The organism is Amycolatopsis sp. WAC 04182 (genome assembly GCF_003947465.1).
Classification (GTDB): Bacteria; Actinomycetota; Actinomycetes; order Mycobacteriales; family Pseudonocardiaceae; genus Amycolatopsis.
Window position 1 is genome coordinate 230,687 of sequence record NZ_QHJJ01000007.1, and the last position, 111,170, is coordinate 341,856.

Consider the following 111,170-nt stretch of genomic DNA (forward strand, 5'->3'; position numbering starts at 1 on the left):
AGCGAGGGCAATCCACTCGGGCATCTGTTCCGCTACCTGATCCTCGGCCGCGGCGACACCGCCCCCGTCGTCCGCGAGATCATCCGCACCAGCGAACGCGATCCCGCGCTCCGCCCGGGAATCCACGTCGGCTGACGAGGGCCCCTGCCTGCGGTTTTCCGCTGTGGCGCAAAAGTCTCGTCGGCCGATGGGGAGAGGCGGCAGGCTGTTCCCGTGGCCCAGGGGAGGGCCAAGAGGAGGGGAACGATGATCCGGAAAGTGATGCTCGTCGGCGCCGCGATGATTTCGGCGCTGGCACTGGGGACTTCGACCGCGGAGGCGGGAACCAGCTACCTCATCCGGCAAGAACTCGACTACGCCCAGTACGAAACCGGTGACGATCGTGCCGGGGTGTGTGACGAGGAGCAGGACGGTAACGGCGTCTACGCCCAGTATCGGCAGAAGAACGGATTTCTGACTCTTCGCGACAACAACGGGTCGAAGATCGGCTGCGGTCACGCCACGATCCCGGACGTGACGTCGTTCCGGCTCTGCGAGGACGACGCGGGAGACGACAGCTGCACGCCGTGGCGGATCGTGCGCTGACGGCTCAGCCCAGCATCGCGGCGCCCAGCGGCGTGAGATGGTGCAGCACCACGGCTCCGTGGCGACGGCTGGTGATGAGCCCGGCGTCACGGAGCACGGTGGTGTGCCGCGATACCGCGGCCGCCGAAACGCCGAGCCGGTCGGCGAGTTCGCCACTGGCGGGGCAGCCCGCCACCGCGTACAGGACCGCGGCGCGGGTCCGGCCAAGCAGGGTGGCCAGGTGTTTCGGCAGCGGCGCGGGTTCGTGCTCGTGGGACACTGGGAAGACGAGGACCGGTGGAAGGTCGTCGTCGGCGAGGGCGACCGGGGTGTCCCAGCAGAAGTAGGAGGGGACGAGCCGGATGCCGCGCCCGCGAAGGTGGAGATCGCGATCGATGGGGTAGCGCGCGGTCAGGATCGGGGCCTCCCAGCGGAAGGCCGGGCGGAGTGAGTCGAGCAGGCCGAGTGCGCCGCTTTCGCAGGCGAGGCGCGACCGAACGGCACGGTCGGTGTCGACCTGGGTACGCACGGTTGTCCATTGTGGAGCGACCAAGGTGTCGTGGGCGATCTTGAGCGCCTCGGCGACCTGATCGAGCGCCGTTCCCGCGGCCAGGCCGTGGGTCCACCTTGGCAGCCGTCGATGCTGCGCCATCAGCCCGACTTCGCGCCCGAGCCGATCCACCGGCGTCCCGCGGAGTGCCTCCAGCCCCGCCTCCAGCCCGTCCGCGGACTCGGCGGGAGTGAGGAAGTCCGGGAAGTACCGGGCCGGCGGCGCGATCGTCTGCAGGAAACGCACCGCGACCAGGGTGTCGCGTTCACGTAGTCCTTCTCGCACCCGCCGCCGCCAGCGGGCGAAGGCGGGAATGCCGTCGAGCGCGAGTTTCTGCATGGCCAGCACGGTCTCCCACAGCGGATCCGGTGCGGCCGCGATGCGAACGCGGGCCAGGTCGTGGTCGGTGAAGTGAATACGAAGCATGACGCCTCCCCCAGAGGTCGTCATTCATTTATCACATCGGAGGGGAACATGAAGCGTTTTCTGAGCAGGAACCTGCGGCGGGCGGCCATGGTGACCGCGGTGGCGTCGGCGGCGACACTGGCGTTCACGGGAACCGCGTCGGCGGCGGCGGGTGCGGCCACCGCATCGGGGAGCGAGGTCTACGGATCGGCCAACTGGACCTGGACGCTCAGCGGGATGAAGAACATCAACATGGCCGTGCGGGACACGAAATGCGACGGCAACCCGGTCTACGTGTTCTTCGAGGCCGACCTGGGCATGGGGACCATCGGCTCGACGCCGTACCGCTGGAACGAGAGCGGATGCGGCACCACGAGCTACTGGACCAACCTGAAGTACAACTCGGGCACGAAACTCAGCCGGGTCCGCGTCGTGGTCTGCGTGGACGACGCGGGTTGGGACACCTGTTACCGGAGTAGCTGGCAGTACAATCCCGAAGCGTAGTTCTGTCACCACCTGACCGAGGGACGACGATGGACCGGTTCGCGGACGCACTCGGAACCGCGTACCGGCGGCTGATCGAGAGCGGGGCGGTCTCGATCAGCGTCGCCCCTGGTGTCGTCCGGGTCGAGCCTGCTGTGCCTGGGGCGCCGCGCCTGGAACTGCGCATGACCGGTAGCGTCGGGGATCTGTTCCTCGACGATCTGGATCCGTTCGAAGTGGACTCGCGGGAGGACTTCGAGGAGTTCGTGGCGTTCGTGCAGGCGCTGGTCGATGGGGAGCTTGACGTGGTTTTCCGGAGGACCTTGCTCGGCTGGCGTCCGGCTGCCGTCGAATGGCCTGGCGGTCTGTGGTCGCTTCCGGGAGTGGGTTTCGGGTCACGTCGGGAGAGGGTGCGGGCATACGGCTGAGCCGGTGGAAGGCTTGTGCGTTGTGTCCACAAGGGACCGTTCGGTCGGCTTGAGGTGGGGTGGCGTGTTGCGAAAGCCACTTTCGCAACCTTCAACGTTGCGAAAGTGGCTTTCGCAACGTCGGAGGCGGGCGGCGGGTGTGGCTTTCGCGACACGAGAAGCACGCCACCGCGAAACTGTCCCTAATGGACAGACGAGAGGCGTCAACCCGTTGATTCAGCCCCCATCGTGATCGTGAGCGGAGCCGCGGTGTCTTCGTGGCTGATCATGAGCAACGCGGTGCCGTGCCGTTCCGCCGCGGTGGCGAGGACCTCCAGCAGCCGCGTGCGGTTGGCCGCGTCGAGCGCCGAGGTCACTTCGTCGCAGATCAGGACCTGGGGACGGGCGAGGAGCGCGCGGGCCACGGCGCAGCGTTGGAGCTGGCCGCCGGAGAGCAGGCCGGGACGGCGGTCGGCCGCTTCGATTCCCAGGGAGCGCAGGGTTTCCGTCGCTTCGAGCAGGGCGTCCGCACGGCTGAGCCCGCGAAGGAGACGGGCGGTGTCGGCCACCTGGTCGAGCACGTCGCGGAATTCGTCGAAGGACGCGCGGCTGTCCTGGTGGACGTACTGGACCGCGCGCAGTTGCGCGTGAGTGCGACGACGGGCGAGGCGGGGGAGCCGGACGCCGTCGATTTCGATCGTGCCCGCGCTCGGTGGAGTCAAGCCTGCGAGCGCGCGGGCGACCGTCGTCTTGCCCGCGCCCGAGGTGCCGGCGAGTGTGGTGCGGCTGCCCGCCGCCAGTTCCAGGTCGAAGTCCTCGACGAGCGTCGTCCGCCCGGCGCGCACGGTGAGCCCGCGGACGACGAGCACCGGTGAGGACGGCGACGGCGGCGGGCTGTCGACGCGAACGGGTTCGGGAACCGCCGCGGACGGCACCAAGCGGTGGTCGCGGAGTTCGGCGACGTCGCCGGCCAGGGCGCGGGCCAGCGTGAGGTCGTGGGTCAGGATCAGCAACGCCGTCCCGGCCTGGGAAAGTTCCGCGAGCCGGGCGGTGAGCACGGCCCTGTTCGCCGCGTCGAGACCGCTGGTCGGTTCGTCGAGGACCAGCACCCGGGGCCGGTTCACGAGAGTGGTGGCGAGGGCCATGCGCTGCTGCTGCCCGCCGGACAACTGATGCGGGAACCGGCGCCACAACGTCCGGTCGAGTCCCGATTCCGCCAGCGCGGTGCGGGCCGCCGTGAGCCGCGCGGCACGGCCGCGGTGGCGGAGGGCGGCGAGTTCGGTCAGCACCGGCCCGCAGCGGCGGACCGGGTCCAGGACCGCCGACGGCTGCTGCGGCAGGTGGCCGATGACGCCGGCCCGGGCCCGTCGCAGTTCGGAAGCGGTCCGGCCCAGGAGCGGCGACCCCGCCAGCACGACCGACCCGGACAACGTGATCCCCGGGCGGGCCTGTCCGGTCGCGGCGAGCCCCAAGGTGGTCTTTCCCGCGCCGGACGCGCCGAGCACGACGAGTACCCGGCCCGCTTCGAGGGACAGTGAAACGTCGTCGAGCAAAGCGGTTTCCCCGGCGCGGGCGGACAGACCGGTGATTTCCAGGACGGTCACGCGATCACCCGCCTGGCGGCGAGCAGCCGGTCGGTGACGAGGTTCGTGCCGACGCACAACGCCATCAGCAGCGCGGCGGGAACGAGGACCACCGCGGGCGAGGTGTAGAGGGCTTCGCTGTTACGTTCGATGACCACGGCCCAGTCCGGCGAGTCCGCCGGCAGGCCGAGCCCGAGGAAGTTCGCCGACGCCAGCAGGTAGAGCACCACGCCGAGCCGCGTCCCGGCGTCGGTCGCGACGGGACCGGCGAGGTGCCGGGCGACATAGCCGAGCTGGATCCGCCACCACGGTTGTCCTTGCAGGGTAAGGGCTTCCACGGCGGCGCGGCAGCCAGGCGCCAACGCCGCGGCCCGCACCACGCGGGTGATCGCGGGCAACTGGAGGACGGCGACGACGGGAATGAGCACGCCGGGCCCGCGGTGCCCGGTCGCGGCGAGCACCATGAGCACCAGCAGCGACGGGAAGGCCAGCACGAGATCGAGGGACCGCATCACGGTTTCGTCGGCCAGCCGTCCGCGCCCGGCCGCGACGAGACCGAGCGGCACCCCGATCAGGTAGGCGAGCGCGAGCGCGGCGGCCGTCATGCCGATCACGGGGAACCCGCCCGCGAGGATCACCGTGAGCGCGTCGCGGCCGAGGACGTCGGTGCCGAGGGGATGGGCGGCGTCCGGCGCCTGCCACGGCGCCCCGACGGACTCCACGCGGCCCGCGAGCAGCGGCCCGGCCATCGCGAGCACCAGCGGCACCGCGAGCAGGGACCACCCGAACGTCCGCTTCACCACGTGGCGGCCTCCCGCTGCGGCGTGAGCCGATGCGCGACGAGGTCGGCGACGAGGTTCCCGAGCACGACCACGCCGGCGAACGTCAGCACGTATCCCTGCACCTGCGGGATGTCCCGGTTCTGCACGGCCTCGACGAAACCCGTGCCGAGGCCGGTGATCGCGAACAGGGACTCGACGATCACCGTGCCGGTCAGCAGCCCTTCGACGGCGCGGGCGAGTTGCTGCACGGCGGGGGCCGCGGCGGCGGGCAGGAGATGACGCAGCACCACGGTGCGTTCGGGCAGGCCGAGCAGGCGCAGATGCCCGGCCACCTGGCCTCGGGTCTGCTCGGCGATCCCGATCCGGAGCTGCCGGGCGACGTCGCACAGCTGCCGGGCGACCAGCACGATCACCGGCAGCACGAGCACCTCGGGGTGGGCGGCAGGCTCGGTTCCGGCTGCGGTCGCCGGGAGCAATCCGGTGTAGACGGCCAATCCGGCGACGAGCAGCAGACCGAAGACGAACTCGGGGATCGCGTGGAGGAACAGCGTGACCGACGTGAGCACGCGGTCGATCCGTGACCCTTCGCGCAGCCCGCAGGTCACCCCGATGCCCAGCGCGAGCGGGACGAGCACGAGCAGGGTCGCCCCGGCGAGCAAGGCGGTGGCGGCGAAGCGGCGGGCGATCTCCTCGGTCACCGGGGCGCCGGTCACGAGCGAGCGGCCGAGATCCCCGGTGAGCAGCCCCGAAAACCAGTGCCCGAACCGGTCGAGGAGCGGCTGGTCGAGGCCGAGCCGGTGGCGCACGGTCGCCACCTGCTCGTCGGTGGCCTGCTCGCCGAGCACGACCGACGCCGCGTCGCCGGGGAGCAACGCGGTCACGGCGAACGTCGCGACCAGCACGAACATCGCCTGCAGGACGGCGAAGCCCAGCCGCCGGACGGCGTAACCCGGCACGTCAGGACAGCCGGGCGCGGTCGAACCTCGCCCAGTCGAAGGTGTTCGGCGGCGCGGTCACCAGTCCGGACACCCGCTTCGACACGCCGATCGTCCAGGTGCTGAAGCCCCAGGCGAGCAGACCCCCGGATTCGTGCACGATCCGCTGGGCGTCACCGAACAGAGCCAGCCGGGCACCCTCGTCCGCGGTGGCCGCGGCCCGGTCCATGAGGGCGTCGAACTCCGGTGACGCGAAACCGTTGACGTTGTTCGAACCGCCGGTCCGGAAGCGCTGATTGAGGAACGTCGGTACCGGCAGGGTCGCCGTGCGGGTGAGCGCGGCGACCCCCTTCGTCTTGATCTCGCTGAAGTAGGTGCTCGACCCGCGCGTGTTCGGGGTGACCTTCAGCCCGATTTCTCCCAGCTGCTGGGAAATCAGCGTGGCCGCGGTGGCGAAGCCCGGGTCGACGTCGCTGGTTTCGACGGCGAAGGCCAGCCCCTCCGCGCCCGCCTCGCGGACGAGCGAACGGGCCAGCTCCACATCGCGGCCGCGCTGGGGGATGCCGGTGGCGTACCCGCGGAGTCCTTTGCCGAACAGGTCGTTGCCGATCTCGCCGCGTCCGGCCAAGGCGACCCGGTTCAGCGCCTCTCTGTCCACTCCGGACAGTACGGCGCGCACCAGCCTCGGGTCGGCGAACGGCGGCCGCGTCACGCGCAGCATCATGCCCTGCATCGTCGTTCCCTTGGCTTCGAGCAACGAGACGCGCCCGTCACCGGCCAGGCGGGCCGCGGTACCGGCCGCGAGATCGTGAACGTAGTCGACCTGCCCGGACAGCAAGGCGTTGACGCGGGCGGCTTCTTCGTTGACCGGTACGAATTCCAGCTCGTCGACGCCCGGCGCGCCGTCCCAATGGGACTCGTTCTTGCGGAACACCGCCGGGCCACCGGGGGTGAACGAGACGAAACGGAACGGACCGGAGCCGATGGGTGCCCGGAAGTCCGTCGTCCCGGCAGGCACGATCTCCGCGCCGGGAGCACCCCAGCCCGACGGGAACTCGAAGTCGGGAGCGGTCAGCGTCAGCTCGATCTCGGTGGGGGACACCGCTTTGCTGCGGCCGAAGTCGACCTTCGCGAAGTACTGCCGTGACGAGGACGCCAGTGCGGGGTCGGCGATCCGCCGGAAGGTGTAGAGCACGTCGTCCGCCGTGACGGGACGGCCGTCGTGGAAGGCCGCCTGCCGCAGCCGGATCCGCCAGCGTGTGCCGGAAGCGTCGCTCTCCCAGGACTCGGCCAGCCGCGGCCGCAACGAGGTGTCGGCGTTGTAGGCGACCAGCGTGTCGAAGAGCGCCTTGGCCCGCGCCTGGTCGACGAAAAGGGAGACCTGGGACGGGTCCAGGGTCTCCTTCGAGCCGCCCGCGGCGAACGCGACCCTCAACCGGCCCGTGTCCGACGGCGCGGTCCCGCACGCGGCCAACGGCGTGAGAGCGGCCAGGGCGAGCAGCCGCCGTCGGGTGAGCGGATGACGCGTCATAGGAACCTCCGGGACATCGAGCACTGTCCCGGGCGCGCGGCCGCACGTGAACGGGACCCCGCTCCGTACTCCACGACAGTTGGGGCTGGCGGTACCCGGCGGGCAGTCCGGCTCACGGCGCTGAGACGTCGTCCCAGGTCGTTCACGGTTGCGGGTCAGCGCCGGATTCACACCGGCTTCCCCCGACGGGCACCTTCTTGCGTTGTGGCGCCCACGGTAACCCATGTCCGGCGTGTGCTACACAGGATCAAGATCACGAAGGAGGGCAGGTGGACGAGAAGCTCGCGGCGGACTGGGTGCGCCGATGGGACATCCAGCAGGAACGCTACGTCGCCGACCGCGAAGAACGCTTCGCCGTGCTGATCGACGTCGTCGAGCACGTCTGCCGGGACGTCGCCGATCCGCTGGTGCTGGACCTCGGCTGCGGCCCGGGATCGCTGGCCACGAGGCTCGCCGCACGGCTGCCGCGCGCACGGGTCGTCGGCGTCGACAACGACCCGTTCCTGCTCGCCCTCGCCCGGGCCACCCGGCCGCGGGAGACCGACATCGAATACCTCCAAGCCGACCTCGCCGAGAGCGGCTGGCTGAAAGGGAAGCCGGTCGACGCCGCCGTCTCGACGACCGCGTTGCACTGGCTGCGTCCCGAGCGGCTCGCCGACGTCTACCGTGACCTCGCCGGAGCGCTGAGGGAGGGCGGAGCGCTCGTCAACGGCGACCACCTCTACGACGAACAACCGGGCATGCGCGAACTCGCCGAGGTGGTCAAGAACCGGCGGGCGGCGCGTGCCGGGGTCGGCGCCAACGAGGAATGGAAGGCCTGGTGGGCGGCGGTCGCCGCCGATCCGGCGCTGCGGGAGCGGTTCACGGCCGACGAGTTGCGCGGTATCTCGACCGGCTACGGCAACCGGCTGAGCCCGCAGGAACACACCAGGCTGCTCCGGGAAGCGGGCTTCGCCGAAGTGGCACCCGTGTGGCAGTCCGGCGACGACTACGTCCTGACGGCGCTGCGCTGATCCGAGCCGGCCAGGCCGCTCAGCTGTCGGACGGCCTGCGGTCCTGGACGCGGCGGGCCACGGCGAGCGCGACAGGCGCCGCGAGCCAGCACAGGTAGGCGACGGCGTCGTTCGTCAGGAACGAGACGGGCACGGAGATCCCGAACACCGCGGCCAAGCAGACGCTGCGCGTCAGGCTCTGGGCGAACACCCGGGGCGGTCCGCCGGTCCCGTACAGGTGTTCGCGCCGGATCTCCCTGATGATCAGCGCGAACGACGCGGAGGCGAGGACCTGCACCGTCGCGTACAGGCTGAACCGGAGCGGGAAGGCTCCCTCGGCGGTGATGACCCGCGTCGCGAACGGCATCAGGACCTGCATGAACAGCCAGACCAGGGTGAGGCTGATCAGGCGGCCGCTCAGCGAGCGGACGTGGGGGAAGATCTCGTGGTGGGCGCGCCAGTGGGCGGCGATCACCGCGAAGCCGAGCGCGAAGGCGAGGTATTCCTTGCCATGGGTCGAGATCGAGCTCAGCATGGCGCCGGTGGTGTCGCCGTGGGGGATCGGGAGATCCAGCGCCAGCAAGGTGAGCGCGATCGCGATCACCGCGTCGACGAAGATGGTGAGCCGCTCGGCGGCGGCCTTGCCGATCGCGTGGTCGGTCTGTGTCGTCATGACGAGGACCAGCTCAGGCGGCGATTGCCGGGACGGGCGCGAGTCGCCGGGACCGCAGGGCCAGGATGATCATGACCGCCGGGATCAGGATGTCGGTGACGAGGACGCCGCCGGTGTTGCCGGGGGAGTGGTCACCGCCCGCGAACCACTGGTAGACGTGGCCGATCGCGGCTCCCCAGAGGAACATCCCGCCGGCGATGCCGATGGTGAGGCGTTCGCGCGCGGACGCCGAGGCGGCCCGGAAGCCCAACACGGCCAGCGCGAGGTTCGCGAAGGCGATCTCGAACATGAACGGCGTCCGCTCGAAGCCGATCGCCGTGGCCATGACGTCCGGGAAGGCGAGGAAAGCGACCGTCATCCACAGGCTGCCGCAGCCGAAGGCGCCGATGGCCCACCAGCGCTGCCAGATTTCGAGTCGTTCCTCGGATGACGTCGCGTGGCGTGCCCGGAGGGAGGCTCCGACGGCGGGCACGACGATCCAGACCAGCGGGAAGGCGGATTGGGCGAGAAAGGAGAAGGTGTCCATGTCTTCAGTCTTACCTAGTTAATATTAACTCGTCAACACTCTGGTAAGGTGAGATCGTGGACGACGGACTCGCGGATTTGCTGCACCGGGTGGTCATGCTGATGGGCGAAGCGGCCCGGCGGCGCGCTGACGACCTCGACGGTTTGACGTACAGCCAGATGCGGCTTCTGGGCACGCTCGAGGACATCGAGCCGACGACGCAGCACCGGCTCGCTCAGGCGCTGTCGGTCTCCGACCCGGCGATCAGCCGGGCCCTGCGGCCACTCGAAGCGGACGGGCTGGTGCGCATCACCGTCGACCCCGAACACGCGCGGCGCCGGCTGGTCCGGCTCACCGATCTCGGCCGGAAAGCCTTCCATGCCGCGGGAAAGCCGCTTTATGACGAGTTGCGCGAAGGGCTCATCGCGGCCGGCTTTCCTTACGAGCGCTATCTCCGAGACACTCTTCGGCTGGCCGAGATCCTCACGGCCGACTGAGCCCTACCGCGTCTTTTCCAGCACCAGCGGGGTCTCCTCGATGGGTACGACGCGTGCTTTCGCCTTCACCCGCGACAGGAGGAACGCGCACACGACCGCGAAGAGGAGCGGCACCGTGGCCGCCACGACGATGTCGCGCGTCGCCAGTGCCTGCCCGATGAGGATCCCGGCGATCCCCGGTCCGACGATCGAACCGAGCCGCCCCAGCGCGGCCGCCCAGCCGACGCCGGTGGTCCGGGGACCCGGCGGATAGGTCGCCACCGCGAGGGCCAGCTGGCCGATCTGGGCCGACACCACGCCGACGCCCACGCCGGCGAGGCACAGGAGCAACGCGGTGTCGCCGAGGGGCGCCTTCGCCACGATGATCATGAACACCCCGCCGATGGTGGGCATCAGGATCAGCGCGCGGGCGATCCCCAGGCGTCCGGCGAGCGGCAGCAACACCAGGCCGCCGACGATCCCGCCGAGGGTGAGGAACGCGAGCCCGATCGGAGCCTTGGACGGCGAGAAGCCGTAGCCGGTGAGCAGGGTGGGGATCCACGAGATCAGGACGTAGGAGGTGATGAAGACGAGGAACGAGAAGGCCCAGATCAGGGTGGTGGGCAGGCGCAGACCGGGTTCGAAGAGCCTGCCGATCTTCGCGTCGTTCTTGGCGCCGGCCGTCGCCGGGACGGCGGTCCCTTCGGCGGGCAGGAGCCAGGCCAGCGCGGCCGCGAAGATCAGCGGGACGATCCCCGCGACGTAGAAGACGCCGTCGCTGCCCACGAAGTTCAGCAGGCGCCCGCCGAGGAGCCCGCCCAGTCCCGCGCCCGCCCCGAGACCGAGGGCCACCGCGATGGAGACCTGCTCCCGGCGATTCTCGGCGCTGTGTTTCGTGGCGAGGCCGACACCGGCGGGCACCACCACGCCGAGCCCGACGCCGGTGACCAGGCGGGTCACCGAAAGCAGCACGGTCGACTCCAGGTGCAGGGTGGCCGCCGTGGCCACGGTGGCCACTCCGAAGAGCAGGACGGCACCGATCAGCAGCCGCCGTCCCGGTACGCGTGCGCCGAGGAAACCCGCCGACAGATAGCCGAACACCACACCGATGTTGGTCAGCACGACGGCGAGGGTGAACGCGGCGGGCGTGACCCCCCATTCGGCCGCCATCGTGGGGATCGCCAGCGAGAGCGCCGCGGTGTCGAAGCCGTCCAGGAGAATCGCCAGGAAACAGAGGACGACGACCGGCCAGTGCACGGACCCCGCCCGGCGAGGGCGGGGAACACGGGTGGCGCTCATGGGGTTCTCCTGTTCTGACTGTGGCGCGTGCCGGGGGCCGAGTGTCCACTGTGGTCACAAAACGGCGCCGACGACTTCCACGACGTGCCGTCCAGCATAGGGATCGTCCGTCCGTGACTGGGGAATTCACGGCGGAGAAGGCAGTTCAGGAGAATGCGCCGCCCGAGTCCGTCGCCGGAACAGGCGTCCGGCGGGTAGGTTCTCCTTGTGGGGACTGGAAGGGAATCGGTGCGCCGGGTGGTGATCGTCGCCTTCGACGACGCGCAGATACTCGATGTCGCCTGTCCCAGCGGGGCGATGGAGATCGCGAACTCGCACGGCGCCGTGCCGCCCTACGCCGTCGAACTGGCCACGGTGCACGGGCGGACGACGCGGAGTTCGTCGGGGATCCTGCTCGCCGGTGTCCGGCGGCTGGCCGAAGTTTCCGGGCGGATGGACACGATGCTCGTGGTCGGCGGCGCGGGAACGGAAGCGGCGGCCAAGGACGAGCGGCTGCTGACGCAGGTGCGGCGGCTGGCCGAACGAAGCCGTCGGGTCGCCTCGGTGTGCACGGGCACCTTCGTGCTGGCGGCCGCCGGATTGCTCGACGACCGGCGGGTCACCACGCATTGGGGATACAGCGAGCTGCTCGCCGCGAGCTTTCCCGCCCTGACGGTGGATCCCGCCCCGCTCTACATCCGTGACGGGAACGTCTTCACCTCGGCCGGGGTCATCAGCGCGCTGGATCTCACGCTCGCGCTGATCGAGGACGACCACGGTCCGACGCTGGCCCGCGAGGTCGCCCGTGAACTGGTGACCTATCTGCACCGCCCGGCCGACCAGGCGCAGATCAGCACGTTCCTGGCCGCTCCGCCGCCGAGCAACCGGGTCGTGCTGGATCTGCTGGGCTACATCGCCGCGCATCTCACCGAAGACCTGAGCCCGCCGGCGCTGGCGGCGCGTGCCGGGGTCACCACCCGGCACCTCACCCGCTTGTTCACCGCCCATTTGGGCAGCACCCCGGCCAGGACCGTGCGGACGGCGCGGACCGAAGCGGCGGCCCACCTGGTGCGGTCGACCGCGTTACCGCTCGCCGCGGTCGCCCGGCAATGCGGGTTCGCCTCGGCGGAAACCCTGCGCACGGCGTTCCGTGAGCACTACGGGCTGTCCGGGGACAAGCTTCGCAGGATGCCGGACATGCCACGCCCGATCGTCCGCTGACCACCCCAGAATTCGCGGCATGAACAGTGCGAAGACCACACGCAGGACAGTACTGGCCGGTGCCGCGGCGGCCGCGGCGTTCGGCCTCGGCACCGGCACGGCCCAGGCGGAGACCCCGGGCCTGAAGATCGGCATCCTGCTCTACGACGGCTTCAGCCTGCTGGATCCGACAGGTCCGGCCGAGGTGTTGTCCCGGCTTCCCGGCGCGACGGTGACGATGATCGCCGAGCACCGGGGCCCGGTGCGCACGGACACCCGGGACGTCGCGCTGCTGGCGGAACGTTCGGTGGCCGAGGTGAACCGTCTGGACGTGCTGCTGGTCCCGGGAGCGGGCAACCGCGGCACGATCGCCGCCATGGAGAACCCGGTCCTGCTCGCATGGATCCGGCGTATCCACCGGCACACGACCTGGACCACGTCGGTGTGCACGGGAAGCCTGATCCTCGGCGCGGCAGGGCTGCTCCGCGACCGGGCGACGACGTACTGGGCCTCGGCGGACTATCTGGAGAAGACCTTCGGTGTCCGCTACGTGGCCGACCGGTACGTCCAGGTCGGCAAGGTCGTCACCGCGGCGGGGGTGTCCGCCGGTATCGACCTCGCGCTCTATCTCGCGTCCTTGCTCGCAGACGAGCGGACCGCCCGTGGTATCCAGCTCGCCGTCGAATACGACCCACGGCCGCCGTTCGACTCGGGCGACGCCGCGAAGGCGAGCCCGGAACTCAAGGCGCTCGCCCTGAAACTGCTCGCCGAGTCCCAGGAGTAGCCCGCGGCCGGCGGCACCGATTCCCGTAACTCGCGTGACTGGAGGCGTAACTCGCGTGATCAGAGGCGTAACTCGCGTGATTCCGGGTGATCCGCCTTCAATCACGCGAGTTACGCCTTCAAGCACGCGTGATGCGCCTTCAAGCACAGAGGGAGACTAGGTCGTAGCGCTACCTAGGTAGGACTGCTACATTCCTCCGCGTGGATCAGGACCGGCGCGGCCAGTGGTTGAGGGGAGTGCTGGCGCCGTGCGTGCTGGCGCTGGTCGCCGAGCGCGAGTCCTACGGCTACGAGCTGGCCCAGTCGCTCGACGCCGCCGGGCTGGGCCCCATCCAGGGCGGCACGCTGTATCCGGTGCTGCTGCGGTTGCAGCGGTTCGGCCTGGTCACCGCGAGCTGGCGGGAAGGGACGGCCGGGCCCGCCCGCAAGTACTACCGGATCACCGCGGAAGGCCGGGAAACACTGCGGCACGCCACCTCCGACTGGCGGGAGTTCTCCGCCGGGGTGGCCTCGATCTTGCGGGAGGGAAGATGAGCCACGACGGATGGCTTTCCGCGCTGACGCACGAACTGCGTCGCCGGGGCGTCGGCGGGGACGCGGCGCGGCAGGTGGTCGCCGAGGCGGCCGTGCATCTGCGGGAAAGCGGCGGAGACCCGGTGCGGGTCTTCGGGCCGCCCGCCGCGTACGCCTCGGCCGTGGCCGACAGTGTGGGACGTCCCCGGCGTCGTCCGGGCGACGTATTGCTGGAAGCCAGGGGTATCACGAAGAAATACGGTCGGCGGCCGGTGCTGGACGGCGTCGACCTCGTGGTGCGCTCGGGTGAGATCGCCGCGGTGATCGGGGCGAACGGCTGTGGCAAGAGCACGTTCCTGAGTATCTGCGCCGGGATCACCGGTCCGGACACGGGCGAGGTCCGCGTGCGCGGTTCCCTCGGCTACTGCCCGCAGGACGGCGGCACGGCGGATTTCCTCGACGCGGGTGAGCATTTCGTGCTGATCGGCGCCGGCCGCGGGATGGACCGCCAAGAGTCGGCACGGATCGGCGCCGCCCGTGCCGCGGCGCTGGACTGGGCGCCCGGACGCGGCACGCAGGCCCGGCACCTTTCCGGTGGGACCAGGCAGAAACTGAACCTCGTGCTCGCCGGGCTCGGCGACCCGGACGTGCTGTTGCTCGACGAGCCCTACCAGGGTTTCGACAAGGGCACGTACCTCGACTTCTGGCATCAGGTCTGGCAATGGCGCGAGGCGGGCAAGGCGATCGTGGTGGTGACCCACCTGCTGAACCAGCTGGACCGCGTCGACACCGTGCTCGAACTCTCCCCGGCCAGGAAGGCTGTCGCGTGAAGAAGATCCTGACGGTCGCCGAGATGTCGCTGCGCGAACTGTTGCGCCGCCGGTCGGTCCTGCTGATCCTCCTGCTGCTGCCGCTGGTGTTCTACTTGAGCAGGCGTGGTGACCACCTCGGACAGTCGATCCGGTTCGTCTGCCTCGGCCTCGGCTGGGCGTTGAGCACCGCCGCGCTGTTCGCGGGCAGCGCGAGCCGTGCCATGGAGCCTCGGCTGCGGCTTTCCGGTTACCGCTCCCGCGACCTGTACCTCGGCCGTTTGAGTGCACTGTGGACGGTCGGATTCCTGTTGTCCGCGCCGTACTTCGTGCTGATCCTCGTCGACCAGCACGACGTCCGGTACGGCTCGGTCGCCTTGGTCATGGTGCTGACGGTCGCCGTGTCGGCGCCGTTCGGGCTCTTGCTCAGTGCGGTGCTGCCCAGGGAACTCGAAGGCACGCTCGTGCTGCTGGCGGTCGTCGGTCTCCAGATGATGGCCGATCCGTCGAGCCTGATCGCGCGGTTGCTGCCGTTCTGGTCGAGCCGGGAGATCGGCACCTACGCCATCGACCACACGGACATCGGCTACCTGACCCGAGGTGTCGCGCACGGCGTGGCGGCCTTCGTGCTCCTGCTCGGCACGGTGGCCCTCGCGTCGGGGTTCCGCCTGCGTCGCCGTTCTCACCTCACGTTCGTCGGCGGCCGCTGATATCTTGCTGCCCATGTCAGAGTCCAACTCCACTGAGGACAGCCAAGGCGCCGCTCCACCGCGCCGGACCGGCAAGCGCATCGCCGGCGGCATCTTCCTGATCCTCGCCGCGATCGCGTTGTTCTACGTCGGGGTCGACGCGATCGCCGATCCGGGCGCCGTGGTCTCCCGTTCTTCGAAGTCGTCACGCAGCCCGGACACCGACGCCGAGGCGAAGATCGGCGGCTTCATCCTCATCATGTTCGGGATTTCGGTGCTGGGCTTCGGCATCGGGATGATCGTTTCGAAGGGTCCCCTCTTCGCGAAGAGAGCCGACTGATCCTCAGAGACCGACCTTGGACGGATGCGTCGCCAGCGGCGTGACCGAGATGTCCATGTACGGGAAAAGCGGCAGGCCGGACAGCAGCGTGTGCAGCTCGTCGTGGTCGGCGACGTCGAGGATCGAGAAGTTCGCGTACTCGCCCGCGATCCGCCACAGCTGCGGCCACTTTCCTTCACGCTGAAGCCTTTGGCTGTACGCCTTTTCGCGCGTGATGAGGTCGGTCCGCTCCGCCGGATCGAGGTCCGGCGGCAGGCGAACGTCCATGCGCACGTGGTAGAGCATCGGTCACTCCAAAAGGGACACTGATCAGGGACGTTCGGGGTCGAGGACGAAGCCGTACTCGATGGTCTCGCCCTCGCCTGACGGGCGCGGGTCCAGCACCAGTTCCGGTTTGACCGCGGAGGCGATGTCATCGTCGTTGTGCTCGTCGCCGGGGAAGTACAGCTGGGCCGTGAGCAGCTCGTGCCCCGGGGCCGAGACCTTGACGTGCAGATGCGCCGGACGCCACGCGTGCCAGCCCGCCGCGGCGATGAGCTTGCCGCAGGAGCCGTCGGTCGGGATCTGGTACGGCGCCGGGCGCACGGTGTGGATCTCGAACCCGCCGTCGGCGTCGGCGGTGAAGCTCGCGCGCAGGTTCCACTCCGGAATGCCCGGCGCGAACTGGGAATAGAAGCCGTCCGCGTCGGCGTGCCACACCTCGACCTTCGCCCCGCTCAGCGCCGTGCCGTCGGTGGAGGTGACCCGGCCGGTCCAGACGAGCGGCGTACCGGGCTCGTCGTCCCGCATCGGGACCGCACCGCGAGCGCCCTGCTCGGGCGCGCCGGGCACGTAGTACGGCCCCTCGATGGTGCCCTTGTTGCCCTCGCGGTGTTCGGTGGCGACCTCTTCGACGACGTGTTCCACCCAGACATCGAGGAACAGCGGCCATTCGCCGTCCTCGCCGACGCCGATCAGCCACGACTTGAGCGCGTTGTACTCGTCGTAGGTGACCTTGTGCTTGCGGATCGTGCCGTGCACGGCTTCCAGCACCTCACGGGCCAGCAGGCTGACCCGCTCTTTGGGCGTTCCGGCGACGCCGGCGAACTTGTCGCTCTTGAACCGTTCGGTCGCGTTGGCGCCGGACGCGGCCGCGGTGGCCGACTCGTGGATGGCGGTCATGAATCCTCCTTGATTCGTGGTGGGCGTCAGTGGTCCTGGCGGTAGCGCCGGAGCTTCTCCGGATCGATTTCGGCACCGAGGCCGGCGCCGGGGCGGACGGTGAGTTCGCCGTCGATGACGCGCAGCGGCTCGGTGAGCAGGTCATCGCTCATGTCGAGGAAGTTCGAGAGTTCGCCGGGGCGGCGGGACGTCAGCTCGTAGGCCGAGCCGAAGGCGACCGTGCACAGTGAGCCGAGCTGGCCGTCGATCTGGTTGCCCATCACGACTTCCAGGCCGAGCCCTTCGGCGAGGTGATGGGTGCGCTGCGAGCGGGTGAAGCCGGTGCGGGCGGTCTTGATGCTGATCGCGGTCGCGGAGCCACCGAGAATCTCGCGGGTCACGTCGGCGGGCGTCACCGCGGATTCGTCGGCGATGAACGGCACGTCGAGCTGCCGTACGAGCCAGCGCCTGCCGAGGACGTCGTCGGCCGGGCACAGTTCCTCGGCGAACAGCAGGCCGAGGTCGGCCATCTCCCGCATCGCGCGGGCCGACTCGGCGGCGGTCCAGCCGCGGTTGCCATCGACGTAGAGGTCGACGGCGTCGCCGAAATGCTCCCGCAGGGCGCGCACGACGGCGGTGTCGAGCGACGCCGGCCGGCGGCCGACCTTGACCTTGAAGGTGGTGATGCCGTGGGTCTCCCGCATCCGCTCGGCCTCGGCGACCATCGCGGACGGCTCGTCGAAGCCGAGCATGTGGGACACACGCATGCGGTCGGTGTAGCCGCCGAGCAGTTCGGTCACCGACACGTCGAGGCTGCGGCCGAGCGCGTCCCAGACGGCCATGTCGATGGCGGATTTCGCGGCCGGGTTGCCGACTGTGCGGGCGAGCCGGGTGTGCACCGTTTCGCGGTCGAGCAGGCTGAGGCCGACCACCTGCGGGGCGAACAGGGAGTCGATCACCGCGACGATCCCCGCCTGGGTCTCGCCGTAGGTGAACGGCCGCGGAGGCGCCTCGGCCACGCCGACGACGCCGTTGTCGGCGTGCACCCGCACGAGGACGTGCTCGGCGACGTGCACCTCGCCCGAAGCGAACTTCAGCGGCTTCCGGTACGGGATGGCGAACGGGATCGCCTCGACTCGCGTGATCTTCATCAGGTGCTTTCGGTGGTAGGGAAGACGTCTTCGAGCACGTCGAGGACGGTCGTGACGAGCGGGGACCGGGTCTCGCGGTGCCACGCCAGCGCCAGCTCCACGGTCGCCGCTCCGGCGAGGTCGCGGAACACGACACCGGCCAGCGGCAGGGCCCGGGCCGAGGCGGGTACCACGCCGACTCCCAGTCCACCGGCGACCAGCGCCAGCAGGACCGCGGTCCCGCTGGCCTCGTGCAGCTGAGGAGGCGTCAGCCCCGCCTCCCTGCAGCTGCGAGCGACGGCGTCGTACACGACGGAGTTGCGCCGGTCGTAGGTCACGAGCGGTTCGGACCGCATCTCCGCCATGGCGACGACGGGTTCGGCGGCCAGCCGGTGGTCGGCGGGGACGGCGAGGACCAGCGGTTCGCTCTCGATCACCCGGAAGCCGATGTCGTCCCCGGTGACCGGCGGGCGGAGCACGCCGATTCCCAGCGTCCCCGTCCGCAGGCGTTCGCACTGCTCGGCGGTGAGGAGATCGGCGCGGATCTCCAGCTCGACGTCCGGCACCCGCTGGGCGAGCGCCCTGGCCAGCCGCGGCAGATGGGAGAACGCCGCGGTGCCGGTGAACCCGACCCGGAGCAGGCCCCGCTTGCCCTCGCCGATCCGGCGGACGCCGCGTACTCCCACGTCCAGCCCCGCGAGGACGCGCCGGGCTTCGGCCAGGAAGAACTCGCCCGCCGGTGTCACGCGGACCTGGCGCGTCGTCCGAGCCAGCAGGACGACTCCGAGTTCGTCCTCCAGCTGGCGGATGGTGTGCGAGAGCGCGGGCTGCGCGACGTGCAGCCGCTCGGCCGCCCGGCCGAAGTGGCAGGTCTCGGCGACGGTGACGAAGTAGCGCAGGTGACGAAGTTCCATGAGACGCCTCCCTCCGTTGCCTCTGTCGCCGATCCGTTCACGGTACGAAGCGGAATCATCGAAGACAAAGACTTGATTCGGCTCTATTGATAAACAGCGGTTATCAATCGCAGCCTACCGTCCTTTTAGGACAGGGATGACTCCGCGAGTTCCGCTTTGGTGTCCTCCGCGGCGGGAACGCCGAGTTCGGCGTAGAGCGCGATCGCGCGTTCGTAGTGGTCGCGCACGGTTTCCGGATCGGAGGCGACCCTGGCGAGCCCCCGATGGGCGCGGGCGACCTGCTCATGGCAGCCGTACCGGGTCGCGACGGCGAGCGCTTCGGCATGGTTCACGCTCGCCGTGTCCGGGTAGCCGCAGGCCAGGCAGGCTTCGCCGAGTCCGTTGAGGGCCCACGACTCGCCGTCGCGGCCGCCGTGCCGCCGGAACAGGTCGAGCGCCTGCCGATGGTGGGCCGCCGCGTCGATCGGCCGTCCGTCCAGCGCCTCGGCCCTGCCGAGCCCGTCGAGGGCCCAGGCCTCGCTGCCCCGGTGGCCGAGCCTGGCGAACAAGGCCGCGGCCTCGGCGTGCAGCCGGCAGGAGGCGGCCGGTCCGCCCTTGTTCGCGGCGAGTTCCCCGAGCCCGATCTTCACCCAGGCCTCCCCGAATCGGTGGCCTGCCTCCCGATGCAGTGCCAACGCCTGCCGGAGGTGCTCCTGGCTCTCCCCATCGCGATCGATCCGGGCCTCGACGGTGCCGAGCCGGGTGAGCTGATGGGCCTGCCCGGTCACGTCGCCGAGCCGGCGGAACAGCGCCAGCGCACGGGTGTAGTAGCCGGCCGCGGCCAGGTAGTGTCCGGCGCTCTCCTCGATCATCCCGATGTTCCCCAGTGCCCGCGCCTGGCCGAGCGGGCTCCCGGCGGCGTCGAACAGGGCATACGCCGCCCACATGTCCGAGGCGGCGGGCGCGGCCCTGCCCGCCTGCATGTGCAGGCCGCCGAGGGCGACCAGCGCGTCCGCTTCGGCGTCGCGGTCGCCGAGGGCACGGGCTGCCTTCCTGGCCTGTCCGTGGACGGCCAGCGCCGTCGTCTCGTGCCTGCCGTCGAGGTAGCGGAACAGCAGCGCGGACAGCGTCACGGTGTGCCGGGGCAGACCGTGCGCCGTCGCGTGCGCGGCCAGCGCCTGGAGGGTCGGCAGTTCGGCGTCCAGCCAGTCCCGCGCGCTGTCGGCGTCGAGAAGCGGGGGTATCGCACTCTCCGGTGAGGCGACCGCGGGACGGCGAACCGCTTCGGCGGGGTAGAGACGATCCATCGCCGCCGCGACGGTGGCGAGGTAGTAGCCGTAGACCCGGTCCAGTGCCACGGGCTCGTCGCGAACGCTTGTGAGCTCCGCGGCGTACGCCTTCAACAGGTCGTGCATGCCGTAGCGGTCGGAGCCCGCGGGATGGACCAGATGCGCGCGGACGAGGGCGTCCAGCCGGACCTGGGCCTGGTCGAGGGAACATCCGGTCAATGCCGCCAAGGCGTACGAGTCGAACACGGGTGCCGGATGCCTGCCGAGGAGGGCGAAGGCGTCGACGGCGGCTTCGTGGAGCTGCCGCAGCGACCACGAGAACACCGCCCGCACCGCGGCCCGCTGGTCACCGCCGGAACTGAGCAGTTCCAGCGTCTGCTGTGCCGCCCGTAGCTCGCCGACCAGCCGGGACAAAGGAGTGGCGGGCTGGGACACGGCGAGTTCGGCCGCCAGGCGCAACGTCAGTGGCAGCCGTACGCAGCGTTCGGCCAGTTCCGCGGTGGTCTCGGGCTCGGCGCCGACCCGGTCGCCGATCAGCCGCCGGAGCAGTTCGACGGCGTCGGCCGCCGACAACCGGTCGACGGCGATCCGGTGCGCGCCGTGCAACGCGACCAGACCGGCCAGGGAGTCACGGCTGGTGACCACCACGACACAGGTGTGCGTGCCCGGAAGCAGCGGCCGGATCTGCTCCGGTGTCGCCGCGTTGTCGAGCATGACCAGCATCCGGCGGCCCGCCACCTCGGTGCGGAACCGCGCGGCGCGTTCCGCCTCGCCGAGCGGGATCCTGACGCCTTCCGGCAGCAGCGCGGACAGGAGCGCGGCCAGCGCGTCGGACGATCGCATCGGCTCGCCGGGGGCATAGCCGCACAGATCCAGATACAGCTGCCCGTCCGGGAACAGGTCCCGCATCCGGTGACCCCAGTGCACGGCGGTCGCGGTCTTCCCCGCCCCGGCCGTACCGGTGAGGCAGACCAGAACCGGCTCCTCGCCGGTGCCGACGGCGAACCGGTCCAGTTCGGCCAGCACGTCCGCCCGGCCGGTGAACGCCGCGACGTCCGCGGGCAGCTGGGCGGGTACCGGCGCGGACGCCGCACCGGGCGACGGCAGGTCGTGGCGCAGGACGGCCTCGTGCACGGCGGTGAGTTCCGGCCCCGGGCCCACGCCGAGTTCTTCACGCAGTGCGCGGAGAACCCGTTCGTAGTGGATGAGCGCGTCGGTGCCGCGGCCCACCGCGTACAACGCCCGCATCAGCGTCGCCGCGGCCGTCTCCTGCAGCGGATGCTCGTCGGTGAGTTCGGTCAGGCGGGTGAGCGTCGAAGCCGCGTCGCCGTCACGGATCTTGGCCTCGGCCCACGCGAGGACCGCCGCCGCGTGTTCCTGGTGCAGGGTCCGGCGGATGCGGTCCGCCCAGTCGCCGCGCAACCCGGCCAGCGGCTCGCCTTCCCAGAGTTCGAGTGCCGCGCTCAGCCTGGTGACGTCGGTGGGGTGATCGCGGAGAGCGCGCCGGAACCGGAAGACGTCGACCTGCTCCGGCCGGACGACGAGGCGGTATCCGCCGGGATCGCGGACCACCCGCGCGCCGCCGGGATCGGCCTGTTCGAGGGCACGCCGGATCCGGGTGATGTGGGCCTGGAGGGAACGGCGCACCTGGTTGGGTGGCGACTCGCCCCAGACTCGGTCGATCAGCAGGTCGACGCCGACGGTGTGGCCCGCTTCGAGCAGCAGCACGGCGAGCACAGCCTGCCGTCGCGGCTCGCCGACGGCGATCGCCTGCCCGTGCGCGTGCAGCCGAACCGGTCCCAGGACCCGGAAATCCACGTCATCCCCTCGCCATTTCCCGACCGGAAGAAGGGTAGAGCCGGTATTTCGGTCGCCACAACACAATCACCACATTTTCCGGTGGCAGGCCGCGCGGAATTCCTTTCGTCGCAAGGGAAAGGAACGGAAAGAGCCGGTATCCGGTTGGTGGATAACGATTCGTCGCTTGACACGAATCGCGGGGCCGGGCTTGGTCCGATCGGACGAGCGGTCGGTGCGCCGGCCGGGTACGCGGGACGGCTCAGAATCCAGGAGGGCGGAACCGGGCGATTCGTAGGCCCGGATGAACTTTTCCGTCGCTCTCGTCGTTCCGCACGAATCGGTGACGCCGGTCACCGGCATAGCATCCCGGGAACTGCGGCCGACGCTCTCCCGGACACGAGGTGGAACATGGCGAAACTTTCCGAAATCGACGCCTGGTTGGAAGAGAACCTATCCGCCCTGCTGGACCGGCACGGCGTTCCCGGCGCGGCCGTCGCCGTCCTCGCCGGCGGCGAGGTGATCGATCACGCGGCGGGTGTGCTGAACAAGGACACCGGTGTCGAGTCCACTGTGGATTCGGTGTTCCAGATCGGCTCGATCACCAAGGTGTGGACGACGACGCTGGCGATGCAGCTCGTCGACGAAGGCCTCCTCGACCTCGACAAGCCGGTCCGGAACTACCTGCCGGAGTTCGTCCTCGCCGACGACGACGCGGCGTCGCGGATCACCGTCCGGCAGCTGACCTGCCACACGTCCGGTTTCGAAGGCGACATCTTCACCGACACCGGGGTGGGCGACGACTGCGTGGAGAAGCTCGTCGCGACACTGTCGGACGTGCCCCAGCTGTTCCAGCCGGGGGAGATGTTCTCCTACAACAACGCCGCCTACTGCGTGCTCGGCCGTGTCATCGAGGTGCTGCGGGGCAAGTCCTACGACGACTGCCTGCGTGACCATCTCTTCGCCCCGCTGGGACTGACGCACGCGGCCGCCGGGCCGTACGACGCGATCCGGTACCGCGCCGCGATCGGGCACCTCGCGCCGTCACCGGAGGAGGAACCGCGGCCCGCCGGGGTCTGGGCGCTGGCCCGGTCGAACGCGCCTGCCGGATCGACGCTCGCGATGCGCCCGCGCGATCTGCTCACCTTCGCGCGGATGCATCTGTCCGAGGGCCGGGCGGACGACGGCACCCAGGTGCTCCGTCCGGAAACGGTGCGCTCGATGTGGGAGCGCCAGGTCGAGCTGCCCGACCTCGGCCTGATGGGCGGGGCGTGGGGTTTGGGCTGGATGCTCTTCGACTGGCCGGGCGGCCCGGTGATCGGCCACGACGGCGGAACCATCGGCCAGTCGGCCTTCCTGCGGGTGGTCCCGGGCCGCAACGTCGCGGTCGCCCTGCTGACCAACGGCGGTCAGCCGCTCCACCTGTACGCGGACATCTTCCGGAAGGTGCTGGGCGAGCTCGCCGACGTCGAGGTCCCCGCCCTGCCGGAGCCGAACGCGGCGGCGGCGCCGGCCGACCCGTCCAAATACGTCGGCGAGTACTCGTCGCGGGTGGCCGACACCGTGGTCAGCCTGGACGACGACGGCAAGCTGTGGATCGAGCGTGTTCCGAAGGGGATCATGGCCGCTACGGGCGGGGAAGCCGAAAAGACGGAGTTGCTGGCCTACAAGAACGACACGCTCGTCGCGGCCTACAAGACGATGCCCGGCCTGCACCTGCCGCACGCGTTCGTCGGCGACGACGGCGACGGCCGGGCGCTGTACCTCCACACCGGGCGCGCCGACCGGCGGGTGAGCCGGTGAGCCGGATCGCCGACGAGATCGAGGCGGTCTTCGCGGCCGCCGGGGCGCGGGGACTCGTGCACGCGCGGGAGGTCGGCGTCTCCGATGGTCCCGAAGTCGCCGTGGGCGCGGACGATCCGGTCGTGCTCGCGTCGGTGTTCAAGATCCCGGTCGCCCTCGCCTACGCCAGGGAAGTGGTGGCCGGGCGGCTGGACGAGACCGAGCGGACGCGGGTCATCGCCCGGTACCGCATCGGGGGGATCGGCACCGCGGGCTGCGCGGACGACGTCGAGATGAGCTGGCGCGACCTGGCCCATTTCATGCTGACGATGAGTGACAACGCCGCGACCGACCTCGTCTACCGCCGGATCGGGCAGGAGGCCGTCGACCGGGTGCTCGCCGATCTCGGGCTCACCAGGACGCGGTTGATCGGCTGTTGCGAGGACCTCTTCGCCTCGGTGATCGCCGACCTCGGCGGGAAGCCGGACGAAGACCTGGAAGCCGTCTTCGCCGCCGCCACACCCGAACAGCTGTGGAAGCTGTCGGTGCTCGATCCGGAACGCACGACGGCGTCGACCCCGCGGGAGATCACCGCGCTGCTGGACGCGATCTGGACCGACCGCGCGGGCGACCCGGCCGCTTGCGAACGCGTGCGGAAGATCATGGCGCAGCAGATCTGGCCGCACCGGATGTCGTCCGGCTTCCCCGCCGGGGTGGCGGTCGCGGCCAAGACCGGGACGCTTCCCGCCGTCCGCAACGAAGCGGGCGTCGTGTCCGATGTGGACGGTCGCCGGTACGCCGTCGCGGTGTTCACCCGCGCGGAATCCCTCGCCGACCGCCTGCCCGCGGTCGACGCCTCGATCGGCACGGCGGCGCGCCTTGCCGTGGACCACCTTCGCGCACTTCCCGTCGAACCGTAGGAGAACCGCATGAAGACAGCTCGGCTCACCGCCGCCATGGCGGGCGTGGTGGCCTTGACCGTGAGCGCGTGCGGGGGGACGTCGCAATCCGGGGAGGACCGGACCGCGAACCAGAAACTGACCGACGGCAAGACCTTCACGATGGGCCTTTCGACCGATCCGGGGACGCTCGACCCGGCCGTCACCGTGCTGTCGATCGCCAGGCAGATCGGCCGGTTCCTCTACGACGGCCTGATCCACCTCGATGCCGCGGGCAAGCCGGTGGCGGGGCTGGCGCAGAAGTGGGAGGCCACGACGACCACGGCGAACTTCACCCTGCGCGACGGGGTGAAATGTGCGGACGGATCACCGCTGACCGCGCGGGACGTGGCCGCGAACATCAACCACGTCGGCGATCCGGCGACCAAGTCCCCGCTGACCGGCGTCAGTGTCAAAGCGGGGACGAAGGCGGTCGCCGACGACGCCGCCAGGACCGTCACGGTCACCAGCGGGGCACCGGATTCGTTCCTGCTGCGCAACGTGGCGGCCGTGCCGATCGTCTGCGCCAAGGGAATGGCGGACCGGGCGGCCGTCGCGAAGGGACAGCACGGCACCGGCATGTTCACCATGACCGAGATCGTGCCGAACGACCACTACACCCTCACCCGGCGCAAGGACTACACCTGGGGCCCCGGTGACTGGAAGAGCGAACAGCAGGGACTGCCCGAAAAAGTGGTCTTCCGGGTCGTGCCGAACATGACGACGACGGCGAACCTGCTGCTGTCCGGGGAACTCGGCGCGGCGCAGGTGACCGGACAGGATCAGCAGCGGTTGCGGTCGCAGAAGCTGTTCCACGCCGACATCGTCGTGCCGATGGGCGAGATCTTCTTCAACCAGGCACCCGGCAGGCCCGGTCAGGACCAGGCGGTGCGCCGCGCGCTGACCCAGGCGCTCGATCTCGGCCAGATCGGCAAGGTGCTCACCACCGGCAACGGGCAGCCCGCCAAGGGACTCGTCACCGGAGAACCCTTGGCGTGTCCCGGTGATTCGATCAACGGCAAGCTGCCCGCCTTCGACGTCGCCGCCGCGAAGTCCGGGCTCGACGCCGCGGGGTGGACGCCCGGCCCGGACGGAGTACGGGCCAAGAACGGCAAACGGCTCACGCTCACCGTCGTCTACGGCACCCAGGTCGGGCCGACGATGGTCTCGGCCGCGGAGCTGATCCTGCAGTCGTGGAAGAACATCGGGGTCGACGCCACGATCAAGGCCGTCGACGGTCCCGGCACCAGCCAGGTGCTGTTCGGCACCGGTGAGTGGGAGGTGTCGCTGGCACCGGTGGGCTTCGTCCTGCCCAGTCAGGCCGTTCCGTTCGTCTCCGGCGCGAAACCGCCGGAGGGCACGAATTTCGCGCATATCGAGAATCCCCGGTACACCGAGCTCGTGGGCAAGGCGTCGGCGCAGGCGGACGAATCCGGGTGCGCGGACTGGCTGGCCGCCGAATCCGCGCTGTTCGAACGGGTCGACGTGGTGCCGTTCGTGAACTCGACCATCCCGACCTTCGCGAACGGCGCGCGGTTCGAGATGAACCAGGGCCAGGTCCTGCCGTCGTCGATCCGGATGTACTCCTGATGACGAGCGCCGTCGCGACGGCCGGCCCGAGGAGCAGTCCTTGGCTGTCGTTCGGGATCCGCCGCCTCTGCCGGTTCGCGGTCTCGCTGTGGGTGCTGGTCACCACGGCGTTCCTGATGATCCAGCTGATCCCCGGCGACCCGGTCCGCGCGGCGCTCGGGCTGACCGCGCCCGCCGAGCTGGTGAACGCCCGGCGGGCCGCGCTCGGCCTCGACGACCCGCTGTGGAAGCAGTATGCCGACTATCTCGCCGGTCTCTTCTCGGGTGACTGGGGAACGTCGATGACCACCGGGGTGCCGGTCGCGGACGTCATCGGCGACCGGCTTCCCGCGACCCTGGAGCTGGCGTTGCCCGCCTTCGTGGTGGTCATCGTGGTCGCGATCCCGCTGGGCCTGCTGTTCGCCGTGCTGACCCGCGGCGGCCGTCGTCGGGGCGGGGAACTGGCGTTCACCTCGACGACGGTCCTGCTGGCCGCGATCCCGGAATTCCTGGTCGCGGTGGCGCTGGTGGCGTTCTTCGCGGTCCAGCTGGGCTGGTTCCCGGTGGCGGGCAGCGAGGGGCAGGGCGCGCTCGTGCTCCCGGTGATCGCGCTGGCGCTCGGTCCGGCGTCGGTACTCGCCCGCATCGTCCGGGTGGAGACGCTTTCCGTGCTGGGCAACGACTTCATCCGTACGGCGCGGGCGAAACGGTTGCCCGCGCGGCTGGTGTACCTGCGGCACGCGTTGCCCAACGCGGTGACCGCGACCCTCACCATGGGCGGGCTGATGCTGACCGGGATGGTGGCCGGGACCGTGCTGGTGGAGAACGTGTTCGCCTGGCCGGGGCTCGGGTCGACCATCGCGCAGTCGATCCTCCAGAAGGACTACCCGCAGGTCCAGGGAATCGTGCTCGTCTACGGCATCGGTGTGCTGCTGGTGAACCTGACGGTGGACGTGCTGCTGGCCGTTCTCGATCCGCGTTCGACGATCCGGGAGAACTGAGATGGCGAATCCGCGCGGAGCGAAATGGCTCGGGGCGCTGCGCACACCGCTGGGCGCGTGCTCGGCCGCCCTGCTGGCGCTGGTGATCGTGCTCGCGGTGCTGGCCCCGATCCTGTGGCAGGACAAGGCTTTCGAGATCGACACGAACGCGATCGGCCAGGGACCGTCGGCGGCGCACTGGCTGGGCACCGACGACCTCGGCCGCGACATCCTCTACCGCGTGCTGGTGGCGACCAGGCTGTCGATCGTGCTGGCGCTGCTCGCCACCGTGATCGGGGTCGCGACCGGGCTCGTGCTCGGCACGCTGCCCTCGGTGCTGCCGCGTCCGCTCGGCCGGCTGGTCATCGCGGCGGTCAACATCGCGGTCGCCTTCCCCGGTCTGCTGCTGGTGTTGTTCTTCTCCGTCATCTTCGGCGTCGGAACGCAGGGCGCGGTGCTGGCGGTCGGTTTCGCGCTGGCCCCGGCGTTCGCGCGGCTGGCGCAGACGATGGCCGCTTCGGTGGCGGGACGGGATTTCGTCGCGGCGGCCAGGATCTCCGGCGTCGGCCGGATCCGGTTGCTGTTCCGGCACATCCTGCCCAATATCGGCGAACCGCTGGTGGTCAACGCGACCATCGGCGCGGGCGGGGCACTGCTCGCCTTCGCCGGTTTGTCCTTCCTCGGCATCGGTGTGCAGGCCCCCGAATACGACTGGGGACGGATCCTCGGTGAAGGACTCAACGGCATCTACGTCAACCCGGCGGCGGCGCTGGCGCCCGGTGTCGCGGTCGTCCTCGCGGGGCTCGCCTTCAATCTGGTGGGGGAGACCGTCGCCGGGGTGATCGGTGTGCGCACCGGGCTGCGCAAGCTCGCACCGCGGCCGGTCGTGCCGGCCAGGGAAGACGCCGCCGAGACCCCCGACGACGCCGTGCTGGTCGTGGAGAACCTCCAGGTCGCGTTCCCGAACCCGGCGGGCTGGACCGTTCCGGTGCGCGGGGTGGGTTTTACCGTCCGCGCAGGTGAGGCGATCGGTGTCGTCGGCGAGTCGGGCTCGGGGAAGAGCCTGACCGGGCTGGCGGTGTCGCGGCTGGTCGAAGCACCGGCCGTGGTCACCGCGGACAAACTCGAATTCGCCGGGAAACCGTTGCTGACGACGCCGGAACGGGAGTTGCGCGGGCTGCTCGGGACGTCGCTGGCGATGGTGTTCCAGGATCCGATGACCTCGTTCAACCCGACCAGGCGGATCGGCCGCCAATTGGCCGAAGTCGCCGAGCAGCACCAGGGACTCCCGCGGGCCAAGGCCCTCGAACGGGCCGTGGACCGGTTGCGCGCGGTGCGGATCCCCGCCGCCGAACGGCGCGCGCGGCAGTATCCGCACGAGTTCTCCGGCGGGATGCGGCAGCGCGCGATGATCGGCATGGGCCTGATGGGCGACCCGAAGCTCATCATCGCCGACGAGCCGACCACGGCGCTGGACGTCACCGTGCAGCGGCAGCTGCTGCGCCTGCTGGCGCGGACCAGGGCCGAACGGGACACCGCGATCATCCTGATCAGCCACGACATCGCGGTCGTTTCGCAGACGTGCGAACGGATGCTGGTCATGTACGCGGGCAGGGTGGTGGAGGACCTGCCGACCGCCGGGACACCGCGGCATCACTACACGCGGGCCTTGCTGGCCGCGACACTCGACCTCGAGACCGACCGCGACGCGCCGCTCGCGGTGATCCCCGGCCGCCCGCCGGAACCGGATCGGGTGCCCACCGGCTGCGCTTTCGCCGACCGGTGCCCGGCGGTGACCGATCGATGCCGTCTCGAAGATCCGGCGCTGGAGCGCGTGGAACCCGGGCACCGCGTCGCTTGCTGGTATCCGGCGCCGCTTTCCCATCCTGTCAAGGAAACCGTGACCGCCGGAGGTGCGGAGTGAGCGATCTCGTCTTCGACGCGGTGAGCGTCCGCTACGGCGGCAGGCGCGGGCTCACCGCCGTCGACCGGGTCGGGCTGACCGTCCCTTCCGGACAGGTCGTGGGGCTGGTCGGTGAATCGGGTTCGGGGAAGTCGACGCTGGCCCGCGCCGCCGTCGGGCTCTCGCCGATCAGCGCCGGACGGGTCCTGCTGGGTGGCGTGGACGTCCACCGACTGCCCCGCCGCCCGCCGTTGCAGATGGTGTTCCAGGATCCGTATTCCTCTTTGGACCCCCGGATGAGCATCGGGGAATCCATCACCGAAGCGATCCCGCGCGGCGTCCTCCCCGGCCGCGCGGCACGCCGGGACGAGGTCGCCCGGCTGCTGGAACTGGTCAACCTCGATCCCGAACGCGCAGGGCATCTGCCAGGGCGGCTTTCCGGCGGCCAGCGGCAACGGGTGGCGCTCGCCCGCGCACTGGCCGGGCGGCCCGAGGTGCTGATCGCGGACGAGATCACCTCCGCGCTCGACGTCTCGGTGCAGGGCGCGGTGCTCAACCTCGTCCGGTCCGTGCAACGGCGGCTGGGCCTGTCGATGCTGTTCATCTCGCACAACCTCGCGGTGATCCGCTACCTCAGCGACATCGTCGCCGTGATGTACCTCGGCCGGATCGTCGAGGTCGGCCCGGCCGAACAGGTGCTCACCGACCCGCGGCATCCGTACACGCGTGACCTGCTCGCCGCGGCGCCGTCGGCGACCACCTCGCTGCTCGGCACCGGCTCGGACGCGGTGACCGCCGACGCCGAGCCCGCCGACCCGCACCACCCGCCCGCCGGATGCCGTTACCACCCGCGCTGCCCGGTCGGCCCGCTCGTGCGCGCCGACCGCGAACTCTGCCTCCAGGCGGATCCCGCGGAAGACGCGGCACACCGGCGTCACTCGGCGGCCTGCCACTTCAGCGACAACGAGCTCACGATCCCCAGAGGAGCAAACGCATCATGACCCGACGTCTCGGTCTCGACGACCTGTACGACATCGCCGTCCCCAGCCGGCCTTCGCTGTCCCCGGACGGTGACCGGATCGTCTACGTCCTGCGCACCGCGGACCGTGACGAGGACCGGAACGTGAGCACGCTCTGGGAGGTCGGCGCGACCACCGGCGAAGCCCGGCCGCTCACCCGCGGAACCGCCGACATGGCACCGAAATGGGCACCGGACGGCACTCGGATCGCGTTCCTCCGGGCCGAGGACGGGCCGCCGCAGGTGTGGTTCCTGCCGTCGTCGGGCGGGGAGGCCGAACAGATCACCGAACTCCCGCTCGGGGCGGGCGCCCCGGTCTGGAGCCCGGACGGCGGCAAGATCGCCTTCTCGGCCGCGGTCGACCTGGCGGGCGGCGAATCCGCGCCGAACGCCCCGGTGGTGGCCGACCGGCTGGACTTCAAGGCCGACGGCGCCGGGCTGATCAAGACCATCCGCAAGCATCTGCACGTCCTCGACGTCGCCACGCGGGAAGTCCGGCAGGTCACCTTCGGCGACTGGCACGCCGGCGATCCGGCCTGGTCGCCCGACGGCACGCACCTCGCCTTCTCGTCCGGACAGGACGGCGACGCCGACCTGACCTTCCGCTCCGGTGCCTACGTGCTCGACGTGACCGCGAAGACCGCCGAGCCGCGGCTGATCGGCTCCGGCGAGGGCATGGCGGGCACGGTCGGCTGGACCGCCGACGGCGGCGCGCTGCTGGTGGTCGGCCGGGCCGACACCGAGGTCGGTCATCTCGGGTTGTGGCGTGTCCCGCTCGACGGCGGGGACGCGGTCGAGCTGACCGCGTCCCTGGACCGCAACGTGATGCCCGGCGGCGCCGGCTATCCGGGTGCCCTGCCGCAGGTGACGGACGACGGCGCCGTGCTGTTCGGCGTCCGGGACCGCGGCTGCACCCATCTGTACGAAGTGGACGGTGAGGGCCCGCGCGCGGTGCTGGCGGGCGCGGATCGCGTGGTGTCCGGAATGGACATCGCGGCCGGGCGGGTCGTGGTCGTCCTGTCCACCGGTGATTCGTTCGGCGAAGTCGCCGTCGTCGACCGGGCGACCGGCGCCGTCGACGTGCGTACGAAGCACGGCGCCTCCGTGGCCGAGGTCGAGCTTTTCCGTCACGAGGAACGGGAATTCACCATCGGCGACGGCACCGTCGTCCACGGCTGGCTGCTGCGGGACCCGGCGCGATCCGGCGCCGCGCCGCTGCTGCTCGACATCCACGGCGGCCCGCACAACGCCTGGAACGGCGCGGCCGACTCGATCCATCTCTATCACCAGGCACTCGTCGCGCGAGGCTGGGCGGTCCTGCTGATCAACCCACGGGGCAGCGACGGCTACGGCGAGGACTTCTACACCGCCGCCGTCGGCGGCTGGGGCGTCGCCGACGCGGCCGACTTCCTGGAGCCCCTGGACCACCTGGTCGCCGAAGGGATCGCCGACGCGGACCGGCTGGCGGTGGCGGGTTACAGCTACGGCGGCTTCATGACCTGCTACCTGACCAGCCGCGACAGCCGGTTCGCCGCCGCCGTCGCCGGTGGCGTGGTCAGCGACCTGACCAGCATGGGCGGCACGTCCGACGCCGGGCACTACCTGGCCGTCGGCGAACTCGGTGGTCCGGCGTGGGACAAGGCCAACGAGCGGTTCTCACCGTTCGCCCAGGTCGATCGGGTGCAGACGCCCACGCTCGTCATCCAGGGCGCGCAGGACGAGCGGTGCCCGGTCGGCCAGGCCGAGCAGTGGTTCGGTGCCCTGCGCGCGCGGGGTGTCCCGTCCCGGCTGGTGCTGTACCCGGACGCGTCGCACCTGTTCATCCTCGACGGGCCGCCGTCGCACCGGATCGACTTCAACCGGCGTGTCCTCGGCTGGGTCGAGCAGTACACGGCGCCTGCCGACGGACCGTCACGGGTGCCGATCGAGGCCGCGCACTGGCGGCGACGGCTGGCCGAACTGGCCCGCAAGCACCGCGTCCCGGGTGCGTCGCTCGGCATCACCCGGATCGGTGACGACACCGAGGTTCTCGCGTCCTACGGCGTGCTGAACACGAAGACCGGGGTCGAGGTCACCGACGACTCGGTGTTCCAGATCGGCTCGATCTCCAAGGTGTGGACCGCGACCGTGGTGATGCGGCTGGTCGACGAAGGTCTCCTCGAACTGGACGCGCCGATCGCGGACGTCCTGCCGGAACTGCGGCTGGCCGATCCCGGCGTGGCCGGGAAAGTCACCATGCGGCATCTGCTGACGCACACCAGCGGTATCGACGGCGACGTCTTCACCGACACCGGCCGCGGCGACGACTGTCTCGAACGCTACGTCGAAATCCTCGACCAGGCCGTGCAGAACCATCCGCTCGGCGAGACCTTCTCCTACTGCAACTCGGGTTTCGTGGTCATGGGCCGGGTGATCGAGAAGCTCACCGGGCTGACCTGGGACGCGGCGATGCGGGAGAAACTGTTCGCCCCGCTCGGTCTCACCCACACCGTGACCCTGCCCGAGGAGGCGTTGCTCTTCCGGGCGGCAGTCGGTCACGTGGCCAACGGAGACGAGGACCCGGCACCCGCACTGGTCTGGGGACTGCCGCGAAGCATGGGGCCCGCCGGGCTGATCACCGCCACCGCGAAGGACGTGCTCGGCTTCGCGCGCTTGCACCTCACCGGTGGGCTGACCCCTGCGGGGGAACGGATCCTGACGACGGACTCGGCCACCGCGATGGCCGAGAAGCAGACCGACATCCCCGACAAGCACTCCCTCGGCGACTCCTGGGGCCTCGGCTGGATCCGCGACACCTGGAGCGGGCAGCGCGTCATCGGCCACGACGGCAACACGATCGGCCAGTCGGCGTTCCTCCGGCTCCTGCCCGACCAGGGGCTCGCCATCACGCTGCTCACCAACGGCGGCAACACCCGGGACCTGTACGTCGACCTGTACCGGGAGATCGTCGCCGAACTCGCCGACGTCGCGATGCCCCGGCCGCTCGAACCGCCCGCCACTCCGGTCACCGTCGACGGATCGAGGCATGTGGGCGGCTACGAACGGGCAGGCGCGCGGATGGACGTGCTGGCGGTGGGGGGCGGGCTGCGGCTGCGGCAGACCGCCACCGGTCCGCTCGCCGAACTCCTGACGGAGAAGACGCAGGAATTCGATCTGGTCCCGGTGACCGACTCGCTTTTCCTGTGCCGTGAGCCCGGGACACGGACGTGGATGCCGGTCACGTTCTACACGCTGCCGACCGGGGAGCAGTACATGCACTACGGCGTGCGGGCGACGCCGAAGACGTCCTAGCTTGCCGTGATGTCCGTGAAGGCCTCCTTCTGAAGGAGGCCTTCACGGACCGGTCAGCTTTCGGCCTTGACGTACAGGCGCACGGTTCCGCCACGGTGGGTGCGGAAATAGTTCTGGAGCTGCGCGCTGCTCGCGACGCATCCGGCGGTGGTGAAATCGTTCTCGCCCGTTCTGGGCAGTACGACGGAACATTGCGCGAGGTAGCTGAACTTGTCCGGCCACAGCACGAAGAACGTCGCGGTCCCGGAACCCGTGCCGCCGTTGTTGCGGAAGACCGCGCTCATCGAGCAGGCGTTGTCGTTGCACGGCCCGTTCCACTGCGAGGAGCGCACCTGGAAATCCGGCCGTGCCGGTGGTGTCGTCCGGGCGGCCCGGGTGGTGGGCGCCTTCTCCGTGGTCCGCGCCGGTTCGCGGGTCGTCCGCGACGGGGTGGTCCGCGGCACGCTCGTGGCCACGGCGAGCGGCCGTGAAGCCGATGTCTGGCTGGTGGGTGAGGGCGCTAGGCCCTTCAGCGGATTGAACCCGGTCAGCGTATTGACGGCCGCCAGAATGGCGAAAACCCCGCTGATCGAGCCGATGATGACGCCCCACTTCTTGTAGTCCGGCTCGTCATCGGTCTTCTTCGACTCGTCCCCCGACATCGCCCCATTCTACGGGCACATCCCCCGCCGACGGAAAGAAGAATTCGGAGCGCTACTCAAGTACATGAAGGCCCCCTTCCTTGCGCCTGGCGCAAGGAAGGGGGCCTTCATGTACTTGAGCCCGCCCTGGGGCAGGAGCCATGATTCACCGGCCTTCTCCCGGGTACCCGAAGATCGAAAGCGGAACCGACGAGACAGGAGACACCGTGCACACTTCAACGCTCCGGCAGGTCACCGTGCGCGAAGGACCGTTCGCGTCGGTCTACTTCGACAACTCGCACAACACGGAGGACGCCGCCGCGCAGCTGGACCTGCGCTGGCGGTCGATCCGCAAGCGGCTGGCCGACGAAGGCGCGGAGGAGCGGACACTCGACGCGCTCGACGCGGCGGTGGCCGCCGCGCCGCCTTCGGAGGGCAGGGCCGGGCGTGCCCTAGTCGCGGAGGGTGGCGAGGTGGTGCTCGACGAGGAACTCGTGGAGCCGCCGCCTCGTGAGGTCGCCCGCATCGCGCCGCAGCCGTACCTGCTCCCGCTTCTGCGGCTCACCCCGGCTGCCGTGCCGCATGTGGTGGTGGTCGTGGACAAGACGGGGGCCGATCTGTTCGCGGTCGGCGAGGACGGCGCCGAAGAGCGCACCGTCGAGGGCGAGGACCACCCGGTGCACAAGGTGCGCGGCGGTGGTTCGGCCTACTGGAACATCCAGCACCGCGTGGAGGCCGTCGCCGAACGCAACGCCGCGGAGGTCGCGCGGGAGGCGGTCAAGCTCGCCGACGCGGTCGGCGCCGAGGTGCTGGTGCTCGCGGGCGAGGTGCAGGCGCGGGCGCTGGTGCGTGACGAACTCCTGCCGCGGGGGACGGAGAAGGTCGTCGAGCTCGAAGAAGGCGGCCGGGCGGAAGGAAGCGGGCCGGAGGCGCTCGAAGCCGAGGTGCGGCGAGTGCTGGCGGAGCACGCGGAACGCCGTCGCCAGGACGTGATCGACCGATTCCGCGCCGAACAGGGTCGCGACGGCGGGCTGGCGGTGGACGGGCTCGCACGTACGACGGCGGCCCTGCGGTCGGCTGCGGTGGAGATGCTGCTGATCGACGGCGAGTCGCTGGCCGACCGGCTGGTCTGGGTCGCGGGCGATCCGACGCAGGTCGCGACCGCGAAGGAGGACCTCGAACTTTCGGGGGCCGGCGCGGAAAACCTCACGCAGTGTCGCGCGGACGAAGCGCTTCCGGCGGCCGTTCTGGCCGAAGGGGCGGATCTCGTCCCCGTCAGTGGTGAGGGCCTGGCCGAGGGCGTCGGCGCGGTCTTGAGGTTCGCGGTCTGATTTCAGCGTGGGGCGGTGCCCTCGCGGGTGGCCTGTTCCGCGCGGTGAGGTCGGCAGAAGGTGCACACGAGGGTCTGCCCGACCTCGCCACCGTTGTCGGCGACGAGGCGGGCGACGTGCACCGCGGACCGGCCACACCTTTCGCATTCGAGGGCGGTGCTGTCGCGGCTGATGACCATGCGAGTGATCATGGGATCTCCTCGGAGGACGGTGGCCTGCCGAATACCCTCGCTCGGTTTCGCCATGCCCCCGAGGAGCCCTTGTCACCCGAATGACGTAATGCTCAGGACGTCGCGACGGCGTCGCGTGCCTTCTCGCTACCGGCGACCGCGCTTTCCCGTGCGCAGTGCGCGCAGCAGAAGAACCGGTCCTCCACCTGGATTCCGTGCCCGATCACCCGGCATCCGCAGTGTTCGCAGATCGGCGCCAGCTGGTGGATCGCGCATTCGAAGGAGTCGAAGGTATGCCTCGCTCCCTCGACGGTGTGGATCTCGAACGTCTTCTCGTAGTCGTTTCCGCAGACTTCGCAGGCGGCCATCGGGCATCCTCCTCCGGTTCGGTGTTCACTTCTCGGCGAGCAAAGGGATCCGGCCACCGGCGAGGACCGCTTCGAGGCGGCAGGGGGAGAGCCGGTGGCCGACGGGGAAGCGCTCGTCCCGGGTCCGGTTGTGGGCGGAAAGTTCCCCCTTGGCGAGTGTTTCGTGGAGGTCTTCGAGGACGAGGACGTCTCCGGCGGAGACCCGGTCGTAATCGGCCGGATCCGCGAATTCCAGCGGCAGGACACCGAAATTGGTCAGGTTCTGCCAGTGGATCCGGGCGAACGAGCGGGCGAGCACCGCGCGGAGGCCGAGGTGGCGGGCGGTGATGGCGGCGTGTTCGCGGGAGGAGCCCTGCCCGTAGTTCGCACCGCCGACGACGAAGTGGACGCCGGTTTCCGCGGCGCGGCGGGGATAGCTCTCGTCGATGCGGGTGAAGGTGAACTCCGCCAGCTTCGGGATGTTCGAGCGGAACGGCAGGGCGCGGGCGCCCGCGGGGGAGATCTCGTCGGTGGAGACGTCGTCGCCCGTCTTGATCAGCACCGGCGCTTCGAGCCGGTCCGGCAGCGGATCGAAGTCCGGGAGACCGGAGATGTTGGGGCCCTTCACCAGTTGCTCGTCCGCTGCTTCGGATCGGGGCAGCGGCCCGACGAGCATGCGCGTGTTCACCGCGGAGCGCTCCGGTGGCGCGAGATCGGGACGCGGGATGTCGTGTTCGGCGGCGAACTCGCGCGGGTCGGTCAGGACGCCGGTCACCGCGGACGCGGCGGCGGTCTCCGGGGAGCAGAGCCACACGGCGTCGTCGGTGGTTCCCGAGCGGCCGGGGAAGTTGCGGGGGAAGGTGCGCAGCGAATTCTGCCCGGTCGCCGGCGCCTGGCCCATCCCGATGCAGCCGAGGCATCCCGCCTGGTGGATCCGGGCCCCGGCGGCGAGCAGTTCGGTGACGTGCCCGGCGCGGGTGAGATCGACCAGGATCTGGCGAGAGGTGGGATTGACGTCGAAACTCACCGAATCCGCCGTCTGCCGTCCCTTGACCAGCGCCGCGGCGGCCGCGAAGTCCCGGAAACCCGGGTTGGCCGAGGACCCGACGACGACCTGGCCGATCGGCGTCCCGGCGGCCTCGCGGACCGGGACGACGTTGTCGGGAGCCGAGGGCTTGGCGACGAGCGGCTCCAGCGCCCCGAGATCGATCTCGTCTTCGACGTCGTAGGAGGCGTGCTCGTCGGCATGGAGTTCGGTGAAGTCGTCTTCGCGACCTTCGGCTCGCAGGAACGCGCGGACGGCGTCGTCGGCGGGGAAGACGGTCGTGGTGGCGCCGAGTTCGGCGCCCATGTTCGCGATGACGTGCCGGTCCATCGCGGTGAGCCCGCTCAGGCCGGGGCCGTGGTACTCGATGATCCGGTGGACCCCGCCGCTCACCCCGTGCCTGCGCAGCATCTCCAGGATCACGTCCTTGGCGGAAACCCAGGCGGGCAGCTCGCCGGTGAGGCGCACACCCCAGATCTCCGGCATCCGCAGGCGAAGCGGTTCCCCCGCGATGGCCAGCGCGACTTCGAGTCCGCCGACGCCGATCGCCAGCATGCCGAGCGATCCGGCCGCACAGGTGTGCGAATCCGATCCGGCGAGCGTCCGGCCGGGAACGCCGAACCGCTGCATATGGGTCGGATGCGAGACGCCGTTGCCCGCTTTGGAGAACCAGAGGCCGTACCGGCGGCAGGCCGAGCGCAGGAAAGCGTGGTCTTCGGCGTTCTTTTCGTCGGCCTGCAGAAGGTTGTGGTCGACGTACTGGACGCTGACCTCGGTCCGCGCCCGGTCGAGCCCCAGTGCCTCGACTTCCTGCATGACCAAGGTTCCGGTCGCGTCCTGGGTCAAGGTCTGGTCGACGCGCAGGCCGATCTCGGCACCCGCGACCGGTTCGCCGTCCACGAGATGCTCGTCGATCAGCTTGCGGGCCAGGGTGCGCGGGTCAGCCATATCGGTGGGCTACCCGGCCCGGTTCTCCGGCAATCACGGCCGAGTACATGAATCGACGCGGAAAGGGGTAATCACCAAGAGGTGATTCGCATGGAACGACCGGGTCGCACGTGGCTGCTGCGCTTCGCCGTCCGGATCTGTTTCGAGGCGCTGCCGTGGCTCGCGGGCGCGTTCGTGCTCCTGGTGACGCTGATACCGTTGCCGGCCGCGCCGGTGCTGGGCGCGCTCATGCTGAGCCTCTTCCTCGCCCTGTTCTTCACGATGACGAACTGGCCGAGGTCCGGCTCGGCAAGCACGGTTTCCCGCGCGGGACCGGCAAAGCGGTCCGGTCCGCCCGGGGAGGCTCGGGCAGTTGGCCCTAGCCTGGTGCCTGTTCACCCGGTACGACCAGGCCGGATTCGTAGGCGAGCACGACGAGTTGCGCGCGGTCGCGGGCGTGGAGTTTGGTCATGGCGCGATTGACGTGGGTCTTCGCGGTCAGCGGGCTGATCACCATGCGATCGGCTATGTCGTCGTTGGAAAGGCCTCGTGCGACCAGGGCGACGGCTTCGCGTTCGCGGTTGGTCAGTTCCTTCAGCCCGCTGCCCGTGCCGGCGCCGGGCGGCAGGGTGACGTACCGGTCGATCAGCTTGCGGGTGATCGATGGCGCGAGCAGGGCGTCGCCACGCGCGGCGACGCGGACGGCGTGCAGGAAGTCTTCGGGTTCGATGTCCTTGACGAGGAATCCCGCCGCGCCCGCGCGCAGCGCGTCGAAGACGTACTCGTCCAAGCCGTAGTTGGTCAGGATGACGACGTGCACGCCGGACAGGGCCGGATCGGCGGCGATGCGCCGGGTCGCTTCGATGCCGTCGACACCGGGCATCTGGATGTCGATGAGGGCGATGTCGGGCAGGTGCTTCCTGGCGAGTGTCACGCCTTCGCTCCCGTCGGAGGCTTCGGCCACGACCTCGATGTCGTCCTCGGCGGCGAGCAGCGCGCGGAAGCCGCTGCGGAGAAGCGGCTGATCGTCGACCAGCAGGACACGGATCACGACGTTCGCTCCACGGGGAGTTCGGCTTGGACGGAGAAACCACCAGTGCTTCGTGGTCCGGCGTGGAGACTGCCGCCGAGGGCGGTGACCCGTTCCCGCATCCCCAGCAGGCCGACACCGGGCACCGGTGTGATGCCCGGGGCGGCCTCGCCGTCGTCGTCGATCCGGATGGCGAGAACGCCGGGACGGTGGTCGATCCGGACCGACGCGGTCGTGGCCGCGGCGTGCCGGGCGACGTTGGTCAGCGATTCCTGAACGATCCGGTACGCGGTGCGGTCCACCGCCGTGGGCAGGTCGGGCCGCTGCCCTTCGATGACGAGTGTCGCGTCCAGGCCGGTCGACTTCGCCCGGTCCACCAGCTCGGGGATCCGGTCGAGTCCGTGCGGCGGGTTCGTCCCGTCGTCCCGCAAGGCCTCCAAGGTCGCCCGCAGCTCCCGGGTCGCCTCACGGCCGGCTTCCCGGATCGCGAGCAAGGATTCCGGCACCGGTTCACCCCGCTTGGTCGCCAGGTGGACGGCGACTTCGGCCTGCACCTTGATGACGGAGATCTGATGGGTGAGCGAATCGTGCAGTTCCCGTGCGATGTGCAGCCGCTCCTCGTCGGCTCGGCGCCGCGCGGTCTCCTCACGGGTGCGCTCGGCCTCGTCGGCCCGGCGTTCGGCCTGCCGCAGCGCTTCGCCCGCCGCACCGGCGGCGATCAGCCAGGCCAGCTGAAGCGCGTCCCGGCTCTGTGCGAGTGCCTCGCCCACGGTGACGGCGTTGGCGGAGGCCAGGAGTACGAGCGGGAGGGCGGCGATCATGAGCAGCGATCCCGCGACGGCGACGATCCGGTGACCGGCCCGGACAGCGGCGTAGACCGCGACCAGATAAGCGACGACCGGAACGTCGAAGCCGACGGCCTGGTATCCCAAAGCGCACACCGCGGTCACGGCCAGCACCGTGATGGGCGCCCGGCGGTGCGCGGCGAGCGCCAGACCGCCGGCGACCAGCAGAAGATGGCCCAGCCAGCCGAGGGTCGTGGGTGAGTCCACTCCGGACAGTTCCGTGACCAGCAGGACCGCCGTCACCCCGACGGCGATCGCCCAGTCCCAGACCTTGCTCATGCGTGAACCCTAGCCAGCCGCCCGCCCGGGCGACTCCTCCGCGCGGACGATCCGCGGACTACCGCGCCCGCGGTAGTCCCGGCGCTTCTCCGGCATCGGCGGTAGCCCGGATTGTCTGCGTTCACCGGACGCCCCCGGCGGCCTCGGCGGACACCATTCAGGGACATCCAGCCGTTGAACGAAGGAGCACCCATGCCGGTCCACCTGCTGTCCGAGCCCATCGCCGCCGCCTACCTGACCTCAGGTCGTCTCTGGTCCTTGGTGGCCGCGCTGGTGGGGGTGATCGGGGTGGTCGTCGGCGGGCTTGCCCTCGCTCGCATCCGCTCCGGCAACACCCGGCGCGGGGCCTTCGTGGCGCTCACGGCGGGACTGCTCGGAATGGCGGGCGGCGGTTACGTCGTTGCCGCCGCCGAGGGTGGCCCCGGCACCGGCTACGGGATCGTCGGCGGGTTCGTCGCACTGGTGATCGGGTTGCTCGCCGCGATCCTCGGAGGGCTCGCCCTGTCGCGTGCCCGCCGCCTCGTCTGAGCTCGAATGTCCACAAGGGACACTTCCTTGTCCCGCCGGAGTGTCGCGAAAGCCACTTTCGAGACGTCTGGTGTCCCGAAAGTGGCTTTCGCGACACCACCGGCAAAGCGGTCCGAGCGGCTCAGGCAGCCGGCCCTGACCCGATGACGGCGGCCGCCGCGGCGGCGAGGGACAGTTCCTCCCGCGACCGCACCGTAAGAACCGGTGTCCGCGCGCCGCGCTCGCTGATCACCGCGTCCCGGGAGCGTTCGCGGGAAAGGCCGCCCTGGATCCCGAGCACGCCGAGGCCGCTCGCGACGGCTTCGGCGACTTCGGGCTGGTCCCAGCCGATGTCTCCGGTGAGCACCAGCGCGTCGATGTGGTCGAGGCTCGCCGCGACGGCCGCGAGCTCGCGCCGGGCGCGGTGTTCGAACACCGCCAGGGCGAACTGTGCCCGGACGTCGCCGGATCGGCTGTCCTCGACCAGGTCCCGTGTGTCGTCCGAGGTGCCGGACAACCCGAGCAGCCCCGAGTGGTGATAGAGGCCGTCTTCGAGCTCGTCCACCGTGACATGCCCCTCGCGCAGGAGCCACAGCAGCATGCCGGGATCGACGCTGCCGGATCGTTTGGCCATCATCGTGCCTTCGAGCGGGGTGAAGCCCATCGACGTGTCGACGCTGCGCCCGCCGGAGACCGCGCAGACCGAGCTGCCGCCGGACAGATGCGCCACCAGGAGGTTCAGCTCGGACGCCGGACGGCCGAGGAGTTCGGCGGCACGCCGTACCGCCCACGCGAACGAGTGCCCGTGGAAACCGTAGCGGCGCAGGTCCCAGCGTTCACGCCAGCGTGCGGGCAGGGGATAGGTCCGCGCGATCTCCGGCAGGCCGCGGTGGAAGGCGGTGTCCGGGCAGACGACGTGCGGCACGTCCGGCAGCAGCCCGGTCAGCCGGTCCAGCAGTGCTTCGGTGTTCGGAACGTGTTGCGGGGCCAGGGATTTCGCCTTCGCGATCGTCTCGCGCACGCGGGAGTCCGCCACCGACGGAGCGACGAGCGCGGGCCCGCCGTGCACGAGCCGGTACGCGACGGCGTCCACCGGCAAACCATCCACAAAGGACTCGACCTCCCCGGTGGCGTCGGCGGGCGGCTTTCCGATCTCCGCCGAATCGACGACGTCCTCTCCGTCGACCACGTGCAGCCGCAGGCTTCCCGAGCCGGGATTGACCGTCAGGATCCTCATGGGCGCCACCGCCATCCGGTGATCTCCGCCGGATCTCGGCCGTCCTGATAGGACTTGGCCAGCACCGCGTCCCGTCGCCGCACGAGGTCACGGGCGAGGTCCCCGCCCGCCGATGCCCAGCCCGCCGCCCGGCGGACGGCGTCGGCGGCGAGGTCGTGGCGGGTCATCCGGTTGCTCGCGAGCAGGTCGAACGGGGTGGTCGTGGTGCCTTCCTCCAGGTAGCCGTGGACATGGAACCGGTCGGTGTCCGGGCGTCCGTGCAGGACCTCGTGCACCGCGGACGGGTAGCCGTGGAAGGCGAACACCACCGGGATCCCCGCTCCGAAGCAGTCGCTGAACGCTTCATCGGACATCCCGTGCGGATGCCTGTCCGGCGGGCAGAGGGAAAGCAGGTCGACCACGTTCACCACGCGCACACGCAGGTCCGGCGCCTCTTCGCGCAGCAGCTGGGCCGCGGCGAGGGTTTCGACGGTCGGAGTCGTCCCGGCACAGGCGAGGACGACGTCGGCGGTGTCTCCGCCGTTGCCCGCCCATGACCAGACCCCGGCGCCTGCCCGGCAGTGCGCACGGGCCTCGTCCGCTGACAGCCATTGCGGCCCGCTCTGCTTGCCGGCGACGACCACGTTGATCAACTCGGTCGAGCCGAGACAGCGGTGCATCGTCTCCAGCAGCGTGTTCGCGTCGGGCGGGAGGTAGATGCGTGACGTGGTGGCCTTCTTGGTCAGCATCTGGTTGATGAACCCGGGACCCTGATGGCTGTAGCCGTTGTGCTCCTGGCGCCAGCCGTCGCTGGTGAGCAGGTAGTTCAAGCTCGCCACCGGGGCGCGCCAGCCGACCTCGCCCGACATCTTGAGGAACTTGGCGTACTGGTTCACCATGCTGTCCACAATGGACACGAAGGCTTCGTAGCAGGGGAACAGGCCGTGGCGTCCGGTGAGCAGGTAGCCCTGCAACCATCCTTGGCACAGGTGCTCCGAAAGTACTTCGTGCACGCGGCCGCGCGGGCCGAGGTGTTCGGTGTACCCGGGAACCTCGCGGTCGAACTGCCGCGGCGTCGCTTCGAGGAGCGCCCCCAGTTTGTTGGACTCCAGTTCGTCCGGGCAGACGACGCGGAACGTGTCCGGCGCGCGCCGGACCAGCTCCGCCAGCCACTCGGCCAGCACTTCGGGAGCGCTGGCGTCGGAGGAGCCGGGTTCGCCGACGGCGACGGCGTACTTCGCGACGTCCGGCAGCGGCAGGTCGCGGCGAAGCCGTCCTCCGTTGGCCTGCGGGACCCGGCCGAGCCGCAGCGCCGGGGAGGGCGGGACTTCCAGGATGTCCGCCGCGGGGACGCCGCGTTCGTCGAAGAGTTCCTCCGGCCGGTAGGAGCGCAGCCAGCTTTCCAGCGCGGCGAGCTCGCGCGGATCGTCCGCGGCGCCGGACAGAGGGACCTGATGGGCGTGGAAGGTGCCTTCGAGCGGCGTCCCGTCCGGCGTGGCGGGCGGCAGGCCCGAACCCTTCGTGTTCCGCAGGACGATCATCGACGGCGTGCCCGTGTCGCGTGCGTATGCCCGGGTCAGGGCCTCGGCCAGCGGTGTGTCCGGATCGTCGCTGTCGCGGACGTCCACCAGGATCGGGCTCCAGCCGCAGCCGGTGAAGTAGGCGACGAGTTCGTCGTCGGACATCGCTTCATAGATCGTCGGTGACGCGATCTTGTAGCCGTTGAGATGCAGGATGGGCAGCACTCTGCCGTCACCCCGGCCGGTGAACTTGGGGCTGTGCCAGGCGGCGGCGGTCGGCCCCGTTTCGGCTTCTCCGTCGCCGACCACGCAGGCGACCAGCAGGCCGGGATCGTCGAACGCGGCCCCGAAGGCGGTCGCGAGGGCGTACCCGAGCTCCCCGCCCTCGTGGATGACGCCGGGGACCTCGGGGGAGAGGTGGCTGGGGAAGCCGCCGGGCCAGGAGAACCGTTTGACGAGTTCGGCTGCTCCGCCTCCGTCGAGGGACAGCCGTGGGTCGTATTCGGCGTGGGTCCCCTCCAGCCACAGGTTGGCGTGGATGGCGGGCGCGCCGTGGCCGGGCCCGGTGACCAGCAGGGTTCGTTGCCCGGTCTCGGAAACGAGGCGATTCAGGCCGGCGTACACGACCGTCAATCCGGGGCAGGTCCCCCAGTGGCCGAGCGGCCTCGGCTTCAGATGTTCGGGCCGCAACGGCTCGCGGAGCAGGACGTTGTCCTTGAGGTGGATCATCGCCGCGGCGAGGTAGTCGCACGCCCGCCGGTATCGCCGTAGCGTCTCTGTTCCGCCAGGCACCGGTACTCCTTCCGAAAGACTTTTCGGAGGGGTACCCGGCGCCGGGCCGTCTAACCGGCTCCCTCAGTGATGAGCCGGGTAACGCGCGCGAAGTTCGTCCGTGGTCTTGCCTTCGGTGAGCTGGAGGAGATACGCGTCCACCGGGGCGTGGGAACTGAGTTCGGTGAAATGCCGGTGGACGATCGCTTCGACCTCCGCGCGGCCGGCGGGGAAGCGTTCGGTCAGCGCGTCGATCAGTTTCTCGAGGTTTTCGTCGCTGGGTGGCAGGTGCGGCGGATCTGCGGTCATGACAACTCCACGATCTCGGGAGACGGCACCGGACGACGATAACGGTCCCCGGGCACCGAGGTCTAGATATATCAACCTGTATTGATGTACCTTCGGGGCGTGGCGACCGTCGAGATGTCCGAACCGCCGCCGTTCGTACGGCTGGCGAGTGATCCGCTGCGCTGGCGGCTGCTGCGCGAGCTGTCCCAGGGCGACCGCCGGGTGCGTGAGCTGGTGGAACTGGTCGGTCAGCCGCAGAACCTGGTGTCCTATCACCTGCGCAAGCTTCGGACCGCGGAGCTGGTCAGGGCGCGGAGAAGCAGTTTCGACGGTCGTGACACCTACTATCACCTCGACCTGGGGCGGTGCGCGGACGCGCTCGCCGAGGCGGGGAACGCGCTGCATCCCGCCCTCGTGCCGAACCCGGCGGACGCGAAGAGGGCCGGTTCCCGGCTCAAAGTGCTGTTCGTGTGCACCGGGAACAGCGGACGGTCGCCGATGGCCGAGGCGCTGCTGCGGCACCGGGCCGGTTCGATGGTCGAGGTCGCCAGCGCGGGCAGCCATCCGAAACCGCTGCATCCGGACGCCGTGCGCGCCATGGCCGAACGCGGCATCGTCCTCGACCATGTTCCGTCCTCTGTGGACAGTCTCCGGAACAGGCGATTCCATTGGGTGATCAGCCTTTGCGACCGGGTCCGCGAGGTCTGCCCGGAGTTTCCCGGGCATCCACGCGTCGTCCATTGGAGCCTGCCGGACCCGGCGAGGGAGATCGACGACGCGGGCGAGACCTACCCGGCGTTCCGGCGTCTCGCCGCCGAACTGGACCGCCGGATCGGTTTCCTGACCGCCCGGCTCGGTGTGAAGAACCTGAACGATGAGGTGAAAAAGGCATGACTTCGGACCTGGTGAGTGTGCGCTACCTGGTCGACGACGTCGAGGCGGCCGTCGAGTTCTACACCGGTCACCTGGGCTTCGCCGTGCGCTCGAGTGTGGTGCCCGCGTTCGCGGACGTGGTGCGCGGGAATCTCCGGCTGCTGCTCAGCGGTCCGGCGAGTTCGGCGGGCCGTCCGATGCCGGACGGGACGAAACCGGCGCCGGGCGGCTGGAACCGCATCCATCTCCTCGTCGACGACATCGACGCCGAAGTCGCCAGGCTGCGTGCGGCTGGTGTCCGGTTCCGCAGTGACGTCGTGACCGGACCAGGCGGCCGTCAGATCGTGTTCGACGACCCGGCGGGCAATCCGGTCGAGCTGTTCCAGCCGGCGGCCCGGTGACGTCGCACGGCGAACAGGAGCCCGCGATGCCGGACGAGTCCACTCAGGACGCTATCGCCGCGCCTGGACTGGGCACCGTCCTGCGGGAATGGGGCCGGATCGGCTGCATCGGTTTCGGCGGCCCGCCCACGCATATCGCCCTGCTCCGCAAGTTGTGCGTGGAGCGCCGGGGCTGGCTGTCGGATCAGGAGTTCGAGGACGCGATCGCCGCCTGCAACCTGCTGCCCGGCCCGGCGTCGACCCAGCTGGCGATCTTCACCGCGTGGCGGGTGCGAGGCCGCGCGGGGGCTCTGGTCGGCGGCGCGGCGTTCATCGTGCCCGGCCTCATCGTGATCTTGGCGCTGGCCGCGCTGTTCCTCACCGGATCGCCGCCCGCGTGGGTCCGTGGCGCCGGTGCGGGAGCGGGTGCTGCGGTCGCCGCCGTCGCGGTGCACGCGGGCGCCGGCCTGATCCCGGCGGGATGGCGGCGCGCGGCCACCACGGGGCGCGTGCGCTGGGCGCTGTACGTCGTCGCGGGGGTCGCGTCGGCCGCCTTGGTCGGTCCGTGGCTGGTGCTCGTCCTGCTGGGCTGCGGCCTGATCGAGCTGACCCTGAACCGCTCACGCCGCGGCGAGTCCACCGCCGCCCTGTTCGCCGTCCCCGTCAAATCCCTGGCCGCCGCGGCCGCGGGCGCCGGCGTGTTCGTGTCGGTGGCGTGGGTGGCGCTCAAGGTCGGGATGCTGTCCTACGGCGGCGGTTTCGTGATCATCCCGCTCATGCAGGACGACGCGGTGAACACCTACCACTGGATGACCGCGGGGGAGTTCCTCAACGCGGTCGCGCTCGGCCAGGTCACGCCGGGTCCGGTGGTGCAGACCGTCGCCGTCGTCGGCTACGCCGCGGCAGGGCTCGCCGGCGGCATCCTTGCCTCACTGGTCGCCTTCGCCCCGTCGTTCCTCTTCATTCTCTTCGGTGCCAAGCACTTCGACCGGCTACGCGGCAACCCGAACGTGCGGGCGTTCCTCGACGGCGCAGGCCCGGCCGCCGTCGGCGCCATCCTCGGCTCGGCGATCCCGCTCGCGCTCAGCCTGACCCAGGCGTGGCAGTACGCCGTCCTCGCCGGTGCCGGGGTCCTGCTGTTCGTGTTACGGCGGGGCGTGGTGACGACGATCCTGGTCGCGGCCGGTGCCGGGACCGTACTCGCGCTGGCGGGAGCGCTCCTGCCCGCTTAGTCCAACCCACGTGTCGCGAAAGCCACTTTCGAGACATCAGACGTCGCGAAAGTGGCTTTCGCGACTCGCTCCGGCCGCGCGACCACTTGCGGGACGCCTGTCTACAAAGGACACTTTGCCGACCTGGCCGCGGCGGACGTTGCGAAAGTGGCTTTCGCAACGTCCGGCGGGACCGTTCGGACGACACGCGTGACTGGACGGACGACACGACCACGGCCGGGCTTCGCCACGAGTCGCTCACGCGTGCACCTGCACTAGGTACTCAAGACACGGTTGGCCCTAACCCTCAGACCGGCCTGATCGGGCGCGGCCCTTCCGGGAGAGGCTTTCGCGACACCTCCGTGTGGAGCCACCGAACGGACAGCGGCTAGCCCAATCCCCGGGTGGTGACGACCCGCGCGTTGCCGTCGGCCAGGTGGTACGAGAGCCCGGCGACGGCGGTCTTCCCGGCCTCGATCTTGTCGGAGAGCAGCCTGGAGCGGTCGACGAGGAGGTCGACGGTGTGTCGGATGTGCTCGTCGATGATGTCGTCGTTGTCGGTGAGCCCGGCGGCCTGGGCGGCGAGGACACTCGGGGTGACCCGCTCGACGACGTCGCGGACGAAGCTGTTGGTGCCGAGTCCGTCGGTCAGCGCCGCGCGGGTCGCGGCGACGGCGCCGCAGGAGTCGTGGCCGAGGACGACGACCAGGGGGCAGTCGAGGATGCTGACGGCGTACTCGATGCTGCCCAGCACCTCCGCGCCGGCGACGTGGCCCGCGGTGCGGACGACGAACAGGTCGCCCAGCCCCCGGTCAAAGATGATCTCGGCGGCCAGCCGCGAGTCGGAACAGCCGAAGAGGACGGCGAAAGGGCTCTGTTCGGGGGCCGTTTCGGCGCGGCGTACCGCGTCCTGGTTCGGGTGTTCCGGGGTGCCGGCGACGAAGCGCCGGTTACCGGTGAGCAGAAGGTCGAAGGCCTCGGAAGGGGTCGGCGGCGCGTCGCTCATGATCGGGACATTACCGGTTGTCGCCAGGACGGGCCGCTCACCGGACACACGTCACAGATCGAGCCGTCCGGAGACGGCGCGCATGGCGCGGCCGACGGCCTGGAGGTCTTCGGGCGCGATCACGTCGACGAAGTGGTCGCGGACGGTGCGGAGGTTGTCCGGCGCCGCGCGCAGCAGGGTCTCGTACCCCTTTTCGGTGAGCCGGGCCCGCACGCCACGGCCGTCGTCGGCGGTCGACTCCCGCCGGACCAGGCCCCTGGTCTCCAGCCCGCCGACGCGGTGCGACAGCCGGCTGCGCGAGTAGTACGCCGATTTCGCGAGGTCCGCCATGCGCATCGACCGGCCGGGGGCTTCGGACAGCCGCACCAGGAGTTCGAACTCGGCCAGGGAAAGGCCGTGCTCCTCGCGCAGCCGCCGGTCGAGCAGGTCGATGAAGCGCACGGAGCCTTCGATGAACGCCCGCCAGTCGCGCTGCTGTTCCGGGTCGAGCCAGTCGGTCACGGCACACACCGTAACAGTTGACGGCTTCAACCACTTCGGTCTAGTTTTGGTTGAAGACTTCAACTAGATGGGGAACGCGATGACGAACGAAGCCTGGGTGATGCAGGAGAAGGACGCGGAGGTCATCGAGAAGCCCGCGTTGTGGTTGCTGGCCGACGGCGAGCATGCGGGCGGTTTTCTCGGTGCCAACCGATTGTCGCTTCGAGCCGGGGAGCCCGGCACGAAACCGCACTACCACGAGAAATCCGCGGAAGCCTTCTACGTGCTGGACGGAGCGCTGCGCATGCTGGTGGGCGAGGAAACGGTCACGGTCGAGCGAGGTGGTTACGTCGTGATCCCGCCGGGTGTGCGGCACGCGTTCGCCGCGCCGCCGGAGCGGGCCGCGGACGTCCTCATCACGCTGGCGCCGGGTGTCGACCGGTTCGGCTATTTCCGCGTGCTGCCTGAGATCCTGCGCGGGAACGTCGCGCCGGAGGAGGTCGAGCGCCTGCACGAGCGGTACGACGTCCACTTCGTCGACGCGCCGGAGTGGGACGCGGCCTAGGCCGTGTCCTGCAAGTCTGTTCGCGGTCTCCGCGCCCAGGCGGCCCCTGACGGCACGGGCGGGTGCGGCCGAGTACGACCCGGTACGAGGCCGACCCGCCCGCACCGTCAGGAGCCACCTGGATCACGAAGCCCATCGAACAGACTTGCAGGACACGGCCTAGCCGCTACCGAGCCGCCGGGTTGCCTCTTCGTCGATGCTGACCCTCTTGACCGAGCCGACGCCGCCCGATCCGGCCAGCACCATCGCGACGAGCAGGAGGGGGAACAGCAGGGTGCGCACGAGCATGGCCCAGCAGGCCGCCGCGCCGATCCGCCCGCCGTCCTTGACCCGGACGAGCCGGGTCCCGGTGAGCGCGGCGCCGACAACGCGGCCGTTGCCGAAGAACAGGCCGTAGAGCACCGGGGCACCGATCAGCAGGCCGAGCATGGTCAGCAGGGCCGCGCTGTCGGGGAGCACGCTGTTCCGGGTGGCGACCGCGAAAACCACGAAACCGGCTGCCGCGCCCAGCAGGTAGACGGCGAAGTCCACCAACCAGGCCAGCAACTCGGCCCACCCGCCCGCCGAGACGTAAAGGGTCCCGTTGTCGAACGTGCTGAGCCGTTTCGCGACCTTCGGGCCGAGCGTGCGTTCGACCTGCTCCCTGGCGACGGCCAGCCGGTCGGTCATGGACTGTCCCACCTGTCTCTCAGCCGTCGCTCCCCGCGCGGTCACCGGTCCGGGGGATTATGCGGCGGGGTCCCGGCTGTGGTGCGAACAGCCCACACTTCCCGGCGGGCATGCTTCGATGGGAGATCGACGGTTCGGCGGGTGATGAGGGACATGACGAGCGACAGCGAGGTCCGGCGGCGGCCCCTGACGAGTTACGTCAGCCGTGCGGAAGACGAGAACGAGGTCCGGCGGCTGCTCGGGGTGGGTCGCCTGGTGACCTTGACGGGCGCCGGCGGGGTGGGCAAGACCCGGTTGGCCGCCCAGGTGGCCAGTTCGCTCACCCGGGACTTCCCCGGCGGCGTGGCGGTCGCCGGGCTGGGGGAGTTGCGGGACGAACGGCTCGTCCCGCGTGCGGTCGCCGACAGCCTCGGCCTGCACGACACGGCGGGGCACACCGACCTGGCCGCCGTCGTCGCGTATCTGCGTCCCCGGCGCTCGTTGCTGTTGCTGGACAACTGCGAGCATCTCCGCGACGGCAGCGTGGACCTGGTGACGGCTTTGCTGCGCGACTGCCGGGATCTCGTGGTCCTGGCCACCAGCCGCTCCTCGCTGGGGCTCGCCGGTGAGCAGGTCCTGACGATCCCGCCGTTGGCCGTGCCCGACGACGAGGTCGGCACACCCGAAGCGGCGCTGACGTTCGGCGCGGTACGGCTCTTCGCGGAGCGTGCCGCCAACGTCCTGCCCGCGTTCGAGGTCACCGAAGGCAATGTCGCGGACGTCGTGCGTCTCTGTCGTGGCCTCGACGGCCTGCCGCTGGCGATCGAACTGGCGGCGGCCCGGATCCGTGTCCTGTCGCCGTCGCAGATCGCCGATCGGGTCGAGACGAATTCGGGGGTGCTGGCGAGCGGCCTCCGGATGCCCGTCGAGCGGCATCGGACGCTGCGCGCCACCATCGAGTGGAGTCACTCCCTCTGCACCGACAACGAGCGGATCGTCTGGGCGCGCTGTTCGGTGTTCGCCGGGCAGTTCGACCTGTCCGGCGTCGAGGCCGTCTGTGCCGAGGACGGCGGGCTGGACTCTCTGGCCGTACTGGACGCGGTGGACGGTTTGGTCGACAAGTCGGTGCTGGCCAGGATCGACGGCACGGACAGGGTCCACTACCGGATGCTCCGGCTCCTCCGCGAATACGGCGGACGGCAGCTCGCCGCTTCCGGCGACGAGTTCGCCGTGGCGAGGAAGCACCGCGACCACTATGCCCGGCTCATCGCCCAGGCCGCCGACGCCTGGTTCGGGCCGGGGCAGGACGAGACGGACGACCGGCTGACGGCCGCCCACGCCGACATCCGGGAAGCGTTGTCGTGGTCACTTCGCACCCACGGTGAAAGCCCGGTGGCGCTGGAGATGGCCACCGGCACGATCGAATACTGGGTGGCCCGCGGCGCGGCATGGGAACTGCGGGACTGGATCGATCGCGCGCTCGACGCGGCGCCGCCGGAGACCCCGGGCCGGGCCAGGGGGCTGGCGATCGCGGCCCTGTGCGCCGCGCTGCACGCGGATCTGCCGCGCGCCCGGCGGCGGCTGGCCGCCGCCGAGGCGATCGAGGACGAAGACGCGGCGCCCTACATCGCCCACGCGAGCGCCTTCGTGAGAATGCTGGCGACCGAACCGAACACCATGGTCCGTGCGGCGGAGGCCGTGCGGATCTTCGGCGAGCGCGGCGACGTACGGCGGCAGATGCACCCGATGTTCATCCAGGGGGTCGCGCTGGCCTACCGGGGTGATCTCCCGGGAGCGCGGGCGTTGCTGAGTTCGATGCGCCGTCTGTGCGAGGAAGCGGGGGAGTACCGGTACCGCTCCATGGCCCTGTTCGGGCTGGGGGTCGCCGAGGTCTGTTTCGGAGGAGACCTCGACGAAGGGGAACGCTGCATGCGTGCCGCGCTGGAGATCGACCTCCGCGCTTCCGACGTGCTGTCCGCGGCCTACCGGGTGGACGGCCTGGCCTGGGTCGCCGCGCGGCGCGAGGACTGGATCCACGCGGCGGAGTTGTTCGGGACCGCCGCCACGCTCTGGGACCGCTGCAGCGCCGAGCCCGACGTGGCGGTCACCATGAGCCACCGGATGTTCCACAAGGCCACCCGGGATGCCTTGGGGGAGGCGCGGTTCGACGCCGCGTTCGCCGAGGGACGGCGGCGGAACCCGCATGAAGCCCTGCACGGCCCGTCGTCCGTGCCCGTCGGCGAACCGGCCGTGCTCGCGCCGCTGACACCCCGCGAATCGGAGATCGCGCGGCTCGTCGCGGCGGGCCTGAGCAACCGGGAGATCGCGGCGAGGCTGGTCATCGCCCGGCGCACGGTGGAGACGCATCTGCAGCACATTTCGCACAAGCTCGACTTCGTCAACCGGACCCAGCTGGCCGTCTGGGTCGAGCAGCGGCCGCTGTGACCTTCGGGGAGCACAGCGGCCGCGGGACGCCCAGCGTCAGTCGATCGGGCAGGTTCCTTGGTACACGGCGATCTTCGGGTCGTTCGCCGGAAGCGGGCACAGGAACTGGTCGTACCTGGTGTCCTCGTCCACGAAGCGTTTCAGCCACGAAAGGCTGTACTTCGCGATGGTCACGTTCGGGTTCGTCGGCGCCATGTGGCCGGCCCCGGCCAGCAGCATGTACGCCTTGTCCAGCGACGCGGGAAGGCTTTGGTAGAACGGCCGGGAATGGGAGCCGTCCGGGGCGATGAAGTCGTTCTGGGCACTGACGACGAAGGTGGGGACCTTCAGGTCCGAGAACGTCGTGTTCGGATTCCAGCCCGTCAGCGGGATGGCCGCCTTCAACGTCGGTGCCTTCTGGGACGCGATCAACGCTCCGCCGCCGCCCATCGAATGCCCCATGACAGCCAGCCGGTTCGGGTCGACGCGGCTCTTGGCCTGACTCGAATCGGTGACGTAACGCAGCGCCGCGAGCAGTTGGTCGGAACGCTTGTCAGGGGTGTCCCAGGCGCTGTTGGTCGAGAACGTGATGACGACGAAACCCTGGGACGCCAGCCGCGGGCCGTACCAGGAGATCGCCGCCTCCGACTCCAGGAAACCGGGCGCGATCGCGATCGCGCCGAACGTGCCCTGGCCGGTGGCGGTCGGATAGTGGATCGTCCCACCCCCGAAACCCTGCCCGGCGGGGACTTTCTCGGTGGCGGTCTGGAACGAGCCGCGATCCGCTTCGATACTCGCTTTCGTCGGCGCCGGGCCGCGGGCATAAGGACTCTCTTCGGCGGCGGCCGGTACCGCGGCCACGACAAGTGCGGTCACCGCACTGAGAATCGCGGCGCCCCACTGTGATCCACGCTTCATCGCGCATGTCCTCTCGGGAGAACCGTTCCGAGGCCGGAACGGATTCCCAGATATAGCGGGACTCCGGTGGGACGCGCGTCGTGGAAACTACTGAGGCGCGGAAAATTGTCATGTGGAGGAGGGTTTGGGGCTCGTGAGTGGTAAGGACGGTTAGAACCGTCCTTACCACTCACGAGGCGACAGCGCGGTCAGGCGCCCGGCCGGTTCCCGGTGGGGATCGTGATGGGGGTGGTCGTCGGCGAGGTGCCCTTGTTGAGGAACAACATCGCCAGCGCGCGCACCAGCTGGTCGAACATGAAGAAGCCGGCGGGCATGACGGGGATCAGCCCCTCACGGAAGGCGATGTAGGCGGGCCACGCGGTGCGGATGAGGGCGGCGGACGCGTAGTCGCGGCGCAGTCCGAGCCAGTCGCCGATCGCGTCGCTCAGCACGTAGCGCACGAATTCGTTGAGGAATCCGCGAGTGACGCCCAGATCGATCTGCGCGGTCAGCCCGAGCAGGTCTTCGGCGAGCTCTTTCCCTTCGTGCGACGGGGAAAGGATCGGGGTGAGCACCTGCGCCGACTGCGCGTGCGCGGCGGCCCACGTCTTCGGGATGAACTCCTCCCGTACGCCGAGCAGGTGGATGGCGACCTGCCACATGTGGAGGAAGGCCTCTTCGTCGGCGGCCGACATCGGGACCTTCCACTCGCGCAGCTTCCGGTGCACGTAGGTGCCGAGGCTGTGGAAGGTGACCAGGATGTCGCCGTTGCTGATCGGGATCCGCTCGTCCGCGACGGCCTTCCAGTGCGCCGACTGCGGCAGCAGATGCCGCACCGCGGCGTGCACGAGCCGGGTCTTGTTGGCGGTGACCACGAACTGGCCGTCGGGCTCGAAAGCGTTCAGATCGCTCAGGTCGTAGCCGAAGGTGAACGTCTTGGCCGCGCGGTCCTGCATGTCCGCCCCGCCGGCGGACCAGTAGACCGATTTGGCCTCACGCGGGATGACGGTGCTCATGATGCCGCTGCCGAGCCCGTACAGCATGAACAGGTAGGTGTCCTTGCGCCGGTTGAAATCGGCCGCTCGGCGCAGCTTCGCGGGGTCGGCCCAGGACGGGAGCTTGTGGACGCGCTGGAGGTAGCCGGCAAGATCGGCGGGCAGGCCGCCGGGCAGCGGATCGTTGTTGTCCACCCAGGAGCCCATCGCGGTGTTGACCGCCGGAACCTGGCCCGCCTCAAGGATCCTCGCCATGATGCGGTCGATTTCGTCGTCCCAGACCCACCACGGGTCGGCGGCCGAACCGGCCTGCGTCGCACCCCAGGCCGGTGCGACGCTCGCCGCGCCGACCAGCCCCAAGGCGACACCGAGGGACAGGACATTCCTCCTGCTGAGATCGCTCATTTACTGACCTAACTTCCTTGGTAGGCATCCGATGAGTGATTCGCTAGTGCTGTGCGCGTTTCCCGTCCAGGTCGCGGAGCGAACCCTTGACCACTTTCCCGCCCGCGTTGCGCGGGAGTTCGGGGAGCACGACGAGATCCTTGGGCATCTTGAAGGACGCGAGCCTGCCGTCGAGGAATCCGACCAGGTCCGCCAAGGACGGTGCGGCGTCCGGCGGGGTGGTGACGAACGCGACCGGCACCTGTCCCCAGCGCTCGTCGGGACGGCCGATCACGGCGACCTCAAGTACCGACGGATGCGCGGAGATCGCGTTCTCCACTTCGGCGCAGTAGATGTTCTCGCCGCCGCTGATGATCATGTCCTTCTTGCGGTCGACCACCCAGATGAAGCCGTCTTCGTCCTGGGAGACCAGATCGCCGGAGTGGAACCAGCCACCGGCAAAGGCTTCCGCGGTCTCCTGAGGTTTCTTCCAGTACCCCTTGGTCACCGTGGGACCGCGATAGACGATCTCCCCCACCTCGCCCGGTGCGACGTCGTTCATGTCGTCGTCCACGACGCGGTACTGGAGGGTCGGGATCGGTTTGCCGACGGAGCCGAGCTTGCGCGTCGAGTCCTCGCCGCTGAGGACGCACGTGATCGGGGAGGTCTCGGTCTGGCCGAACACGGCCACGTTGAGGGCGCCGGGGAATTTCTCGGCCATGGCGAGGAGCGTCGCCCTGGACGCGGGAGCCGCGCCCCAGCTGATGATCCGCAGTTTCAGGTCACGTTCGGCGATATCCGGCTGGGCGCAGATCAGGTCCCATTGCTGGGGAACGTTGAACACCACGGTGGCGCCTTCGCGTTCGTAGGCGTCGAGCACCGCGCGCGGATCGAAGGCGCCCAGTGGGTGGATCACGACCACGCCGCCGACCAGAAAGTTCGCCACGATCGACCCCAGCCCCGCGATGTGGAAGAAGGGCGCGGTCAGGAACGCGACGTCGGTGTCGTCGAAGATCTTCATCGCCCGGATGCAGGTGATCGCCTGCATCTGCAGGTTGCGATGGGAGAGCATCACCCCTTTCGGTCTGCCGGTGGTGCCCGAGGTGTACATGATCAGCGCCGTCGACTCCTCGCTGACGTCGGGCAGCTCCAGCGGTTCGTGCGCGGTCAGGAGTTCCTCGTAGGACTCACCGATGACGAGCACCGTCCCGATCGACGCGGCGTTCGGCGCGGCTTCGAGCAGGGGTAGAAGCCGCTCGTCGACGACGATGGCGGACGGCGCGCAGTCGGCCAGGATGTAGTCGAGTTCCGTCGGCGCGAGCCGGAAGCTGAGCGGGACGGCCATGGCGCCGAGGCTGTTCGCGGCGAACACCGTTTCCACGAACCACGGGTGATTCAGCGTCAGCGTGGCCACCCGATGGCCTTCGGCGACACCTCGTGCGGCGAGACCGGCGGCCAACCGCAAGGACCGCCGGGAGAGCTCCGCCCAGGTGGTCGTCTCCCCGAGGTACCGCAGGGCGGGTTCGTCCGGTCGCATCATCGCGTGCGTCGCCGCGTGCGCCATCCAGTGATGCCGGAAGGACGAGGCGGGGGCCGAAGCGGTCGACATGGCCATCCTCAGGTATCGGAGCGGACTGGTCGCGAAGCCAGTATGCATGCCAAACCGCCGGTTGAGAACCCATAAGTTAATCGGGAATCACATCAGGCCACGAGGCTGGCCGGACATTTCCCGTGGTGGTGATCCGGTTCGTGGTTGACTTCCCCGCATGGCCCCGTTCCCGTCCGCAGCCGCTCGGAACCCGCGATGAGTGCCGACTCGACCGCGGCCGTCCGGCCCCGGAACCGCAAGCAGACGATCGTCGACGCGGCCGGGCGGATCTTCAGCGAACACGGCTACCACGCGGCGTCGATGGAGGAGATCGCCGCCGACGTGGGCATCACCGCGGCGGCCCTCTACCGGCACTTCCCGAACAAGTACGCGCTGTTCGCCGCGTGCGCGAACGTCATGGCCGACCGGCTCGCCGCCACCCTCGACGAGGTCGCGCCCGGCGCGCCGCTGGCGGACGTGCTCGCCGCCGTCACGCGGGGCACCGTCACCCATCGCGCGTCGAGCGGCCTGTACCGCTGGGAATCCCGGTACCTCGACCGCGAAGACCGGCACTCGCTCGCGCTGAAGTTCGGGCAGGTCGTGGACCGGATGACCGAAGCGGTGCGGCGGGAGTACCCGCTCCCCGACGCTGGCCTGCGGGCCGTGGCCGCGCTCGGCGTGATCGGGTCCATCACGATGCACCGCACGTCGATCGCCCAGCGCCGGGTCGAAGAGGTGCTGGTGGAGTCGGCGCTGCGGGTGGCCGCGACCGACCCGGCGACGGGCGGCGCGGGCACGCACGCCGTCGAGCTGCCGTCCGATCCGGTGTCGCGCACCAGGCGGTCGGAGATCATCGCGGCCGCCATCCCGTTGTTCGAGCAGGACGGGTTCGCCAACGTCACGAACGGCCGGATCGCCGAGGCGGTGGGGCTGGTGCCGTCCGCGCTCTACCGGTATTTCCCCGGCAAGGCCGACATTCTCGCCGCAGCCTGTCTCCAGGCAGCGGGGATTCTGGCCCAGGCGGTGGAACAGAACCTTCGCGGTGTCGACGACCCGCGCCACGCCCTGCTCGCACTGGCACGGACGTATGTGGCGTACAGCTTCGAGCACACCGCGCTCACGAGCGTCGCCAACGCCGAACTGGCGGGCCTCCCCGCGGCTCTGCAGCGGCCCTTGGTCGGCGCGCAGCGCGAGCACATCGCCGTCTGGGAACGGGAATTGCGGGCGGCGCGGCCGGAACTCGGCCAGCGTCAGGCGAGGGTGCTCGTGCACGCGGGTTTCGGGGTTGTGGTCGAAGCGGGCCGGAAGCTGCGGTGGGAAGACGTCCCCGCGAATCGTGACGCGGTGAGCGCGTTGCTCGTGGGCGCCTTGGGCGTGTGACGAACCGGTTCCTAGGGTTCGCGGTGGCCGAGCCCGGCGGAGACCTGACGCGCGGCACGGCCGACGACGCGGTTCAGGCCGCGCATCCGGGCGGCGGGCATGTACGGCCGGGTCGCCGAAACACTGATGGCGCCGGCGATCGCGCCGGTGGCGTCCCGGATCGGCGCCGCGACACAACGGATTCCCGGTTCGTTGTCCTCCAGGTCCATCGCCACCCCGGACTCCGCGTACTCGCGCATGCGCGCCAGGAACGCGTCGACGTCCTCCGGGCGCACCCGGCCGGGTTCCGCCGGTGTCTCGGCCAGGTACAGCTGCCGCCACTCGGGCGCGGAGTCCAGCAGCAGCGCCATGCCGACACCGGTGCGGGTCAACGGCATCCGGTGCCCGATGCGGGAGCGCATCTCCGCGCCTCGTGAACCCGGCAGCTTGTCCAGGTACAGCACGGAATCCCCGTCGCGGACGGCCAGGTGCACCGTGTCCCGCAACTGGTCGGCCAGCTCCTCCAGCACCGGGCGGGCGACCACCGGAAGCGGACTTCCGTGCAGGGCTTGGAAACCCAGTTCGATCAGGGTGGGCCCGAGCGTGTAGCCGTCCCGCCCGCTGCGCAGATAGCCCTCGCTGACCAGCAGCTGGACCAGTCGATGCGCGGTACTGCGGCCCAGGCCGGTGTGGTCGACCAGCGTGCGGAGGTCGGTGGCGCCGTTCGCGACCGCGCGGATCACCGTGAGGCCGCGGGCGAGGGTCTGGGTGCCGGGCGGTGCCGTTTCGGACATACCCGGATCCTACATATAGGGACGGCAATCGCATTATCGGGAACGCGACCGCACGATGTCGCTCGTGACGGACACTGAACCCGCCTTGATCGCGCTCGACTGGGGGACCTCCGGTCAGCGCGCCTGGCTGCTCGGCAGGGACGGCGAGATCCTGGCCGCCCGCGACGCCGGGCGCGGACTGCTCACCACGACCGAGGACGTGGACCTCCGGGACCCGCGAGCCAGGGCGGCCGCCTACGAGTCGGCCTTCCGGCAGACCTGCGGCGACTGGCTGACGGCCTACCCCGGGCTTCCCGCGCTCGCGTCCGGGATGGTGGGCAGCGCGCAGGGCTGGACCGACTCCGGCTATCGCACCGTCCCGGCGCCGCTCGACTTCCCTTCGCTCGTCCCGGTCTCCCATCGCGACGGCGTGCTCCATCTCGTGCCGGGACTGCGGATCCCGTCCGGCGAGAACCCGGGCGACGTCGTCCGCGGCGAGGAAACGCAACTCGTCGGCGCGCTCGAGGCGCTCGGGCACCCTCGCGGACCGCTCACCGTGGTGCTTCCCGGGACGCACAGCAAATGGGTCCGCGTCGAGGACGGGCTCGTCACCGGCTTCACCACCGCGATGACCGGCGAACTGTACGGATTGCTGATGGCGCACGGCATCCTCGCCCGTACGGCCGCCGATCCGGTCGCCGACGACGCCGCCTTCTCGCGGGGCTTGGTCGCCGGACAACGCTCACGCGGGCTCGCCACCGAGGCGTTCGGCGCCCGCCCGCTCGTGCTCGACGGCGTACTGGAACCGGCGTCGCTGCCCGACTACCTCTCCGGCGTCCTGATCGCCGACGAGGTCTCGCACCTGCTGCGGGACTCGGACGACCACGTCGTGCTCTGCGGAGCCGGCGCACTCTGCCGTCGTTATGCCGCCGCCCTCGCCGAAAGGGGAGTGGAGGCCACCGTGCTTTCCGAGGAGATCACCGCCCGGGGGCTGTGGCGTATCGCGACGGCCGCCGGACTGCTCGAAGACCGTCTCGAAAGGACACTGAAGCCGTGACCGGTTTGATCGCGATCCTGCGCGGAGTGACCCCGGCCGAGGTCGTCGGCATCGGCCGGGCGCTCGTCGACGCGGGATTCCCCGCCATCGAGGTGCCACTGAACTCGCCGGAGCCGTTCGAAAGCGTCCGCCTGCTCGCGGACGCGTTCGGCGGAGGGTGCGAGATCGGCGCGGGCACCGTGCTCACCACCAAAGACGTCGGCCGGGCGCGGGCGGCCGGGGCGCGGATGATCGTGGCGCCCAACACCGATCCCGCGGTGATCTCCGCCGCCGTGGCCGAGGGGATGACGCCGTATCCCGGCGTGGCCACACCCACCGAGGCCTTCGCCGCGGTGGCCGCGGGCGCCCGGAATCTCAAGCTGTTCCCCGCCGGCGCAGTCGGGATCGGGGGCATGAAGGCGTGGCGCGCCGTGTTGCCGCGCGAGGTCGGGCTACTGCCGGTCGGCGGGGTCGACGAAACGAACCTGGCGGACTGGGCCGCCGCCGGGGCGGCCGGGGCGGGGCTGGGTTCCTGCCTCTACCGGCCGGGTGACGGCGCGGACGCGGTCGGCGTCCGTGCTCGCGAATTTTCCAGGATCTGGCACCAGGACTAAGGAAGAAACCCATGAAGATCGTGTCAATGACGACATATCAGGTGCCGCCGCGCTGGTCGTTCCTGAAGATCGAAACCGACGAGGGCGTCACCGGCTGGGGCGAACCGGTCCTGGAGGGCCGGGCCGCTTCGGTGGCCGCCACCGTGGAGGAACTTTCCGATTACCTGATCGGCAAGGATCCTTCGCAGATCGAGGATCTGTGGACGGTCCTCTATCGCGGCGGGTTCTATCGCGGTGGTGGCATCCACATGAGCGCGCTGGCCGGGATCGACCAGGCCCTGTGGGACATCAAGGGCAAGGCGCTCGGTGTGCCGGTCCACGAACTGCTCGGCGGCCGGGTGCGCGACCGGATCAAGGTGTACTCGTGGATCGGTGGCGACCGGCCCGCCGAGACCGCCCGCGCCGCGCGCGAGGTGGTGGATCGCGGATTCAGCGCGGTGAAGATGAACGGCACCGAGGAACTGTCCTATCTGGACACCTGGGACAAGGTCGACCGCTGTGTGGCCAATGTGGACGCCGTGCGCCAGGCGGTGGGCCCGAACATCGGCATCGGGGTGGACTTCCACGGCCGCGTGCACAAGCCGATGGCCAAGGTCCTGCTGCGTGAACTGGAACCGTACCGGCTGATGTTCGTCGAGGAACCGGTGCTGTCCGAGCACGTCGACGGGTTCGCGGAGGTCCTCCGCAACTCGCCGATTCCCATCGCGCTCGGCGAACGGCTGTATTCGAGGTGGGATTTCAAGGCGGTCCTGGCCTCGGGCGCCGTCGACATCATCCAGCCGGACCCGTCGCACTGCGGCGGCATCACCGAAGCGCGGAAGATCGCGCACATGGCGGAGGCCTACGACGTCGGCCTGGCGCTGCACTGCCCGCTCGGCCCGATCGCGCTGGCGGCCTGCCTGCAGATCGACGCGGGCTGCTACAACGCGACGATCCAGGAACAGAGCCTCGGCATCCACTACAACACCAGCAACGATCTCCTCGACTACCTGGCGGATCCGTCGGTGTTCGCCTACGACGACGGACAGGTCGCCATCCCCGGTGGTCCGGGGCTGGGCATCGAGATCAACGAGGAGTACGTCGCCGAACGCGCGGCCGAGGGACATCGCTGGCGGAATCCGGTGTGGCGGCACACCGACGGCTCCTTCGCGGAATGGTGAGCGCGATGACCACTGCCGTCCGAGCCACCGTGCGCCCGACCCGGTTCCGGGTGCTCATCGCGGTGATGTTGTTCATCACCGTCGTCATCAACTACCTGGACCGCTCGAACCTGTCGATCGCGATGCCCGCGATCGCCGGCGAACTCGAGCTGTCCAAAGCGGAACAAGGCCTGCTCCTGTCGGCCTTCGGCTGGACCTACGCCGCGTTGCAACTGCCCGGCGGCTGGCTGGTCGACAAGATCCCGCCGCGACTGCTCTATCCGGCCTGTTTGATCCTCTGGTCGCTCGCGACGTTCTTCATGGGGGTGATCGGCGGCTTCGTGGCGCTGATCGCGTTGCGGCTGATGGTCGGGGTCTTCGAGGCGCCCGCGTATCCGATCAACAGCAAGATCGCGACCGTCTGGTTCCCGGAACGCGAACGCGCCACGGCCATCGGGTTCTACACCTCGGGTCAGTTCATCGGCCTCGCGCTGCTGACGCCCGTGCTGTCCTGGCTGCAAACCGTGCTTTCGTGGCACTGGGTGTTCATCGCCACGGGTCTGGTCGGCATCCTCTGGGCGGTGCTCTGGTACGCGAAGTACCGGGAGCCACGCGACTCACGGGCCAATGAGGCCGAGGTCGAGCTGATCCGCTCCGGTGGCGGCCTGGTGGATCTGCCGCAGGAACGGCCCGAGCGGGCACGCGTCACGCGGGCGGATCTGGCGACCGTACTCGGCAGCCGGAAGCTGTGGGGAATCTACTTCGGACAGTTCTGCCTGACCTCGACGCTCTGGTTCTTCCTCACGTGGTTCCCCACGTATCTCGTCGAATACCGGAAAATGGACTACATCAAGTCCGGTTTCCTGGCTTCGCTGCCGTTCATCGCGGCGCTGGTCGGCGTACTGGCTTCCGGTGTCCTGTCGGACTTCCTGGTGCGCCGTGGTGCTTCGCTCGGCGTGGCGAGGAAAGGCCCGATCATCGCCGGGCTGCTGCTGAGCACCGTGATGGTCACGGCGGGCTTCACCGACTCGACCACGCTCGTCATCGTCATCCTGTCGATCGCCTTCTTCGGCAACGGGCTCGCGTCGATCACCTGGTCGCTGGTCTCCGCGCTGGCCCCGCGACGGCTGCTGGGGCTGACCGGCGGGATGTTCAACTTCATCGGGAACCTGTCGTCGATCGCCACCCCGATCGTCATCGGCCTGATCGTCACCGACGACAGCTTCGCGCCCGGTTTCGCCTACATGACCGTGATCACGGTCGCGGGGATCCTGTCGTACGTCTTCCTGGTCGGCAAGGTCGAACGCGTCGCCGAGCGGGTGTGACCGGCGCGACATAGATACCCCCTGGGGGTACTTGCGCAGGAGGTCGAACGCGCCTAACTTCATCTCCGTCAGGTACCCCCTAGGGGTATCAAGTTCTCGAAAGGACGGTCGTCATGGCGGAGACAACCCCGGACCCACGACGGTGGTGGGCGCTGGGACTCATCGCGCTGGCCCAGTTCATGGTCATCATGGACACCTCGATCATCGGCGTCGCACTACCCGCAATGCAGCAGGACCTCGGGTTCTCCCCAGGGGACCTGTCCTGGGTGTTCAACGCCTACGTCATCGCGCTCGCCGGGCTCCTGCTGCTCGGCGGACGCCTCTCGGACCTGTTCGGCGCGCGGAAGATGTTCACCGCCGGCTGGGTCGTCACCTTCGGCGGTTCCGTGGTCGCCGCGCTCGCGGGCACCGCGTGGGTCGAACTGCTCGGCCGGGTACTGCAAGGTGCGGGAGCGGCGCTGATCGCGCCGTCCGCGCTGACCCTGCTGATGATGCTGTTCGGCGCGCGTCCCCGTGAGCTGACCAAGGCGCTCGCGCTCTACGGCGCGGCCGCGCCCGCCGGTGGTACCGCCGGGGTGTTCCTCGGTGGCGTGATCACCGAATGGCTGTCGTGGCCGTGGATCTTCTGGCTCTACGTCCCGATTTCGCTGGTCGCGATCGCGGCGACGGGCAAGCTGATGCCGTCCGCGCCCGCCCGGCGTGGCTCGGTCGACATCGCCGGCGCCGTCGCGGCGACCGCGGGCCTCGGGCTGACCGTGTTCGGTGTCGTCCGGGCACCGGAAGCGGGCTGGGACTCGGCGGGCACGTGGGGTGCGCTGGTGGGTGGCGTCGCGCTGCTCGCGGTGTTCGTGCTGATCCAGCGCAAACGTGAGGTTCCGTTGGTGCGGCTAGGGATCTTCCAGACGCCGAACCTCGGCGGCGCGAATCTCGCGCAGTTCCTGCTCGGCGCGGCGTGGATCCCGATGTGGTACTTCCTCAACCTGTACCTGCAGCAGGTTCTGGGCTACGGGGCCTTCGCCAGCGGTGCCGCGCTCCTGCCGATGACCGTGCTGATCGTCGTGCTGATGGTCGCCGTCGCACCGAAACTGATCGGCCGATTCGGACCGAAGAAGATGATCATCGGCGGGCTGTGGGCGCTCGCCGCGGGACTGGTGTGGCTGTCGTTCGTCAGCCCGACGGGCAACTTCGTCGTCGACGTCCTGCCTGCGTCCCTGGTCGCGGCTCTCGGCCAGGCGCTCGCGTTCATCCCGTCGCTCGGCACCGCCATCTCCAGCGCGAAACCGGAGGAAGGCGGACTGGCGTCGGGGATCGTGAACACCTCGTACCAGATCGGCTCGGCGCTCGGTCTCGCCGCGATGACCGCGGTCGGCGTGTCGTTCGGCGCGGGGCGGATCGGGGACCCGGTCGCGCTGACCGGCGGCTACTCGGCGGCGTTCCTCGGGGCGGCGGGAATCGCGGTCGCGGGAGGCTTCCTGGCCATGGCCACCCTGCGGGCCCCGAAGCCCGAGCCGAGCGAGATCGGCGGAGGTGAACCGGCGGTGCTGCGATGACCGGCTGTATCCCCGTGTGGAGGGCGAGACCTGTTCGAGGTCTGCCCTCCACACGGCGTTTCGGGGCAGGCCTCACATTTCGCGGTGCCGCGTCGTCGGTTGGGCAGAACACCCACCAAGGCAAAGGAGATCGCGATGAGTGCCAGGCTCGACTACTTCGGCAACCCGGTCGGCGGAAAATTCCTGAAGGCCCTCGTCTCGGCGAACAGGACGCTGGCGAGCTCGCCTCTGCCGCTCCCGGTCCAGGAGCTGGTCCGGATGCGCGCGAGCCAGATCAACGGATGCGCGGTGTGCCTGGACATCCACACCAAGGAAGCCGCCGCCGCGGGCGAGACGGACGTGCGGATCAACCTGGTCGCCGTATGGCGGGAGGCGAACGTCTTCACCGAGGCCGAGCGTGCCGCGCTGGAGGTGACCGAACAGGCCTGCCGGATGGCCGACGGCGGCGTCGTCACCGATGAGGCGTGGGCGAACGCCGCCAAGCACTTCGACGAGGACCAGCTCGCCGCCCTGGTGGGTGTGATCTCGCTGATCAACGCCTTCAACCGGATGAACGCCATCATCCAGAACCCCGGCGGCGACTACCGGGTCGGGCAGTTCGCATGACCGACACCGAGACGGCACGCAATCGGGCGGCGTTCGGCCGCTTTCACGACGCGACCAACAGCGGCGACCTCGAAATCATCGAGAAGATGATCGACGAGGTCGTCGCGCCGGACGTGGTGTTCCACGCGCCGGTGCCGATGGAAGCCACCGGGGCGCAGGCGCTGAAGCAGGTGTGGACGGTGCTGCTGCGGGGGTTCCCCGATCTGCGGGTCACGGCCGAGGACGTGCTCGCCGACGGCGACAAGATCGTCTGCCGGAACACCGTCACCGGCACCCACCGGGGCGAGTTCAGGGGGATGCCCGCCACCGGGAAGCAGGTCTCCTACAGCGAGATCTTCATCCTCCGCTTCGCCGGAGGGCGGGTCGCCGAGATCTGGGGTGTCGTCGACGTCCTCACCCAGCTGCGGCAACTCGGCGCCCTCGCGGCGTAGCGGTCAGGCGTCGGCCCACGGCCGGAGTTTCTCCGGGTTCCGCATCCCCCAGATGCGCTGGATGCGGTCTTCGGCGACGTGGAACGCGAAGACGGCGACGGTCTGCCCGGCCTGCTGGAGCACGAGGCCGGGCCGGCCGTTGACCTCCCGCTCCACCAGGTCGAGTCCGGAAGTCAGGTGCGCCAACGAAATGAGATAGGACGCGACGTTCTCCCGTCCTTCGAACGGGTGCAGCGCGGCCCTGACGACTCCGCCACCGTCACTGGCCGCCTTGACGTCCGGATCGAGGAGACCGATGAGGGCTTCGATGTCCTTGGCTTCCCACGCCTTCTTGAACTCCTTGACGAGGTCCGCCTGCCGGGCGATCGGGGCGGGCACGAGCCGCGTCGCGCGGATGCGGCGGCGGGCGGAGGTGGCCAGCTGACGGCAGGCGGCCGGGGTGCGGCCGACGATCTCCGCGACCTCGGCGAAGGGGAAGCGGAAGACATCGTGCAGGACGAACGCGACCCGCTCGGCCGGTGTCAGCGACTCGAGCACGACGAGGAAGGCCATGTTGATCGACTCGTCGAGGGTGATCCGATCGGCCGGATCGCCGGTGGGCGGACGCAGGGTCGTCCACTCGACGTGTCCCGGCAAGGGCTCGGGGAGCCACTCGCCGACGTAGCGCTCCCGCCGCGCGCGGGCCGAACCGAGGAGGTCCAAGCAGATCCGGCCGGCGACGGTCGTCAGCCAGGCGCCGGGGGACTCGATCGCTTCCCGCTGCGCCGGGGACAAGGCGTACCAGCGGGTGTAGGTCTCCTGCACCACGTCCTCGGCCTCGGAGAGCGAGCCGACGAGGCGATACGCGAGCCCGATCAGCTGACGCCGCTCGCTCACGATCGCCTTCAACGCCGGGTCGAGCGGGCCGTGCGTGCGTTCGTTCATGGGAATTCGCCCCCTGGTCTCGTGCGCTGTCCCGGGTACGACGAGACACGGCCGCCGAATGTGAGGTCACGTCCGGCGGCGGCGGGCTATGCCGGCACCGAGCGAGGGAAATCCTTCCGCTTGATCTTGGCCCGGCGGCCGTCCGGATGATGGAAGACGATGCCCTCGGCCACGTGCCCGGGAGAGAACCGGCTGTCCAGTGTGGCGAGGAAATCCCGGAGTTCGTGATAGCTGCGCGGTACTTCAGGGACGGCCGGTGCCTGGAAGTCGAACGGGACGCACCGGTGGTCTTCCAGTCCCAGCGGGTTGCCCTGAATGCGGGGGCCGAGCGCCTCGCTCGGGTGCTCCCCGTCCGGCCATCCGGACACGTCGGTGTTCCCGGCCGCCGCGAGGATCCACTTGTCCTCGGCGGAGCCGCTGTCGGTGTCCACGTACCAGCCGTCCACGATGCCCTGCTGCTTCTGCGCCTTGCTCGGGTTGCGGCGCTTCTCGACCCGGACCAGCTGTCCCGCTCGCACGGTCAGCCGGACGTTGGTGCCGTCGAGTTTCTCGGTTCCCACTCCGGCACCGTCGAACACCCACGCGCACTCGGCGCGAGGCCTGTCGACGACGTGGAAGCGCTCATCGCGCTCGAAAAGCGTAGGGATCTTTTCCATTACGGTCTTCCCTTTCACGACGTGCCCGATGAGTTCCTCAGGAGTGATGGCGCCGACGGACAGACCGCCGGCGAGCGCCCGTATCAGCTCCGCAACGGAAACGTCGGCTTCGACGGCCACGTGCTTCAGCGCCTTCTTCTCCTCAGGGGAGATCCAGGCGACCAGTCGTGACCAGCCTTCGGGAGGTGACCATCGGGCCAGGGCCGCAGGGTCTTTGCGCGGCCTGCCCCGTCCACGTGCCTGCTCCACAGGAGGACCCTAGCCATTTCCGGAATCTTGTGTCAATTGGCATAACAGAAAATATTCCGCAGGTGAGGCCTCCTATGCAGAATCGTGAAGTACATGAAGGTCCCCTTCACTGCGCTAGACGCAAGGATGGGGGCCTTCATGTACCCCGCCAGGCCTCCACGGACCTGGCAGGTCAGTGTGCGCCCGCTTCGGTCAGGATCCGGGCGACGGCGGTCTGGCCTTTGGCCCGGGCGTGCGCGAGGGGAGTGACGCCCTGCTTGTCGGCGAGATTCACGTCGGCGCCGGCGGCGGCGAGCGCTCGGACCACTTCCTGGTGACGCGGCCCGCCGTCGCCGAGGATGACCGCTTCCAGCAACGCGGTCCAGCCGAGGTCGTTCACGTGGTCGACGTTGATCCCGCTGCCTGCCACCAGCCGCACGTACTCGGCGTGCCCGCGTTCGGAGGCGGGGATCAGCGAGACACCGCCGTACCGGTTGGTGATGGTCAGGTCCGGCTTGGCCTCGAGCAGCAGCTTCGCCATCGGGACGTTGCCCGTGACTCCGGTGACCAGCCACGGGGTGTCGTGCCGCCCGTCGAGCGCGTTCGGGTCGGCGCCCGCCTTGACGAGGACTTCGGCGACGTCGACGCGATTCTCGGTGACGGCGACGAGCAACGGGGTCCGGCCGCGATCGTCCCGGGTCTCCAGGTCGGCGCCCGCGTCGACGGCCTGCCGGACGCGGTTCACGTCGGCTTCGAAGAGTTGGCTCACGGGGACTCCTTGGCGAGGCGGCTGGGACGAGGCGGGCGGCGGTGCGGGGCTCGGCGCCGTTGGGGGTGGTGCGCTCGGTGCCTGCGGGGAGCAGGCACCGAGCACGAGGGCGGCGAGCAAGGCCACGATCGCCCGTTCACCGATCATCAGCGAAGTTCCCCGATGGCGCGCAGCCCGGCCGTGGCGAACCGCTCGTCGAGGTCGCCGCTGGGCGCGCCGCCGACACCGATCCCGGCGATCGGGCCACCGTTCGCGGCGACCGGCACACCGCCGCCGAGGAAGAGCGTGCCGGGGATGTCGCGGATGGTCGGGCCGTCGCCCTGGGCGTTCTTGGCCAGCGCTGAGGTCGGCTGCCCGAAGGAGACCGCGGTGAAGGCCTTGCGCTTGGCGGACTCTTCCGTCTGCGGCCCGGCACCATCGCCCTTGAGCAGTACACGCACGTCACCCGAGCGGTCCACCACGGCCACGGTGATCCGCTGTCCCTCCTTCTCCGCGGCGTCCAGCGTGGCCTGCGCGGCGCGGGTGGCGGCGTCGACGCTGAGCACGCTCGTCTGCACGACGGACTGCTGGGCGGGCGGCTGCGGCTTGTGGTCCTGTGCCTGCGCCGCGCCCACCCCGGTGGCCAGCGCGACGGTCGCGAGGCCGGCCGTCATGCCGAGGACGAGACGAGTGCGGGGGAGCTTGGCGTTCATCGGATTTCCTTTGCGGTGAGGGGGTGTTGCTTTCCCCTACGACTTTCCCGGCCGGCGGGGCCCGGCGAATCGGGAAAGTGGACATCGATCGGGCGTCGAACGATCGGTGGGCGCATCAACCGAACGATTGATGCGGGGCACCCCGCCTCCCCGCTTACGATCATCGGCGACGAAGGGAGGACCGGATGAAATCGCACCTCGGCGCAGCCACCAGGCTGACCGCCGCGATGCATGCCGGGTTCTTCCTGCTGCTCGCCGCGTCGGTGGCCAGGTTCGTCGCGGGGCACGGGTTGAGCGGAGCCACACCGTTGATCCTCGTGCTCACCGGCGCGCTCGCGCTGGTCTACGTGGCGGGTGTGCTGACCTGGGAGATGCTCGGCCGGTGGCTTCCGGTGTGGCTGACGGCGGTGATCGCGATCTGGCTCGCGCTGGTGGTGGCCGCGCCGAGTTTCGCCTGGTGCGCCGTACCGTTGTTCTTCGTCTGCCTGCAGATGCTGCGTCCGCGGATGATGATCTCGGTGGTGGTCCTGCTGACCGCCGCGACCATCCTGGCCCAGCTGAGGATCGCGAGCGGGTTCGATCCGAGCCTCGTGCTCGCGCCCATCGCGGTCGCGCTGATGGCCACGATGACCTTCCTGCAACTCGACCGGGACCGGAGGCAACTGGGGGAAGCCGTCAAGGCACTCCTGGGCGCCAGGGTCGATCTCGCGCAGAGTCAGCGACTGGCCGGGATGATGCAGGAACGGGAGCGGCTGGCGCGAGAGATCCACGACGCGCTCGCCCAGGGGATCTCGAGTACGCGGATGCTGTTGCAGGCGGCACAGCGGTCGTGGGACACGGACCCGGAACTGGCGAAGGCCCATGTGTCCCGCGCCGTCGAGGCGGCGGGCGACAACCTCGCGGAGGCGCGCCGGTTCGTCAAGGGCCTCGGGTCGCCGCGGCTCGACGCCGCGGATCTCGCCGAGACCCTCAAGGAACTCGCCGAGCAGGTCATGTTCGCCGCCATGCACGCTGTGCGCTTCGAGACCAGCGGAGACCCTTATCCGCTGTCGCCCGAGGTGGAGGCAGGACTGCTCCGGGTCGCACAGGGCGCGTTGGCGAACGTCAGCGAGCATGCCAGGGCGACGAAGGCCGCCGTCACGCTGACTTATTTGGCGGACAAGGTCGTCCTCGACATCCGCGACGACGGTGTCGGCTTCGATCCGGCGTCGACTCGCGCGAGCGGCGACCGGGGCAACGGGTTGCGGATGATCAGCGAGCGGCTCGCCGAACTCGGTGGTGAGATGGTCGTCGAGAGCGCGCCGGGAGAGGGCACCGCGCTCGCCGTCGCCGTGCCCACCAGGGAGGTTCGATGACCGTCCGGGTGCTGATCGTCGACGACCATCCCGTGGTGCGGGCGGGAATCGCCGCGTTGCTGGCCGGCGAGCCCGGCTTCGACGTGATCGGCGAATGCGCGGGTGCCGACGAGGCCGTGCTGTTCGCCACCGCGGAGAAACCGGACGTCGTGCTGATGGACCTGCAGCTCGGTGACGGCCCGGACGGCGTCAACGCCACCGAACGCCTGACCGCGCTGCCGGAGCCGCCGAAGGTGCTGGTGCTCACCACGTACGACGCCGAGCTGGACATCACCAGGGCGGTGGCCGCCGGCGCCACCGGCTACCTGCTGAAGGCCGGGCCGCCCGAGGACCTGTTCAAGGGCATTCACGCGGCCGCGCGGGGGGAGACCGTGCTGGCACCCCCGGTGGCGGCCCGGCTTTTCGGGCACATGCGGGCCCCCGCGCCCGCATTGAGCCCCCGTGAGACCGAGATCGTGCAGTTGGTGGCGGAAGGGTTGATCAACCGGCAGATCGCCGCGCGGCTGTTCATCTCCGAAGCCACGGTGAAGACACACCTGGTCCACATCTACGACAAACTCGGCGTCGACAGCCGTGCCGGTGCGGTGGCCGTCGCCACGGAACGGAGGATCATCCGCAACTGAGGCATCGCTCCGGGCTCGATTTCCGGCAGGCAGGGGAACGCGCGTCCCGTCGGCTCGGGAACCGGTTCAGGGTCGGCGGCGCGGTTCGATCGTCATGTCGCCGCGGGTCAGCGCGAGGGTCGTGTCGCGGGCGAGCATGTCGTGCGGGAAACCGAGATCGATCGCGCTGGCCTCGTCGAGGCGGGCCAGGTGCGAGCCGGTGAACTCGACCTCCAGTGCGCCGAGATTGTCCTCCAGCTGGGCGGGGGTGCGGGCACCGATGATCGGTGCCGTCACGCCCGGGTTCCGCAGGGTCCAGGCCAGCCCGATCTGGGCGGGGCTGCGGCCGAGTTCGGCAGCGACCTCCTTCACGACGTCCACGATGTCGAGGTTGCGTTCGGTGAGCGTGCCCAGGGCGAGGTTGAAGTTCTTGCGGGTGCCGTCTTCGGACGGGGTCAAGTCGTCGCGGTCGTACTTCCCGGTGAGCACGCCGCCTGCCAGCGGCGACCAGGGGACCACACCCAGCCCCATCTCGCGTGCCATGGGGATCAGGTCGCGTTCGCCGGTGCGCTCGATCAGGTTGTACTCGATCTGCAGCGCGACCAGCGGCGTCCAGCCGCGCAGATCGGCGATCGCCTGCATCCGCGAAATCTCCCAGGCCGGGGCGTTGGAGATCGCCACGTACAGGATCTTGCCCTGCCGGACCAGATCGTCCATGCCGCGCAGGATCTCCTCGACCGGCGTCGTGAAATCCCACAGGTGCAGGTAAAGCAGATCGAGGTAGTCCGTGTTCAGCCGCCGCAGGCTGGCTTCCACCGACGCGAACAGGCTTTTGCGCTGCCCGCCGCCGGAATTCGGGTCTCCCGGCCTGCGCAGGGTCGTGTACTTCGTCGCCAGCACAAGGCTTTCGCGGTTGTCACGGGCGAATTCGCCCAGCAGCCGTTCGGAGCTGCCGTTCGTGTAGGTGTTGGCGGTGTCGATGAAGTTGCCGCCGCGCTCGACGTAGGTGTCGAACAGTTCGCGGGCTTCGTCCTGGTGCGCGCCCCAGCCCCATTCGGTGCCGAAGGTCGCCGCGCCCAGTGCCAGCGGGGACACCCGCAGCCCGGACCGGCCCAGCAGCCGGTAGGTGTCGAGAGTGAGCGACATCGTGTTCTCCTGTGCTCGTGATCCGTTGTCGAGGAGGAGTCTGCGACCGCCGCGAGCAGGGGATAAGGGAGAAGACATCCTGGGAACACCGGTCCCACCCTGGCTGTTGGACCGGGCATGACGACCCGCACCGTGGACACGACACAGGAGCTGGCCGCGTTCCTGCGGACCCGGCGTGAACGCCTGGACCCGGACGAATTCGGTCTGCCGTCGCGCCGTCGGTCCCGGCGGACCCCGGGGCTGCGCCGAGAAGAGGTCGCCGAACTGGTCGGGGTCAGCATCGACTACATCGTGCGGCTGGAACAAGCGCGCGGGCTGCGGCCCTCCGCGGACGTGGTGGAAGCGCTGGCGCGCGCGTTGCGTCTGGCCCCCGCCGAACGTGCCTATCTCTTCGACCTGGCCCGGCGGCGGCCCCGAGACGGCGGCAAACTCGCCACCATCGCGGCGCCGCCGCTGGCCCGGCTGGTCGCCGATCTGTCGCCCCTGCCCGCCATGCTGATGAACCACCGTTACGACATCCTGGCCTGGAACGGCGAAATGGCGAGGCTGATGGTGGACTTCGCCACGTTGCCGCCGAAGCAGCGCAACGCGATGTGGTTGTGCCTCAAGCATCCCGAAGTGCGCGAGTTCTACGCGGACCGTGAACGTGTCATCCGGGAGGGGATCGCGCATCTGCGCGCGGCCTGGGCCGCGCATCCGGACGATGAGGCCTTGACCGATCTCATCGCCGACCGGGAATTCGCGCGGCTGTGGGCCGAACGTGACGTCAAGGTCAACGGCCGCGGGCGCAAGGAGATGCGGCATCCCGAGGCCGGTGTGCTCGACCTCCACTACGAAGTGCTCACGCCGCTTCAGGATCAGGACCAGCGGCTGGTGATCTATCGCGCCATGGCCGAAGACAGCCGTTCGGCGCTGGATCGGTTGTTCACCGCGTAGCGTCGGCCGCGAAAACGCTAGATCGCTCGGCGGGACCCGGTGGGGTCGCGCAGCAGCCACTCGATGCCGTGTCCCCGGGCTCGTCGAACAGGCCCGCGCCACCGCATACGCCGGTCTCGGCCATCCTGAGTTCGACGCGAGCGGCCGCGTCGTGGTCTCCGGCGAGTTCCGCGGCGATGCTGCGCACCTGTTCGTACCCGGTCATGGCCAGGAACGTCGGCGCCCGGCCGTAACTCTTCATGCCCGCGAGGAAGAAGTTCTTCTCCGGGTGGGCGAGTTCCTTCGCGCCATGCGGGTACACGGTTCCGCAGGAATGCACGTTCGGGTCGATCAGCGGCGCGAGCGCGACCGGCGCCTGCAGCGTCGGGTCCAGGTCGAGGCGGATTTCCGAGAGCAGGCCCAGATCGGGGCGGAATCCCGACAGCGTCACCACGTCGTCGACCTGGCCGAGGCGCTGTCCGGCGGAGGAGATCAGCCTCAGCCGCCCGTCTTCGTCGCGTTCGACCGTTTCGGTGCGGAATCCGGTCAGGGCGGTGATCAGCCCGGACTCCACCGCCGCCCGGGCACGCAGGCCGAGAGCGCCTCGTGCGGGGAGCTGGTCCGCGTCGCCGCCGCCGAAGGTGTTGCCGACCGAGCCGCGGCGCAGCACCCAGCTGATCCGGGTGTCCGCGGAATCCTCCGCCAGGCCGGCCAACGCGACCAGCGCGGTCAGCGCGGAGTGTCCGCTTCCCGCGACCACCACGTGCTTGCCCGCGTACCGCGCCCGCACCGCCGGGTCGCCCAGATCCGGGACGCGGTAGCCGATCCGGTCTGCCGCCGCTCGTTCGCCGATGGCGGGAAGTCCTTCCCCGCCAAGGGGATTCGGCGTCGGCCAGGTTCCGGAGGCGTCGATCACCGCTCGTGCCGCGATCCGGTGTTCCGTGCCGTCGGCGGCGCGGACGTGCACGGTGAAAGGCTCGTCGTCGCGGCCGCTGTCCACGATCCGGTCCCGGCCGCGGCGCGCCACGCCGACCACCTCGGCGCCGAACCGGACCCGGTCCCCGAGCGCGGACGCCAGCGGGCGCAGGTAGGTCTCGGCCCATTCCGAACCCGTCGGGTAGGTCTCGGCGGCCGGGCCGGACCAGCCGGTCGCGGCCAGGAGCCGCCCGGCCGCCGGAGCGACGAGCTCGGACCACGGCGAGAAAAGCCGGACGTGATTCCACTCCGCCACCGCGGCACCCGCGTGTGCGCCGCGTTCCAGCACCAAGGGCTCGAGACCGCGTTCGGCGAGTTCGGCGGCCGCCGCCAACCCGACCGGCCCCGCTCCGACGACCACCACAGGCAACTCGTTCATCCCCGCACCTTTCATCGATCTGGCTCGATTGAACCGACTGAGCGGACTGTATCGACGCGCATCGATTGACGCAACCATCGATTTGGGTCGATACTGGGGGGCATGACCACTGGCGTCCTGCCCGAAAGCGAAGCCGCGACGTACGCCGGCTGGTTCGCCTGCCTCGCCGAGCCGATGCGAGTGAAACTGCTGCACGCGGTCGCGACGTCGTCCGGCGGTCTGACCGTCGGCGCCTTGACCGAAATCCTCGGGACGAGTCAATCCACGTGCTCGCACCATGTCCGGAAGCTCGCCGAAGTCGGCTTCCTGCATTTGCGCAAAGAGGGCACCGCCACCGTCGTGACGATCAACCAGGCGTGCTGCAGCGGGCTTCCGCACGCGGCCGACGCCGTCATGGGCCTGCTCGCCCCGCGGCCCTGCTGCCCGGACAACGTGCCCGACGACGTCGTCGTCCGCCGGGCTGTCGGCGGCGAAAGGCTCGACCCGGACTGGTTGCCGGGGCACTGCTGGGTCGCCGAAGTCGACGGTGAAGTCGTCGGCTGGATCGCGGCGACTCCGGTCTCGGCTCGCGATGGTCATCGAGGCGTCGCCGAGACCGCTGTCCACGTCGTCGAAAGTCACCGCGGCCGCGGAGTGGGCAAGGCCCTGATCCACAAACAGGTCACGGAGGCCGATGCCGCCGGGATCCGGACCCTGCAGACCTCGGTTCTCACCGACGACCGTGCCGCGATCGCCTTGCACCGCAGTGCCGGTTATCGCACGGTCGGTATCCGCGAACGCATCGTCGAGCGTGACGGCGTCTGGTGCGACACCGTCTTCCTTGAACGTCGCAGTTCCGTCGACTGAAGTTCTCACGTTATCCGATCGCCCATTCCGAAGCCGTCGGGAAATCGCGGACCACGCCGATTCCAGGTGTCGCCGGTACGAAATGTTCCGGCGACCTGCTGCGTACACGGAAAGTGCTTGAGCCGATCGCGTGATGCCGATATCCGTCCCCTTGGACGCATAGGTGGCGGCGGATTTCGGTGGTACGGTCCATCGCGGTCGAGAACTCATCGAGTGATCATTGCCTCGTTCCATTCAGTGATGGGCCTTCGGAAAAAGAGAGTATGAGTAGTGGATTTCGACGCACTGATCGCCGAATTACGAAACCTGCGGGACAACGTCACCGGGGTGACCGACACAGTGATAGCCGCGGTCGACGGAATACCGATAGTCGCCGACGCGGCGAAGAACATCGACCCCGCGGAGGTCTCCGCGCTGGCCGCCGCGAATCTCGGGATCGCGCGCCAGGCGGCCGAGGTGACCGGGAAGGGAACGCTCCGGCAGACCGTGGTGTTCAGCAGTGAGGGCTACATGGCCGTCTACGCCATCGACCGGATGGCGCTCATGGTGATCATGGGAGACCGGCAGCTGAATGTCGGCCGACTTCTTTTCGAATGCCGCCCTGTCATCGACCGGATCAGTTCGATATTGGCCGCATAGCAGCCAGACGAAGAAAGTGAGTTCGATGAACATCGAAAACGCGCTGAAGGAATCCATGTCGATCGCCGGAGCGGTCGGTGTCGCGCTGGTCGATTACGAGAGCGGGATGTCGCTCGGCACGAGCGGGGGCGGTGATTGGCTCAACCTGGAGGTCGCGGCCGCGGGCAACACCGATGTCGTCAGGTCGAAGATGCGGGTCATGTCCGCGCTGTCGCTCAACGACAGCATCGAGGACATCCTCATCACGTTGCATCGCCAATACCATCTGATCCGGCTGCTGGATTCCATGAACGCCAGGAGTTCCCTTTTCCTGTACCTGGTGCTGGACCGGGACCAGGCGAATCTCGCGCTGGCCAGGCACTATCTCAAGCGTATCGAGGCGGAGTTGCAGGTCTGAAAACGAACGGAGGAAGCCGGCGATGACCGGAGTCGCGTCCAGTCACCACGCACTCGTCGCCGGCTCGGCGCTCATGGGCGGCCTCGGATCGTTGTTCCCCGCGGGGTTGAAGCTCATCGGCGATCGACTCGAAGTGGTGTTCGCCCTGCCGGATGACGGCACCGGCCGCCACGCCGCGGATTCCGGACCGTCGGACCATCCGTTCGTCGCGGTGAAGGAGCGGATCAGGCTCGGTGCGGGCACCGGCATCCCGCCACCGCGGTTCTTTCTCGACACCGACAGCAGGTGGACGCGGTTACACGTGGAGCTCACCGGACTCGCGGTGCGGGCGGTGATCGTGCTGCCGGACGAGCTGACGGCGGGGTCGCTCAACGCACCGTTCCTCGGGTGCTGGCAGCACCAGGTTCTCGGAGCCGTGCGGCTCGCGATGGACGAGATCGCGCGGATCCTCGCTCGGTGCCGTCATCGGGCAGGCGGACCGGAACCACTGATCGACCTGGAGCTGGACTACGTGCCGGATCGGGATTTCGAGGCTGTGTTCGCGCGAGCCCATGAGCCGGTCAGGCCGTTCATCGCACCCGTCCGTCCCTCGTTCAAGATGCGCTGGCACGCGGTGACACCCGCGCAGCGCAAGGCTTTCGCCGTCGACTTGATCGACGTGACGACCACGGGCCGGTGGCTTCGGCGCAAGCCGACCGCGAGGATCATGGGACTCGAGGTGGAACTCCCGGCCGGCCCCGGATGGAGGTGAGCGGCGATCCGGGTGTGCCCCCGGATCGCCGCGCACGACCGGGTCAGGCGGTGACGAGGGACAAACCGTAGTTCTGCAGGATCTCGTTCACCGGCTGGAACCAGGTTTCGCCACCGGAGCCGCAGTTGCCCCAGCCGCCGGAGGTGACTCCCTGCGCCTGGTCGCCGGTGATGAAGGAACCGCCGGAGTCGCCGGGTTCCGCGCAGACGTTGGTGCGGGTCATCTGGTGCACCGCGCCCTGCGAGTAGTTGACCGTCTCGTTGTGTCCCAGCACGGTGCCGCAGTGCCAGTGCGTCGTCGAACCGGAGCGGCACACCGAGGTGCCGACCGGCGCGACCCACGAGCCGCGGACGAGCGCGTCGCTGACGGTGCCCCAGCCGAGGACGACCGGCGCGGTCCACCAGCCGTTGCCGATCCGGACGAACGCGTAGTCGTTGCCGGGGAAGGAGGATCCGGCGAAATTGCCCATCGCCGAGCCGTCCCAGCCGACCACGGGGCTACCCGTGCCGCCGCAGTGGCCGGCGCTGACGAATCCGCCGTGGACGGAGAAGCCGATGGAGCAGCGGGTGTTCCCGTTGATGTAGTACGGGTCGCCGCCGACGGTGCCCGCCGCGAACGGTTCGGCCTTGGGCGCGGTGACCACCGTGACCGGGCCGGATTTCCTTGCCCTGGCCAGGAAATCGTCGACGTCGGAGCCGTGCGCGCCCGGCTGCACCGCGACCACGACGCTGCCGCTGCGCGGGTCGGCGCGCCAGCCGCTGACGGCGGCGGGCGCTGGCTCGGTCTTGGCCGACATGTCGATCTCGGTCTTGGCCGCGTCGAGCCGGGCCGCGCTGATCGCGGCCGCGGTGGGTTCGGCGCCCGCCTGCCGGACGGCGGCCGCGGCCGCGGGGTCGGTCACCCCGACGACGAGTTTGCCGCGAGCCGGATCGAACCAGGCGCCGCCGAACGCCGCACCGGCGGCCTGCTGGGCGGCGGGCAGCACCCGCGACGCGGTCATCTCCTGGGTGAGCCGGGCCGATGCCTGCGCGGCGGTGAGCCCCAGGTCCCGCTGCATGGCGGCGATCAATCCGGGGGAAGCCTGCGCGATCGGGGCGAGGGCGGCGGATACGAGGCTCGCGGTCAGGACGGCGGCGCCACCGACTGCCAGGGCGATTCTTCGACGCATGGTCTAGTCCTCCAAGGCCGGGGGAAAGAAACACACTGCCCGCCGAGTGTGCGGTCCCGGTCCGGGGAAGGGCGAGGAATGTCCGGTCTTCTGTCCGGAATTCCCAAGAGCGAATTCCGGCGGAACGTGCCCGTCATTGTCTACTTAGGACGATCGATGCGGTGAACCCTCCGCGCGCTCTCGCTGCGGTTCCAGTACGTTGCCGGGTATGACCGCGTCGCCGGAGGATGTGCCAGAGCAGGTGCTGCGCACCTCGATCGTGGAGCGGTTGTTCGCTCGTGAAGCCGACCCGCGCCCGCTGTTCACGCACCAGGACCACCGCGCCGGTGTGGACGACACCGTCACCTGGACGGAGTTCGTCTCGCGCGTGCGAGTGGTCGCGGGCGCACTGCGCCTGATCGCACGGCCGGGTGATCGTGTCGCCGTGCTCACCGGCCAGGACCTGAATTACCCCTTGGCGTTCTTCGGGGCGCTCGCCGCCGGCCTGATCGCCGTGCCGTTGATGGCGCCGGGCAGTCCTTCCCAGCGAGCCAGGCTCGCCGGTGTGCTGGAGGACAGTGGCGCACGGGTGTGGCTGACCTCTTCGGTCGCCGCCGCGAAGGTGCGCGAAGCGGGCACACCGGACCACCTGATCGTGGTCGACGAACTCTCCGGGACGGGCGCCGATCCACTGCCGGTCGCACCGGAAAGCCCCGCGTACCTGCAGTACACCTCCGGGTCGACCCGGGAGCCCGCCGGTGCCGTGATCACGCACCGGGCGGTCGCCGCCGCCTGCTGGCAGGCGAGCCGGGCCTACGCCGTCGACGAGGGCACGACCTGCGTCGGCTGGATCCCGTTCTTCCACGACATGGGCCTGATCCAGTTGCTGTGCCTGCCGGTCCACACGGGGGCGCGATCGGTGTTCATGTCGCCCGCCGAATTCGTGCACCGTCCGGTGAGATGGCTGCGTCAGCTCGCCGATCACCCGGCCGTGTTCACCGCCGCGCCGAACTTCGCCTTCGACCTGGCCGTCGAAGCCGCCGGAGAGGCAGGAGACGACCTCGACCTCTCCGATGTCCGGGTCGCGCTGAACGGCGCGGAGCCGGTGCGGCCCGGGACGGTCGCGCGCTTCCTGGACGCCTTCGGCCCGCGTGGATTCCGCGCGGAAGCCCACCGTCCGTCCTATGGGCTGGCCGAGGCCACCGTGTACGTCGCGAGCGCGGGGCCGGAAGGGCCGCGGGGCGCGGTGTTCGATCGGGAGGCCCTCGCGCAGGGCCGGGCGATCGAAGTGCCGGAAGGTCAGGGACTCGTTTCGGTCGGCCGTCCGCTCGGCCAGCGGGTCCGTATCGTCCGGGACGGAGTGGCACTCCCCGACGGTCTGGCCGGGGAGATCTGGATCCACGGGCCGAACGTCGCGGCAGGGTACTGGGGCCGTGGCGACACCGCGGCGTTCGGCGGCGAACTCGAGGGCGTCGGCGGCTGGCTGCGGACCGGTGACCTCGGCGTGGTCCATCGCGGAGACCTCTACATCACCGGCAGGCTCAAGGATCTCATCGTCATCGACGGCCGCAACTTCCACCCGCAGGACATCGAAGCCGTGGCGGGCGAGGCTCATCCGGCGATCCGCCGTGACCGCGTCGCCGCATTCGGTGTCACGGACGAAAGGGGAGAAGGGGCGATGTTGGTAGCCGAATGGGCAAAGAACGCCGAAGCGGATGTCAAAGAAGTGACGAGAGTGGTATTGCGCGCGGTTTCCCGCGAACATGATCTGACGTTGCGATCGGTCCGTCTGGTTCCTTCCGGTGACCTTCCGCGCACTTCCAGTGGCAAGGTCGCGCGGGCCGCGGCGAGGGCGCGTTATAGTCGGCGCCGTGGGTGATCACCGCGCGGAGGTCGTGAAGGTCGTCAGTGAGACTTTTCGGCTTGATCCCGCCGAAATCGAGTCCGACGCGCCGCTCGAAGAGCTGGGTATCGACTCCAAGGGACGGATAAGACTCCTGTCGGCGTTGGAGATCTACCACGACGTGAGGATTGATCTGGACCAGCTGGACCGGTTCACCGACATCGGGTCGGTGGCCGAAGTGCTCGCAGAGGCACTCGGCGGTAAAGCCGACGGATCCGACGAAAGGCGCTGAAAAGAATGAGCGGGGGCTTCACCGCGGCGACCGATGCGCTTTCATCGGCATCGAAGAACATCGGAAAGCTGACGGAACAGTTGCTCGACGACAACCCGGATCTGTCGAGCACACCGGTGAACGCGGCGGGCTTCGGCCAGGCGCACGGCGACCACGCGAAGAAGTACACCGACGGGGTGGCGGCGTTGTGGGCGTCGGTCCAGGGGTACAGCACCACGCTCGGCTCGTTCGGCACGAACCTCGGTACCGCCGGCACCGCCTACGGCACCAACGAGGACGAGCAGACGAACAAGATCACCGAGACGGGGATGCTCTAGTGGACACCAAGACCACCTGGACCGACGTCAAAGCCGTTCTCGACGACCCGGCCGTTCCCGCCGAGCAGAAGACCAAGCTCATCGGCTCGTGGATGCGGACGCATCCGGCGCCCCCGCCGTGGTCGGCGGACCAGGAGCCGGAGGAGATCAAGCAGAAGCGCAAGGAAGCCGAGAAGTACGCGGAGTCCTACAACGCCATCCCGTTCCTGGCCTCGGACGACGTGGACAAGATCTACGGCGAGGCGAAGAAGGCGGGGGATCAGGCCAGCTTCACCCAGAACGAAGAGACGAAGGCCGTCGACGAGGGCGGCAAGAAGCTGGACGGCGCAAAGGAACCCACCGCGGAGGGCGCCGGGACCAAGACGTCGGACGAGATCTTCGACGCCGCCGCGCCCGCGCTCAAGGTCTTCCAGACCTTCGGCTCGCTGCTGGCGAAGGTCCCGGAAGACTGCCGTGGAACCTCTCGCGCGCTCGATTTCGAGAAGGACATCAAGAAGCCGTTCGACGAGCAGCGCGGTATCAGCTTCAAGAACTTCGTCGACGACGCCGCGCACTTCAAGACCGGTTCGAAGACCGTGCAGAAGGCCATCGACGACACCGGTTCCCAGCTGAACACCCTTTACGGGACCTGGACCGGGAAGGCCGCGGACGCCTCGTCGGAGAATTACAACGAGAAGATCCTCCCCAAGGCCAAAAAGCTCTCCGAGACGCTGAACAACGCGAGCGAAGCGACCCTGCATACCACCGCGACGGTGTTCAAACTGTGCAAGGGCAAGGCCGACACGGTCGTCGACCTCTACAAGGAGATCGTCGGCAAAGCGGACTTCGCGATGGCGCAGAAGGTCATCGCCATCGCCGCCGGGGAGAAGAGCGGCAAGGAGGACCTCGGCGCGATCGCGGGCTGGATGGACGTCAACTTCGGCTCCAACCTGGTCCAGCAGCTGAACAACGACGGCTGCTGCGACGACGACGAGTTCAAGAAGGCGGGCCAGAACCTCGCCAAGCAGTGGATCCAGAACCAGTTCATCCCCGAGATGTGGACCATCATCTACGAGGGTTTCGCCAAGTCCTGCAAGGAAACCAAGGAGTTCGTCAACCAGGCCTACGACGAGCTCGACAAGGTCATGGGCAAGGTCAAGAACGAGTTCGAAGGCGCCGGTGACAAGGGCGGCGCCGGTGGAGCCGGCGGCACCGGTGGCGGACCCGGCGGCAAGGGCCCGGACTTCACGGGCGGCCAGGGCGGTTCTGGCGGCGGACCCGGCGGCTCGGGAACCGGCGGCCCCGGCGGAGGACCGGGCGGCGGCGGCCCCGAGGGCGGCACCGGCGGTGGACCGGGTGGTTCGGGCAAGGGCCCCGACTTCACCGGCGGCACCGGCGGTGGGCCGGGCGGCGGCGGTCCCGAGGGCGGCACGGGTGGCGGCCCCGGCGCGGGCGGTTCCGGTCCGGGCGGAAGCGGTACCGGTCCGACGGGCGACGTCAAACCCCCGCCGGTCCCGGACGTGAAGATCCCCGAGAGCGGCTCCGGATCGCCGGGTGGTTCCGGCGGTGGACCCGGCGGCGGTCTCGGCGGTGGGCCGGACGCGAACAAGGATCAGACGTCGCCCTCGAGTTCGGTCCCGCCGCCGTCGAACGGCGACGAGCAGAAAGCCGCGGCCGAAGAGGCGAAAAGGCAGGCCGCCGCGGCGGCGGAGAACGCGAAGAAGCAGGCGTCCGAGGCGCTGGGCAAGCTGGGCGACGGTCCGGCCGGGTCCGACCTCGGCGGCTCCGGACCGGGCGGTTCGGGCCCTGGCGGCGGCGGACCCGGTGGCGGTGGCAACACGGACGCCGCGGCCGAAGCCAAGGCAGCGGCCGAAAAGGCCAGTGAAGAGGCGAAAAAGCAGGCTTCCGACGCGCTTAACAAGCTCGGCGACGCCCCCGGCGGCATGGGCGACACCGATGCCAAGGACGGCGACTCGAAGGACGGCGAGAAGTCCGCCGACGAGGAAAAGAAGAAGGCGTCGGACGCCTTGGACAAGCTCGGCGACGAGCTTTCCGGCGAAGACAAGCTGACCGGTGACAAACCCGGTGAGGACGGCGACAAGGCCGAGGACGGCGAACGCGAGACCCTCAAGGTCAAACAGGGCGACACGACCTTCGAGATGACCGAGCCGGACAAAGACGGCGAGATGGAGATCAAGGTCGGGGACGGTTCCGGGCCCGCCAAGGACTTCAAGCTCGACTGGACCGGCGAGGGCGACGAGTCCAAGCTGGGCTCCACGCCGGGTTCGGACGATGGGAAGCCGGACAAGGACGGCGTCCATCGGCCCGGGCCGGACGGCAAGATCCACATCCAGGACGGTGATGTGAAGATCACCGCCGAACGTCCCGACGGCCCGTCCGGGCCGACGGTCGTCACCGTCGACGACGGCAGCGGCAAGCCGACCACGTACACCCTCGGCGAGGACAAACCCTCCGCGGACAAGGCATCGCATCCGGCGACTCCCGTCACCGGGACGACGCAGCCCGACTCCAAACCGGCGTTCACCCCGCACCACGGAGGCGGCGGAACCGTCCCCGACGGGATCGGCGTCCCCGCCGGTGACACCAGCGGTGGTGGTTTCGGAGGCGGTGGCGGTGCCTCGGCGCCGTCGATGCCTTTCGAAACGGCGAGCCCGGCGACAGGCCAGTCGCTCAGCGAAGGCGTGCACACCGGCGGTGGTGGGACACCTCAGCCGCAGCCCGTGGCCGCGGGCGCCCCATCCGCTCCGATGGGCAGCCCGTCGGGGCAGTCGTTCGGCGGCGGCGCGATGCCGCCGATGGGCATGGGCGCAGGCGGAGGTGGCGGCCAGGGCGGCGACCAGGAACGGACCAACCGCGCGTACCGGATCGAGGGCGAGGTGTTCGACCAGATCAACGAACCCACCGGCCGGATCACCGGATCGCTGCTGGACGATGAGGACCAGTCGGTCACCCGCAAGCGGTGAGCCGGGGCAGGGGAGAACAGATGAGCGCCGATGACACCGCCGCCATGAAGGCGACCCTGGACGGTCTGGTCCGCGAGCAGTCGGAACGCCGGGCGCTGCGGGACAAGCGTGCCGACGAGATCAAGGCGAACTCGCAGGAGTTCATGACCAAGCAGGTCCAGACCGCTCAGCGTTACGTCGAGCACCGGCGGGAACTGGGGCAGCGCAAGACGAAGTCCGGTTGGAGCACCGACCGGTCGCACGCGCAGCCTGGGGCGGCGTCGCCGTTCGAAGAGGCTCCCGTGGACATGGCGGCTCCGTTCGCTTCGGAGCCGCCTGCCCGCACGGGGCGGGACACGCCCCGGCGCGCTCCCCGCGCACGTCCGGCGCCGGCGGACGACGAGGACGACGCCTTCCTCAACAACCGTTGGCGCGACTGAATTCGCCGTCAGACGGGCGGCATGGGTTTGCCCTTGCCGACGCAGGGTATCCGGCTCGGGTCAGGCGAGCCGGAGGGCGTGGATTCATGGTCGACGTGAAGATGACGGTAGACACTTCTCCCGAGCGCGTGTTCGAGGTGCTCGCCGACGGCTGGACCTACGCGGCCTGGGTCGTGGGAGCCTCCCACATCCGTGACGTCGACAAGGGCTGGCCCGCGCGGGGGACGCGGATCCACCATTGCGTCGGGTCCTGGCCTCTCCTGCTCGACGACGTCACCAAGGTGCACGTCGTCGACCCGCCGAGGCTGCTCGAACTCGAGGCGCGGGCCTGGCCGTTCGGCACCGCGCGGATCCGGTTGGAACTGCGGGAAACCGCGTCGGCGACCACGGAGATCCTGATGTCCGAGCACGCGACCCGCGGGCCGGGCCGCGTCCTGCCGGAGGCCGCGCAGGCGCTCTTCCTCGTGCCGCGGAACCGGGAATCCCTGCGACGTCTCGCGGATCTCGCCAAGGGCCGGGAAGCCGCTCAACCGCCGGACTGATCCTGGTGGCTCGGCCGTCCGAGCCGGATCCGGTCGCGGGGCGGGTCGAGGGGACGGCTGGCACCCCGTCGTCCGGCGCGGATGGCGTCGAGCAGTTCCCTGATCGTGGCGGCCGCGTCGTGCCGAGGTCGCCAGCCGAGTTCGTCCCGTGCGCGCCGAGTGTCCACAAGGGACGCCCGGTCGGCGAGCCGCAGCCAGGACGGATGCAGTGGTTGCAGGCCGAGCCGCCAGCTCGGCCAGGCCAGTCCGGTCAGCAGCCTCAGCGGTACGGGAATCCGAAACCCGCCCGCCAGCGCGGCGACGTCGCGGCTGTCGAGGACGGGCTCGCCGGCGAGGTTGAACGCACCGGTCGCACGGCGGTCGAGGATTGCCTGGATCGCTTGTGCCACATCGTCGGAGTGCACCACCTGCATCCGCAGCCCCGGCCACAACGGCACCGGCAGCCACTTGCCGCGGAGCGGTAACGGCGGCGCCAGCGGGCTGAGCAGCCACCGGGAGAACTCGGCCGCGGCGTCCGGCTGCACGACACCGCACGGACGGATCCGCGCCACCCCGATCCCCGGGTGGTCACGGCAGAATTCTTCCAATCGGGACTCGAAGGCCGCTTTTCCCGCGCTGTAGGCGCTTTCGGCGAGCCCGCCGCAAGGCCACTCCTCGTCGACCTCGTCCCAACGGTCCGCCGGGGTGTAGGCGGCGACCGAGGAGGCGCACACGATATGACTCACGCCGGCGTCGGCGGCCGCGCGCAGGACGTTCGCGCTGCCCGCCATGTTGGTCCGGCGCATCGCCGGATCGTCCGCGCGCGGATGGATCGCCCAGGCGAGATGCACCACGGCGTCGGCGCCGCCGAAGAGCTCGGTCAGCCGCGGCCAGGCGTCGTTCGCGCCGATGTCCTGCTCGACCCAGCGGGCCGACGAGTAGGGCGCGGCGGTCGTGTCGGGGCGGTGGCGGGCCACTCCGAGCACGTCGTGACCTTCTCCGGCCAGCGCTCGGAGCAGGGCAGTCCCGATGTTCCCGCTCGCGCCGGTGACGACGATCCTCATCGGTAGACGGCGCGATGCGCGGCGCGCATCGTCGCGCGGTAGACGGAACCGGCCCAGCCGTCGCGGGCGAGGGCCGCCCTGGCGGCGTTCGATCCGGGCGCGCCGTGCACCGCGCCACCGGGATGCGCCGACGCCGACGCCAGGAAGAGCCGGTCGATCGGGGTGTCGGCCCGGCCGAGACCGGGGACGGGCCGGAAGAACAGTTGTTGCTGGATGGCCGCGGTCCCGGCGTTGATCGAACCTTCCACGAGACTGTGGTTCCCTTCCTCGAGTTCGGCGGGCCCGGCGATCGCACGGCCCGCGATCAGCCCACGGAAACCGGGGGCGTGCTTCTCGATGACCGCTTCCATCCGGTCCGCGTAATGGCGCAACCGGGAAGCGCTCCAGGGCTCGCCCCTCGGCACATGCGTGTAGGCCCAGGCCGATTCGGTCCCGGCGGGGGAGCGGGTCGGGTCGGCGGTGGTCATCTGCCCGAGCAGCAGGAACGGATCGCCGGGCACCCGCCCGCAGGCGAGATCGTGGGCGATCCCGGCTAGACCGTCGAGATCCGCTCCGATGTGGACGGTCCCGGCCTCGCCGACTTCGGCGGCACTCCACGGGATGGGCGAGGACAACGCCCAGTCCACCTTGATGGTGGCGTCGTCCCAGACGAACCGGTCCAGATCGGACACCAGCCGCGCGGGAAGGTGCCCGGCACCGACCAGATCCCGGTAGAGCACCGGAGCGGGGACGTCGGCGAGCACGGCCCGGCGGGCACGCACCCGTCGCCCGTCCGCGTCCCGGACACCCACCGCCCGGCCGCCCGAGAGCGTCACTTCGGTGACCGGCGTGCCGCAGGCGATCTCCCCGCCCTTGGCGGACAAGCGGTTCACCAGCGCGTCGGTCAGACGCCCCGCCCCGCCTTCCGGGACCGGGAATCCGACGTCCTGACCGAGCATGGTCAGGAGCCAGCCGAAGACGCCGCTCCCGGCATGGTCCGGCCCGAGGTCGGTGTGCATGGCGTTGCCCGCGAGCAGCAGCCGGGCGCCCTCGCCGTCGAACTTCTCCTTGCCGAGGCCGCGGGCGGTCAGGGTCAGCATCCTCGCGAGCCGGAGCGTTTCCGCCGTGCCGAGCGTCTTGACCAGCCGGGCCCCGGACCGCACCGGCGGAAAGGGGCGCACGATCGCGTCGAGCAGCGGTTCGCGCAGACGTCGCCAGCTCGCGTGTTCGGCCCGCAGGTTGTCCGCGTCCCGTTCGTCGAACTCCGCCACGGAACGGGCCGTGCGGTCGAGGTCACGGGACTGCAGGACGTATCGGTCGTCGGGCAGCACATGCGCCAGTACCGCCGGGGCGTGCCGCCAGCGCAGGCCGTGGTCCTCCAGTCCCAGCCCGGCGAGCACCGGCGACGCCGCGCCGAGCGGGTAGAAAGCGCTGTAGACGTCGTTGCGGAAACCCGGGGCGGTGAGTTCCTCGGTCCGTACCGCGCCACCGGGCTTGGCGGTGGCCTCGACGACCAGTGTCTCCCAGCCGGCGTCGGCCAGGAGATTGGCCGCGACCAGGCCGTTCGGCCCCGATCCGATCACCACGGCGTCGACTTCCATGGTCAGGGCATACCCGGGACCGGCGGGTTCAACCCCTGTCGATCGACTTCGCCTGAATGGCCAGCCAGGCTTCGTGCTGGTCTTCGGTCTTGGCCCAGAGGGCCGCCAGTTCACCGGCGCCGATGTCCTCCGCCGGGATACGGAACTCCCGCAGCGTCTCGGCGAACTCGTCGAGAGAGGACAGTGTGTGGCGCTCGCCGTCGCCGCGTTTGATCGTGCGCGCGCGAAGAGCCAGCTCGCGGCCATCACGATGATGCTGCGCCACGAGCACCTTGGCGAACGGGGACTCCGGCGACGTGATCTCGTCCCGTTCGGCGAATTCGGTGAGCTCGCGGGGTTCGGTGCGGAAGTCGCACGAGTCGACCGTGCCACCGGGATGGTGGTGCATCCGCCAGGTCTCGCCGTCGAGGCGTTCGATCCGGAACGGCAGTTCTCCTTGCCGATACGTGCCTTCCCGCACCGGAAGGGGTTCGAGGAACGCGTCGCCGATCCCGGTGTCGGCGAGCCAGGTCTCTCCGTCGACGTCGACCAGCAGGGCGACGTGGTTGCCCCACTGGCCTTCGCCGCGGGTCGAGCGCAGGACGGCGGCTTCCACGACGGTCACCTCGAATCCGGCCGCCCTCAGCAAAAGAGCGAGTGCGCCGTTCATCTCGTAGCAGAGCCCGCCCCTGCGACGGTGGGCGAACTTGTCGGTCAACGCTTCCGGGTCGAGCAGGATCGTCCTGCCGAGCTGGAGGTCGAAGTTTTCGTAGGGGACTCGCAACCGCCACGCCCGGTGCAGGTTCCGGAGCGTGGCCAGATCCGGTCGGACGGGCTCGCGGTACTCCAGCCGGTCGAGGAACGCGTCGAGGGTCATACGGCTCTCCTTCAGTAGAGTGGCTCTAAAATTAGAGTAACTCTAACTTTGGCGTCGGTCCAGTATGCTGAGGTCATGACCGAGCCGGCGGGTTTGCGGGAACGGAAGAAATGGCGCACCCGGAAGGTGTTGATCGAGACGGCGTACCGGCTCTTCGAGCGGCAGGGCTACGACCGGACGACCACCGCGGAGATCGCCGCGGCCGCCGAGGTGTCCACCGCGACGTTCTTCAACCACTTCGCGACGAAGGAAGACCTCCTTCTCACCGGAGACGGTGAAGAGATCCTTCGCGTGGGGCTGGACGTGCTCGCCGCGCGAGAGGAGGGCGAGACACCGGCCCGGCTTCTTCGGCGCGCGATGCTCGGCATGCTCGCCGAGGCCGGAGCGGGGCTCCGTGACCCGCGTGCCGAGCCCGAGCGGATCCGGCTGGACCTGATCACGTCGGTGCCGTCGGTGCGCGCGACGATGCTGCAGCGTGCCTTCGACGCTCAGGAGCGGCTTTCGGCCGCGCTGTGCCGAGCCTGCGAGATCGACGAGGTCGACGCCGCGGCGCTGGTCGGCGCGGCCACCGGCGCGGTCTTCGCCGCCGGGCGAACGGCCCTCCGCCTCGGGACTCCGCTCGACGAGGCGATGCGGCGGGCGATCGTGCTCGCGACGGCCTGACCGGGCGGTTTCACGAACGGTGCCAGGCGATCCCGCGGTAGGCCGAGCTGTCCGCCGCGAAGCCGCAGCCGATGATGACGGTGCCGTTCCCGTTGATGTGCTGGGCCACGGTCGCCGTGATACCGCGAGGAGACGGGAGCGCGAACGGCGTCGCGTCGGCGTCCCAACGCACCGGCCGCAATGTTCCCTGGCTCACGGACTCGCCGACGACGGTCCCGGCTTCGTCGATGTCGAAACAGGTGCTGGCGACGTCCGAAGGCAAGGGCCGGAGCACGGTGGGCCGTCCGTCGCGATCCCAGCGCGCGCCGATGCCGCGGCGGTCCGGGGTCAGGCCCCAGCCGATCGCGGCACCTCCTCCGGTGATCCGGACGACCTGCCCCGCGGAGAACTCCGGTTCCCCGGTCAGCAGAACGGTGCCTCCGTCACCGTTCCATATGACTCCATCGCCGAGGATGGCGCCGGAGTCGGTGATCCCGCACGCCGTCGCGCGCCGGGGCGGGGGCAGTGTGCTGATCTTCCCCGTGGACGACCAGCGCACCGCGGTGCGGACGCCCGAGCCGTTCTTCGCCGATCCGACGACCTCGTCCAGCCCGTTCAGGCCCTGCCCCTGCGTCTCGCCGTCCCCAGGCAGGGTGGCGAGTTCGACGGTCTCGCCGCCGGGTTCCCAGCGCAGCGCCCGCCAGCGGTAGCCCGGCCACATCGCGTTCCCCAGTACCGATCCGCGTGCGTTCACCCGGCACGCCGTGCCGGAGACCGCCCCGTCGGGGAGTTCGAGCGCGCGCACCCGGCCGTCGGACGGCCAGCACACGGGCCGGAGGTGCTCTCCGGCCTGAAGCGAACCCGCGATGACCCCCATGGCGTTGACGCTGACCGCGCGTCCGCCGGAACAGCCGTCGAGGATCGGCAACGGCGTGGGCTGCCCGTCGAGGTCCCAGCACACCGGCCGCGATCCCGACTCGCCCACGATCACCCCGGCGTCGTTCACGCAGTAGGCGCCGGTGCCCTCGCCGCCGGAGAGCGGCCGCAGGCCGACCGCCGTGAAGCCGGGTCCCTCGGGCATCGGATCGGGCACGAGTGGGCAGCCTAGTGCGACGGCGCACGCGATGGGGAAACTTACACTGACCGGGTGACACGGCACTCCACAATGGACCGGTCTACGGGATCAGCACGATCCTGCCGAACACTTCGCCGTCGTCCATCTTCCGGTGCGCCAGAACCGCTTTCTCCAGCGGAAGCACCTCGTGCACCACCGGGCGCAGGGCACCGCGCGCCACCGCGCCGAAGTGCTCCGCGCTCACCGCCAGCCGATCCGGCTCGGGGATCGAGTCCGCGCTGAAGGCCGCGAACGACAGCGACTTCCGGAAGGCCGCCATCAGTTTCGCGCCGAAGTCCGCCGGGGGCATGCCCGCGACCACGCCGACGGCGACCATGCGGCCGTTCGGGTTCAGCCGGTCGAAGAAGGACGGCATGTCCACACCGGACACGATGTCGATGATGACGTCGTAACCCGCGGGCCCGTCCCCCTCGCCGGAGCGGTCGAGGACGTGGGTCGCCCCCAGTTCACGCAGGCGGTCGCCGCGTTCGGCCGAGGACGTCGTGACGGCCACTGCGCTCGCGCCACCGCTCGCCGCGAGCTGCACCGCCATGATCCCGATACTTCCCGCCGCGCCGCGCACCAGCACGGATTCGCCCGCCGTGAAAGGGGCGTGGGCGAGAGCGAACCGCGCCACCATGCCGGAAGTCCCGACGGCCACCGCGCCGGCGGCGGGCAGGTTCTCGGGAAGGGGAACGATCTTCTCCGCCGGGAGGGCCACTTGTTCGACGTATCCGCCGCCCTCGCCGGTGAACGCCCAGACGCGCCGCCCGGCCCACGCCGGATCGACGCCGCCGCCGACGGCCGTGACGGTACCGGCCACCTCGTTACCGGGGACGAATCCTTCGTGGAAGCCGAATCCGGCGAGAGCACCGCTGCGGATCACCGTGTCGACGCCGCCGACACCGATCGCTTCGACGTCGATCAGCACTTCGCCCTCGGCGGGAACGGGGGAGGGGACGTCGATCACGGCGAGGCCCTCGGGGGCGCCGAACGTCCGGATCTCGACTGCGCGCATTTCGTCTCCTGGTCGTCGCTCACTGGTCCGGCGGACGTTAACGGACGCCCCCGTCCGTTTTGGCTAAAGTGAGAGCGGTGACCGATCATTTGTCTCGGATCCCGCGCTCCGACGCCGTGGACAACCGCGAACGCATCCTCGAGGCGGCTCGCGTGCTGTTCGCCACCGAGGGCTTGAACGTGCCGCTGCGGGAGGTCGCGCGCCGTGCCGAAGTCGGGCCCGCCACGCTGTACCGCCACTTCCCGACCAAGGAGATCCTGGCGACGGAGGCGTTCGCCGAGCAGATGCGCACCTGCCACGCCGTCGTCGACGAGGGGCTCGCCGACCCGGATCCGTGGCGCGGTTTCTGTTCCGTGATCGAGAAGATCTGCGAGCTGCATTCGCGCGATCGCGGCTTCACGGCGGCTTTCGTCTCGGCCTTTCCCAAGGCGGTGGACTTCATCGCGGATCGCGACTACGCGCTCAAGGCGATCGCCGAGCTGGCGGGCCGGGCCAAGGACACCGGGAAATTGCGCCCCGACTTCGTCCTAGACGACCTGATCCTCATGCTCATGGCCAACAACGGGATCCAGGCCGCTTCGGCGGCCGCGCAGGTGGCGGCGTCGCGCCGGTTCGCCGCGCTCGTGATCCAGGCCTTCCGGGCCGGACCGGCGCAGGCGCCGCTGCCACCGGTGGCGCGTCTGGCCCTCGTGATGCCGGGGGTGACCCGCTGAGTCATTTCCTGCGGGCTTCGAGGCCTTCCAGGATGAGGTCGAGGCCGTAGTCGAATTCCTTCGTGTGGTCGTAGCCCGGCCGCTGGGCGTGCTCGGTGATCACCTCGGCCAGATAAGGGAATTCGTCCCGCGGCAGGGTTTCGAGGATGTCGTCCGCGACCCCCGGGACGTTTTCGCTCAGCGGGAGGTTCGACTCCTGCAGCACGAATCCGCCGACGTAGCTGTCGATGAGCGAGACGGCGTGCACCGCCATCGGGAGCGTGAATCCAGCCCGCCGAAGGACACCGAGGACGGCGTCGTGGTGGCGGAGCGTCGCCGGCCCCGGATTCCGGCGGGAGTCCATGAGGCCCAACGCCCAGCTGTGCCGCGACAGGACCTCGCGTGCGGACGAAGCACGTGCGCGGATGGCGTCGCGCCAATCGCCCGTTTCGGTGCCGGGCAGCTCGATCGCCGCGAACACCGCGTCGATGACGCCGTCGAGGATCGCGTCCTTGTTCGGCACGTGGTGGTACAGCGACATGGCCTCCACGCCGAGGTGCTGCGCGACCCGGCGCATCGTCATCGCCTCCACGCCACCGCGATCGGCGACTTCGATCGCGGCCTGCAGTACGCGGTCCCTGGTGAGTGATCGGCGAGGCGGCACGTTGACAACCTTACAGGTGTAAGACAACCTTACGGGCGTAAGGCCATCGAGAGGAGAGTCCGATGCCGATGCCCAGATGGTGGGGCCACATCAACAAACGGGTGTTCAACCCTCGCGCGATCGCCGGAGGGAAGTACCCGGTGCTGATCCACGTCGGCCGCACCTCGGGGAAGACCCGCCACACGCCGCTCGACGCGCATCCCGTCGACGGCGGTTACCTGTTCGTCCCGGTGTACGGCCCGGAGGCGGACTGGGTGCGCAACATCCTGACCGCGGGGAAAGCGCGGCTGCGGATCGACGGGCGGGAAGTGGACCTCACGCGCCCCAGGCTCGTCGGGGCGGACGAATTCCCCGACGGCGTGGCCCGTCCACCGAAACTGCTCCGTGTCACCGAATTCCTCCGGATGGACGTGAAACCCTGAGACGCCCCTGGCCGCGGCTAGTCCCAGGGAGGTAGGCGGCATCGTCCTTCAAGTCGATGCCCGGGTATGCCGTCGCTTCGTAGTTTTGCCGGTATGAAACGAACTTCAGTGGTCATCGCCGCGATCTGCGCGGCAACGCTCGTTTCCCCGGCCGTCGCGTCCGCGACGCCACAGCTGCACCGGACACTGCAGCGCGACGCCGACACGCTCGTGGCGAACGGTTCACCCGGCGCGCTCGTGGAGGTCAGCACGGCCAAGGGCAGCGTCAAGGTACGCAGTGGCCACGGCGATCTGCGGACCCGGACCCCGGTGCCGTGGAACGGGCACTTCCGGATCGCGAGTTTCAGCAAGACGTTCCTGTCCGCGACGATGCTCCAGCTCGTCGGCGAAGGACGGCTTTCCTTGGAGGACAAGGTGGACCGGTGGCTGCCGGGGGTGGTGAGCGGGAACGGCAACGACGGCAAGGCCATCACCGTCCGGCAGCTGCTGCAGCACACCAGCGGGTTGCACGACTACATGGCGGAACTCGATCTCTTCACCGAAAAGGGCTTTCTGCGCCACCGGTTCGACGAGCTCAGCGCGTCCGACGCGGTGAAGCTGGCGGTCGGCAAGCCGCCGGCGTTCGAGCCCGGGACGAGCTGGGGTTACTCCAACACCAACTACGTGCTCGCCGGGATGATCACCGAGAAGGTGACCGGCCGGGACTGGCAGCAGGAGATCATCGACCGGATCGTCCGGCCGCTGAACCTGCGCGAGACCACCCTGCCGTACACGTCGCCGTTCATCCCGGCTCCGCACGCGCGAGGGTACGACCGGTTCGTCGTCGAGGGCTCGAATCCGCCGCGGCTCGGGCGACGCGTGGACGTGACGCTGATGAATCCGTCGATGGGCGGGGGAGCGGACGGATCGATCAACAGCACGACCGAGGACGGCAACAAGTTCCTCCGGGCACTGCTGGGCGGCAAGGTGCTCCCGCCGTCGATGCTGGCCGAGATGAAGAAGACCGTACCCGCGCCGGGACTCGGCGCGTACGGGCTCGGCCTGGTGAAGGCGACCGCTTCCTGCGGTGACTACTGGGGCCACGGCGGCGCGCTGCCCGGCTACCTGACGGGCAACGGGGTGACCGAGGACGGCAAGCGCAGCGTGATGGTTTCGCTGAACACACTCACGCCGCTCAACCCCGGGGCCGAGCCGCCGGCGGGGAACCCGATGGACCCGGTGATTGACCACGCCCTCTGCGGTCGCGGCTGACCCGCCTCGTGAGTGACTGCTGCTGTGTGTGTGGCGCGACCTTGGTTGGCAGGAGGTAGCGAAGGCCTCCTTGCCTACCTTGAGGGTAGGGAAGGGGGCCTTCATACCTTCCCGAGTACATGAAGGTCCCCATCCTTGCGCCTAGGTACAGGAAGGGGGCCTTCATGTACCGGACCGGGGATGACCGGCGCTGGGATCCCTTGGTTCTAACCGTCTTTACCACTCACGAGCCCCAAGATCTCGCGGCCTCCACCAGGGCCGTGACGCACTCCGCGACAGCGGGCCGCGTTTCCCCCTGCGGCTGCACGGCGTAGAGCTGCCGGTGCAGTACCGGTTCGAGCGGGGCGCACACCACGGTCGGCGGCGCGATCGTGGTGGCCATCCCCGGCACCAGCGTGACGGCGCCGAGCCCGGCGACGACGGCGAACTGCGTGCCGAATCCGCTGACCGTATGCCGCACGATCGGTTCGATCCCGCGTTCGCGCAGTGTCTGGCGGATCCAGGCGTTCGCCAGCGTCGGCCGGGCCCACGCGACCCAGATCTCGTCCGCGAGGTCTTCGGCGCGCACCGAATCCGCGCCGGCCAGCGGGTGCCCGGCCGGGAGCACGATCATCGCCGAGTCGTCGCGCAGTTCGGTCCAGCGGGTCGCGGGCGGCCGGGTGAGCGGCAGGTTCTCCCAGCTCTCGACGACCACGACGTCGAAGACCCCGTCGGCCAGCGCGGGAAGGGCGACTTCGGGTTCGACCTCGTGCAGCCGCGCCTCGATACCCGGGTGGCGGACGGCGAGGCCGGTGAGCGCCGGCGCGATGAACGTGTGCACCCCGGAGGGGATGGCGCCGATCTCGACCACGCCGGTCGTCTCCCCGGTGAGGGAGTCCAGATCCGCGCGGGCGGCGCGGAGTTCGGCGAGCACCCGGTCCGAGCGCTGCGCCAGCAGCAGCCCCGCCGGGGTGAGCCGCACGCCGCGTCCGTGCCGGACGAGGAGCCCGGTGCCCGCCTCCCGCTCCAGTTTGGTCAGCTGCTGGGAGATCGCCGACGGCGTCACGTGCAGCAGCTCGGCCGCCGCGGCGAGCGATCCCCGCCGCCACACCGCGTGCAGCATCCGCAGCCGTTCCACATTGGACAGATCGCCACTCATTAGCCGAGCTTAACCCCCGGGGTAAGAGGATCTCGCTGGTCCTGCACGTCGCCGTGCGATCGAATCGAAGGTATGTGGCACACCAGGTTCTTCGTCGATCCGAGGACGCAAGGAGTCCTCGGTGCCCTCGCGATCGCTCTGTCCGCCCCGCTCGTCGCGCTGTCCGGCGTCAGCTCGACGACGGCGACGTTCTTCCGCTGCCTGTTCGCTTTGCCGATCCTCGTGATCTTGGCGCGTTCCCGGGAGCGGGGGCACCGTCCCACCCCGGCCGCGCGGCGACGGCACGTCCTGGCGGGCGTCCTCCTCGGGGTCGACATGGTGCTGTGGAGCGAGGCGATCCTCTCGGTCGGCGCGGGAGTCGCCACGGCGCTGGTCAACGTCCAGGTGGTCCTCGTCCCCCTGGCCGGTCTGCTGTGGTTCGGCGAGCGGCCGCCGCGGGCGTTCTGGCTGGCCATCCCGGTGATGCTGGCGGGGACCGCGCTGGCCGGCGGGCTGGCGGACGGCGGTGCCGCGGGCAGCGATCCCTGGTACGGCACCGTCATGGCGGTGCTGGCGGGAGTCGCCTACGCCGGTTACCTGATCCTGTTGCGCCGCGCCGGAACCGACGGCGGCGGACGCACGACGATGCTCGCCACGGCGACCGCGGCGTCGGCGAGCGTGGGTGGCCTTTCGGGCCTGTTCGCCGGAAACCTCGACGTCACGCCGTCTGCTTCGGCGTTGCTGTGGCTGTTCGTGCTGGCCGTGACCGGGCAGGTGCTCGGCTGGCTCCTGATCGGGAAGGCCCTGGCCGCCCTGCCCGCGAGCGGCGGGTCCGCCGTGCTGATGCTGCAACCCGCCGCCGCGATCCTGTTCGGTGCCGCCCTGCTCGGCCAGTGGCCGACGCCGCCGCAACTGGCGGGGTGCGCGCTCGTCGTCGCCGCGGTGGGCGCCGTCTCGTTCCTGGGCGGCCGGTCGTCAGGGAACCACCAGGACCGGCCAGTGCCCGGTCCTGATGAGCTTGGTCGCGACCGACCCCGCGAACCGGTGACCGGCCTGCTGTGAGGCGCCGACCACGACGGTGTCGACCTTGCCGCGGTCGGCGGTGTCGCGGAGCACGGTGTACGGATCGCCGTAGGTCTTCAGGAAGCTGACCGGCACTTCCAGTTCTTCGGCGGCCTCGCGGATCTGCTCGCGGATCTCCGCGTAGAGCTGCACCGCCGTGTCGTGTTCCATCGTCGCCGCGACGGCGGGAACGAGCGCGGGACGGCAGACGAAGGCGACGATCAGCCTGCCGCCCTCGCGTCGTGCCATGCCGAAGGCGAAGGCGGCCGCCCGCATCGCCGTGTCGGAGCCGTCGACCCCGGCCAGGATGGCCCGCCCCGGGTGGTGCCGGGGCGGGCCGAAACGCTCCACAGTGGACTCGAAGGCCCCGTTCATCGCGCGCCTACCTGACGGCCGCGTCGGACGCCGGGGCTTCCTCCGGCTCCACGTCGAGCGTGGTGCGCAGGGTGAGCGGCTTGAGCAGCAGCGCCGCGATCACGCCCACGACACCCACCGCCGCGGAGATCAGGAAGATGTGCGCGGTCGCGTCGCCGTACACGGTGTGCACGATCGTCTGGACCTCCGGCGGCAGCGCCTTGAGGTTCAGCGCGCTGACGCTGCCCGTCGACGCCTGGCCGGCCGGCACGTGCAGCGCGGTGGACAGGTCGGCGGTGACCCGGTTCGCGAGCACCGCGCCCAGCACCGAGACCCCGATGGTGCCGCCGAGCGACCGGAAGAACGTGACCGACGCGCTGGCCGCGCCCAGATCCCGCAACGGCACGGTGTTCTGCACGGCGAGCACGAGGTTCTGCATCGTCATGCCGACACCGATGCCGACGATCGCCATCGCGACGCCGACCAGCCACAGCGGCGAGGCGTGGTCGACGGTGCCCAGCCCGAGGAAGCCGATCACCAGCGTGATCGTGCCCGCCACGATGTACGGCTTCATCCGTCCGGTGCGGCTGATCAGGCGCCCGGACACGGTCGAGGAGACGAGCACGCCACCCATCAGCGGAATGGTCAGCAGTCCGGCTTCGGTGGGGGAGTACCCGCGGCCGACCTGGAAGTACTGGCCGAGGAACACCGCGCCGCCGAACATCGCCATCCCGACCGCCAGGCTCGCGATGATCGCCAGCGCGGGGGTGCGCCGGGTGATGATGTGCAACGGGACGACCGGTTCACGGACCTTCCGCTCCACCAGCACGGCGAAGACGAGGAGCACGACGCCGCCGGCCACCATCGCGGCCGTCTGCCACGAGAGCCAGTCGAAGCTGTTGCCGACGAACGAGACCCAGATCAGCAGGACACTCACGCCCGCCGCGATCAGGCCCGCGCCGAGGTAGTCCACCTGGACGCCTTCCTTGCGCACGGTCTCCAGCTTCAGGGTCCGCTGCAGCACGATGAACGCCGCCACCGCGATCGGCACGCCGACGAAGAAGCACCAGCGCCAGCCGAGCCACGGCACGTCCACGATCAGGCCGCCGAGCAGCGGCCCGCCGACGGTGGCGACCGCCATGACCGCGCCGAGGTAACCGTTGTAGCGGCCGCGTTCCCGCGGCGGGATGATCGCCGCGATCACCACCTGGACCAGTGCCTGAAGGCCGCCGACGCCGATGCCCTGGAACGCGCGGGCGGCGATCAGCTGCCCGGTGTTCTGGCTGAACCCGCTGATCATCGAACCGACCACGAAGATCACGATCGCGATCTGCACCAGCGTCTTCTTGTTGAACAGATCGGCGAGCTTGCCCCAGATCGGCGTGGTGGCCGTCGCCGCCAGCAGGGTGGCCGTGACCACCCAGGTGTACTGCGTCTGCGTGCCGTTCAGCGAGCCGATGATCAACGGCAGGGCGGTCGACACGACCGTCGAGCTGATCATCGCCACGAGCAGCGCGAGCAGCAGACCGGACAGCGATTCGAGCACCTGGCGGTGCCCCATCGCCCCTGACGGTGCCTCCGCCGTCGTTCCCTCGGTCTTCATGGTGTCCCTTCGAGCGGCAATTGTTGCTCATTGTGCAAACTTGCACAGTGGGAACTTTATTCCCCTCGCTACGCTGTCCTGGTGGACACCCTCGACACGCTGCGCACCCGCAAGAAGGCGGCGACGCGGCACTCGCTGCACGAGGCCGCGCTCCGGCTGGCGATGGAGCACGGGCTGGACGGCGTGACCGTCGAGGACATCGCCGACGCGGTGGGCGTGTCGCGGCGGACGTTCTCGAACTACTTCGCGAACAAAGAGGACGCGATCCTGCACGCCGACCGCGAGCGCACCGGGCTGCTGGTGTCGCTGGTCGAAGGCAGGCCGCCGGGCGAGAAACCCTGGCAGGCGCTGCGGGCGGCGTGCCAGGAGCTGTACCGCGCGCACCCCGTCCCCGATCGCGAGTGGGTGGCGCAGTTACGGCTGCTGCGGCGGCATCCGTCGCTGCTCGCGCGGCAGGCCGGCGATCAGTTCGCCCTCGAACGCGACCTGATCGCGGTACTGCTCGCCAGGGGGCACGGCCTCGATCAGGAGCTGGCCAGGCTCACCGCGGCGACCTTCCTGGCCACGTTGCGGACGGGGAACATCCTGTGGCTGGAAGGTCCGGAAGAGCAGCCGCTTCCCGAGTTGGTGGACCGGTTGCTCGGCCGCGTTCAGCTTCGGTGACCGAGGGCGTACGCGGTCGTCACCACCGTGGTGGCCGCGCGGACGAAGGCGGCGACGGCCGGTAAGCGGGATTCCTGCGGCCACATCACGGCGAGGGTCGTGGGCTCCACGTCGTCGACGGGCAGGTACGTGATCCCCGCCCTGCGGTAGCGATCCGCCACCGAAACCGGCAGGAAGCAGACGATGGCCCCCAATTCGACCAGTTTGAAGATCTGCGTCAGATCCGAAACGGGACCATGGGGCGCCGCGGTGGTGGGCGGCCCGGCCGTGGGGCCCTGATCGGCGGGTGCGCCATCGGGAAGGAGGCGGCCTTCGAGATCCGCCAGCCGCAGCCGTGACCTGGCCGCCAAGGGATCGTTGGCCGCCAGCGCCACCAGCCGGGGTTCGGTCAGCAGCGGTTCGAAGTCCAGACGGCGCGCGTCGAAGGGGGACGGGACGAGCGCCACGTCCGCCCGGCCGTCCCGTAGTTGCCGCGGTTGTTCGCCCCGGCCGCCGAGGACCAGTTCGATCGGCAGCGCGCCGTCTTCGGCCTCGTAGGCCTCGATGATCTTCGGGAGCAGTCCGGCGTCGTGATCGGCTTTCAGCGCCAACCGGAGCCGGGGATCGGGGCGGCCCGCCTGCCGCGCCCGCCGTTCCGCCGCGGCGACCGCTTCGAGGGCGATTTTGGCGTCCCGCAAGAAGATCCTGCCCGCTTCCGTCAAGGCGACCTGGCGGGTGGTGCGTTCGAGCAGCCGGACGTCCAGCCGTCGCTCGAGGTCGCGGATCGCCCTCGACAGCGGCGGCTGCGCCATCGAAAGCCGCTCGGCGGCCCGGCCGAAGTGAAGCTCCTCGGCGACCGCCACGAAGTACTTGAGCTGCCGCGTCTCGAGGTCACTCATATCCCCAGGGTATCAATGGCGTCGGAGGCGGTCCTTCAGCGCGGCGGCCGTCCGGGCTTGACTGGGTGACGTCGAAAACCCCTATCACCTCGGAGTTCTTCATGATCGTCGTCACCGGACCGACCGGACAGATCGGCAGCCGGGTGCTCGCCACCCTCCTCGCCAGTGGAGAACCGATTCGCGTGATCGCCCGCGATCCCGCCCGGGTGCCCGATCACGTTCGCGAGCGCGTCGAGATCGTCAAGGGTTCGCACGGCGACGCCGGCGTCGTCGACGAGGCCTTCACCGGCGCCGACACCGTTTTCTGGCTGCTCGCCGCGGATCGCCGTGCCGAGAGCCTCGAAGCCGCCTACCTGGACTTCACCCGCCCGGCTTGCGAGGCCATCGAAAAGCAGGGTGTGTCCAGGGTGGTCGGCATCTCGGCCCTCGGCCGGGGGCTCGCGGAAAACGCCGGGTACCTTTCGGCGTCGCACGCCATGGACGACCTGATCGCGGGCACGGGCGTGGCCTATCGGGCGCTGACGATGCCCACGTTCATGGACAACCTCCTGTGGCAGGCCGGGCCGATCGGCAAGGACGGCGTCTTCTTCGGACCGTTGCCGGCCGACCTCGAGGCCCCGATGTGCGCCACCCGTGACATCGCCGCCGTTGCCGCGAAGTGGCTGCTCGACCGGTCGTGGCACGGTGTGGCCGACGTCCCGGTGCTCGGCCCGGAAGACCTGTCCCAGAACGCTTTGGCGGAGATCATGTCCGACGTCCTCGGGCGGACGGTGCGCTACCGGCAGGTGTCCATCGAGGACTTCCGCGCGACGCAACTCGGCCAAGGCTGGTCCGAGCCGATGGCCCAGGGCATGGTCGACATGATGCTCGCCAAGGAGGCGGGTATCGACAACGCCGAACCGCGGACCCCGGAGGCGACCACGCCGACGACCTTCCGTCAGTGGTGCGAAGAAGTGCTCAAGCCTGCGGTCGGCCCGGTGCGCTGACGGTGTCCAAGAGCAGCTTCGCGGCCACCGTCGCCCCGTCGGTCCGGATCGTGTCCGCCACGGACTTTGCCCGCGCGCCGGTGTCGGGGGACAGGGCGGCGGTGAGCGCGGCCGTCAGGGACTCGACGGTCGGAGCCGGATCCTGGTGTGCCACACCGATTCCCAGTTCCGCCACCCGCTCGGCCCAGTACGGCTGATCCGCGATCCGGGGAACGACCACCTGGGGCGCGCCCGCCCGGGACGCCGTCGTCGTGGTGCCCGCACCGCCGTGGTGCACGACGGCGGCCACCCGGCGGAAGAGCGCTTGCTGATTGACCTCCCCGGCGACGAAACAGTCGTCGGCGTCGTCGATCGAGGCCAAGCCCGCCCAGCCGCGGGCGAGCAGGATCCGCCGTCCCAGCGCACGGGCTGACTCGATGGCCACCCGGGCGATGTCCTTCGGCGCGTATGCGGCCATGCTGCCGAAACCCACGTATACCGGCGGTTCACCCGATTCGAGGAACTTCTCCAGTTCGGCCGGGAGCGGACGGTCGTCGGGCCGGAGCCACGCTCCCGTCTGGACGATGTCGAGATCCGTCATTCCCTCCGACGGGCACAGAACCTCGTCCGCCGCCAGCCAGGGGGTGCTGGTGAAGACGTGGTCGCGGACGTTCTCCACCGGCGGCAACCCGATCGCCGCCCGGTGCTCGTTGAGCGCACCGCGGTACAAGGCATCGACCCGTTCCGCGTCCTGGCGCCACAGCACCCGGTTGTCCGTCTCGTCTTCCGGGGACGGCGTACCCGGACGGACCCCCGGGGCGAAGCGCCGCGACGGCAGCCCGAAGATGTGGAAACACGCGTATACGTAAGGAATCCCGAGTTTCTCGGCCACATCTCGCGCGCCGGCGGGCAACAGGCCGGTCGCCAGGATCGCGTCGCATCCTTCCTCCGCCGCCGCGGAAAGCGTTTCGAACCGGGCGGCGACCAGTGACGGCGCCAGCTTCAGCGCGTCTTCCCCCGTCGGCGGTTTCGGCCCGGCGACCACCGAGTGCACCGTCGGGCCGAGTGGTACCAGCGGCACCCCGGCCCGCTCCAGCGACTTCACGAATTCCTCGTCCGGAGGCGCGCACACCACCACTTCCGCACCGAGCTTCCGCATTTCCATCGCGAGCCCCACCAAGGGTTCGACATCTCCGCGCGACCCCCACGTCGTCAGCAAAACACGCACTTCGCGACTCCCATTCCCGCAGATCATGGCCTTCGGCGGGCAATTCTGGGGGATGACCCGGCCCTTGCCGCAAGCCCCCATGTCCGCTATAAGTTGAAGGGGGCGGGGAAAGGGATTCTCTTCCGTCCTTTCCGGATGGATTTCCGTCAGATCGAGCCGGTGCGCAACGCGAAGGCGACGGCGTGCGTGCGGTTGTGCAGGCCGTACCGGGACATCACCCGGTGGAGGACGTTCTTCACGGTGCTCTCCGAATAGGCGAGTTTGACCGCGATCTCTTCCGTGCCATGGCCGTCGGCCAGCAGGCGGAGGACTTCCCGTTCCCGGTCGGACAGGCCGGACAACGCGAGGCCGTTGGGCACCAGCAGGTCTTCCTGGATCCGTTCGAGCTGGGAGAGCAGGCTGCCCTGTAAACGCGGCGGCAGCGCGCCCGCGCCCTGGCTGACCGCGAGGATCGTCCGCACCAGGTGCTCGCCGTCGAGGTCGCGCCGCGGCAGCAACGCGGCCATCCCGCATTCGATCGCCGTCATCAGGACCTGCACCGGGAAATGGTCGGTGACGATCACGCATCTCGGTGGCGTCGCGAGTGTCGACGCGGCGCGAACCTGGCGCAGGAAAGCGAAAACCCCGTCGCCGATCGAATCCCCGACCGTCACGACGACTTCGGCGGGGCCGAGGTCGGTGTCGGGCAGCACGTCCAGCCGATCGTCGGCGCCGAGGATGCTCGTCGTGCCGAGCCCGGCTAGCAGGTCCGGGGCGTACACGGCGACTTTGACGCGATCGGGCCTCCTGCTGATCTTCTCCCCGTGAACCATGGCGAAGTCCCCATCCGAAGCGCCAGCGTTAATAGCTATTGCGGTACTTAGAAGCTATAACATTACAACGTTGTACGTCAACCGCGGCCGGCGGCGACGTCACAGGGCAAGACGCCCGGCGGGCGGAAAAGGTTCACTGCGAAGGCGATCGGGTCACCGGGACGTGAGATCGTCCAGTTCGTCCGCTATCAACAGGTCGGGGTCGAACTTCATGCCGGTGAAGTGTCCGGCGAGTTCCAGTGAGAGCACGCCGTGCAGCCGGGTCCAGAAAGAGAGCGCGCGGTGCAGCGTCGAGGACGGGGCCGGATCGTCGCCCGCCCAGTCGCGATGGCCGTCCAGATGCTTGTCGAACGGGGTTTCCGGCTTGTCCACGGTGATCGCGCGGCACGCTTCGAGCAGCACGGCCATGACCTCGTTCGAGATGGCGGTGGTGTCCTCGGGAGCGTGGTAGCCGGGGACGGGCGTGCCGTAGATGAGGAAGTAGCGCTGCGGGTCGCTCCGGGCCCAGTCCCGGATGGTGAGGGCGAGCCCGGCCAGATCGGCGCCGTCGTCGAACGCCGCGCGGACGGTGTCGGCGAGGCTCCGGTACGCGTCGCGGATGAGCGCGGTGATGAGATCGTCGCGGCTGGCGAAATACCGGTACAGGGCGGGACCGCTCATCCCGACCTGTTTGGCGATCGCGTTCAGCGACAACGCGGGCACCCCGGCGGCGGCGATCTGCTCCCACGCGTGCTGCTTGATCTCCGCGCGCACCTGATCGCGATAGCGCTCCCGCGGGCTCTGCCCGTCCGCGTCCGTCATCGGCCCTCCCGCTCTGTCGGCCCGAAGCTTAGTCGGCGCTCCGCGGGCAGGAGCGCCAGTTCTGCCGTAGCCTGCTCGCGCAGCGCGCCGAACGACGGCCCGGCGCAGAGTTCCACGGCAAGGGTGAGGCACTCCCTGGCTTCCTCGAAGGCACCGGCCTCCCGCCAGGCGCGCCCCTCACGGAAAGCGCAAGTCGCCTCCAGGGCGTCGAAACCGCCTTCCCATGCGAGCCATCGGCCGGTGCGGTAGTGGCCCGCGGCCTCCCGCCATTCGGCGAGATCACCGAGCACGTCGCCGATGGCGCGCAGGGTCAGGGCATTCAGCAGCCGATGGAAACCGGGGTACGTTTCGCCGGCCAGCCGCTCGGCGTCGGAGAGCACGGCCCGGTGCACGGCGAGCGCTTCGGAATGCCGTCCGGCGTTGAGCAGCGCGCGCCCGTAGACGTTCCGCGCCGTGGTTTGCCCGTCCCAGAACGGAAGTTCGCCTGCCAGCTCGTACCCGCGTTTCGCGAACTCGAACGCTTCATCGGTCTTTCCGGTCAACCGCAGCACCTGACCGAGGTAGATGGACGCCCAGGTCTGCTCGACGCGGTCGCCGATCCCGTCGGCGATGTCCAGCGCGCGGCGGTGCGCCGCCACAGCGCCTTCGTCGTCGCCGAGACAGACACTGGCCGCCCAGCCGACGAAGTTGAGCAGCTTCGCCTCGGCCCCGGCGTCGCCGAGCGCGTTCGCCGCGGCCGCGCCCAGCGAGAAGATCTCCCACCACGGCCGCTGGGCGCTCCGGCCGTCGGAGTACCAGTGCAGCGCGACGGCGAGATCCCGGACCTCCCGGTGCATGCCCTTCCGTGCCGCCACCCGGTGCGCGGCGACCCAGTTCCCGCCTTCGACGTCCAGCCAGCGGGCGCTCTCTTCCCGTGAACCGAACCGGCCGGTCTCCGTGGCCTTGGGATAGAACAGCCTGGCCGCCTCCGCCGCCTTGCCGAGCAGATGGAGGAGCACGGTGTCCCGCGCGGCGGGGTCTTCCTCCGCCTCGAACCGTTCCTCGGCGAACAGGCGGATCAGGTCGTGGAACTGGTGCCGTTCCGGTTCCGCCGTGGTCTGCAAAAGGCTGGCGTCGACGAGTTCGTCGAGCTGGTCACGGACGTCGGCGGGCGGTGCGCCGGAGACGACGGCCGCGAGTTCGAGACCGAAGTCGGCGCCGGGCACGGTCGCCAGCAGCCGGAACAGCCGCCGGGCCCCGGGCGAGACCGCGCGGTAGGACAGGTCGAAAGCCGGGCGCAGCCGCAGATCGCCCGCCGCGAGCGCGCGCAGCCGGGTGCTTTCGTCGCGCAGCCGGTCGGCGAGCTGGGCCAGGGACCACTGCGGCCGGGTGGCGAGCCGGTTGCCCGCGATCCGGAGCGCGAGCGGCAGATACCCGCACAGCTCGGCGAGTTCGCGCGCCGCGGCGGGTTCCGCGTCGACCCGGTCGGCGCCGATGATCTTGGCGAGCAGGCCGGTCGCGCCGTCGTCCGAAAGCGCTTCGAGGGCGAGCCACCTGGCGCCTTCGAGCCCGGCGAGCGTCCGGCGGCAGGTGATGAGGGTGAGGGACCCGGGCCCGGTGACCAGCAGCGGCCGGATCTGCGCTTCGTCGGCCGCGTTGTCGAGCAGCAGCAGGACCTTCCGGCCTTCGAGCAGCATCCGCAGCAACGACGACCGTTCGGCTTCGGAGGCGGGGACCTGCCCCGGCGCGACGTCCAGCGCGCGCAACAGCCGGTCGAGCGCGGTCCCGGCGCTCAGCGGCCGTTCGTCCATCCCGCGCAGGTCCACCGCGTAGCCCCCGTCCGGGAACTCCGCGCGCCACAGATCCGCGGCGGTCACCGCGAGCGCCGTCTTCCCGACCCCGGCCTGCCCGACGATCGCGACCACGCCATCACCTTCGGCGACCTTCGCGGACAGCTGCTCCAGCTCGCCTTCGCGGCCCGACAGGTCCGCGGTGGGCGCGGGCAGCGCGCAGGTCGCCGCGACCTGGGCGGCCAGCGCCGGATTCCGGCGACGTCCCTGTTTGGCGACGGTCAGGAAGAACTCCCGGTCGCCTCCGGCCAGGCCGAGCGCGTCGGCCAGCACCTCGGCGGAGCGTCGCTGGGCGGCTCGCGCGCGGCCGTGCTCCAGCTCGCGGAGGGCGCGGACACTGATACCGGACGCCTCGGCAAGGCGCCCCTGTGTCCACCCCGCGGCGCGACGGTGTTCGAGCAGGAGCTCGCCGAACACCGACCGCTTCTCGTTTGCCTCCACCGCGGCCCATTCAACCGGCAGGCTTCCGATGACGAAAAGCTGCCCCCTGCTTCCGCTTGTCCGGCGTTCTCGAGGGCCGGTTACCTGGAAGGCATGTCGACGATCATGACGACGCCCGTCCGCCCGGTCGTCCGGGCCGAGGAGATCCGGGTCGCCGTGCACGCCACCGATCCGCTCGTGCGGGCGGGGCTGCACAGCGCGCTCGGCGACGGGCCCCGCATCAGCCTGCGCGACGACCCGGCGCAGGCGGACGTCCTCGTCGCCGTCGCGGGGGACGACCCGCGGCGCATCCCGGCCGGGTCCGCCCGGCTGGTCCTGGTGGCCGATGAGCCCAACCAGGCCGAGATGTGGGCCGCGGTGGAACGCGGGCTCGCCGTCGTCGTCGCGCGCTCCGAGGCGACGCCGGGGCGGCTGCTGCGCGCGGTCGCCGACGCGCACGCCGGCCGGGGCGATCTGCCCGCCGAGCAGCTCGGCAGCCTGCTCCGCGGGATTTCGCGGCTGCACAAGGAAGTTCTCCAGCCCCGAGAGCTCACGCTCAGCGGTCTGTCGCCCCGCGAAACCGAAGTGCTCCGGCTGCTCGCGGAGGGATTCGACACCGGCGAGATCGCCCGGCGGGTGGCCTATTCCGACCGGACCGTGAAGAACATCCTGCACGGCCTGCTCAGCCGGTTCAATCTGCGCAACCGCACCCATGTCGTGGCGTACGCGCTCCGCGAGGGGCTCATCTGAGCGGCCTCAGATGACCCCTTCCCGGATCGCGTAGGCCACCGCGTGCGACCGGTTCCGCAGCCGCAGCCGGTCGGTGACGGCGTAGATGACGTTCTTCACCGTTCGCTCCGAATAGGCGAGTTCGGTGGCGATCTCCTGCGTGTCGAACCCGTCGGCCATCAGGCGAAGGACATCGATCTCCCGCGAAGACAGCGCCGCCCCGGCGGGCCCGTTCGGCGCGAGCATCTCCCGGCGCAGCCGCTCGGCGTGTTCGGCCAGCCTGCCGGGCAGATCCCGCGGTGGGCCCACGGCGCCCGACGCGGCGGCACGGACGCTGTCGACGACGCGGGAGTCAGTCATCGCCGACCTCGGCAGGATGGCGACCACCCGGCACGCCACCGCCACCGCGAGGCCGCCGTCCTCGACCCGGTCGGTCACCAGCACGATCGGCCTGCCGAATTCGGCGGTGACCGCACGCAACGCGGTGAACGCGTCGGCGGAAAGCCGGTCGAACGCGGCGACGACGACCTCGGTTTCGTCGCGTGCCCGGTCCTCGACCACCCGCACGGACGGGCGAGCCTCCAGGAGGTCGACCATTCCGGCCTTCGTGATGGGGTCCAGTGCGCAGACGCTCACCCGAACTGGTCGCATGTGCCCTCTTCTGTCCACTGTGGATCTTCGATTTGTCAAGAGCCGCAGGGACAAAAAGCGCTGCCCGTATGAGCGAGTGATGCTCTTGTACGGTGGGAACCGGGTAGCGGCCCGCCTCGGGTGACCCCCACACTCGATGGCGGGTCGCTTCCTTTTCCGCGCGGCTCGTGGCGATTCTGGCCCGCCGTCGACGATCCCGGCAACGCGTTCGCCCGCGTCCTGCTTTCCCCGCCAGCCGAGACTGGCCGAAGGGGCAAAAACGGCCCTGACCTGCGTTGACGCCACTTTGGCGCATTCTGGTGCCAATCTGGCCTTGCTATGGCGTCACGATGGTGCCATGATGGCATCATGGATCTGACGCCCTTTGTGGACACCGTTCGCCGGGAACTCGCCGTCGCCGCCGAGGCCGGGGGAGCCGAGGCGAGCGCGCTCGCCGAACGCCTGACCGCGCCGCTCGCGTCGGCCATTCGTCTCGCGCTGCTGGACGCGTTGTCCGCCGCGTCGGACGAGATCACCCGTGACCTCGCGCCGGGTTCGGTCGAGGTCCGGTTGCGTGCCGGGGAAGCCAGCTTCGCCGTCACGCTGCCCGCCGTCGACCAGGCCGAGCCGGCCGCCGCGCCGGAGCCTCCGGCGGCGCCGTTGCCGGAGGACGAAGGAGCCACGGCCCGGATCAACTTCCGGCTTCCGGAACACCTCAAGACACGCGTCGAGGAAGCGGCGGCCGCGCAAGGCCGCTCGGTCAACGCGTGGCTCGTGCGGGCCGCGTCCGCGGCGTTGAACCCGTCGGAGCGGGCCACTCCGCCCGCCCCGCCGAGCGGCGGGCATCGCGGCACGCAGCGCTACACCGGCTGGGTCAGCTAGACCCTTCAGACCAGCACAAACATCGATCACACCACCTTCGAGGGGACAACCATGCCTTCTTTCGCCACCCCGGAACCCATTCTCGCGGACCTCGAGCCGGTCGTCGGCAACGTCCGCATCGTCGCCGGCGACCGCGCCGACACGGTCGTCGAAGTGGCTCCGCTCGACGAGAACAACGACTCCGACGTCGACGCGGCCAAGCGGACCGTCGTCGAATTCTCCGGCGGCACCTTGACCGTCCGCGCGCCGAAGATGCGCCTGCTCGACTTCTCCAACCGGACGAGGTCGATCGACGTGACCATCGAACTGCCCGCCGGTTCCCGGGTGCAGGGGAGCACCGGGCTCGGCGACCTGACCGTGACCGGGCGGATCGGCGCCTGCCGCTACCGGTCCGGGACCGGGCACATCCACCTCGACCACACCGGGGAGCTGAAACTGCACTCCGCGTCCGGGAACATCGTCGTCGAGCACGCCGACGGCAACGTCGACATCAGCACGAGCTCCGGCCGCGTGCACGTCGGCGGGATCGAGGGCACCGCGGTGGTCAAGAACTCCAATGGGCCCACCACGATCGGGGCCGCCGCCGACGCGACCCGCATCCGTTCCGCCAACGGTGACATCACCGTCGACAAGGCCGAAAGCGGCGTCGAAGCCAAGACCGCCAACGGTTCGGTCCGGGTGCTCGACGCCGCCAGGGGCACGCTCACCCTCGAGACGTCGTTGGGGGACATCGAGGTCGGCATCCGCGAGGGCAGCGCGGCCTGGCTCGACGTGAACACCCGCTTCGGCCGCGTCATCAACGACATGACCGCCGCCACCGCGCCCGGCGACGCGGCCGACAAGGTCGAAGTCCACGCCGGTACCTCCGTCGGCGACATCGTCGTCCACCGTTCCTGAAGGGGATTCCCATGACACACCCGGCCATTTCCGCGACCGGACTGCGCAAGTCCTACGGCGACAAGGTCGTCCTGGACGGTATCGACCTGCACGTCCCGACCGGCACCGTCTTCTCGCTGCTCGGCCCCAACGGCGCGGGCAAGACCACCACGGTCAACATCCTGTCCACTTTGGTCACTCCGGACGCCGGTGCGGCGACCATCGCCGGAGCCGACCTGGCCACCGACCCGGACGGCGTCCGCGCCGCCATCGGTCTCACCGGCCAGTTCTCCGCCGTCGACAACCTCCTCACCGGTGAGGAGAACCTGTTCCTCATGGCGGATCTGCACCATCTGCCACGCCGCGCGGGGCGCAAGCGCGCCGCCGAACTCCTGGAACGGTTCGAACTGTCCGACGCGGCGAAGAAGACGCCGTCCACCTTCTCGGGTGGCATGCGCCGCAAACTCGACCTGGCGATGACGTTGATCGGCGACCCGAAGGTCATCTTCCTCGACGAACCGACCACCGGCCTCGACCCGCGCAGCCGCCGCACGATGTGGCAGATCATCCGCGACCTCGTCGACAGCGGCGTGACGATCTTCCTCACCACGCAGTACCTGGAGGAGGCCGATCAGCTCGCGGACCGGGTCGCCGTCCTCGACGGCGGCCGGATCGTCGCGCTGGGCACCCCCGACGAGCTGAAGCGACGCGTCCCCGGCGGTCACATGCAGCTGAAGTTCCCCGACGCGGTTTCCTTGCGTGACGCCACCCGCGTGCTTCGAGCGTCCACTTCGGACGACGAAGCGCTGGCGCTCCGCGTGCCGACCGACGGCACCGTCGCCGCCCTTCGCGCCGTGCTGGACCGCCTCGACGCCGAAGCGGTCGCCGTCGACAGCCTCACCGTGCACACGCCGGACCTCGACGACGTGTTCCTCAGCCTCACCGGTCACCGGACCGACGCCACCAAGGAGATGGCCCGATGAGCACCCTTTCCCTTTCGATGCGCGACTCGGCGACCATGCTGCGCCGCAACATCCGGCATATGCAACGGTATCCGTCGCTCACCCTGATGCTGATCGGCCAGCCGATCGTGTTCCTGCTGCTGTTCGTCTACGTTTTCGGCGGCACGCTCGGGAACGGGCTCGGCGGCGGAGGCGGCAGAGCCGAATACGTCGGCTACGTCACGCCGGCCATCCTGCTCGTGACCGTGTGCAGCGCCGCACTCGGCACCGCGATCTCCGTCGCGACGGACATGACCGAAGGCATCATCGCGCGGTTCCGCACGATGGCGATCAGCAAGGCGTCGGTGCTGACCGGGCACGTCGTCGGCGCGCTCATCCAGACGACGATCGCCCTCGCCGTGGTCTTCGGGGTCACGCTGCTCATCGGCTTCTCGCCGACGGCGGGAGTCGGCGAATGGTTCGCGGTCGCCGGCCTGCTGTTGCTGCTGACCATCGCGCTCACCTGGCTGTCCGTGGCGCTGGGCCTGGCGGCCAAGAGCGTGGAGACGGCCAGTAACACGCCGATGATCTTCATGCTGCTGCCGTTCCTCGGCAGCGGGTTCGTGCCCACCGACTCGATGCCCACGTGGCTGCGCTGGTTCGCCGACTACCAGCCGTTCACGCCGGTCATCGAAACCCTTCGCGGATTGCTGCTCGGCACTCCGATCGGCAGCAGTGGCTGGCTCGCGATCGGCTGGTGCGTCCTGCTCTCGGTCGTCGGGTATGTGTGGTCGAAGTCCTTGTTCGCCAAGGAACGCGACCGCTGAACCGAGACCTGAACTGGGGGTCGCCCCGGGCCGGATACTCCGGTCCGGGGCGCTTGGTCTTTTCTCTCGCATTTAGTCGACTAATTGCGGGGTTTGGCGCTGAGTGATTCGATGTTTGTGGCCGTTTCACTCTTCGGTGTTGTTTGGGAGCCTTGCTAAGGCGGCCGATGGGTTACCGGAGTTCATCCCACCCCAATACCGAGATCCGCTCCGACAACCTCGCCGCAACACTCTCCACCACCGCTGAACCCGAGGAGCCCGTCGGCCACACCGGCGACGGGCCCCTTGGCATGCCCGCAGTACTGGCTCGAACCTGCGTGACCGGACCGATCACGCACGACTGTGTGGATTTCGGGTCATCCAACGTCCCGAAATCCACACAGTCCCGTATGAGAGGGCCGATCATGGCCGTGGCGTAACCGACCACGGAGCCCTCTGCCATCCGCGCAACCCCGACAGCATCCTGCGGGCCAGGCACCTTCAGCCGCAGATGGAAGTCATCGCAGGAGCCCCGGCTTCTCACCTAGGTTCGGAGTTACGTTCGAGTGCCAAGGAGCAGCCGTCGTGGTGGCACCCGGCCGGACCTGCCGCTGGCGAACGCCTGAGTCAGCAGGCGTAATCGTCCTGCGGCCGCGCCCCGCCGACCAGGAACTCCGTAGCGAGGTCGTTCGCGCACTTGTTGTCCTTGAACAGATACGCCAGATGCCCGCCCTGGTCGACGGTGACCATCCTGGCGCGGTCACCGAAGGCTTCACGCAGTTTCCGTGCCCCCGCCAGGGGCGTGGCCGGGTCGCGGAGGTTCTGCACGATCAGGACGTTCGACGGGCCGCGGCCGGTGATCTTCACGGGCGGTTCGATCGGTTCCGACGGCCAGAACGCGCACGGAGTGATGTTCGCGGCCGCCGCGCCGAACAGCGGGTGCCGGAACCGGTCGATCGCGACGTTGCGCCGATACGTGCCGACGTCCTCCGGCCAGTCGGAGTCGTTGCAGATCACGTGCAGCTGGCTCGCGATGTAGTTGTCCGTCGGGTAGTTCGCACCAGACAAAAGCGAAGGGACGGGCTTCCCGGTGTCGAGCGCGCGCCAGGTCTCGGCCAGATGCGGCAGCTTGCTGTCGTAGTAGAGATCGGCGAAGGTGATGTGGCGGAAAACCTGGCCGTTGTAGCCCTCCGGGCTCGGTGTCCGGTCCAGCCGCGCGGCGAGTTCGAAGTACTTCGCCGTCACCTGCGCGGGCGTCCGGCCCAGGCCGTATTCGGGTTTCGAGGCGGCGAACTTCGCGAAGTCCGGGAAGCGGTCTTCGACGCCCTGGCCGAACAGGCGCGAGAAGGAGGCGTCCCAGCCGCCCAGTCCGGTCGCGCTGTCGATCAGGAACCGGTCGCTGCGCTCAGGGAACAACGACGTGTACACCGAGCCGAGGTACGTGCCGTACGAGATGCCGAAGTAGTTCACCTTCCGCTCGCCGAGCGCCTCGCGCACCCGGTCCATGTCGCGGGCGGTGTTGGCGGTGGTCATGTAAGGCAGGAGCGGGGCGGTGGCCGAGGAACCGCATTTCGCGGCGACGGCGGCGACTCGCTGGGCCTCGGTCATCACGTCGGCCGAGTTCCTGGCGTACCTCGGGATGTTGGTCGGATGCTCCGCGACGGACAGCCCGCACGTCACCGGCGTGCTGTTGTGTACGCCGCGCGGGTCCATCCCGATGACGTCGTAGCCGTCCAGCACCTCCTGCGGGATGTTCAGCTTCTTGAGGGTGGCCGGAAAGGCCAGCCCTTCGCCGCCGGGGCCGCCGGTGTTGGTGAGCAGTACGCCGCGGCGCTTCTCCGGTTTGGTGCTCGCCAGCCGGGAGATCGCGATCTCGATGGTCCTGCCGCCGGGGTCGCGGTAGTCCAGCGGGACCTGGAGTGTGCCGCACTCCAGTCCGAGGCCCGCGGCCTCTTCCGGGCACGGTCCCCACTTCGGTGAGGCCGACGCCCCCGCCGGGGTCGCCGTGGTCACCAATGCGGCGATCAGAACAGGAAGAAGTATCACTCCACTTCGGACGGTCATCGGCGCGGCTCCCAGCGGAAGAG

At 69.8% G+C, this 111,170-nt stretch carries 112 protein-coding genes and 1 riboswitch (2 of these 113 running past the window's edge); of the genes, 59 read left to right on the forward strand and 53 right to left on the reverse strand.

Going from position 1 to position 111,170, the window contains the following annotated elements:
- Positions 1–135, forward strand: partial view of an amino acid transporter gene (locus DMH01_RS33195; RefSeq protein ID WP_125681808.1) — the 3' portion only. 1,845 nt of this gene lie to the left of the window's left edge; the window shows 135 of its 1,980 coding nt (coding positions 1,846–1,980); its start codon lies beyond the left edge, outside the window; it ends in the stop codon at positions 133–135.
- Between the two features lie 111 nt (positions 136–246).
- A complete protein-coding gene (locus tag DMH01_RS33200; protein WP_125681810.1) occupies positions 247–585 on the forward strand; it encodes a hypothetical protein in 339 nt (112 codons plus the stop codon).
- 4 nt (positions 586–589) lie between these two features.
- On the opposite strand, the gene DMH01_RS33205 is transcribed toward DMH01_RS33200, so the two are convergent.
- Positions 590–1,540, reverse strand: coding sequence for a helix-turn-helix transcriptional regulator (locus tag DMH01_RS33205; RefSeq protein WP_125681812.1), 951 nt, complete (start codon positions 1,538–1,540; stop codon positions 590–592).
- Between the two features lie 48 nt (positions 1,541–1,588).
- On the opposite strand from DMH01_RS33205, the gene DMH01_RS33210 reads away from it, so the two are divergent.
- A complete protein-coding gene (locus DMH01_RS33210; protein ID WP_125681814.1) occupies positions 1,589–2,023 on the forward strand; it encodes a hypothetical protein in 435 nt (144 codons plus the stop codon).
- 29 nt (positions 2,024–2,052) lie between these two features.
- Positions 2,053–2,430, forward strand: a complete 378-nt coding sequence (locus tag DMH01_RS33215) for a hypothetical protein (RefSeq protein ID WP_125681816.1) — start codon at positions 2,053–2,055, stop codon at positions 2,428–2,430.
- 203 nt (positions 2,431–2,633) lie between these two features.
- On the opposite strand, the gene DMH01_RS33220 is transcribed toward DMH01_RS33215, so the two are convergent.
- From DMH01_RS33220 to DMH01_RS33235, 4 genes are read right to left on the reverse strand one after another with little or no spacing between them, the layout of a single operon-like run.
- Positions 2,634–4,013 (reverse strand): ABC transporter ATP-binding protein, encoded by a 1,380-nt coding sequence (locus DMH01_RS33220; RefSeq protein WP_125681818.1) that lies wholly within the window; start codon positions 4,011–4,013, stop codon positions 2,634–2,636.
- A complete protein-coding gene (locus DMH01_RS33225; protein WP_125681820.1) occupies positions 4,010–4,795 on the reverse strand; it encodes an ABC transporter permease in 786 nt (261 codons plus the stop codon). The genes DMH01_RS33220 and DMH01_RS33225 overlap by 4 nt, the downstream gene beginning before the upstream one ends.
- A complete protein-coding gene (locus tag DMH01_RS33230; protein ID WP_125681822.1) occupies positions 4,789–5,730 on the reverse strand; it encodes an ABC transporter permease in 942 nt (313 codons plus the stop codon). The genes DMH01_RS33225 and DMH01_RS33230 overlap by 7 nt, the downstream gene beginning before the upstream one ends.
- 1 nt (position 5,731) lies before the next feature.
- Complete coding sequence (locus tag DMH01_RS33235) at positions 5,732–7,240, reverse strand: ABC transporter substrate-binding protein (RefSeq protein WP_125681824.1); 1,509 nt, start codon at positions 7,238–7,240, stop codon at positions 5,732–5,734.
- An 83-nt stretch (positions 7,241–7,323) separates the two neighbouring features.
- Positions 7,324–7,452, reverse strand: a riboswitch (cobalamin riboswitch).
- A 57-nt stretch (positions 7,453–7,509) separates the two neighbouring features.
- On the opposite strand from DMH01_RS33235, the gene DMH01_RS33240 reads away from it, so the two are divergent.
- Positions 7,510–8,253: a trans-aconitate 2-methyltransferase gene (locus DMH01_RS33240; protein WP_125681826.1), complete on the forward strand. Its 744-nt coding sequence runs from the start codon at positions 7,510–7,512 to the stop codon at positions 8,251–8,253.
- A gap of 19 nt (positions 8,254–8,272) precedes the next feature.
- Here the strand turns inward: DMH01_RS33240 and DMH01_RS33245 are convergent, their stop codons facing one another.
- Together DMH01_RS33245 and DMH01_RS33250 are read right to left on the reverse strand one after the other, a co-directional pair.
- The gene (locus tag DMH01_RS33245; RefSeq protein WP_125681828.1) at positions 8,273–8,905 is read right to left on the reverse strand and encodes a TMEM175 family protein; all 633 of its coding nucleotides are present in this window, start codon (positions 8,903–8,905) and stop codon (positions 8,273–8,275) included.
- Between the two features lie 13 nt (positions 8,906–8,918).
- Entirely contained in the window at positions 8,919–9,431 is a 513-nt protein-coding gene (locus DMH01_RS33250) for a DUF6790 family protein (RefSeq protein WP_125681830.1), read from the reverse strand.
- A gap of 56 nt (positions 9,432–9,487) precedes the next feature.
- On the opposite strand from DMH01_RS33250, the gene DMH01_RS33255 reads away from it, so the two are divergent.
- Entirely contained in the window at positions 9,488–9,907 is a 420-nt protein-coding gene (locus DMH01_RS33255) for a MarR family winged helix-turn-helix transcriptional regulator (protein ID WP_125681835.1), read from the forward strand.
- Positions 9,908–9,910: 3 nt separating this feature from the next.
- Here the strand turns inward: DMH01_RS33255 and DMH01_RS33260 are convergent, their stop codons facing one another.
- On the reverse strand, positions 9,911–11,185 hold the full coding sequence (locus DMH01_RS33260) for an MFS transporter (RefSeq protein ID WP_125681837.1): 1,275 nt from the start codon (positions 11,183–11,185) through the stop codon (positions 9,911–9,913).
- 237 nt (positions 11,186–11,422) lie between these two features.
- Between DMH01_RS33260 and DMH01_RS33265 the strand changes: the two genes are divergently transcribed.
- The 6 genes from DMH01_RS33265 to DMH01_RS33290 all read left to right on the forward strand — a co-directional run bounded on the left by DMH01_RS33265 (position 11,423) and on the right by DMH01_RS33290 (position 15,498).
- Positions 11,423–12,385 carry a GlxA family transcriptional regulator gene (locus tag DMH01_RS33265; protein ID WP_125682463.1) on the forward strand — a complete coding sequence of 321 codons (963 nt, stop codon included), beginning with the start codon at positions 11,423–11,425 and terminating at the stop codon, positions 12,383–12,385.
- A gap of 19 nt (positions 12,386–12,404) precedes the next feature.
- A complete protein-coding gene (locus DMH01_RS33270; RefSeq protein ID WP_125681839.1) occupies positions 12,405–13,148 on the forward strand; it encodes a DJ-1/PfpI family protein in 744 nt (247 codons plus the stop codon).
- Between the two features lie 200 nt (positions 13,149–13,348).
- Positions 13,349–13,681, forward strand: coding sequence for a PadR family transcriptional regulator (locus DMH01_RS33275; RefSeq protein WP_125681842.1), 333 nt, complete (start codon positions 13,349–13,351; stop codon positions 13,679–13,681).
- Positions 13,678–14,490, forward strand: coding sequence for an ATP-binding cassette domain-containing protein (locus tag DMH01_RS33280; RefSeq protein WP_125681844.1), 813 nt, complete (start codon positions 13,678–13,680; stop codon positions 14,488–14,490). The genes DMH01_RS33275 and DMH01_RS33280 overlap by 4 nt, the downstream gene beginning before the upstream one ends.
- On the forward strand, positions 14,487–15,179 hold the full coding sequence (locus DMH01_RS33285; protein ID WP_125681845.1) for a hypothetical protein: 693 nt from the start codon (positions 14,487–14,489) through the stop codon (positions 15,177–15,179). Before DMH01_RS33280 ends, DMH01_RS33285 begins: the two co-directional genes overlap by 4 nt.
- A gap of 13 nt (positions 15,180–15,192) precedes the next feature.
- Positions 15,193–15,498, forward strand: a complete 306-nt coding sequence (locus DMH01_RS33290) for a hypothetical protein (protein WP_125681847.1) — start codon at positions 15,193–15,195, stop codon at positions 15,496–15,498.
- 3 nt (positions 15,499–15,501) lie between these two features.
- Here DMH01_RS33290 and catC read toward each other — a convergent pair whose 3' ends face one another.
- The 5 genes from catC to DMH01_RS33315 form a co-directional block, all read right to left on the reverse strand.
- Positions 15,502–15,783 (reverse strand): muconolactone Delta-isomerase, encoded by a 282-nt coding sequence (gene catC, locus DMH01_RS33295; protein ID WP_125681849.1) that lies wholly within the window; start codon positions 15,781–15,783, stop codon positions 15,502–15,504.
- A gap of 24 nt (positions 15,784–15,807) precedes the next feature.
- Complete coding sequence (catA, locus tag DMH01_RS33300; RefSeq protein WP_125681851.1) at positions 15,808–16,659, reverse strand: catechol 1,2-dioxygenase; 852 nt, start codon at positions 16,657–16,659, stop codon at positions 15,808–15,810.
- Between the two features lie 26 nt (positions 16,660–16,685).
- Positions 16,686–17,789 (reverse strand): mandelate racemase/muconate lactonizing enzyme family protein, encoded by a 1,104-nt coding sequence (locus DMH01_RS33305; protein WP_125681853.1) that lies wholly within the window; start codon positions 17,787–17,789, stop codon positions 16,686–16,688.
- Positions 17,789–18,682, reverse strand: coding sequence for a LysR substrate-binding domain-containing protein (locus tag DMH01_RS33310; protein WP_125681855.1), 894 nt, complete (start codon positions 18,680–18,682; stop codon positions 17,789–17,791). The genes DMH01_RS33305 and DMH01_RS33310 overlap by 1 nt, the downstream gene beginning before the upstream one ends.
- Positions 18,683–18,807: 125 nt before the next feature.
- Complete coding sequence (locus DMH01_RS33315; protein WP_125681857.1) at positions 18,808–21,768, reverse strand: BTAD domain-containing putative transcriptional regulator; 2,961 nt, start codon at positions 21,766–21,768, stop codon at positions 18,808–18,810.
- Between the two features lie 390 nt (positions 21,769–22,158).
- On the opposite strand from DMH01_RS33315, the gene DMH01_RS33320 reads away from it, so the two are divergent.
- From DMH01_RS33320 to DMH01_RS33350, 7 genes are read left to right on the forward strand one after another with little or no spacing between them, the layout of a single operon-like run.
- Positions 22,159–23,550, forward strand: a complete 1,392-nt coding sequence (locus DMH01_RS33320; protein ID WP_125681859.1) for a serine hydrolase — start codon at positions 22,159–22,161, stop codon at positions 23,548–23,550.
- Complete coding sequence (locus DMH01_RS33325; protein WP_125681861.1) at positions 23,547–24,449, forward strand: serine hydrolase; 903 nt, start codon at positions 23,547–23,549, stop codon at positions 24,447–24,449. The genes DMH01_RS33320 and DMH01_RS33325 overlap by 4 nt, the downstream gene beginning before the upstream one ends.
- A gap of 9 nt (positions 24,450–24,458) precedes the next feature.
- Complete coding sequence (locus tag DMH01_RS33330; protein WP_125681863.1) at positions 24,459–26,057, forward strand: ABC transporter substrate-binding protein; 1,599 nt, start codon at positions 24,459–24,461, stop codon at positions 26,055–26,057.
- The gene (locus tag DMH01_RS33335) at positions 26,057–27,037 is read left to right on the forward strand and encodes an ABC transporter permease (protein ID WP_125681865.1); all 981 of its coding nucleotides are present in this window, start codon (positions 26,057–26,059) and stop codon (positions 27,035–27,037) included. Before DMH01_RS33330 ends, DMH01_RS33335 begins: the two co-directional genes overlap by 1 nt.
- Before the next feature lies 1 nt (position 27,038).
- A complete protein-coding gene (locus tag DMH01_RS33340; RefSeq protein WP_125681867.1) occupies positions 27,039–28,940 on the forward strand; it encodes a dipeptide/oligopeptide/nickel ABC transporter permease/ATP-binding protein in 1,902 nt (633 codons plus the stop codon).
- Positions 28,937–29,920, forward strand: coding sequence for an ABC transporter ATP-binding protein (locus DMH01_RS33345; protein WP_125681869.1), 984 nt, complete (start codon positions 28,937–28,939; stop codon positions 29,918–29,920). The genes DMH01_RS33340 and DMH01_RS33345 overlap by 4 nt, the downstream gene beginning before the upstream one ends.
- Positions 29,917–33,228, forward strand: coding sequence for a serine hydrolase (locus DMH01_RS33350; RefSeq protein WP_125681871.1), 3,312 nt, complete (start codon positions 29,917–29,919; stop codon positions 33,226–33,228). Before DMH01_RS33345 ends, DMH01_RS33350 begins: the two co-directional genes overlap by 4 nt.
- A 53-nt stretch (positions 33,229–33,281) precedes the next feature.
- On the opposite strand, the gene DMH01_RS33355 is transcribed toward DMH01_RS33350, so the two are convergent.
- Positions 33,282–33,869 (reverse strand): hypothetical protein, encoded by a 588-nt coding sequence (locus DMH01_RS33355; protein ID WP_125681873.1) that lies wholly within the window; start codon positions 33,867–33,869, stop codon positions 33,282–33,284.
- A 206-nt stretch (positions 33,870–34,075) separates the two neighbouring features.
- Between DMH01_RS33355 and DMH01_RS33360 the strand changes: the two genes are divergently transcribed.
- Positions 34,076–35,179, forward strand: coding sequence for a Vms1/Ankzf1 family peptidyl-tRNA hydrolase (locus DMH01_RS33360; protein ID WP_125681875.1), 1,104 nt, complete (start codon positions 34,076–34,078; stop codon positions 35,177–35,179).
- Positions 35,180–35,181: 2 nt separating this feature from the next.
- Here DMH01_RS33360 and DMH01_RS33365 read toward each other — a convergent pair whose 3' ends face one another.
- From DMH01_RS33365 to DMH01_RS33385, 5 genes are all read right to left on the reverse strand, one after another.
- Entirely contained in the window at positions 35,182–35,370 is a 189-nt protein-coding gene (locus tag DMH01_RS33365) for a hypothetical protein (protein WP_125681876.1), read from the reverse strand.
- Between the two features lie 92 nt (positions 35,371–35,462).
- Positions 35,463–35,717, reverse strand: a complete 255-nt coding sequence (locus DMH01_RS33370; RefSeq protein WP_125681878.1) for a Prokaryotic metallothionein — start codon at positions 35,715–35,717, stop codon at positions 35,463–35,465.
- 25 nt (positions 35,718–35,742) lie between these two features.
- Positions 35,743–37,689, reverse strand: a complete 1,947-nt coding sequence (locus DMH01_RS33375; protein ID WP_125681880.1) for an aconitate hydratase — start codon at positions 37,687–37,689, stop codon at positions 35,743–35,745.
- A 358-nt stretch (positions 37,690–38,047) separates the two neighbouring features.
- Positions 38,048–38,719 carry a response regulator transcription factor gene (locus tag DMH01_RS33380; RefSeq protein ID WP_125681882.1) on the reverse strand — a complete coding sequence of 224 codons (672 nt, stop codon included), beginning with the start codon at positions 38,717–38,719 and terminating at the stop codon, positions 38,048–38,050.
- Positions 38,716–39,822, reverse strand: a complete 1,107-nt coding sequence (locus DMH01_RS33385) for a sensor histidine kinase (protein ID WP_125681884.1) — start codon at positions 39,820–39,822, stop codon at positions 38,716–38,718. Before DMH01_RS33385 ends, DMH01_RS33380 begins: the two co-directional genes overlap by 4 nt.
- 192 nt (positions 39,823–40,014) lie before the next feature.
- On the opposite strand from DMH01_RS33385, the gene DMH01_RS33390 reads away from it, so the two are divergent.
- On the forward strand, positions 40,015–40,350 hold the full coding sequence (locus tag DMH01_RS33390; RefSeq protein WP_125681886.1) for a DUF6223 family protein: 336 nt from the start codon (positions 40,015–40,017) through the stop codon (positions 40,348–40,350).
- A 121-nt stretch (positions 40,351–40,471) separates the two neighbouring features.
- On the opposite strand, the gene DMH01_RS33395 is transcribed toward DMH01_RS33390, so the two are convergent.
- The 3 genes from DMH01_RS33395 to DMH01_RS33405 form a co-directional block, all read right to left on the reverse strand.
- On the reverse strand, positions 40,472–41,566 hold the full coding sequence (locus DMH01_RS33395; RefSeq protein ID WP_370323576.1) for an acetate/propionate family kinase: 1,095 nt from the start codon (positions 41,564–41,566) through the stop codon (positions 40,472–40,474).
- Positions 41,563–43,857 carry a phosphoketolase family protein gene (locus DMH01_RS33400; protein ID WP_125681888.1) on the reverse strand — a complete coding sequence of 765 codons (2,295 nt, stop codon included), beginning with the start codon at positions 43,855–43,857 and terminating at the stop codon, positions 41,563–41,565. The genes DMH01_RS33395 and DMH01_RS33400 overlap by 4 nt, the downstream gene beginning before the upstream one ends.
- A 63-nt stretch (positions 43,858–43,920) precedes the next feature.
- Positions 43,921–44,145, reverse strand: a complete 225-nt coding sequence (locus DMH01_RS33405; protein ID WP_125681890.1) for a three-helix bundle dimerization domain-containing protein — start codon at positions 44,143–44,145, stop codon at positions 43,921–43,923.
- Between the two features lie 84 nt (positions 44,146–44,229).
- Between DMH01_RS33405 and DMH01_RS33410 the strand changes: the two genes are divergently transcribed.
- From DMH01_RS33410 to chrA, 3 genes are read left to right on the forward strand one after another with little or no spacing between them, the layout of a single operon-like run.
- Entirely contained in the window at positions 44,230–45,018 is a 789-nt protein-coding gene (locus DMH01_RS33410; RefSeq protein WP_199745727.1) for an ArsR family transcriptional regulator, read from the forward strand.
- On the forward strand, positions 45,015–45,398 hold the full coding sequence (locus tag DMH01_RS33415; protein WP_125681894.1) for a VOC family protein: 384 nt from the start codon (positions 45,015–45,017) through the stop codon (positions 45,396–45,398). The genes DMH01_RS33410 and DMH01_RS33415 overlap by 4 nt, the downstream gene beginning before the upstream one ends.
- A 26-nt stretch (positions 45,399–45,424) precedes the next feature.
- Positions 45,425–46,609, forward strand: coding sequence for a chromate efflux transporter (chrA, locus tag DMH01_RS33420; RefSeq protein WP_125681896.1), 1,185 nt, complete (start codon positions 45,425–45,427; stop codon positions 46,607–46,609).
- A gap of 367 nt (positions 46,610–46,976) precedes the next feature.
- Here the strand turns inward: chrA and DMH01_RS33425 are convergent, their stop codons facing one another.
- Together DMH01_RS33425 and DMH01_RS33430 are read right to left on the reverse strand one after the other, a co-directional pair.
- Complete coding sequence (locus tag DMH01_RS33425) at positions 46,977–47,594, reverse strand: carbonic anhydrase (protein WP_125681898.1); 618 nt, start codon at positions 47,592–47,594, stop codon at positions 46,977–46,979.
- Between the two features lie 51 nt (positions 47,595–47,645).
- Entirely contained in the window at positions 47,646–48,095 is a 450-nt protein-coding gene (locus DMH01_RS33430) for a MarR family winged helix-turn-helix transcriptional regulator (protein WP_233621754.1), read from the reverse strand.
- A 79-nt stretch (positions 48,096–48,174) separates the two neighbouring features.
- On the opposite strand from DMH01_RS33430, the gene DMH01_RS33435 reads away from it, so the two are divergent.
- Positions 48,175–48,639 (forward strand): cupin domain-containing protein, encoded by a 465-nt coding sequence (locus DMH01_RS33435; RefSeq protein WP_233621755.1) that lies wholly within the window; start codon positions 48,175–48,177, stop codon positions 48,637–48,639.
- Between the two features lie 159 nt (positions 48,640–48,798).
- Here the strand turns inward: DMH01_RS33435 and DMH01_RS33440 are convergent, their stop codons facing one another.
- Positions 48,799–49,308, reverse strand: a complete 510-nt coding sequence (locus DMH01_RS33440; protein ID WP_125681903.1) for a hypothetical protein — start codon at positions 49,306–49,308, stop codon at positions 48,799–48,801.
- 153 nt (positions 49,309–49,461) lie between these two features.
- Here DMH01_RS33440 and DMH01_RS33445 point away from each other — a divergent pair, with 153 nt between their 5' ends.
- Positions 49,462–51,732, forward strand: a complete 2,271-nt coding sequence (locus DMH01_RS33445) for a LuxR C-terminal-related transcriptional regulator (RefSeq protein ID WP_125681905.1) — start codon at positions 49,462–49,464, stop codon at positions 51,730–51,732.
- 36 nt (positions 51,733–51,768) lie between these two features.
- Here DMH01_RS33445 and DMH01_RS33450 read toward each other — a convergent pair whose 3' ends face one another.
- From DMH01_RS33450 to DMH01_RS33460, 3 genes are all read right to left on the reverse strand, one after another.
- A complete protein-coding gene (locus DMH01_RS33450) occupies positions 51,769–52,629 on the reverse strand; it encodes a dienelactone hydrolase family protein (RefSeq protein WP_125681907.1) in 861 nt (286 codons plus the stop codon).
- Between the two features lie 188 nt (positions 52,630–52,817).
- Positions 52,818–54,008, reverse strand: coding sequence for an oxygenase MpaB family protein (locus tag DMH01_RS33455; RefSeq protein ID WP_125681909.1), 1,191 nt, complete (start codon positions 54,006–54,008; stop codon positions 52,818–52,820).
- Between the two features lie 43 nt (positions 54,009–54,051).
- Positions 54,052–55,596: an AMP-binding protein gene (locus DMH01_RS33460; protein WP_125681911.1), complete on the reverse strand. Its 1,545-nt coding sequence runs from the start codon at positions 55,594–55,596 to the stop codon at positions 54,052–54,054.
- A gap of 195 nt (positions 55,597–55,791) precedes the next feature.
- On the opposite strand from DMH01_RS33460, the gene DMH01_RS33465 reads away from it, so the two are divergent.
- Positions 55,792–56,955, forward strand: coding sequence for a TetR/AcrR family transcriptional regulator (locus DMH01_RS33465; protein ID WP_125681913.1), 1,164 nt, complete (start codon positions 55,792–55,794; stop codon positions 56,953–56,955).
- Positions 56,956–56,966: 11 nt separating this feature from the next.
- Here DMH01_RS33465 and DMH01_RS33470 read toward each other — a convergent pair whose 3' ends face one another.
- The gene (locus DMH01_RS33470) at positions 56,967–57,728 is read right to left on the reverse strand and encodes an IclR family transcriptional regulator (protein WP_125681915.1); all 762 of its coding nucleotides are present in this window, start codon (positions 57,726–57,728) and stop codon (positions 56,967–56,969) included.
- Between the two features lie 55 nt (positions 57,729–57,783).
- Here DMH01_RS33470 and DMH01_RS33475 point away from each other — a divergent pair, with 55 nt between their 5' ends.
- The 7 genes from DMH01_RS33475 to DMH01_RS33505 all read left to right on the forward strand — a co-directional run bounded on the left by DMH01_RS33475 (position 57,784) and on the right by DMH01_RS33505 (position 64,408).
- Positions 57,784–58,764 carry a 2-dehydro-3-deoxygalactonokinase gene (locus tag DMH01_RS33475; protein ID WP_125681917.1) on the forward strand — a complete coding sequence of 327 codons (981 nt, stop codon included), beginning with the start codon at positions 57,784–57,786 and terminating at the stop codon, positions 58,762–58,764.
- Positions 58,761–59,357, forward strand: coding sequence for a 2-dehydro-3-deoxy-6-phosphogalactonate aldolase (locus tag DMH01_RS33480; protein ID WP_125681919.1), 597 nt, complete (start codon positions 58,761–58,763; stop codon positions 59,355–59,357). Before DMH01_RS33475 ends, DMH01_RS33480 begins: the two co-directional genes overlap by 4 nt.
- 11 nt (positions 59,358–59,368) lie before the next feature.
- Positions 59,369–60,517, forward strand: a complete 1,149-nt coding sequence (gene dgoD, locus DMH01_RS33485) for a galactonate dehydratase (RefSeq protein ID WP_125681921.1) — start codon at positions 59,369–59,371, stop codon at positions 60,515–60,517.
- A gap of 5 nt (positions 60,518–60,522) precedes the next feature.
- Entirely contained in the window at positions 60,523–61,821 is a 1,299-nt protein-coding gene (locus DMH01_RS33490; RefSeq protein WP_233621756.1) for an MFS transporter, read from the forward strand.
- 113 nt (positions 61,822–61,934) lie between these two features.
- Positions 61,935–63,371, forward strand: coding sequence for an MFS transporter (locus DMH01_RS33495; RefSeq protein WP_125681923.1), 1,437 nt, complete (start codon positions 61,935–61,937; stop codon positions 63,369–63,371).
- Positions 63,372–63,506: 135 nt separating this feature from the next.
- The gene (locus DMH01_RS33500; RefSeq protein ID WP_125681925.1) at positions 63,507–63,977 is read left to right on the forward strand and encodes a carboxymuconolactone decarboxylase family protein; all 471 of its coding nucleotides are present in this window, start codon (positions 63,507–63,509) and stop codon (positions 63,975–63,977) included.
- Positions 63,974–64,408, forward strand: coding sequence for an ester cyclase (locus DMH01_RS33505; RefSeq protein WP_125681927.1), 435 nt, complete (start codon positions 63,974–63,976; stop codon positions 64,406–64,408). Before DMH01_RS33500 ends, DMH01_RS33505 begins: the two co-directional genes overlap by 4 nt.
- Before the next feature lie 3 nt (positions 64,409–64,411).
- Here the strand turns inward: DMH01_RS33505 and sigJ are convergent, their stop codons facing one another.
- The 4 genes from sigJ to DMH01_RS33525 all read right to left on the reverse strand — a co-directional run bounded on the left by sigJ (position 64,412) and on the right by DMH01_RS33525 (position 67,677).
- Complete coding sequence (sigJ, locus tag DMH01_RS33510) at positions 64,412–65,332, reverse strand: RNA polymerase sigma factor SigJ (RefSeq protein WP_125681928.1); 921 nt, start codon at positions 65,330–65,332, stop codon at positions 64,412–64,414.
- A gap of 86 nt (positions 65,333–65,418) precedes the next feature.
- Positions 65,419–66,237, reverse strand: coding sequence for an RNA ligase family protein (locus DMH01_RS33515; RefSeq protein ID WP_233621757.1), 819 nt, complete (start codon positions 66,235–66,237; stop codon positions 65,419–65,421).
- A gap of 172 nt (positions 66,238–66,409) precedes the next feature.
- Entirely contained in the window at positions 66,410–66,985 is a 576-nt protein-coding gene (locus tag DMH01_RS33520; protein WP_125681932.1) for an ankyrin repeat domain-containing protein, read from the reverse strand.
- 146 nt (positions 66,986–67,131) lie between these two features.
- The gene (locus tag DMH01_RS33525; RefSeq protein ID WP_125681934.1) at positions 67,132–67,677 is read right to left on the reverse strand and encodes a heme-binding protein; all 546 of its coding nucleotides are present in this window, start codon (positions 67,675–67,677) and stop codon (positions 67,132–67,134) included.
- A 185-nt stretch (positions 67,678–67,862) separates the two neighbouring features.
- On the opposite strand from DMH01_RS33525, the gene DMH01_RS33530 reads away from it, so the two are divergent.
- Together DMH01_RS33530 and DMH01_RS33535 are read left to right on the forward strand one after the other, a co-directional pair.
- Positions 67,863–69,032, forward strand: a complete 1,170-nt coding sequence (locus DMH01_RS33530; RefSeq protein WP_125681936.1) for a sensor histidine kinase — start codon at positions 67,863–67,865, stop codon at positions 69,030–69,032.
- Positions 69,029–69,655, forward strand: a complete 627-nt coding sequence (locus tag DMH01_RS33535) for a response regulator transcription factor (RefSeq protein WP_125681938.1) — start codon at positions 69,029–69,031, stop codon at positions 69,653–69,655. The genes DMH01_RS33530 and DMH01_RS33535 overlap by 4 nt, the downstream gene beginning before the upstream one ends.
- Before the next feature lie 66 nt (positions 69,656–69,721).
- On the opposite strand, the gene DMH01_RS33540 is transcribed toward DMH01_RS33535, so the two are convergent.
- Complete coding sequence (locus DMH01_RS33540) at positions 69,722–70,780, reverse strand: aldo/keto reductase (RefSeq protein WP_125681940.1); 1,059 nt, start codon at positions 70,778–70,780, stop codon at positions 69,722–69,724.
- A 117-nt stretch (positions 70,781–70,897) separates the two neighbouring features.
- Here DMH01_RS33540 and DMH01_RS33545 point away from each other — a divergent pair, with 117 nt between their 5' ends.
- On the forward strand, positions 70,898–71,716 hold the full coding sequence (locus DMH01_RS33545) for a helix-turn-helix transcriptional regulator (RefSeq protein ID WP_125681942.1): 819 nt from the start codon (positions 70,898–70,900) through the stop codon (positions 71,714–71,716).
- Here DMH01_RS33545 and DMH01_RS33550 read toward each other — a convergent pair.
- Positions 71,706–73,049, reverse strand: coding sequence for an FAD-dependent oxidoreductase (locus tag DMH01_RS33550; RefSeq protein WP_125681944.1), 1,344 nt, complete (start codon positions 73,047–73,049; stop codon positions 71,706–71,708). The genes DMH01_RS33545 and DMH01_RS33550 overlap by 11 nt on opposite strands.
- A 102-nt stretch (positions 73,050–73,151) precedes the next feature.
- Here DMH01_RS33550 and DMH01_RS33555 point away from each other — a divergent pair, with 102 nt between their 5' ends.
- From DMH01_RS33555 to DMH01_RS33570, 4 genes are all read left to right on the forward strand, one after another.
- Entirely contained in the window at positions 73,152–73,895 is a 744-nt protein-coding gene (locus DMH01_RS33555) for a GNAT family N-acetyltransferase (protein ID WP_125681946.1), read from the forward strand.
- A 270-nt stretch (positions 73,896–74,165) separates the two neighbouring features.
- A complete protein-coding gene (locus DMH01_RS33560; RefSeq protein WP_125681948.1) occupies positions 74,166–74,534 on the forward strand; it encodes a roadblock/LC7 domain-containing protein in 369 nt (122 codons plus the stop codon).
- Between the two features lie 25 nt (positions 74,535–74,559).
- Positions 74,560–74,931 (forward strand): hypothetical protein, encoded by a 372-nt coding sequence (locus DMH01_RS33565; protein ID WP_125681949.1) that lies wholly within the window; start codon positions 74,560–74,562, stop codon positions 74,929–74,931.
- A gap of 22 nt (positions 74,932–74,953) precedes the next feature.
- Complete coding sequence (locus tag DMH01_RS33570; protein ID WP_125681951.1) at positions 74,954–75,682, forward strand: hypothetical protein; 729 nt, start codon at positions 74,954–74,956, stop codon at positions 75,680–75,682.
- A 43-nt stretch (positions 75,683–75,725) separates the two neighbouring features.
- On the opposite strand, the gene DMH01_RS33575 is transcribed toward DMH01_RS33570, so the two are convergent.
- Complete coding sequence (locus DMH01_RS33575; protein WP_125681953.1) at positions 75,726–76,850, reverse strand: S1 family peptidase; 1,125 nt, start codon at positions 76,848–76,850, stop codon at positions 75,726–75,728.
- A gap of 208 nt (positions 76,851–77,058) precedes the next feature.
- Here DMH01_RS33575 and DMH01_RS33580 point away from each other — a divergent pair, with 208 nt between their 5' ends.
- The 6 genes from DMH01_RS33580 (at position 77,059) to DMH01_RS33605 (ending at position 83,205) form a co-directional block, all read left to right on the forward strand.
- A complete protein-coding gene (locus tag DMH01_RS33580) occupies positions 77,059–78,708 on the forward strand; it encodes a fatty acyl-AMP ligase (RefSeq protein ID WP_199745728.1) in 1,650 nt (549 codons plus the stop codon).
- Positions 78,701–78,964, forward strand: coding sequence for an acyl carrier protein (locus DMH01_RS33585; RefSeq protein ID WP_199745729.1), 264 nt, complete (start codon positions 78,701–78,703; stop codon positions 78,962–78,964). The genes DMH01_RS33580 and DMH01_RS33585 overlap by 8 nt, the downstream gene beginning before the upstream one ends.
- A 5-nt stretch (positions 78,965–78,969) precedes the next feature.
- Positions 78,970–79,281 carry a hypothetical protein gene (locus DMH01_RS33590; protein WP_125681957.1) on the forward strand — a complete coding sequence of 104 codons (312 nt, stop codon included), beginning with the start codon at positions 78,970–78,972 and terminating at the stop codon, positions 79,279–79,281.
- A complete protein-coding gene (locus DMH01_RS33595; RefSeq protein ID WP_125681959.1) occupies positions 79,281–82,244 on the forward strand; it encodes a WXG100 family type VII secretion target in 2,964 nt (987 codons plus the stop codon). Before DMH01_RS33590 ends, DMH01_RS33595 begins: the two co-directional genes overlap by 1 nt.
- A gap of 20 nt (positions 82,245–82,264) precedes the next feature.
- Entirely contained in the window at positions 82,265–82,663 is a 399-nt protein-coding gene (locus DMH01_RS33600; RefSeq protein ID WP_125681961.1) for a hypothetical protein, read from the forward strand.
- An 86-nt stretch (positions 82,664–82,749) separates the two neighbouring features.
- Positions 82,750–83,205: an SRPBCC family protein gene (locus DMH01_RS33605; RefSeq protein WP_125681963.1), complete on the forward strand. Its 456-nt coding sequence runs from the start codon at positions 82,750–82,752 to the stop codon at positions 83,203–83,205.
- On the opposite strand, the gene DMH01_RS33610 is transcribed toward DMH01_RS33605, so the two are convergent.
- The 3 genes from DMH01_RS33610 to DMH01_RS33620 are packed head-to-tail and all read right to left on the reverse strand — an operon-like array spanning position 83,190 to position 86,684.
- Complete coding sequence (locus DMH01_RS33610; RefSeq protein WP_125681965.1) at positions 83,190–84,248, reverse strand: NAD-dependent epimerase/dehydratase family protein; 1,059 nt, start codon at positions 84,246–84,248, stop codon at positions 83,190–83,192. The two genes, DMH01_RS33605 and DMH01_RS33610, sit on opposite strands and share 16 nt — an antisense overlap.
- Positions 84,245–85,828: an NAD(P)/FAD-dependent oxidoreductase gene (locus tag DMH01_RS33615; protein WP_125681967.1), complete on the reverse strand. Its 1,584-nt coding sequence runs from the start codon at positions 85,826–85,828 to the stop codon at positions 84,245–84,247. The genes DMH01_RS33610 and DMH01_RS33615 overlap by 4 nt, the downstream gene beginning before the upstream one ends.
- Positions 85,829–85,856: 28 nt before the next feature.
- On the reverse strand, positions 85,857–86,684 hold the full coding sequence (locus DMH01_RS33620) for an arylamine N-acetyltransferase (RefSeq protein WP_125681969.1): 828 nt from the start codon (positions 86,682–86,684) through the stop codon (positions 85,857–85,859).
- A 75-nt stretch (positions 86,685–86,759) separates the two neighbouring features.
- Here DMH01_RS33620 and DMH01_RS33625 point away from each other — a divergent pair, with 75 nt between their 5' ends.
- A complete protein-coding gene (locus DMH01_RS33625) occupies positions 86,760–87,347 on the forward strand; it encodes a TetR/AcrR family transcriptional regulator (protein WP_125681972.1) in 588 nt (195 codons plus the stop codon).
- Positions 87,348–87,357: 10 nt separating this feature from the next.
- Here the strand turns inward: DMH01_RS33625 and DMH01_RS33630 are convergent, their stop codons facing one another.
- Positions 87,358–88,419 carry a hypothetical protein gene (locus DMH01_RS33630; RefSeq protein ID WP_233621758.1) on the reverse strand — a complete coding sequence of 354 codons (1,062 nt, stop codon included), beginning with the start codon at positions 88,417–88,419 and terminating at the stop codon, positions 87,358–87,360.
- A gap of 82 nt (positions 88,420–88,501) precedes the next feature.
- The gene (locus DMH01_RS33635; RefSeq protein WP_125681974.1) at positions 88,502–89,458 is read right to left on the reverse strand and encodes a zinc-binding dehydrogenase; all 957 of its coding nucleotides are present in this window, start codon (positions 89,456–89,458) and stop codon (positions 88,502–88,504) included.
- A gap of 77 nt (positions 89,459–89,535) precedes the next feature.
- On the opposite strand from DMH01_RS33635, the gene DMH01_RS33640 reads away from it, so the two are divergent.
- Positions 89,536–90,171: a TetR/AcrR family transcriptional regulator gene (locus DMH01_RS33640; protein WP_125681976.1), complete on the forward strand. Its 636-nt coding sequence runs from the start codon at positions 89,536–89,538 to the stop codon at positions 90,169–90,171.
- A gap of 1 nt (position 90,172) precedes the next feature.
- Here the strand turns inward: DMH01_RS33640 and DMH01_RS33645 are convergent, their stop codons facing one another.
- On the reverse strand, positions 90,173–90,814 hold the full coding sequence (locus DMH01_RS33645; RefSeq protein WP_125681978.1) for a TetR/AcrR family transcriptional regulator C-terminal domain-containing protein: 642 nt from the start codon (positions 90,812–90,814) through the stop codon (positions 90,173–90,175).
- A gap of 62 nt (positions 90,815–90,876) precedes the next feature.
- Here DMH01_RS33645 and DMH01_RS33650 point away from each other — a divergent pair, with 62 nt between their 5' ends.
- Complete coding sequence (locus DMH01_RS33650) at positions 90,877–91,236, forward strand: nitroreductase/quinone reductase family protein (RefSeq protein WP_125681980.1); 360 nt, start codon at positions 90,877–90,879, stop codon at positions 91,234–91,236.
- A gap of 93 nt (positions 91,237–91,329) precedes the next feature.
- Complete coding sequence (locus DMH01_RS33655) at positions 91,330–92,487, forward strand: serine hydrolase (RefSeq protein ID WP_233621759.1); 1,158 nt, start codon at positions 91,330–91,332, stop codon at positions 92,485–92,487.
- Between the two features lie 223 nt (positions 92,488–92,710).
- On the opposite strand, the gene DMH01_RS33660 is transcribed toward DMH01_RS33655, so the two are convergent.
- The gene (locus DMH01_RS33660; RefSeq protein ID WP_125681982.1) at positions 92,711–93,625 is read right to left on the reverse strand and encodes a LysR family transcriptional regulator; all 915 of its coding nucleotides are present in this window, start codon (positions 93,623–93,625) and stop codon (positions 92,711–92,713) included.
- 72 nt (positions 93,626–93,697) lie between these two features.
- On the opposite strand from DMH01_RS33660, the gene DMH01_RS33665 reads away from it, so the two are divergent.
- Entirely contained in the window at positions 93,698–94,666 is a 969-nt protein-coding gene (locus tag DMH01_RS33665; RefSeq protein ID WP_125681984.1) for a DMT family transporter, read from the forward strand.
- Here the strand turns inward: DMH01_RS33665 and DMH01_RS33670 are convergent.
- On the reverse strand, positions 94,580–95,041 hold the full coding sequence (locus DMH01_RS33670; protein ID WP_125681986.1) for a universal stress protein: 462 nt from the start codon (positions 95,039–95,041) through the stop codon (positions 94,580–94,582). The genes DMH01_RS33665 and DMH01_RS33670 overlap by 87 nt on opposite strands.
- Positions 95,042–95,048: 7 nt before the next feature.
- Positions 95,049–96,623, reverse strand: coding sequence for an MDR family MFS transporter (locus tag DMH01_RS33675; RefSeq protein WP_125681988.1), 1,575 nt, complete (start codon positions 96,621–96,623; stop codon positions 95,049–95,051).
- A gap of 81 nt (positions 96,624–96,704) precedes the next feature.
- Between DMH01_RS33675 and DMH01_RS33680 the strand changes: the two genes are divergently transcribed.
- On the forward strand, positions 96,705–97,286 hold the full coding sequence (locus tag DMH01_RS33680) for a TetR/AcrR family transcriptional regulator (RefSeq protein ID WP_125681990.1): 582 nt from the start codon (positions 96,705–96,707) through the stop codon (positions 97,284–97,286).
- On the opposite strand, the gene DMH01_RS33685 is transcribed toward DMH01_RS33680, so the two are convergent.
- Positions 97,274–98,164, reverse strand: a complete 891-nt coding sequence (locus DMH01_RS33685; RefSeq protein WP_125681992.1) for a LysR family transcriptional regulator — start codon at positions 98,162–98,164, stop codon at positions 97,274–97,276. The genes DMH01_RS33680 and DMH01_RS33685 overlap by 13 nt on opposite strands.
- Positions 98,165–98,265: 101 nt before the next feature.
- Between DMH01_RS33685 and DMH01_RS33690 the strand changes: the two genes are divergently transcribed.
- On the forward strand, positions 98,266–99,150 hold the full coding sequence (locus tag DMH01_RS33690) for an NAD(P)H-binding protein (RefSeq protein WP_125681994.1): 885 nt from the start codon (positions 98,266–98,268) through the stop codon (positions 99,148–99,150).
- Here DMH01_RS33690 and DMH01_RS33695 read toward each other — a convergent pair.
- The 4 genes from DMH01_RS33695 to DMH01_RS33710 form a co-directional block, all read right to left on the reverse strand.
- Positions 99,122–100,357, reverse strand: a complete 1,236-nt coding sequence (locus tag DMH01_RS33695; RefSeq protein ID WP_125681996.1) for a glycosyltransferase — start codon at positions 100,355–100,357, stop codon at positions 99,122–99,124. The genes DMH01_RS33690 and DMH01_RS33695 overlap by 29 nt on opposite strands.
- Before the next feature lie 146 nt (positions 100,358–100,503).
- Complete coding sequence (locus tag DMH01_RS33700; RefSeq protein WP_125681998.1) at positions 100,504–101,169, reverse strand: response regulator transcription factor; 666 nt, start codon at positions 101,167–101,169, stop codon at positions 100,504–100,506.
- Positions 101,170–101,322: 153 nt separating this feature from the next.
- Positions 101,323–101,970 carry a TetR/AcrR family transcriptional regulator gene (locus DMH01_RS33705; protein ID WP_125682000.1) on the reverse strand — a complete coding sequence of 216 codons (648 nt, stop codon included), beginning with the start codon at positions 101,968–101,970 and terminating at the stop codon, positions 101,323–101,325.
- Positions 101,967–104,240 (reverse strand): NB-ARC domain-containing protein, encoded by a 2,274-nt coding sequence (locus DMH01_RS33710; protein WP_125682002.1) that lies wholly within the window; start codon positions 104,238–104,240, stop codon positions 101,967–101,969. The genes DMH01_RS33705 and DMH01_RS33710 overlap by 4 nt, the downstream gene beginning before the upstream one ends.
- A gap of 93 nt (positions 104,241–104,333) precedes the next feature.
- Between DMH01_RS33710 and DMH01_RS33715 the strand changes: the two genes are divergently transcribed.
- The gene (locus DMH01_RS33715; protein ID WP_125682004.1) at positions 104,334–104,969 is read left to right on the forward strand and encodes a LuxR C-terminal-related transcriptional regulator; all 636 of its coding nucleotides are present in this window, start codon (positions 104,334–104,336) and stop codon (positions 104,967–104,969) included.
- 6 nt (positions 104,970–104,975) lie between these two features.
- On the opposite strand, the gene DMH01_RS33720 is transcribed toward DMH01_RS33715, so the two are convergent.
- Positions 104,976–105,545, reverse strand: a complete 570-nt coding sequence (locus DMH01_RS33720; protein WP_125682477.1) for a LuxR C-terminal-related transcriptional regulator — start codon at positions 105,543–105,545, stop codon at positions 104,976–104,978.
- Positions 105,546–105,947: 402 nt separating this feature from the next.
- On the opposite strand from DMH01_RS33720, the gene DMH01_RS33725 reads away from it, so the two are divergent.
- From DMH01_RS33725 to DMH01_RS33740, 4 genes are read left to right on the forward strand one after another with little or no spacing between them, the layout of a single operon-like run.
- A complete protein-coding gene (locus DMH01_RS33725) occupies positions 105,948–106,460 on the forward strand; it encodes a toxin-antitoxin system HicB family antitoxin (RefSeq protein WP_199745730.1) in 513 nt (170 codons plus the stop codon).
- A 51-nt stretch (positions 106,461–106,511) separates the two neighbouring features.
- Positions 106,512–107,357, forward strand: coding sequence for a DUF4097 family beta strand repeat-containing protein (locus tag DMH01_RS33730; RefSeq protein ID WP_125682006.1), 846 nt, complete (start codon positions 106,512–106,514; stop codon positions 107,355–107,357).
- An 11-nt stretch (positions 107,358–107,368) separates the two neighbouring features.
- The gene (locus DMH01_RS33735) at positions 107,369–108,319 is read left to right on the forward strand and encodes an ATP-binding cassette domain-containing protein (RefSeq protein WP_125682009.1); all 951 of its coding nucleotides are present in this window, start codon (positions 107,369–107,371) and stop codon (positions 108,317–108,319) included.
- Entirely contained in the window at positions 108,316–109,104 is a 789-nt protein-coding gene (locus tag DMH01_RS33740; RefSeq protein ID WP_125682011.1) for an ABC transporter permease, read from the forward strand. Before DMH01_RS33735 ends, DMH01_RS33740 begins: the two co-directional genes overlap by 4 nt.
- A 606-nt stretch (positions 109,105–109,710) precedes the next feature.
- Here the strand turns inward: DMH01_RS33740 and DMH01_RS33745 are convergent.
- Positions 109,711–111,147, reverse strand: a complete 1,437-nt coding sequence (locus DMH01_RS33745) for an alpha/beta hydrolase (protein WP_125682013.1) — start codon at positions 111,145–111,147, stop codon at positions 109,711–109,713.
- A protein-coding gene (locus tag DMH01_RS33750; RefSeq protein ID WP_125682015.1) for an ABC transporter permease crosses the window boundary here: on the reverse strand, positions 111,144–111,170 show its 3' end. 693 nt of this gene lie beyond the right edge of the window; only the last 27 of its 720 coding nucleotides appear in the window; the start codon falls outside the window, past its right edge; it ends in the stop codon at positions 111,144–111,146. Before DMH01_RS33750 ends, DMH01_RS33745 begins: the two co-directional genes overlap by 4 nt.

Bases quoted from the DNA above. Each gene is read 5' to 3' on its own strand.
- DMH01_RS33200 (WP_125681810.1), top strand. From the start codon at position 247: ATGATCCGGAAAGTGATGCTCGTCGGCGCCGCGATGATTTCGGCGCTG.
- DMH01_RS33205 (WP_125681812.1), bottom strand. From the start codon at position 1,540: ATGCTTCGTATTCACTTCACCGACCACGACCTGGCCCGCGTTCGCATC.
- DMH01_RS33210 (WP_125681814.1), top strand. From the start codon at position 1,589: ATGAAGCGTTTTCTGAGCAGGAACCTGCGGCGGGCGGCCATGGTGACC.
- DMH01_RS33215 (WP_125681816.1), top strand. From the start codon at position 2,053: ATGGACCGGTTCGCGGACGCACTCGGAACCGCGTACCGGCGGCTGATC.
- DMH01_RS33235 (WP_125681824.1), bottom strand. From the start codon at position 7,240: ATGACGCGTCATCCGCTCACCCGACGGCGGCTGCTCGCCCTGGCCGCT.
- DMH01_RS33245 (WP_125681828.1), bottom strand. From the start codon at position 8,905: ATGACGACACAGACCGACCACGCGATCGGCAAGGCCGCCGCCGAGCGG.
- DMH01_RS33250 (WP_125681830.1), bottom strand. From the start codon at position 9,431: ATGGACACCTTCTCCTTTCTCGCCCAATCCGCCTTCCCGCTGGTCTGG.
- DMH01_RS33260 (WP_125681837.1), bottom strand. From the start codon at position 11,185: ATGAGCGCCACCCGTGTTCCCCGCCCTCGCCGGGCGGGGTCCGTGCAC.
- DMH01_RS33270 (WP_125681839.1), top strand. From the start codon at position 12,405: ATGAACAGTGCGAAGACCACACGCAGGACAGTACTGGCCGGTGCCGCG.
- DMH01_RS33280 (WP_125681844.1), top strand. From the start codon at position 13,678: ATGAGCCACGACGGATGGCTTTCCGCGCTGACGCACGAACTGCGTCGC.
- DMH01_RS33290 (WP_125681847.1), top strand. From the start codon at position 15,193: ATGTCAGAGTCCAACTCCACTGAGGACAGCCAAGGCGCCGCTCCACCG.
- catC (WP_125681849.1), bottom strand. From the start codon at position 15,783: ATGCTCTACCACGTGCGCATGGACGTTCGCCTGCCGCCGGACCTCGAT.
- catA (WP_125681851.1), bottom strand. From the start codon at position 16,659: ATGACCGCCATCCACGAGTCGGCCACCGCGGCCGCGTCCGGCGCCAAC.
- DMH01_RS33305 (WP_125681853.1), bottom strand. From the start codon at position 17,789: ATGAAGATCACGCGAGTCGAGGCGATCCCGTTCGCCATCCCGTACCGG.
- DMH01_RS33310 (WP_125681855.1), bottom strand. From the start codon at position 18,682: ATGGAACTTCGTCACCTGCGCTACTTCGTCACCGTCGCCGAGACCTGC.
- DMH01_RS33320 (WP_125681859.1), top strand. From the start codon at position 22,159: ATGGCGAAACTTTCCGAAATCGACGCCTGGTTGGAAGAGAACCTATCC.
- DMH01_RS33330 (WP_125681863.1), top strand. From the start codon at position 24,459: ATGAAGACAGCTCGGCTCACCGCCGCCATGGCGGGCGTGGTGGCCTTG.
- DMH01_RS33335 (WP_125681865.1), top strand. From the start codon at position 26,057: ATGACGAGCGCCGTCGCGACGGCCGGCCCGAGGAGCAGTCCTTGGCTG.
- DMH01_RS33340 (WP_125681867.1), top strand. From the start codon at position 27,039: ATGGCGAATCCGCGCGGAGCGAAATGGCTCGGGGCGCTGCGCACACCG.
- DMH01_RS33350 (WP_125681871.1), top strand. From the start codon at position 29,917: ATGACCCGACGTCTCGGTCTCGACGACCTGTACGACATCGCCGTCCCC.
- DMH01_RS33355 (WP_125681873.1), bottom strand. From the start codon at position 33,869: ATGTCGGGGGACGAGTCGAAGAAGACCGATGACGAGCCGGACTACAAG.
- DMH01_RS33365 (WP_125681876.1), bottom strand. From the start codon at position 35,370: ATGATCACTCGCATGGTCATCAGCCGCGACAGCACCGCCCTCGAATGC.
- DMH01_RS33370 (WP_125681878.1), bottom strand. From the start codon at position 35,717: ATGGCCGCCTGCGAAGTCTGCGGAAACGACTACGAGAAGACGTTCGAG.
- DMH01_RS33375 (WP_125681880.1), bottom strand. From the start codon at position 37,689: ATGGCTGACCCGCGCACCCTGGCCCGCAAGCTGATCGACGAGCATCTC.
- DMH01_RS33385 (WP_125681884.1), bottom strand. From the start codon at position 39,822: ATGAGCAAGGTCTGGGACTGGGCGATCGCCGTCGGGGTGACGGCGGTC.
- DMH01_RS33390 (WP_125681886.1), top strand. From the start codon at position 40,015: ATGCCGGTCCACCTGCTGTCCGAGCCCATCGCCGCCGCCTACCTGACC.
- DMH01_RS33395 (WP_370323576.1), bottom strand. From the start codon at position 41,566: ATGAGGATCCTGACGGTCAATCCCGGCTCGGGAAGCCTGCGGCTGCAC.
- DMH01_RS33405 (WP_125681890.1), bottom strand. From the start codon at position 44,145: ATGACCGCAGATCCGCCGCACCTGCCACCCAGCGACGAAAACCTCGAG.
- DMH01_RS33410 (WP_199745727.1), top strand. From the start codon at position 44,230: ATGTACCTTCGGGGCGTGGCGACCGTCGAGATGTCCGAACCGCCGCCG.
- DMH01_RS33415 (WP_125681894.1), top strand. From the start codon at position 45,015: ATGACTTCGGACCTGGTGAGTGTGCGCTACCTGGTCGACGACGTCGAG.
- chrA (WP_125681896.1), top strand. From the start codon at position 45,425: ATGCCGGACGAGTCCACTCAGGACGCTATCGCCGCGCCTGGACTGGGC.
- DMH01_RS33425 (WP_125681898.1), bottom strand. From the start codon at position 47,594: ATGAGCGACGCGCCGCCGACCCCTTCCGAGGCCTTCGACCTTCTGCTC.
- DMH01_RS33435 (WP_233621755.1), top strand. From the start codon at position 48,175: ATGACGAACGAAGCCTGGGTGATGCAGGAGAAGGACGCGGAGGTCATC.
- DMH01_RS33440 (WP_125681903.1), bottom strand. From the start codon at position 49,308: ATGACCGACCGGCTGGCCGTCGCCAGGGAGCAGGTCGAACGCACGCTC.
- DMH01_RS33445 (WP_125681905.1), top strand. From the start codon at position 49,462: ATGACGAGCGACAGCGAGGTCCGGCGGCGGCCCCTGACGAGTTACGTC.
- DMH01_RS33450 (WP_125681907.1), bottom strand. From the start codon at position 52,629: ATGAAGCGTGGATCACAGTGGGGCGCCGCGATTCTCAGTGCGGTGACC.
- DMH01_RS33455 (WP_125681909.1), bottom strand. From the start codon at position 54,008: ATGAGCGATCTCAGCAGGAGGAATGTCCTGTCCCTCGGTGTCGCCTTG.
- DMH01_RS33460 (WP_125681911.1), bottom strand. From the start codon at position 55,596: ATGTCGACCGCTTCGGCCCCCGCCTCGTCCTTCCGGCATCACTGGATG.
- DMH01_RS33465 (WP_125681913.1), top strand. From the start codon at position 55,792: ATGAGTGCCGACTCGACCGCGGCCGTCCGGCCCCGGAACCGCAAGCAG.
- DMH01_RS33470 (WP_125681915.1), bottom strand. From the start codon at position 57,728: ATGTCCGAAACGGCACCGCCCGGCACCCAGACCCTCGCCCGCGGCCTC.
- DMH01_RS33475 (WP_125681917.1), top strand. From the start codon at position 57,784: ATGTCGCTCGTGACGGACACTGAACCCGCCTTGATCGCGCTCGACTGG.
- dgoD (WP_125681921.1), top strand. From the start codon at position 59,369: ATGAAGATCGTGTCAATGACGACATATCAGGTGCCGCCGCGCTGGTCG.
- DMH01_RS33490 (WP_233621756.1), top strand. From the start codon at position 60,523: ATGACCACTGCCGTCCGAGCCACCGTGCGCCCGACCCGGTTCCGGGTG.
- DMH01_RS33495 (WP_125681923.1), top strand. From the start codon at position 61,935: ATGGCGGAGACAACCCCGGACCCACGACGGTGGTGGGCGCTGGGACTC.
- DMH01_RS33500 (WP_125681925.1), top strand. From the start codon at position 63,507: ATGAGTGCCAGGCTCGACTACTTCGGCAACCCGGTCGGCGGAAAATTC.
- DMH01_RS33505 (WP_125681927.1), top strand. From the start codon at position 63,974: ATGACCGACACCGAGACGGCACGCAATCGGGCGGCGTTCGGCCGCTTT.
- sigJ (WP_125681928.1), bottom strand. From the start codon at position 65,332: ATGAACGAACGCACGCACGGCCCGCTCGACCCGGCGTTGAAGGCGATC.
- DMH01_RS33525 (WP_125681934.1), bottom strand. From the start codon at position 67,677: ATGAACGCCAAGCTCCCCCGCACTCGTCTCGTCCTCGGCATGACGGCC.
- DMH01_RS33530 (WP_125681936.1), top strand. From the start codon at position 67,863: ATGAAATCGCACCTCGGCGCAGCCACCAGGCTGACCGCCGCGATGCAT.
- DMH01_RS33535 (WP_125681938.1), top strand. From the start codon at position 69,029: ATGACCGTCCGGGTGCTGATCGTCGACGACCATCCCGTGGTGCGGGCG.
- DMH01_RS33540 (WP_125681940.1), bottom strand. From the start codon at position 70,780: ATGTCGCTCACTCTCGACACCTACCGGCTGCTGGGCCGGTCCGGGCTG.
- DMH01_RS33545 (WP_125681942.1), top strand. From the start codon at position 70,898: ATGACGACCCGCACCGTGGACACGACACAGGAGCTGGCCGCGTTCCTG.
- DMH01_RS33550 (WP_125681944.1), bottom strand. From the start codon at position 73,049: ATGAACGAGTTGCCTGTGGTGGTCGTCGGAGCGGGGCCGGTCGGGTTG.
- DMH01_RS33555 (WP_125681946.1), top strand. From the start codon at position 73,152: ATGACCACTGGCGTCCTGCCCGAAAGCGAAGCCGCGACGTACGCCGGC.
- DMH01_RS33565 (WP_125681949.1), top strand. From the start codon at position 74,560: ATGAACATCGAAAACGCGCTGAAGGAATCCATGTCGATCGCCGGAGCG.
- DMH01_RS33570 (WP_125681951.1), top strand. From the start codon at position 74,954: ATGACCGGAGTCGCGTCCAGTCACCACGCACTCGTCGCCGGCTCGGCG.
- DMH01_RS33575 (WP_125681953.1), bottom strand. From the start codon at position 76,850: ATGCGTCGAAGAATCGCCCTGGCAGTCGGTGGCGCCGCCGTCCTGACC.
- DMH01_RS33580 (WP_199745728.1), top strand. From the start codon at position 77,059: ATGACCGCGTCGCCGGAGGATGTGCCAGAGCAGGTGCTGCGCACCTCG.
- DMH01_RS33590 (WP_125681957.1), top strand. From the start codon at position 78,970: ATGAGCGGGGGCTTCACCGCGGCGACCGATGCGCTTTCATCGGCATCG.
- DMH01_RS33600 (WP_125681961.1), top strand. From the start codon at position 82,265: ATGAGCGCCGATGACACCGCCGCCATGAAGGCGACCCTGGACGGTCTG.
- DMH01_RS33605 (WP_125681963.1), top strand. From the start codon at position 82,750: ATGGTCGACGTGAAGATGACGGTAGACACTTCTCCCGAGCGCGTGTTC.
- DMH01_RS33610 (WP_125681965.1), bottom strand. From the start codon at position 84,248: ATGAGGATCGTCGTCACCGGCGCGAGCGGGAACATCGGGACTGCCCTG.
- DMH01_RS33615 (WP_125681967.1), bottom strand. From the start codon at position 85,828: ATGGAAGTCGACGCCGTGGTGATCGGATCGGGGCCGAACGGCCTGGTC.
- DMH01_RS33620 (WP_125681969.1), bottom strand. From the start codon at position 86,684: ATGACCCTCGACGCGTTCCTCGACCGGCTGGAGTACCGCGAGCCCGTC.
- DMH01_RS33625 (WP_125681972.1), top strand. From the start codon at position 86,760: ATGACCGAGCCGGCGGGTTTGCGGGAACGGAAGAAATGGCGCACCCGG.
- DMH01_RS33635 (WP_125681974.1), bottom strand. From the start codon at position 89,458: ATGCGCGCAGTCGAGATCCGGACGTTCGGCGCCCCCGAGGGCCTCGCC.
- DMH01_RS33650 (WP_125681980.1), top strand. From the start codon at position 90,877: ATGCCGATGCCCAGATGGTGGGGCCACATCAACAAACGGGTGTTCAAC.
- DMH01_RS33655 (WP_233621759.1), top strand. From the start codon at position 91,330: ATGAAACGAACTTCAGTGGTCATCGCCGCGATCTGCGCGGCAACGCTC.
- DMH01_RS33660 (WP_125681982.1), bottom strand. From the start codon at position 93,625: ATGAGTGGCGATCTGTCCAATGTGGAACGGCTGCGGATGCTGCACGCG.
- DMH01_RS33665 (WP_125681984.1), top strand. From the start codon at position 93,698: ATGTGGCACACCAGGTTCTTCGTCGATCCGAGGACGCAAGGAGTCCTC.
- DMH01_RS33670 (WP_125681986.1), bottom strand. From the start codon at position 95,041: ATGAACGGGGCCTTCGAGTCCACTGTGGAGCGTTTCGGCCCGCCCCGG.
- DMH01_RS33675 (WP_125681988.1), bottom strand. From the start codon at position 96,623: ATGAAGACCGAGGGAACGACGGCGGAGGCACCGTCAGGGGCGATGGGG.
- DMH01_RS33685 (WP_125681992.1), bottom strand. From the start codon at position 98,164: ATGAGTGACCTCGAGACGCGGCAGCTCAAGTACTTCGTGGCGGTCGCC.
- DMH01_RS33690 (WP_125681994.1), top strand. From the start codon at position 98,266: ATGATCGTCGTCACCGGACCGACCGGACAGATCGGCAGCCGGGTGCTC.
- DMH01_RS33700 (WP_125681998.1), bottom strand. From the start codon at position 101,169: ATGGTTCACGGGGAGAAGATCAGCAGGAGGCCCGATCGCGTCAAAGTC.
- DMH01_RS33705 (WP_125682000.1), bottom strand. From the start codon at position 101,970: ATGACGGACGCGGACGGGCAGAGCCCGCGGGAGCGCTATCGCGATCAG.
- DMH01_RS33715 (WP_125682004.1), top strand. From the start codon at position 104,334: ATGTCGACGATCATGACGACGCCCGTCCGCCCGGTCGTCCGGGCCGAG.
- DMH01_RS33720 (WP_125682477.1), bottom strand. From the start codon at position 105,545: ATGGTCGACCTCCTGGAGGCTCGCCCGTCCGTGCGGGTGGTCGAGGAC.
- DMH01_RS33725 (WP_199745730.1), top strand. From the start codon at position 105,948: ATGGATCTGACGCCCTTTGTGGACACCGTTCGCCGGGAACTCGCCGTC.
- DMH01_RS33730 (WP_125682006.1), top strand. From the start codon at position 106,512: ATGCCTTCTTTCGCCACCCCGGAACCCATTCTCGCGGACCTCGAGCCG.
- DMH01_RS33735 (WP_125682009.1), top strand. From the start codon at position 107,369: ATGACACACCCGGCCATTTCCGCGACCGGACTGCGCAAGTCCTACGGC.
- DMH01_RS33740 (WP_125682011.1), top strand. From the start codon at position 108,316: ATGAGCACCCTTTCCCTTTCGATGCGCGACTCGGCGACCATGCTGCGC.
- DMH01_RS33745 (WP_125682013.1), bottom strand. From the start codon at position 111,147: ATGACCGTCCGAAGTGGAGTGATACTTCTTCCTGTTCTGATCGCCGCA.